Source organism: Photobacterium sp. WH77, assembly GCF_022014395.1.
Taxonomy (GTDB): Bacteria; Pseudomonadota; Gammaproteobacteria; order Enterobacterales; family Vibrionaceae; genus Photobacterium; species Photobacterium arenosum.
The window spans coordinates 57,672-140,857 of record NZ_JAKLTE010000011.1; the positions used below are offsets into that span (position 1 = coordinate 57,672).

Sequence of the window (83,186 nt, forward strand, 5' to 3'; positions counted from 1 at the left end):
GCCTGCCCACGCTGTTTTTCTTCCTGTCTGAGTTCTTTGGTTTCCCGGCTGGCGTATAGCCACTGATTCCATTTTGCTATCGCCTGTGTGTCTTCACATTGCCAAGCCTGATACAGCCGTCTGAGAACAGGCAGTTCAAGAGTGATCAGGCTTTGATTCAGCATGTCTCTGAGCCAGTTCCCCAGGGTGATTTTGTCATGGATCCAGCCTTGTTCGACCGCCCATTCCAGTCCCTGCGAATAGGTAAAAGCACCGATTGGCAGGGAAGGGCTGATCAACTGATAGAGCCGAAACTCAGCCGTGGTATCAGAAAAAGGGGTAACCATCACTAGGAAGCCAGAGCCAGCATTACGCCGCTAAAAGCCAGTACCGGACTTAGCCAGCGGGCCGGAACTGCCCGGCCAATGAAATTACCGGCAATCAGGATTCCGGTAGCGCTGACCAGCATACCCGGCGCAAAAGACAACAGCGCTGAGGCCGGTGCTTCAACACCGTGTGCCCAGCCGTGTGCCAGTAACATGGCGACAGATAACATTGAGCCGAGGGTTGCAAGGTAACTGCGGCCAAAGGCTTTAAAGCCCAGCGTAGCGGCGGCGACAAATACTGAACCCAGAATCAGGATTTCCATACCACTGAAACCGCCGGTGATCGCACCAAACGCCAGGCCAAGCAGAATGCTGGCCAGTGCGCTGACCATGAGAGACATCTGCTTTTTCAGTCCCGGGGTCTGCGCTGACAGGAAACCCACCCCCAATAGCATGGCCAGGTGATCAAGGCCGGTCAGTGGGTGAGTTACGCCAGCCATAAAAGAATTGATGATGGTGCCGGCTTCCTGGCCATGACCGACGTGGGCAAACGCCGGCGCTGACAGTAAAATGCCTGTCCCGATAAAGGCAATACGTTGTTTATTTGAACCTTGGTGCATGTGAAGTTCCTTTTCTTATGAAAGTCATTCTATGGTGGAAAAACAGGTGTGATCCGGGCTTAATGCTCGTGCTCATGATGGTGGTGATGGCTGTGTCCGCCACCTTGCTGGCCGCCATATGCCCCGGATTCGGGCTCAAACGGCGCCTGTTCTACAGTGACTGTCCCGCCAAGGCCATGCACCATGTCATCGAGCACATGATCATGTTGATAACGCAGCCAGTTCGCATGAATCTGTAAAGGCACATGGCGGTTGCCAAGGTGATAACACAGGCGGGCCAGCAGGTGTGAATCGTCGCAGTAGACGCTGGAGACAGACTCTGGCGCGGCCAGGACAGTCACTGCAAAGCCGTCATCGTTTGTGAGCAGATCACCATCGCGCAAAATGTAGCCGCGCGGCAGAAAAAGCCCGGCGGCACGACCATCATCCAGAGTGACTTTCAACCGGCTTTTTTTACGAGAATCGATGGGCAGGCTTAAGGTGGCATTGCTCGCATTGTCTGTGCGTTCCGCGGCGGGAATAAAGCGGGTTAACTCAATCATAATTGCATCCTGCTGTTTTGATTAGAATAAGAAATAACGCTGTGCCATAGGCAGTTCAGTGGCCGGTTCGCAGATCAAGAGTTCGCCATCGGCACGAACCTGATAGGTTTGTGAGTCCACTTCAATATTGGGCAACCAGTCGTTGAGTTTCATGTCTGACTTACGGATGGTACGGCAACCCTTCACGACGCCGATTCGGCTTTGCAGCCCTAGAGATTGGGCCACACCTTCTTTGTCGGCCAGCTGAGACAGAAACAGCATAGAAGTCTGTTGGCTGGCTTTGCCAAAGCTGCCGAACATAGGGCGGTAATGCACGGGCTGCGGTGTCGGGATCGAAGCATTCGGATCGCCCATAGGTGCTGCCGCTATCATGCCGCCTTTGATAATGGCACTGGGTTTGACGCCAAAAAAGGCCGGTTTCCACAGCACCAGATCAGCCAGTTTACCGGGTTCGACTGAGCCGACTTCGTGGCTGATCCCATGAGTTATCGCTGGGTTAATGGTGTACTTGGCGATATAACGCTTAAGGCGGAAATTATCATGATGTGACGGGTCTTCTTTCAAGCTACCACACTGTACTTTCATTTTGTGTGCCGTCTGCCAGGTGCGAGTGATCACTTCGCCAACACGGCCCATGGCCTGTGAATCTGAAGAAATCATCGAGAAAGCCCCCAAATCATGCAGTATGTCTTCAGCGGCAATGGTCTCGCGGCGTATCCGGGACTCGGCGAAAGCCACATCTTCGGCAATCGAGGGATTCAGGTGATGACATACCATCAGCATATCAAGGTGTTCATCCACGGTATTGATGGTGTACGGCCGGGTCGGATTGGTCGACGATGGCAGCACATTGGCGATCCCTGCGGCACGAATAATGTCCGGCGCATGGCCACCTCCAGCCCCTTCTGTGTGATAAGTATGAATCACACGATCGCCGATCGCAGCCAGGGTCGATTCCACAAAACCGGATTCATTCAGCGTGTCGGTGTGGATGGCAACCTGGATATCGGTGTTCTCTGCAACGCTCAGGCAGCAGTCAATGGATGCAGGCGTAGTTCCCCAGTCTTCGTGCAGTTTCAAGCCAATGACACCGGCGGCGACCTGTTCGTACAATGCGTCCGGCAGGCTGGCATTGCCTTTACCTAACAAACCGAAATTCATCGGAAAGCTATCCAGTGCTTCTAGCATGCGGTGAATATTCCACGGCCCTGGCGTGCAGGTCGTCGCATTGGTGCCAGTCGCCGGTCCGGTACCACCGCCAATCATAGTGGTGATGCCCGACATCAGCGCTTCTTCAATTTGCTGGGGGCAGATGAAATGGATGTGAGCATCAATGCCACCGGCTGTCAGTATCTGACCCTCGCCAGCGATGATTTCAGTACCGGGGCCGATGATGATATCGATATTCGGCTGGATATCCGGGTTGCCTGCTTTACCAATGGCACTGATGCGACCGTTTTTGACAGCCACGTCGGCTTTGACGATACCCCAATAATCGAGGATAACGGCATTGGTGATCACCAGATCCGGGGTCTGTGATGAAGGTCGCTGACTCTGGCCCATGCCGTCCCGGATCACTTTACCGCCACCAAATTTTACTTCGTCGCCATAAACGGTGTAGTCTTTTTCCACTTCCAACCACAGCTCGGTATCCGCCAGCCGAAGCTTATCGCCCGTTGTCGGACCAAACATTTCCCCATAGGCCTGTCTGGACATGGTTGCCATAATTATTGCTCTCCCTGCTTATCATCCGTGGGCCTGTCGCCGGCCTGGTCCAGCGATCCCATAACCTTTCCCTGAAAGCCATAGACTTTCCGGTCTCCGGCAAAAGCAACCAGCTCTACCGTGCGGCTCTGGCCCGGCTCGAAACGAACTGCGGTGCCCGCTGCGATATTGAGCCGGAAGCCTCGGGTCTTATCACGATCAAACTGCAGCGATTCGTTGGCCTCGCAGAAATGGTAATGCGAACCGATTTGCACCGGACGATCGCCGAGATTTGCCACACTCACCTGACAGGTTTCGCGGCCAGGATTGAGGGTAATGTCGCCGGCGGCGGTTCGCAGCTCACCGGGGATCAGTGTGGATACTGGTTTAGCCTGTCTGTCCTGATTCGTTTCCTTACTCATTAAAGTGTCTGTCCTTTTAGAAGTCGCTATACGATGGGTTCATGAACCGTGACCAGCTTGGTGCCATCCGGAAAGGTTGCTTCAACTTGTACATCGTGAATCATGGTGGCGACACCTTCCATGACGTCATCCTGGGTCAGAATTGTGCGTCCGTAGTCCATCAGTTCAGCGACTGTTTTGCCCTCGCGGGCACCTTCAAGAATTTCGGCACTGATCAGCGCAATAGCCTCGGGGTAATTGAGCTTGAGGCCTTTGGCCTTACGGCGTTCAGCCACCAGAGCCGCGGTGAAAATCAGCAACTTATCTTTTTCTCTTGGTGTTAATTCCATGTTTGAGCCTTGTGTCAATCAGGTTGCCCATATCCGGGGTGGCAGGGGAAAAGTGCCAGACCAGTGCGCACGTGTGTGCTGCCAGATACGGGTGAAAAGTTGTAAGAGAGGTTCTGTGCCCTGTGCCAGAGCACGAACCGCAAGCAGGCCGTCAATATGAGTCACACCTGCTATCAGATTGTTTTTACTTGCACTCTCATGATGCTGATTTAGCAAATCCTGTACCACAATGAGCAGTTCGTCGTTTTCTCCGGCAATCAGTAGGGTCGCATTCATCGGAAAATCGCGCAGGCTGGCGGCACGAGAAGGCTGGGACAGCGAGGCATTGAGGTTCATGCCTTCGGCCAATACGAGGGCGTCGTCAAGAAATACCCGACAGTGCCCTGCGATATGCCCTGTTTCGAAGCACTCATTCAGTGCAGGGCGTCCAAAACAGTGCATTTCCCAGCCGATAAAGCGCCCGCCTGGTGCAATGTGAATATCTGTGTTGAATCTGACCTTCGCTCCTGGGAAGTGGATGTTTTCCTGAGGCAGCCACTCCAATTGTGCCCCCGACGTCACGCTGAGGATTTGTCGCTGGTGTGCCAGCTTGCCGTCAGAGCGATAAAATTTCGTCGCTCCGGGTGTTGTCACCAATGCGTGAGCACCTTCGCTGACGTGCGCTGTTATCGTCAGTTGATCACCACCGACGACACCGCCGGGCGGGTGAAGCAGATAGGTGTGACAAACCGGGCCTTCGGGATAAAGGGGTCGCTGTACCGCCAGCGGTCCTTTCTGGCTTCGTTGCCTGAGCACGGTTTTGTCTCCGCGATCAGCAAAGCCCAGCTGTATCTCTGCCAGCCAGCCTCTATTTGTGTCTGTCCCGTTTAGATTGCTGCGCTCACTGGGCTGAAGTGACTGTCCCTTTAGTTTTTCGCGTGGATTGCCCGCTGCTGATTGTGTCTGTCCCATTAGAGGTAATGTGCCTGTCCCTTTAAGTTGGGCTGCCTTCAGATCGCTCTGCGTCATACGGTGAGGTACTCCTTGATGTGAGTCTCAGAGAGGTTGGCCATTTCTCCACTGGTGACTGTTCGTCCCCTGTCCAGCAGACAAAAGCGATCGCCGACTTTACGTGCAAAAGGCAGTTTTTGCTCCACCAGCAGCACAGTCAGGCCGAGCTCGTGGTTTAGCTTTCGGATGATGTCACCGATTTCTTGTACGATATTGGGCTGTATGCCCTCGGTGGGTTCATCCAGTAAGAGTAATGTCGGGTCCAGCACCAGTGCCCGGGCGATCGCTAGCTGTTGCTGCTGCCCGCCTGATAAGTCGCCACCCCGTCGGTGCAGCATGTCTTTTAACACCGGGAACAGGTCGTAGATGTAGGAGGGAATACGTCTGTCACCGCGCGGGCGAACTGGCAGGCCAATCTGCAGATTTTCTTGTACAGTCAGTAGGGGAAAGATTTGCCGTCCCTGAGGCACATAGCCCAGGCCGCAGCGCGGGCGGGCTTCGGTTGTCAGCGGTAATAAATTCTGCCCGTTAAAGGTAATTTGCCCGCTGCGGGCTTTGATTAAGCCCATGATGCATTGCAGCAGTGTGGTTTTGCCCACGCCGTTCCGACCCATCAGCACGGTGCACTGGCCTTCGGGGACAGACAGTTCAAGATCCCACAGGGTATGGCTTTCACCGTAAAACTGGTTCAATCCTTGTATTTCTAACATAGTGATTCCTTTTTACGATCAGTGAGAAACTTACTGACCTAAATACACTTCCCGGACTTTGTCGTTGCTCTGAATATCTGCCATGTTGCCTTCTGCTAGTACATGTCCCTGATGGAGAACGGTCACTGTGCTGGCGATGGAGCGAACAAAGTCCATATCGTGCTCGACAACTACCACAGAATGCTGTCCTGCCAGTGAGCGCAACAGCTCAGCGGTCCGGTCCATTTCCTGGTGCGTCATGCCTGCTACCGGCTCATCGACCAGCAGCAGTTTGGGTTTCTGCATCAGCAGCATGCCGATTTCCAGCCACTGTTTCTGACCGTGGGATAAATTTCCCGACAGCATCTGGCGCTGCTCGGTTAATCCAATCAGTGCCAGCACCTGTTCAATGTTGTCTTTTTGTTCGCCAGACAGCTGGGCTCTGAAGGTCTGCCAGACCCCTCTGGTTCCTGTCATTGCCAGTTCCAGATTGGTCCGGACCGACAGGCATTCAAAGACGGTGGGTTTTTGAAATTTACGGCCAACACCGGCAGTGGCAATCTCAGCTTCATCCATCTCCAGCAGGTTGAGGTTCGAACCAAGCCAGACCTGACCGCTGTCAGGGCGCGTTTTTCCGGTAATGATGTCCATCATGGTGGTTTTACCGGCCCCGTTTGGCCCTATGATGCAACGCAGTTCCCCTTCTTTTATGTAGAGGTTGAGATCCTTGATGGCCTGAAAACCATCGAAAGAGACGGAAACCCCTTCAAGGTACAGCAGAATGTTGTGTCGGGTATCGATAAGCGGATGGTGCTGAGGTTTCAGGAAATCAAAGACTTCATGACGACGGGTCAGCGGCTGTAACGGATTGTGCGTCAGCAGCTTATCCAGCCGTGATGGCGTTGTGCTCGGGTGAAGCGTGGTGACTGTTGTCATGCGGATACCTCCCGACGTTGCAGCAGGCCGGCAAGGCCTTTGGGCAGAAACAGGGTGGCGAGGACAAACAGGCTGCCGAGAGCAAAGAGCCACACTTCCGGGAACTCCACCGTGAACCAGCTTTTGGCATAGTTGATAAGTACTGCACCGATGACGGCGCCATACAAAGTGGCACGACCGCCAAGCGCGACCCATACCACGATTTCAATGGAGTTCAGCGGGGCGAATTCTCCCGGGTTGATGATGCCAATTTGCGGTACGTACAGTGCACCGGCAATGCCTGCCAGCACCGCGGACAAGACAAAAATCGCCAGTTTGACATGCTCCACTTTATAGCCAATGAAGCGCGTGCGGGCTTCGGCATCGCGGATGGTGATCACCACACTGCCTAACCGGCTGGCGATGACTGCGCGACAAACCAGATAGCCAAGGATCAGGGCCAGCACACTGGCAACAAACAGGGCCATTCGCGTGGTGTCGGCCTGCAAGTCGGCACCAAGCAAGTCTTTAAAATCCGTCAGGCCATTATTGCCGCCAAAACCCATCTCGTTGCGGAAAAAAGCCAGCATCAGCGCAAAGGTCAGTGCCTGTGTCATGATAGACAAATATACCCCAGACACCCGTGAGCGAAAGGCCAGCCAGCCAAACACAAACGCTAGTGCCCCGGGGATCAGCACTATCATCAGGCAGGTAAACCAGAAGTTATCGAACCCGTGCCAGAACCAGGGTAATTCTGTCCAGTTCAGGAAGACCATGAAGTCCGGCAGTTCGGGGTTGGCGTACACCCCCCGATCACCAATCTGGCGCATCAGGTACATACCCATGGCGTATCCGCCCAAGGCAAAGAAAGCACCGTGGCCCAGACTGAGAATGCCCAGGTAACCCCAGACGAGATCGACGGCCAATGCCAATAAGGCGTAACACAGGTATTTGCCCAGCAACGAGACAGTGTAAGTTTCCAAATGAAGCGGATGCCCCTGCGGGACAGCAAGATTGAGGACAGGCACGATGACCGCGGCCGCAATCAACAGGGTCAGCAACACCTGTCCTCCGCGATCCTGTCTGAGTATTGAGGTCAGCATAATGAATCCTTTTATTATCCTTCAACGGCTCTGCCGCGTTGCGGGAACAGGCCACGCGGGCGTTTTTGAATAAACAGAATGATAAAAACCAGTACCAGAATTTTCGCCAGCACGGCACCGGCCCAGGGTTCGAGGATCTTGTTGAAAATGCCCAGGCTCAGGCCGGCAACCAAGGTGCCCCACAGGTTGCCGACACCACCAAATACCACCACCATGAAGGAATCAATGATGTAGCTCTGGCCCATGTTCGGCCCGACATTGGTCAGTTGGGAAAGCGCAACTCCGGCGATACCGGCAACGCCGGATCCCAGTCCGAACGTCATGGCATCGACCCATTCGGATCTGACCCCCATTGCTCGGGCCATGCCTCTGTTTTGCGATACGGCGCGAACCTGCAGGCCAAGCGAAGTTTTTTTCAGCACCAGCAGCAACAGGGTAAAGATCAAAATACAGAAACCTATGATGATCAGTCGGTTCCAGGTCAGGCTGAGCATAGGGGTGATTTCCAGCATCCCACTCATGAAATCCGGCGTCGTCACTGAGCGGTTCAGCGGAGAGAAAATACTGCGAACGGCTTGTTGCAGGATTAGGCTGATGCCGAATGTGGCCAGCAGGGTTTCCAAAGGGCGGCCGTACAGAAAGCGGATCACGCTGCGCTCAATGGCGACGCCGACAAGTCCCGACACCACGAAAGCCGCCGGAATGGCAAGGAGCAGGGCCAGTGCCGTTTGCTGGGGCATGAGTTGCTGCAGCACATAGGTAGTATACGCCCCCAGCATAATCAGCTCGCCATGGGCCATATTGATCACCCCCATGACCCCGAAAGTGATGGCCAGACCAATACCGGCCAACACCAGCACCGACCCCATGCTCAATCCGAAATACAGGGTTTCGACACCGTTGTAGACGCGTTGCCGCTGCTCATAGGCGCTGAGCGCACGTGTCAGTGCGCTGCGAATCTCGGGATCTTTTGCCAGGGGTTCGGCTTGAGCCAGAGCGCGTTGCGCGGCAGGGTGGGCGGCATCTGATAACGACTGAATCAAGGCCAGCTGGCTTGCATTGCTGTCTGCGGCACCGCCACGCTGGTTATCATCGGCCTCGTTGTCAGTGGCCTGGCTGAACTGGCCCAGTCTGGCGATGTTGAGCGCCAGATTTATGGCCGCTTTGATCTCTGGGCTGGTTTCCTGGCTCAGTTGCTGGCGAAGCGCTTCAATGATGTCCGATTCGGTGTTGCCTGTCAGCGCCTTGACTGCTGCTAATCGGACAGACAGATCAGTGCTGCTCACATCAAGTGTGGAAAGCCGCCGTTGAATCGCAGTGCGCAGCGCATTATTGATGGCCACTTTTTTGTAATCACGCGGGTTATCGAGCGTCACCGGCTTATTACTGCTTAGCAGTAACGCATTACGATTATCCTGTAACAGTACCAGAGCGTGAGTGTGTTTCTGGTAAGCAATGGCGCGATAGAGCAGGCCATCAAGAATGGTTTTGGTTTGCGGATGGTGCTGTGTAATCAACCATTCAATGGCTTCGGCTTTGCGCTCGAAATTGCGCTGGGCGAAGCTGTTTTCCACATCGGTGAAGTTGTTGACTGAGCTGGCGTAAGCCGTCGAAACCACTATAGGCAAGCAGATCAACAGCATCAGCAGTTGCCGAACATAAGCGATGGAAGTCTGGAGCAAAGTCAGCAGTCCAGACAGTAGCTGTTTGGTCATGAGTGTCGTCCGTGAGTGCAGGAACAGGTCCAATCGTCCGGCAATCCGGGCCGGACGATTGAGTGACGCGGGAAGGTGTTATTGATTGCTACCCGCACATTTGCCTGAGACAACATTGAAGCTGCCGCAGGACATGGGCTTTTCCCAGCTGGCGAACAAGTCTTTTGAACCGGGCAGAAAATCGGACCAGGCGTCACCGGCCACTTCGTCTTTGGTTTCCCATACTGTCACGAACTGGCCGTCATCCTGGATCTCGCCAATCAGCACCGGTTTGGTGATGTGGTGGTTCGGCATCATGGTGGCATAACCGCCGGTCAGATTCGGGACAGTCACCCCAATGATGGCATCCTGTACTACATCGGAAGCTGTTGTCCCGGCTTTTTCGACCGCTTTCACCCACATGTTGAAGCCCAGATAAGAGGCTTCCATCGGATCGTTGGTGACACGCTGGTCATCTTTGATGAACTTATGCCATTTTTCGACAAACTCGTTGTTCTGCTCTGTGTCCACACTCATGAAGTAGTTCCAGGCGGCGAGGTGGCCAACCAGAGGCGAGGTATCCATGCCGGACAATTCTTCTTCACCGACGGAGAAGGCAACCACCGGAATGTCTGAAGCTTCGACCCCCTGAGCGGCGAGTTCTTTATAGAAGGGAACGTTGGCATCGCCATTGATGGTGGAAACAACGGCCGTTTTCTTACCCGTTGCGCCAAATTTCTTGATATCAGAGACGATTGACTGCCAGTCGGAATAACCGAACGGCGTATAGTTGATCATGATGTCACTGTCGGCGACCCCTTTATCTTTCAGGTAAGCCGCCAGGATTTTATTCGTGGTACGCGGATAGACATAATCGGTACCGGCCAGCACCCAGCGTTTCACGCCCATCTCGTTCATCAGATAATCTACAGCCGGAATGGCTTGCTGGTTGGGTGCCGCACCTGTGTAGAAAACGTTCTTGGACGATTCTTCTCCCTCGTACTGCACCGGATAGAACAGCAGGCTGTCGAGTTCTTCAAAAACGGGCAGCACAGATTTACGAGAGACAGATGTCCAGCAGCCGAACACCACATCCACCTTGTCTTTCTCGATCAGCTCACGCGCTTTCTCAGCAAACAGCGGCCAGTTAGAAGCAGGATCGACAACAACAGGCTCCAGCTTTTTACCCAGAACGCCGCCTTGTTTATTTTGCTCGTCGATCAGCATCAGCATAGTGTCTTTGAGAGTGGTTTCACTGATCGCCATGGTGCCGGAGAGAGAATGAAGGATACCGACTTTAATGGTGCCTTCTGCGGCTAACGCATTGAAAGATAAAGCCATTGAGGCGGCAAGTGCTGCCCATTTAAGTGTCACTGCTTTTTTATCCATTATGTTTGCTCCTTTTTAGTGTTGTTACAGACAGAAGCAAGGGGCAGGCCAGAAAATCGTCTTCAGATAAAAATAAAAGAGTAAATGAAAAACAATAAGTTACCTTGGTAGAGTTGAAGGCGCATTGGGAAAGTAATGCGGAACTGTCCATTTGTGGTGCAAGCTGATGAGCTGGTGCACAATGTTGAGTCAGGTGTCAGTATCCACTACTTATTGATCCTGTACCCAAGTAGGACGTGGGAACAGCAGTGCGGCGCAGAGTGACTGATTCAACTGCCAATTTCAGGTTAAGCCGGGCACATGTTTTTACTCTGGTATTGGCTTTCTGGGAGCGAATTGGCAGGTTTATGGTCTGTGCTGGCGGTATACTGCTTGTGAATAAACACAAATAACAGTGAGAAAGCTATGTTGAAATACATTGTGATTGCCCTGGTGGGCCTGGGGATTTATATCGGAGTGACCTATAAAGATCAGATCGAAGATGCGATGAACGCACGTCCGATGGAGGAGGCGCAGGATCTGTTTGAGGATATGGGTGATCAGGCCGCAGAGGCCAAAGATGCCTTAGACAAGCAGTTGGAGACATTACAAAACTGATTGGTATCGTATGATTTTTTAAGTCATTCATACAACAATGGCGACCTTAGGGTCGCCATTGTTGTTAGGTGCTAATGTCAGATGCTCAGATAAAGCGTTAAGCGTTATACTCAGGCTTTAACTGGATTAGCAGCTTCTTGCGCTTCGGCAGCACGGCATGCAGCCGCAGTGAAGATAACGTCAGTCGAGCTGTTCAGAGCAGTTTCAGCTGAATCCTGAATAACACCGATGATGAAACCGATAGCAACAACCTGCATCGCAACTTCGTTGGATACACCGAACAGGCTGCAAGCCAGTGGGATCAGCAGCAGAGAGCCACCGGCAACACCGGATGCACCACATGCAGACACGGCAGCCACCACGCTCAACAGCAGGGCAGTACCCAGATCAACCTGAATACCCAGCGTATGGACAGCAGCCAGAGTCAGAACAGTGATGGTAATCGCTGCACCCGCCATGTTGATGGTCGCGCCCAGAGGAATCGATACTGAGTAGGTATCTTCGTGCAGATCCAGATCTTTACACAGCTGCATGTTCACCGGGATGTTTGCCGCTGAACTACGGGTAAAGAAGGCGGTGATACCACTTTCGCGGATACACTTCAGAACCAGAGGGAATGGGTTCTGTTTAGTTTTGTAGAACACGATAACCGGGTTTACCACAAAGGCAATAATCGCCATTGAACCAAGCAGTACGGCCAGCAGGTGCGCGTAGCTGGACAAAGCAGAGAAGCCAGTCTCAGCGAAGGTTTGTGATACTAAACCGAAGATACCGATAGGTGCCAGACGGATAACAAAACGAACGATCAGCGTGACGCCGTTAGACATGTCGTGGAACACTTGTTTGGTCGCATCGGATGCAGAATGCAGAGCAAAGCCCAGACCTACAGCCCATGCCAGAATACCAATGTAGTTGCCGGTCAGCAGAGCGTTGATTGGGTTATCAACAACTTTGAACAGCAGAGTATTCAGTACTTCTGCAATACCTTCAGGAGCAGCCTGATTTGCAGTACCTGCGTCCAGAGTCAAAGTAGTCGGGAAAAGGAAACTCATGGTAACGGCAGTTAAGGCGGCCATCAGTGTACCGAACAGGTACAGCATAATGACGGGCTTCATGTTGGTATGTGCGCCTTTTTTCTGATTTGCAATCGAAGATGCAACCAGAATGAACACCAGCACAGGAGCTACAGCTTTCAGAGCACTGACGAACAGGCTGCCCAGGAAACCGACTTTCAGTGCGGCATCAGTTGAGACAGCGGCTAGGACGATACCTGCCACGATACCAATAAGGATCTGGATAACCAGACTGCCATTGGCAATTTTAGCTAGGAATGGTTGTGGTTGACTCATACTACATCCTGAATGTTTTGAGTTGGTGTGGAAGCGTTTTATGTTGTTTGCGGGAGGTTTTTTAACAGGATAATCGAACGATTTCCACTACTCTTTTTAGAAACTTTTAGGTTACACATTTTTAACGTTACTGAACGCTGATATTTGTGAGCGGTTTATCACTAACATTTATCTGCTTCTGGCGGCATTGGCCTGCTATTATTCCGCTTTAGGCAGTCTCCATCAAACCTTGCTCTGAGTCTGGATGCAGAACAAATAAAAAATCCTGCCCGAAGGCAGGATTAACTATCACGCAATCTTTCAGTCACGGCTCCTCACAGTCACACAAGGACGGATGAAACTCGCGCTCTGAGAGCAGGCATCTTAACGGGTCAGCTGAGTCATTTTCGGTCTGCCGCCGGTATCTCAGGCACCAGAGGCTCCAGCCCATTGGCCGTTTGCGCCTTTTTGCGGCTTTTCTGCTGGCGTTGCAGCAGAGCCAGCAGATCACTCTTGTCCCACATTTGAGGGGACTCACTGTAATGTGCAGTCATCATGGCGCTAACCGCCTGATCCAGTTGTTGTCGGTGTTTCGCTGCCAGGTGCGATTTATCCCAGGCATTGTAGTAAGTTTGCACCTGCATGGGCTGGCATGCTGTCACTGCAGCGATCAGCTTGTCTGTGATGCTGCTATTGGCACTGGCTGAACTGACGGATTCTGTGGTCAGTGGAGGCTGTTTTCGGCTCCGCAGCCACATCATCAGAGTACCAAGCCAGAGAAGGGTGACGACCAGCGTCAGCCAGGGCCACCAGGCAGAGACGCCCTGAACCTGCTGATTCACGGCAGTAGGATGTGCATTGCTACCCTGCGGATTACTGATCCCGGCCGAGGCACCGTTACTGTGTTCATCCGATGGACGCATGGCGCCGGGAATACTGGCTGTGGCATCTGGCTGAACCTGCAGCACTTTACCTTCAACCTGGCTGATGACTTTTTCCCCTTTATCGGTATTCCACCAGTTAACTGTCAAAGATGGCAGGGTAATCGTTCCGCTCCGGCGGGGTATGATGACCTGTTTCAGCGTCATGACACTGTAATCGTTCTCTTGTTGGTAAACGGGTTTCTCGCTGTATACCCGGACTGAGTCAGGGTAGATCAGGGATAAGTCAGGCAGATTACTTTGTGGTGTGCCTTTCATTTTCAGTGTCAGGGTGCGCGAAACCGGCTCACCCACCTTAATGTGCGGCTCGTCCTTGTTCCATGTCTGTTCCAGTTGAAGATCTGCAGTTGGTAACCACAACCCTTTATAGTCATCAGGCTCAGCAAGGATAGTCAATGGCATAGGTTCGGCCTGAATATTGACGGGGATCCGCATACCAAAACGCCGGCTGCTGTCACTTTTGAAGGCTGTGCCAGTGAGTTTGGCGCCCTGAAGGGTGATATCACCCGGTTTGGTTGCTGTGATTCGGTACTTACGGTTAATGATGGTGTAGCGTCTGCCATTCAGTACGGTATCTGCCTGGTGATCATCACCCACCTGAACCACTTCCAGTCCTTCGCCCTGAGGGGCGATTAAACTGGCTTTTTCCAACTGTTCTCCGAGCTTGATTTGTACCATGTAGCTCTGACTTTCACCGACATAAAGGCGGCTTTTGTCCATACGCCCGTTGACCTCAATTGCAAGATCGGTAGTGGAAGCGGCAGCATCTGAATGCTCACTGACCTGAATCCGGATAGGATCTGACGCGGACGCGCCAATACGAAAGGCCGGAATGGTGAAATCACCTTTCGCTTTGGCAGCGAGCGACACTTGCCACTGGGTTTGTCTCGACACTGAACCGTTAATAAAACGGTTCATGGAGCGGGTACTGGTAGTACCGACAATGAAATCATTGTTGAGTGGTGATAAGTCAAGGGCACTGGCGCTGACATTGTCATCTATGCTGACTGTCAGCTCAAAGATTTCATTCACCCCAACCTGGTTGGAAGACACAGTGGCCACAACCTGGGCGGCATACGCCGAATAAGAGAGCAGGCTGCCAATCAGCAGCACGACACTTAGCCAGAGCTTTGTCCGGCAAAAGGCGGAAAGAAAAGTAACATACTTAGAATGCATTGTGAGTCCTTGCTTCTGTAACTGTCTGTGGCTACCAACGATTTTCAGGTGCATCCGGGGCTGGCTTTTCTCTTGCCTGGAGAATGATCTGAGCCCTGAGCAGTTCCCGGGTGCTGTCTGGTATCTGCTCCAGTTTTTTTAATGTCGGATGGCTTGCACTCAGGCCACTGGTTTCACCGCCACTGTCTTCATCGTCAACGTCTTTATTATTACCGGTTATTGGCTGCTCGCTTTTCTCAGCGTTTGCATTGGCTTGTTCGCCAGTGGGCTCAATGCGCGACTGAGCTGCATTGCCAGCGGAATTGGCTGGGTTAGGATCTGAACCGGCCTGAACTGGATGTCCCGCTTGTGATGGCTGCTGACTGTCAGCCGAAGGAGGGGATACTTCTCCGGCACTGTCATTATTATGACCCGATGCAGGCTGGCTTTGTTCATCTTGCCGTGATTGCCTTTCTTGCTGCGCATCGCCAGCAGACGCAGAAGCTGTCTGGTCAGACTGACTGGCGTTACCAGACTGGCTGGTTTGACTATTTTGCTGGCTGGATGGCTGCTGCCCTGAAGCAGACTGTACATTGCTATCTCGGGATGAGTTGCCAGCTTGTTGCCCGGACGGCGATCCTTGGCCTTGCTGACCTTGCTGACCTTGCTGACCTTGCTGACCTTGCTGACTCTGCTGGTTCGCTTGTTGCTGGCTGAGCTGCTGCTCGACGATATCCAGATTGGTTTTTGCATCTGTGTTATCCGGATCTGCGTTCAGCAAGTCCTGATAGATATCGCGGGCCTTGTCCAGCTGGCCAGCTTGTGCGTACGCATTGGCCAGGTTGTAACGAGAGGACGGGTCAGTTAAACCTGACAGGGATTCGATGGCGCCTTCATAATCGCCCGCCTGATATTTGGCCGCTCCTTGCCAGGCGGGTGACTGGAACAGATCCGCCGCTGCCTGATATTCCTGTTGCTGATAGTGTTGATAAGCGTCTTGATCCTGATTTAGCCAGGGAGACGCAACGCTTTTCTCAACCGGCAGGAAAACGATCAGTAAACAGGAAAATGCGATGCCTTTGCGGCAGGCGGGCAAAAAGAGCAGGATCAGCGGAATCAACAGCCAGAATCCACCATTGAGTTTTTCCTCAATGGTCTTGTTTTGCGCTTGTTCAGACTGCGCTGTGAGATGAGTCGTAGCCTCAATAAGAGCCAGAATATCCTGATCATTACCCCGCCATCTCACCATGATGCCACCATGGCTGGCTGCCAGTGTTTCGAGCCGCCGGGGATGCATTTTGCTCAAAACCGTGTTGCCTTGATTGTCTTGTAACAGCCGGCCGTCCGGCATAGTGACTGGTGCACCTTGCGGGGTAGCGACAGCCAGAATGGACAAGCGGTATTGATTGTCTTGCAGCAACTGGTCAGTTTGCATAGCTTCTTTCTCACTGAGTCCGTCGGTGATCAAGATCAGATCCCCCTGAGGGTGCCCGGCTTGTCTGAGCAGATCGATGGCGGCTTTCACGCCTGCGGCAGCGTTACTACCCTGAATAGGCAAAATAGCAGGGGATAATCCCGGTATCAGGTGAGTCAATGTCGTACTGTCTGCGGTCAGCGGGCTGATGATGTAGCCATCTCCGGCATAGGCTATCAGGCCTGTGCTGCCTTCCTGCCAGTAGGGCAGAAGGTCCATGGCTTTATAGCGGGCCTGAGTCAGACGGTTAGGGGGCAGATCGGTCGCGTACATGGAGTTCGACATATCCATGATAATCACTCTGGCGCCGCTCAGGTTAGAGGCGGGCAACATTTGTTTTTGCCAGCTGGGGCCGGCCATCGCAATCACCGCCAGTATCCATCCGATGCTGAGGAGCAGAAGCGATAGCACGCGGACTCGCTGAGAGGAGGGTTTATTGTCGGGTTGAAGGTGCGCAGCAATCAGCCCGGACTGTGCACGGCGTTGAGCCAACCAGGGCAAGAGGACAGCTAGCGGAATCAATGCGAGTAACCAAGAGGGATGTAAGAAAGTAAAATCAGCCATATCGCCTCCAACGGATTGCCAGCAGGACGCTGAAGAGCAGTGCCACTGCCAGCGGAAAACGAAACAGCTCCTCTCTTGGCCGCCAGGTTTGCTGAGCGGTTGATACCGGCTCCAGATCGTTGATTGACTGGTAAATGCTGGCTAATTCCTGCGGATTCCTTGCCCTGAAATACTGACCCTCTGTGAGGGCTGCGATTTGGGTAAGCGCATGCTCGTCCAAATCCTGCGAGGGGTTTACCATACGATCACCAAAGAAACTGCGCTGTACCATTTCATCGGCACCTATGCCGACTGTGTAAATTCTGACCTTGTTCTCAGCGGCCAGCTTTGCCGCTTCCATCGGATTGATCACCCCGGAAGTATTGGCTCCGTCACTGAGCAGGATAATCACACGTTGCTCGGCGTCACTGTTGATAAAGCTTTTTGCTGCGATGCCCAGCCCTTCACCAATGGCGGTGCTTTGCCCGATCAGTCCGAGCACAGTTCTGGCTAATTGCTGCTTTACCGTGTTCAGATCGAAGGTCAATGGTGTTTGCAGGTAGGCATGATTGGCGAACAGTACCAAACCCAGCCTGTCGCCCTGGCGCTTGCCGATGAAGTCGGTTACCACCTGTTTTACCGCAGTAAGGCGATCGACAGTGTTACCCTGACCATCAACCATATCTTCAATTGACATTGAACCGGATAAATCGACAGCCAGTAACATGTCTCTGTGTTCAGGCTGTATCTGAACGGGATCACCAAACCAGACTGGCCTGGCGAGCGCCCCTAGCAAACTTACCCAGCACAGCAGAGCCAGAATGCCTTGCCAGCGTCGAACCGGCTTTTTGACCAGATTTTCCGGCAGTACCGGCAATGTGATGACTGCCTCGGGTTGAACCGGCCTGGTAAAGCGGTAGATAAACCAGGGCAGCGGGAGCAATACGAACGCCCACCACCATACAAATTCAAACATGCCTGTCCCCTTTTGCTGCATCCCCTTTCATCGCTGGGGTATGTTGAGGGATACGGGGCGGAAGGGCGTGCCTTAACCAGATCTCAGCCTGATGCCGGCAGGCATCACGAATGTCATCTCTGGTTTCTGGGGCATAAAGAGCCTGTGTCCATGCATCATTCAGCAACACAAATCCCCGGTGTTGTTCGGGTAACTGATGATCTAAAAATGTCATCCATTGATGGCCACTCAGCCCCGCCACCTGCTCACGGGGAAAGTAGGTAAGTGCGGCCTGTTTGAGCAAGGTGTTCAATTCTGACACCGATTGAGCGTGTTTGAGTTGTCTTAATGCTTGTTTTTTACCAGCCTTTAACCCGCGTCTGGCCTTGAGCTGATTCACGACCAAATACAACAGGGCAAGCAGGATAATGACAAGCAAAGCACTTGCCCACCATCCCCAGGCCAGAGGCCAGGGATCCGGCAAAGCTGGCAAATGGAGATCGGCCAGCTGCAATGGATGCGTATGTGTTTGTGCCATAAAAGTTACATCTTGTTCTGTACAGAAGGCTCAGACGCCGGGTGAAGCGCTTGAGTGCTCCCGATTTGTTTCAATAACGGAATACCAGCAGAAACAGCATGCAGAGGTATTGCCAGTGATGAAGCCAGCTCTGTCAGGTTCTGCAGGTGACGGGAAAATTGCTGCGCCATTTGCTCCCGGGTTCGCTGGGCCCCAAAATTAATCCAGGCCGACTGCTGGCTGTCAGTGACGAATTCACCGCCGCGAAAACCCGTGTCACCCAGCTCAAGAGGATCAAACAGGTGCACAAACTGCACTCTGTTATGGCTTCTTAACTGACTGAGCCGCTTTTTATCACTGGTCTGTAAAGCATAGAAATCACTCAGAATGACAATTTCACTGCCTTTAGGGCATAGGTGGTGCATGTGGCGCAGCACATCAGAAAATGTCAGCCCGTTATCCTCAGAGGCTTTCGAGTCGCTCTGATGCATGTTGATCATGGCATTGATAACCGCCAGCGGACCTTGCTGACGAGCCGTCGGTTTGCACTCACTTAACCTGTATCCGTTGTACACCAGTGCACCAATGCGATCCTGCTGCTGCACGGCCAGCCAGCTAAGCAGGCTGGCAAAGTGAGCAGCCTGTACCGATTTCAGCAACAGCTGGCTGCCAAAGCGCATACTCTGACTGAAATCAATCAGTAACATCACAGGCTGTTCGCGTTCTTCGCTGAACAATTTGGTATGGGTTTTTCCTGTCCGGGCTGTGACACGCCAGTCTATCGCACGAATGTCATCACCGGCCTGATAGGGGCGCACTTCAGTGAAATTCATGCCCCGGCCTTTTTGCCGGCTTTGATGTTGTCCATTGAGTTGAGACCACACGCTGCGAGCTGGAGGGAGCCACTTAACGGACTGATTTTTGTACTGTAACAGCTCGGCAAGGCACAATTCATACCCGTTACTGTGTGGTGGCAGCAGAGGGGGTGTTTTCGCCGTTGCTTTTATCATGCACTGGTTACCTGCTGAATCAGTGAATGAATTATGCTGTCTGGGGTGATGCCTTCAGCCTGTGCTTCATAGCTGAGCAGTAACCTGTGTCTCAGCACGGGATAAGCCATGCGCTGCACATCGTCCGGCGTAACAAAATCCCGACCATTTAACCAGGCGTATGCCCGTGCGCAGCGGTCAAGCGCCAGCGTTGCCCTTGGACTGACCCCCAATTGCAGCCAGGCTGCCAGTTCATCGCTGTAACGCTTTGGTTCGCGTGTCGCCATGATGAGGCGGATAATATAGTGTTCAATGTCTTCTGCCATATGGATCTGCAGTACTTCCTTGCGGGCACTGAAGATATCAGCCTGACTGATTTGCACGGCTTCAGAAGACTTGGGGATGTTGTCTTCCAGTGCTTCGCCGCGGTTCAGCCGTAAAATAGCAAGCTCACTGTCGGCATTTGGATAATCAACGTTCAGTTGCAGTAAAAAACGGTCCAGCTGGGCTTCGGGTAACGGATAAGTCCCTTCCTGCTCAATGGGGTTTTGTGTCGCCATCACCAGAAATAATGCTGGCAGAGGATAGGTATTCCTGCCTGCGGTGATCTGCTTTTCTGCCATTGCTTCAAGCATCGCGGCCTGAACTTTTGCAGGCGCGCGGTTTATCTCATCGGCCAGTAACAGCGAGTTAAAGATTGGGCCGGGCTGGAACACGAATTCGCCGGTTTCGGGGCGGAAAATATCGGTCCCCGTTAAGTCTGCGGGCAGGAGATCCGGCGTGAACTGGATACGGTGAAAATCGCCTTCAATGCATTCGGCAAGAGTTTTGACTGCGCGTGTTTTGGCCAGCCCCGGAGGGCCTTCTACGAGGATATGTCCGTCTGCTAATAGTGCAATGAGTAATTGTTGCACCATTTCGGCCTGGCCAATGACCTGTTGTTGTAAGTATTGATCGAGTTGTTGGAAGGTCTTTGCAAGCATGTGTTTTTATCCCTTGGAGCGACTGTTTGTCCTGCACACTATGAGGCGTGTTGTATACGCCAATAACGTATTAAAAAGAATGACGTTATTGGTATTCGACTTTGTTCCGCCAGTGAAGTTCACAGTAAATATCAAGCAAATGATAAATGTTATTTCACTTTTTTACATTACAAGGTGATTTTTGTCACTAATCTGATAAAAAATGAAAAACAGGGAAAAATAATGAATTACTTAAAACTGTTTATCGTGAGGTCAGATGTGTTTTTTTTGTTGCACTAATGCTGCATTTCTTTGCCTGCCCATTAAAAATCACGTTCTCAACACTTATTTATGTACCAGCTTATAACTGGTGCAACCTTGCACTAATAAAGTGCGATGAATCGAATTTTACGGCAAAAGAATTAATCCTGAAGCGTGAAACGGCTTGATTCATAGCATTTTGTAAACTTGGCATTTCTTATGCATTGAAATATTCCGTTAACAAATCGAACTTATTATGTAATCGATTAATTTCAATTGAGTTGATTCCGTATAGGGATTTTATGAATATCATGAATTCCCTGTGTTGATATATATATGTGCTTATGTTCTTATAATGATTGTGCAATGGAAACTTCACACAAGTGACTTGTGGAGTGGATACGCTGCGTAATCGTGGTGCAGGGAACAAGTCTGGTTCAGATGTACAGCAGTAGGTTCTCTTCAGAAAAAATACAAAATCAACCATCAATGAGATGCGTTTTTTGTATTGGCAACGGATGGAAAGGAGTCTGGTAAATGACAAAGGTAGCATTAGTAACTGGCGCTAAAGGTGGTATTGGTTCTGCAATTACTCAGGGTTTAGTAGATGCAGGTTATCGTGTTATTGCCACATATTTCCCAACAGGTGAAGAGAAAGCCAAAGAGTGGTTCGCTGAAAGTAACTACTCCGATTCTCAAGTTCGCTTATTCCCTCTGGATGTTACGGATGCTGCATATTGTGAAGAGGCACTGACTACTCTTTTAAAAGAAGAGGGTAAGATTGATGTGCTGGTTAACAATGCAGGGATTACCCGTGATAGTACGTTTAAGCGTATGACCGTCCAGCAATGGAAAGAGGTGATGTCCACTAATCTGGATAGCCTGTTTAACGTTACTCATCCTTTGTTTGCTTCAATGTGTGATAACGGATTTGGCAGAATCATCAATATTTCCTCTGTTAACGGCCTGAAAGGGCAGTTCGGCCAGGCAAACTATTCGGCGGCTAAGGCTGGCATGATTGGTTTCACCAAAGCACTGGCTGCAGAAGGAGCACGTTACGGTGTTACTGTTAATGCGATTGCACCAGGTTACACGGGTACACCTATGGTTGAAGCAATTAAGCCAGAAGTGCTGGACGCGATTAAAGCTGAAATCCCAATGAAGCGTCTGGCGCAACCCAATGAAGTATCAGCATCAGTGAACTTCCTGGCCAGTGATGCTGCAGCCTATATTACCGGAGAGACCCTCTCGGTAAATGGCGGCTTATACATGCACTAATTTAGTAGTAAGGATACTCGACACATGACCAAAGTTTATATTGTTGCAGCCAAACGTACTCCAATCGGCAGCTTTAATGGCGCACTGAAATCAGTCTCGCCAGCGCAACTCGCTGCTGTTGCTATCAAAGGCGCCATCGCTCAGGCAAATGTTGACCCCGCTAAAATCGACGAATTGATTTTAGGTAACGTAGTGGGTGCAGGCCAGGGCATGGGACCAGGACGACAGGCGGCAATTTTTGCAGGTATTCCAGTTCAGGTTCCGGCCTACAGCCTGAACATGGTCTGTGGTAGTGGCATGAAGGCGGTAATGGACGCTGCTGCACACATTAAAGCCGGTGATGCTGAGTTGGTGGTGGCTGCTGGTGCAGAAAACATGTCGCAGATTCCGTTTACCGTACCTGCTTCCATCCGTGATGGACAGAAAATGGGCAATATGCAACTGACTGATTTACTGATTAACGACGGTCTGACCGATGTGTTTAATCAGTATCACATGGGTGTGACGGCTGAAAATGTCGTTGAAAAAGTGGGTCTGACCCGTGAACAACAGGACAACTTTGCGCTGGCAAGCCAGCAAAAAGCGGTCGTTGCTATTGAACAGGGCAAATTTGCAGAAGAAATCGTTTCTGTTGGAGTGAAAGTGCGTCGTGAGACGAAAACGGTTGATACAGATGAGTATCCGAAAGCCGATGCAACATTGGAAGGCTTGCAGAAACTGCGCCCGGCATTCAAACCTGAAGGTTCAGTAACCGCAGGAAATGCATCCGGTCTCAATGATGGTGCGAGTGCAATCATTGTGGCTTCTGCTGCCGCCGTAGAAAAATATGGCTTAACACCGCTGGCAGAAATCGAAAGTTATGCGCAAGCGGGTGTTGCCCCAGAAGTCATGGGTCTTGGCCCTGTACCTGCGGTAATGAAAGCCCTGGAGAAAGCCGATTTAAACATTGATTCAGTGGGTCTGTTTGAGTTTAACGAAGCCTTTGCCGGTCAGGCATTGGGCGTGTTGCATGAGCTGGCTGACAACTTGAATACCAAGGTCGAAGATTTGGCCGAACGTAGCAATGTTAATGGTGGTGCGATTGCCTTGGGTCACCCTCTGGGTGCATCGGGTAACCGTATTATTGTCAGTCTGCTGCACGAGATGCGCCGCCGTGGAACAGAGTATGGCCTTGCCACACTGTGCGTCGGTGGCGGTATGGGTACAGCTATCGTACTGAAAAGTGTCTAAACGACTCGTTAACTAACTGGCGTCAGTATTCACTGGCGCTGAAAATAGCACTTAAATTAAGGAAACATATTATGTATACGGAAATGTTTAAATCTTTCTCTGAGCAAACTGAAAAATCTCTGGCACCTTATGTGAAATTCAACAAGCTGTTCACTAAGAACGTGGAAGAGCTGACTGAGCTTCAACTGGCAGCGGTACGTGCTTACAGCGATTTGGGTCTGTCTCAGCTCAAAGCAATCAGTGAAATCAAGGATCTGCAGTCACTGACTTCTTTCCAAAGCCAACAGCTGGAAAACCTGACTAACCTGTCTAAACAACTGGTTGATGACAGCAACAAGTTTTCAGCACTGGCTCAAGGCTTCAAAACTGAAGTGGAAGAGCTGGTAGCAGAGAATGTAAAGCAAGTTACACCCGCTTAAGTTCTTTTCCTGTCTTAATGCCGTCCCGTCTTGCGGACGGCATTTTTAGTCCAAAAGCAGAGGTCATTGCGATGAACCCGAATTTTTTCACGGACTACTTTGCTAAACTCCAGGAAATGAACCAAGCGTGGTGGAAGGAGTTTGATTCCGGCAAGGCAGCCATTAATACTCCGCTCAATAAAGCGCTGAGTGAATTGAATCTGGAAGACACAACGGCTTGGCTGGAAAATGCATCTGCGCAGCCTGCTGTTATTGCAAAAATTCAGATGGATTGGTTTGAAAGCCAAATGAAGATTTTGCAAAACGTCACTATGTCTGGTGACAATCAGGATGTTGTTACTCCGGCGCATGATGATAAACGATTTATCGATCCTGCCTGGCAAAACGAAGCTTTTTACAACTGCATCAAGCAATCTTATTTGCTGTTCAGCAATAAGATGAAAGAGACCATTGATTCTATTGAAGGTCTAGACGATAAAGCGAAAGAACGTTTGAACTTCTTTTCGCGTCAGGCTATTAACGCACTATCGCCGACCAACTTTATTACCACCAACCCTGAGCTGGCAAAACTGACGGTTGAAACCAATGGTCAGAATCTGATTAAAGGGATGGAACTGCTGCATGAAGACATGCAGTCCAGTGCGGATGTACTGAAAATTCGTATGACAAATGGCGATGCATTCCAGGTGGGCGATAATATTGCCAACACGCCAGGACAAGTCATTTTCAAAAATGACTTGTTTGAACTTATTCAGTATAAACCGCTGACAGAAACCGTGAATGCGACCCCTGTACTGATTGTTCCGCCGTTTATCAACAAATATTACATCATGGATCTGCGAGAAAAGAACTCTATGGCTCGCTGGCTGGTGGAGCAGGGACATACTGTCTTTATGATTTCATGGCGTAATCCTGATGCGACAATGCAGGATGTGGATTTCGATACCTATGTATTGGAAGGTGCGCTAAAAGCATTGGACGTTGTCGAAAGTGTTAGCGGTGAAAATCAAATTCATACCGTAGGCTATTGTATTGGCGGTACATTGTTGGCGTCAGCGCTAGCGTACAGCTCTGCGAAACGTATGCGTAACCGTGTGAAGTCTGCCACTTTCTTTACCACAATCCTCGATTTCTCTCAGCCGGGTGAAATTGGCGCTTATATCAATGATCCGATCATTTCGGCCATTGAAGCCCAGAATGAGCTGAAAGGCTATATGGACGGTCGCTCACTGAGTGTGACCTTTAGTCTGCTGCGTGAAAACAGCTTGTACTGGAACTATTACGTCAACAATTACCTGAAAGGTAACAGCCCAATCGATTTTGATCTGCTGTTCTGGAATGGTGATAGCACCAATGTGGCGAAAGCGTGTCACAGTACACTGTTACGTCAGTTCTATCTGGAAAATAAACTGATGGATCCTAAAGGGTATAAAGTAGGTGGCGTGTATATTGATTTGTCGAAGATCAAAGTACCGACTTACTTTATCTCTACTCAGGAAGATCATATTGCTCTGTGGCAGGGCACTTATCGCGGCTCGAAAGTACTGAAGGGTGATTCAGTGTTCGTGCTGGGTGAGTCCGGTCATATTGCAGGTATTATTAATCATCCTGACAAAAACAAGTATGGTTTTTATACCAACGATAAAGCTGAATCTGATCCCGAAGCCTGGTTAGCGGGGGCGACCCACCACGACGGATCATGGTGGCAACACTGGAATACCTGGTTGAATGGCTTTAATTCTGAAGAGCAGGTATCTGGCCGTGATATCGGTAATGAAAGCTTCCCGCCCATAGGTCCAGCGCCTGGTGATTATGTGAAGCAAACACTGCCGATTGAGTTTTCAAACCCAAATTAATCGTTTGATAACAGTATCGACATTGCAAAAACCAGTGGCATGCCACTGGTTTTTTTATGGTTGAAACGCAGCGTTATTTACTCGTCTGAATCATTGGTGTCTGCCCAGGACAGCAGGCTAAAGTGCCTGTCCCAACAATACTCGTCTGCAAGATTCATCTCTCTGTATTTGAACGCTTTATCTCTTAAGAAATACCCTCATTTAAAGCGTCCCTATCTATACTGGTTTTATGACTACCCAAAGAGGTAAGGACGGCATGCATCACGAGCAGCAAACTGCAGGGATAACTGGGTGTGAGGAATGCGGCTTGGTGGTTGCACTGCCAGCGTTAGAACAGGGGCAGCGTGCATGTTGTCCGCGTTGCGGGCATTTGCTGATGAAAACCATCAAACATCCTCAGCAGCGGACATTTGCCTATGGTACCGCTTGCCTGGTAATGCTGGTACTGAGTGTGAGTTTTCCTTTTATGTCCTTCAGTGTGCAAGGTATTCAGCAAGAAATTACCCTGATGCATTCTGCTCAGATGCTCGCTCAGTTCGAGAACAGTTTATTAGGTTTATTATTGTTAATGACTGTTGTTATTTTACCGGCTTGTTATATCACCTCTGTTTTATACCTCTATTGGGTAAGTACAGAACATGGAAAGATTGATAGCGACAGTGTCAGCCACAGAGTCAAAAGCTTGTGCCGGCTGACTCTTCGTATCGAACCCTGGCTGATGGTGGATGTTTTCCTGATAGGCATTCTGGTCAGCCTGATCAAAATTGCTGCGCTGGCTGATGTCGGACTGGGCATGTCATTCTGGGCATTTTGCCTTTATACCATGCTGGTTGTGAAATGTGTTGCCATGGTTGACAGAACCTGGCTCTGGCTGCAGTTTGCCCCTATGGTGCCATTGCCGGATGTAAAAGCTGGCGACAGCCACCATTCTCATAACCATATCTCCTGCCATACATGCGCGCAGCTAAACCCTGTTGCTGATGGGCACCAGCAAAGGTGTATTCGCTGTGGCGGGAAGCTGCACCCTTATCACCCGGCTAAAAACCTGCAATATGCCTGGGCGTTATTGCTGGCTTCGGCTGTCTTTTTATTCCCGGCAAATCTGTATCCGATGATGTACACGGTAAGTTTGGGTAAATCAGAAGGCTCAACCATTATTGGTGGGGTTGTGCTGCTCTGGCATCACGGGTCCTATCCCATCGCCATGGTGATCTTTATCGCCAGCGTGGTGATCCCTTTGGCGAAGATCTTTGCTCTTGGATGGCTCTTTTTTGCGGCAGCGCGAAACATTGACGATGAAGAAAGAAAAGCCATACGGCGTTTAAAGCTATACAGGATGGCTGAGTTTATCGGCCGGTGGTCGATGATTGATATTTTTGTTGTGGCGCTTCTTGTTGCTTTGGTGCAGTTACAGAATTTGATGGCGATTTATCCTGGACCGGCAGCGCTGTCTTTTGCCTCGGTTGTCATACTAACCATGTTAGCGGCGATGGTATTTGACCCGCGTGTTTTCTGGCAAAACCTGCTGCCAGGAGAAAAAACAGTTCAGTCCACCAAGCCGGAACAAGGTGCGAGTACGACCATTATTCATAAGGAACCCCATTCATGAGCGATCAAACGCCGCCAAAAGCTGAAGTCAGTCAGATTCGACAGCTATCACTGATCTGGCTGGTCCCGATTGTTGCTGTATTGATTGGCTTTTGGATGCTGATACAGTTTCTGGCCAGTAAGGGCCCTGAAGTAACACTTAAGCTCAATACCGCAGAAGGTCTCGAAGTGGGTAAAACTGAAATCAAAGCTTTGAATGTCAAAGTGGGTGTTATTACCAATGTAAAACTCAGTGATGATTACAATTCAATTTTAGCGACCGCCCAGATGGACAAAGACGCCGCCAGAATGTTGAGAACCGACACGCGGTTTTGGGTGGTGAAACCACGTATCGGTAAGGAAGGGATCTCCGGGTTAGAAACCTTATTATCCGGTGCGTATATTGAATTGCAGCCCGGTGTGAAGAGTGATGAACAGCGAACATTTACTGTCCTGGATATTCCTCCGGTAGCACCGTTGGATGCGAAAGGCTTACGTCTGATCCTGACCCATAATGAGGCAGGAAAGCTAAGCGTTGGTGATCCTGTTCTTTACGAAGGGTTTACTGTCGGTCGGGTGGAGCAGGTCAGCTTTGATACTCAGTCTAAAAAAGCGAATTATCAGCTATTTATCTTTGAACCTTATGACGGTCTGATTCGAAAGCGCACCCGATTCTGGTTAACATCCGGTGTGGAGCTGAACATGTCGGCAGAGGGCTTTAATCTCAAAATCGGTTCGGTGGAATCTCTCATCACTGGGGGCGTGAGTTTTAATATTCAGCAAGGCGCCGATCCTGGCGAACTTATCACCAAACAGCTCAGCCGGTTCCGGCTTTACAACAATCAGAATGAAGTGCGGGAGCGTTATTATGATCAGTACCTGGAATATGTGTTGCTGTTCGATGAATCGGTACGTGGTTTGAGTGAAGGGGCGCCAATTGAATACCGCGGGATCCGCATTGGTACTGTGTCTAAAGTGCCCTTACGCTTGCCCAACCAAACTCGCGGCTTTTCCAATCAGCAAATTCCGGTACTTGCCAGATTAGAACTCGCGCGAGTGCAGGAGTATGTAGGGACTGAAAACCTGCAGGCATTACAAGAAGATCTCAGTCATCAGTTTCGGGAAGGCTTACGTGCTTCATTGAAAACCGCTAATTTCTTAACCGGGCAACTAATGGTGGATGTCGAGTTTTACCCGGAAGAGCCGGATCCCAGGCTGCTGACCTACCAGGAATATGATGTTTTTCCCACCAAAGCCGGCGGGTTTGCAGAGATTCAGAAGCAGGTCGCTTTGTTACTCGATAAGCTAAATAACTTACCCGTGGAAAGCACTCTGAAGGGGCTGAATCAGACGCTGGCCGCGACAGAGCGTACTTTGAAAGCCGCCGAGCAGGCTGCAAAAAGTGTGAATGTGTTGCTTGCACAGCAGGATACAAAAGCCATACCAGCGGAACTGCGAAACAGCCTGGCTCAGATTCAGGCGACGTTAAACAGTTACGGTTCTGACGGTGCTACTTACCGGAATCTCGAACAGGTGCTGATACGGTTTGAGCAGGTGATGAAAGAGTTGCAACCGGTACTAAGACAAGTGAACGACAAACCTAACTCGCTGATTTTTTCAGACAGTAAAGGTAAAGATCCGATACCCGCAGCAGGAGTAGAATAATGAAATTTCGTCACTGTTTACTGTCTGCCGTTTGGCTGGCTGGGTTGGTATTGACAGGTTGCAGCAGTCAGCCCGAAGAATCGGACATCACGACGTATTTATTGCCTCAGTCGCCTGAGCAATCGGTGCCGGCGTTAGTCACACAACAGCCAATATTAGTGATATCACCGGTTGAGATGGCGCTGCATTTGACGGGTACAGGGCTAGTTTATCAAACTAGTCACACGGCTGTGGTTCAGGCGCAGCAAAATCTGTGGGCAGAAGATATTACCCGCCAGCTCACGCGGCGCATTAACGGTGATCTGCGTCTGAAGCAGTCACGCTACTGGCCGACAGAGTTATCGGCAGCGATAAAAACGGCCAATGTGCCTAAACTGCAAGTCAGGGTAAACGCCTTTAATGGCCATTTCAGCGGTTCGGCGTATTTCAGTGGTGAATGGATTTTGACAGGACAAAGCGGAGACCTGAAAACTGTGCAGCCATTCAGTTTTCAGGTTCCTTTAAAAGAGCCGGGGTACAGTGCACAGGTGGATGCCTTGTCGGAAGCAGTAAATCGGCTTACCACTCAGATCGCTCAGCGTGTGTCAGCTGTGACTTTGTATTCCGGGGAGCGCAGCAGCCTTTAGCGTTGCTGTAATCGGTAATACCCGTTCATCCAGCACTCGGGCAACCCTTCACCTGACGGGAAAGCCAGGTGCTGTTTGTCCATCGAGACAGGATCAGCCAGATCTTCACCGGATTGAAACTGTACAGTGACATGGCGTTTAAAGGGGTTGGTGAGTGAGGCCATGTCTACCACATCAACCAGATCCCCGGTTTTCGCTTCTTTCAAAAACATAGTACCAACCTCCTGCAGTCATCAGGTCATGGAAGGGGTATTCTAATTATGGTCGATTTTATCTCAGGCGTGGAAAAGGACGATTTTTAATGGATCAGTATTATTGGGGCATAGATCTGGGAGGCACAAAAGTGGAGTGCGTGGTGATGGCACGCTCAGATGATCGCTGCGTACTTCGCGAGCGCATTCCCAGTCAGGCTGAGAAAGGCTATGCACATCTTCTGCAACGAATAAAGTTGCTGGTGGATAGCTGTGCGGAGCAGCTTGGCTGTTACCCGAATGCGATGGGTTTTGGTACGCCGGGTGCGTTGGATCCTGCTACAGGCGTAATGAAAAACTGTAATTCCACGGCGTTAAATGGTCAGCCTCTGGATGCTGACCTGGCTCTGTTATTGAATGTGAAAGTCAGGCTGGCTAACGATGCGAACTGCCTTGTGCTTGCAGAAACACAATTAGGTGTGGTTCAGCAAGTGAGCCCTGATGCTAACGTTGTTTTTGGTATCATCATGGGTACTGGTGTGGGAGCTGGGATTGTCGTTAACGGCAAAGTTATTAATGGCTTGCACGGCATAGCCGGTGAGTGGGGACATAATGTTATCGAGCCGGAAGGACGAGCCTGTTATTGCGGAAAATACGGCTGCCTCGAAACCGTGATATCCGGGCCAGGTTTGGAGCAGGTTTATCATGCCAGAACCAGCGAGCACTTATCTTTGAGCGAGATTATGCGACGGGCTCAGCAGGGCGATGTTGATGCAAGGTATGTGGAGGAGCGATTAATTCATTATTTTGGCCTTGCAGTTGCACAGGTGATTAATATTCTGGATCCTGATGTGATTATCGTCGGCGGTGGTGTTGGCAATATCGATAAGTTATACGATGAGGGCAGGCAGGCGATAATGCCGCACTTATTTAATTCCGTGTTAAAAACCCCTGTTGTGAAACCGATTTTAGGGGACAGCGCAGGTGTTTTTGGTGCTGCAATGTTAGTGAAATAAGCAAATAGTTTTCTGCCAAGCAGCAAGATAATGGCATGCCTTGGGATATCGTCCTTGCTTCTTGTAAGAGATATCTCACAAGGATGTGGGAGATTACGTTTATTTCATTGCTGTTAATTCTCATGGGAAATAAATTAATCTTTATCATTCAATCTGATAGGTTTAATTACTGCGTTGTTACTTTAATTGACATGCAAAGTGTGATCTCCGTTCGTTGCGCAGAATCCTGAATCGAGTAATCTGTACCGCGTCGGAAGGAACTGACGGAACGGAACAGGAACAGGCCACGGATTTTGGCAGTCTCAGGATGAGACAGGTACATCAGGAAGGTGTATCGACAAGGACTGTGAAGGGAACAATCGGATGGATTCGATTCAGTAGGTAGGATGCTTACTGGTCAGGATGACACAAGGACCACTTCGGGAAGAAGTAAGGGACACCTCCAGGACGGAGAAGAGAGTTGTAACAGGACGTTGCAATGGGTCAGGGTAAGACCAAGTGGAACACCTCCGGGACGGAGTTTTAGGGAAACGCTGAAGGATACAGCAATATCAAGGAATGATGCAGGGAGCACATTAGTAGCTGGATTGCTGCAAGTAAGACCTAAGGGCGCAACGAAAGTTGCGCCCGCTCTTTTTTATAGCCAGAAATTTTTGTATCCCGAAAACTTCCTGTCAACCCGCTACAATCTGTGGTTTCTGCTTCAGACTGACAATCAACATATAAACCGCCGTGCTGGCCAAAGCAACAAAGAAGAAGTTGTTCAGTCCATGCTCTTGTTCCAAAAAGGTACCGGCGACCAACGGACCGGCAACAGAACCGAAGCTGTAGCTGAAGAGCATGATCTGTGTTGCTGAAACTATCACTGATGAATCCAGCTCATCACATGCCAGTGAGATTGCAATCGGGTACAGAGCAAAAGAAGACATACCCAATAGCGCCAAACCCACCACCATAATACTGTAACCGGGAATAAGGCTCATCAGTCCGGTTGCAAAAATACCTAACAGACAGGCCGCTGCCATCAGCAGGGTTTTGCTCATCTTACAGGATAACGCGCTGACAACAGGTTGAATGGCCATGCCACCCAGAACGGTCGAAGCCATTAAGCCACCGATTTGCTCTGCTGTCAGGTTTTGCATCTGCAGCGAAATGGGCAAAAGACCATATACCGAGCTCATGACAATACCTGAGACGAAACAACCCAGTACCGCAGGTTTGCTCAATGCAAAAATCTGGCGGGCAGACAGGCTGATGTGTTGTTCGCAAGCCGGTTGCGACTGCTTGCATGCCAGCGCGGGAATTGCCGCCAGGGCGATCAAACCCAGAATACTGACAAAGGGCAGCAATCCTTCCACACCAATGAAGCCAATGCCAAACTGCCCCAGAGTGCCGCCGCCGTACAAGGCTGTCATGTATAAACCCAGGCGTTTGGCGCGCTCTTTTTTGTTATCGCCAATCAGAAGCCAGGATTCAACGACCACAAAGATGCCTGCCACAGCGATACCGGCCACAAAGCGTGCCATCAGCCAGGTCAGCTGTTCAGGCACTATCGGCATAATGACAATAGTGACTGCCAGCAGTGCCAGAAAACTGATAAAGGCAATTCTGTGCCCGGCACGAGCCACCACTTTTTCGACCAGCAATGCGCCAATCAGCAATCCTAAATAAAACGTACTGGCCAGCCAACTGGCCAGAGAAGCAGGCAAAGCAAAAAAACTTAACGTCAGTGGGATCAGGCTCATTAGATAACCTGATGCAATAGCAAAAATCGCCAGGCCGGCAACCGGTACAAAAATACCGCCGGACTGACGCGTAGCAGTGATATGACTCACTACACTAATCTCCAAATTAAAGGGTGCAGGCCTTGCAGGGGAGCTGTTTGGGTCTACAGCTTTGGGTGGACCTGCGCAAAGACGTTACAGGCGATGCCTGTGTATATGGCGCAGAATATGGACTGAAAAACGATGAAGGTAAAATGAGAAAAAGTAATATCCAGAGCCGGTTTTTCTCACACATATTATATGGAAAAATAGCTATTTAGAGCTGTTAGTGTTTAATAAGGTTAAATTAGTGTTAATTTTAGTTTTGTTTATTATTTTTCAATAGGTTATTGGTATTAAAAATAGAATTTAGCCAATTATTTAGATGTGTAAATATTTGTTGTCTATCAAATAGTTGTGGTTAATTTTTAACCAGGAAAAGGCTGGCAGCATAAAATAATTTCTTTTTTGCCTAATTGTCAGCATTAGTCTCGTGAAAAGAAGCCTGGTAGTTCTTTTTGGTGCAAAGATTCACTTATTCAGTGCAAATTTTTATGGTTGTTTTTGGTTAGTAAGCGGAAGGGATTATAATAATCTATTTAAAATCAATGAATTAAAAAGTTGGCACGATGTATGCTTTCTTATGATCAGGCTGTGGTGGTGAAAACTTGTAATCTTGCAGGTCATTGATTACAAGCGATCTCCATGCCACTGCAGACTACTGAGTGTAGGTACATTTTGTCGATGATTGACTGTGGTGCTGTTCCGCGTAGCGGGGGAACAGCACCTTTTTTTATGCGGCGTTTATCGCTTGTTTCTCAGATAGCGTTTGCGTCTTTCTTCTTTGTTCTTGGCTTTATCGGCCGCTTTACGTTCATTATCCAGAGCGACATCAATCAACTCCTGAGTGATCATTTCAGGCCGTTCCATGGTGATTTGTCCCAGTGTGCCATTGCGCAGCTCATTGATCAGAATCTCGGACGCTTTGTGTAAATCTACTTTGCCGCCTGAACGCAAGCAGCCACGTTTACGGCCAATGGCCTCCATCAGCTCAATTTCAGATTCCGGTAATTCATCTTCCAGCTCGTAACGCTTCTGCAAAAGGCTCGGGTAGGCGTCTTTTAAATATTCCACCGTAAAGAAAGCCACATCAATATAGTCCATGGCGGTATCTTTTACGGCACCGGTAGCGGCCAGACGGAAACCACTGTGCGGGTTTTCTACTTTCGGCCACAAAATACCCGGAGTGTCAGACAGCACAATGCCGTTTTGCAGATTAATGCGCTGTTGCTGACGGGTAACGGCTGGCTGGTTTCCTGTAATGGCAACCGATCGGCCTGCGAGGGTATTGATGATGGTCGATTTGCCGACATTGGGAATACCCATGATCATGGTGCGAATGTTTTTGCCCATTTCTTCACGGTTGGGCGCCAGTTTCCGGCACAACTCCAGAATCTTGTTTACTTCATTCTGGTTTTCTGTGGTGATCGCCATAGCTTTCACATTGTGCTCTTTCTCCAGGTGTGCAATCCACAGCTCTGTCATTTCCGGATCGGCAAGATCGCGTTTGTTCAGCACCTTAATAACCGGTTTATCGCCGCGCAAAGATGCAATCAGCGGGTTTTCGCTGCTGAAGGGGATGCGGGCATCAAGCACTTCAATAATGACGTCGACTTTTGGAATGGCTTCTTCAATTTCTTTACGGGCTTTGTGCATATGGCCCGGAAACCATTGGATAGTTGTGCTAGACATTTGAAAAATAAACCTTTTACTTGTAATGGTAGTGCTTTGAGTTTGAAAGCGCTTTTCAATATCGGGTAAGGCACACCTCAAAAAACTGATGTTTCTGATGATGGTTCACCTGCTCAGAAAACAACCCTCAAAGTCACAATGAATTGCAGTGATCTTAACACTATAACGACTGGACGTGGTAGGTGGATGGCGCGAGTGGTTTGTCTGATGTCAATGATTCAATTGATCTCATGGCTGCGAATCTTTAGTGAATTGAAACGAAACAGCCTTGGGAAATCTTATCGTTCTGTTGAGTTATTGTCGAATAGCTGCCATACCATATTAAGGCTGAATGACAGGCAGTGCGCAATACTGAATGCTGCAACTCTGGTTACAATTTAACTCAAACCTGTTCGCGTGTGCCTTCATGCAATAGAAGGGGAGGATGAATGCAACACCATGAATTGCTTATTTTCTTTGCGTTATTACTGTTTGCATTTGGCTTATTTTCAAAGCTGGCGGAACGCAATTGGCTGACCGGTCCCATGGTATTCATGAGTATCGGTATTCTTGCAAGCCCATTGGCATTGAACCTCTTTAGCGTGGCACCAGAGCTGGAAGCGGTCACACTGATTGCTGAACTTGCACTGACAATTGTACTGTTCACTGATGCATCACTCATTGATTTGAAAACGCTTTCGCATTCATCGTCCAGAGTTCCCGCGCGTTTACTTCTGATTGGATTACCTCTGACGATGCTATTTGGCACGGTACTCGGTGTGTGGATGTTTGACGGCAACAATATCTGGGCAATCACACTGATGGCGCTGATTTTGTCACCTACTGATGCGGCTTTGGGACAGGCTGTGGTTAAAAGTAAAGAAGTGCCGAATCACGTCAGACAGTCAATCAGTGTGGAAAGTGGACTCAATGATGGTATCGCGTTACCGCCGATACTGTTTTGTCTGGCTATCCTGAGCGCAGAAGCAAAAGGCGAAGGATCGGAGTGGTTACATTTTCTGTTCATGCAAGTGACTCTGGGTCCTGTTGTGGGTCTGGCCGTCGGTTATCTTGGCGCGAAGCTGATAGAGCATGCAGCTCGTCATGACTGGATGGATGAAGGCTTTTTACGTTTGTCGGCATTACCTATGGCTATTCTGGCGTACGCATTTGCTGAGAGCACCGGTGGGAACGGCTTTATTGCTGCATTTTGCGGGGGAGTCGGGCTGCGTCTTGGCACAATTTCTGTTGAAATCCGGCATCAGATGCAGGAATTTGCAGAAACCGAAGGTTTGCAGCTTGTCCTGGTGATATTTCTGATCTTTGGTTTGGCAATGGTGCCTGATGCCGTTTCTTACTGGGGGTGGACAGAGCTTGTGTATGCACTGGCTAGCCTGACTGTTTTACGCATGCTTCCTGTTGCGGTTTCTCTGCTTGGGGCAAAGCTTGACTGGCCGTCTATCTGGTTTATTGGCTGGTTTGGCCCAAGAGGAATTGCGTCGGTGCTGTATGTGCTAATGGCTCTGGCTGCGATTGGTTTCAACGGGTATGAGCAGATCATGTCAGTGATCGTGTTGACGGTGACTATCAGCGTTTATGTACACGGACTCAGCGCTGTGCCGCTGAGTAAGCGGTTTGGCAGCAGGTGAAGTTGATTGCTTTCCGATATCGTAAAGTGATCAGCGTTTTCTGTATCGTTAGCACAGGTGTAACTGACGGGGGCCCATCAGATGGAGGGATAGCATGTTGATCAACATTATTCTGGGTATCAGTGTCATGCTTCTCTGCCTGATGTTCCAGAGTTTACTGCTGGTTGTGTCGTTATCTTTTTATGTCAGTCATCATGTCTGGGTAGAGAGCCCGCGGTTGGGGTCGCGTTTGCTCTTGCTGATGAGTGTGATGACGCTTTTGCTCATTGGCAACCTCGTACAGATTGGGGTCTGGGCCTGGCTGTTTTACGGATTAGATGAGTTCACTGATTTTGCGACGGCTTATTATTTTTCTTGTGTGAACTTCGCCACCTTGGGATATGGCGATATTGTGATGTCCGACCGCTGGCGCTTATTAGGGCCGATTGAATCGTTAAACGGGATTGTCATGGTGGGTGTCTCCACCTCGACTCTGTTATGGGCGCTACAGGACACACTGCGAATCATGAATCAGGAAAAGCGAACAGACTGAGTGGACGGTGAAAACTTAGCAGCGTGACCAGAATGCTGAACCAGTTATCGAACTAACCCGTGTTGCCAACATTTTACTTGAGCGCCGTCACACTCGGGATTATAGTGCGGTGTTGATTATTGAGTTGGCATTTTATGTCCTGGCATATTATTCGCGTGTTCTGGTTATCGTTTTTTGCGCTGTTCTTCTCTGCGCAGGCGATGTCTTGCCTGGATGGTCAAGACACTGAAGCGACGGCTAAGCGCTTAGTCGTTGCAGAATCCCGTCTGATCGATGCCATTCTCAGCGAACCGACTTCCCGTCAAAACAAATCCTCTGATTCAGCACCGGCAACTCAATCACAGCATTCTGGCTCTGCGGTCGCCATTCTTCATTCTGTCCGCTGGCACATCTCGCAGCGATACAATGTTCATGACGGTGACTCGGATCGTCTTGATCTGGCTCCGCCTTGGTATCAGGTCAGCGACGCCCGTCTGTTGCAGCGTTTAGCTCAGTCACCCAGATACCTGGCTTATCAGGATTTTCGCCCTTCTTATCGTCTTTCCGGCTGGAAAGAAACCAACGCCATGTATGTGGCACTGAACAGCCATTACTTCAGCTGATAGTCCCTTTCAAATTAGTGACATCGTCACATTTCTTGTTTTTTAACTCGGCACATTGCTGAGGGGATATTGATGAAGAAAAATCATACCAGAGCATCAGTACGGGTGCTGAATCATTACGCTGCCTGGAAATATGTGGTGCTGGCGGTAACCGTTGTGATGCTGACATTCAGTGCCATTCCGACCTGGTACGGCGAGCAGCCGTCTATTCAGATCCAGTCGGCCAGCGCCGGAAGTGAGCTGAATCATGTAGCCAGCGTGAACCGATACCTGAAACAGCAGGGCATTGAGGCACAGGAAATTAAACAGCAAAACAATCAGATGGTCATCGTTTTTGATAACGAATCTGATCAGTCTAAGGCACGTGAAGCGCTGGATAAGCGGGTGAAAGAAGGTGATAACATCACCTATTCATACGTCTCCGTGGCACCTGAGTGGTTCGGAAAAATGGGCTTCAGCCCGATTCAGCTGGGTCTGGACTTACGCGGTGGCGTGCAGTTCCTGCTTAATGTCGACCTTGATACTGCGTTTCAGGAACAGCGCGCTGCGATAATGGATGATGTGACAGAGATGCTGCGCAGTGAGCATCTGCGCGGGGTACGCATCAAACAGCACGATACGGATGGTTTCAGCGTTGAGACCAAAGCAGAGACAACAGACGCCACGGTGCTGAACCAGATCAGCCAGTATGTGAAAAAGCATTATCCGGGCTGGGATGTCAAACGGGGTTCAGACAGCCTGACCGTAATGCCGACCAAACAAAACAAGCTTGATTTCCAGTCGGCGACGCTGCAGCAGAACCTGAAGATCATGCGCGATCGTATTGAAGAGCTGGGCATTACCGAAGCACTGGTTCAGCGTCAGGGCGAGCACAGTATTCGCATTGAGCTGCCTGGTGTGCAAGACCCGTCACAGGCTAAAAATGTTATTGGTGCCACCGCCAGTCTGGCATTTTATGAAGTGAAATCGGATTTCGAAGCAGGTTCCGGTGATGTGATCAGACTGAAAGATAACAGTGGCCGCACTGTGATTCTGAATAAACGTCCGGTACTGAGTGGCGAACATATTGTGAATGCGCGGGCAGGTATGGATCAGGTAGGGTTCTCGGAAGTGAATATTTCGCTTGATCATGCCGGCGGCAAGATCATGAGCGATTTCTCGGGCAAACATATCGGCAAGCCGATGGCGACCGTCTACCGTGAATACAAAACCAATGCCAGGGGTGATACCTCGCGCAGCGAGCGCGTTATCAGTGTTGCTACCATTCAGTCGCAGTTGGGTAACCAGTTCCGTATTACCGGAGCGGGTTCCCCGGATGAAGCGCAGCAACTTGCTTTGCTGTTACGTGCTGGATCGCTGACGGCGCCGGTGACTATCGTCGAAGAACGCACTATAGGCGCATCGCTGGGTGCGGAAAATATAGAAAACGGCTTTTCCGCACTGGCACTGGGTATGGCGCTGACGCTGACCTTCATGGCCTTGTGGTATCGCCGGCTTGGCTGGGTGGCCAATGTCGCGCTGATGGCAAACATGATGTGTCTGCTGGGCCTCATTGCATTGCTGCCGGGTGCTGTGCTGACTCTGCCGGGGATCGCCGGACTGGTGCTGACGGTGGGCATGGCGGTGGATACTAACGTGCTGATCTTCGAGAGAATCAAAGACAAACTGGCAGAAGGCCGAAGCTTAGCACAGGCCATAGACCAGGGGTTTAGCAGTGCATTCAGTACGATACTGGATGCCAACATCACGACTATGATTACCGCACTGATTCTGTACTCCATCGGAAACGGGCCTATTCAGGGCTTTGCTTTGACATTAGGGCTGGGACTGCTGACCAGCATGTTTACCGGCGTGTTTGCTTCACGGGCATTGATTAATCTGATTTGGGGCCGCGACAATCGTCGTGATGTGAGGGTGTAAAGATGGCTGGTTATTTGAAATCCCGGATTCGGAATATCCGTTACATCACCAGTATTGTGTCTATCGCGCTGATGGTGATTTCGCTGGCAGCTTTTGCCATCAGAGGTTTGAACATGGGGCTGGATTTTACCGGCGGCATGGTGACCGAGACGGCGATCAGCCGATCGGTCACCAGCCATCAATTGCTGGATGTGCTGAAACCGGCGCTGGGTGATTCCACCTCAGTGACAAAGTCCGGGGCTGACGGGCGCTGGGTAATTCGCTACGCATTGCCAGAACAAGGGGGAGAAGCAGGACAGACAGTCCCCGATGTTGAGCAGTTGCTGCATCAGGTGTCCGGCCAGGTGGAGATCATCAGCAACAGCATGGTGGGATCTCAGGTCGGACAGGATCTGGTTGAGCAGGGAGGATTAGCACTGCTGGTGTGCATCCTGTGTATTTTGGGTTACCTCTGTTTCCGTTTTGAGTGGCGGCTGGCCAGCGGGGCGTTGCTGGCGCTGATGCACGACGTCGTCCTGGTGTTGGGCTTTTTTGCGCTGACCCAGATGGAATTTAACCTCACGGTATTTGCTGCAGTGCTGGCAATTCTGGGTTATTCGCTTAATGATTCGATCATTATTGCAGACCGGATTCGCGAGATGCTGGTGGCGAAACAGCAAACGCCGACGCCGGATATCAATGATCAGGCGGTGATTGCGACGTTTTCACGTACCATGGTGACCTCAGGAACCACGCTGATCACCGTTGCCGCGCTCTGGTTAATGGGCGGGGCACCCTTGGAAGGTTTCGCGACCGCAATGTTTATCGGTATTATTTCCGGTACATGGTCATCGATTTCGATTGGGACTGTTTTGCCTGAATGGTTAAAACTGGAGCCAAAACATTATCTCCCGGCTGAGGTCGATTCGGCGCCTTAGTTTGCTGTTGCTAAGAGAGGTCAGCACACGCTGACCTCTCTTTTTTTGCTTTACTGTTAAAATCAGGTGTGCCCTTGTCATTGCCAGATTTCAACACCTGTCTCAATCTTCCTGAGTCGGTTTATTTCTACAACGCAATGATCTTGTGGCAGGTTTTCTCCAGCGCTATTTTGTCATGGCTGATAAGCACTAAAGCACAACCCACCTCCTGAGTCAGTTCCACAATCAGCTGGAGCGTACTGGCCGCCGTAATAGGGTCGAGACGCGATGTCGGCTCATCGGCGATCAGTAGCTTAGGTTTCATCAGCAATGCCCGCAGAATGGCAAAGCGCTGCAGTTCACCACCAGAGACCTGAGTTGCTTTACGGCTCAGCAGATCGTCTGAAAGTGCCAGTCGCTGCATCAGCGGCTGAATATTGCGGGTATCCAATTGATGGTGACGGCACAAATCATTGAGCAGAGTTTGCAGCGTGGCGCTTTTGGCAAGCGCGCTGGGGGGATCCTGATACAATTTCAGTGCATCACCTGTTCTGAGCTGCTGTTTATTGATAATGCGCCCCGTCGAGGGGCTCTGTAAACCCAGTATCAGATCCGCGAGTGTTGATTTACCACAGCCACTGTCGCCGCTGATGCCGAGAATCTCACCTTCTGCCAGGGTAAAACTCAGATCGCGGAACAGGGTTTTATCACCAAATTGCATGGTAAGCGATTCGGCTTCTATCAGCGGTTGGTCTGTGTCCGGCAGTCTTGCCTGCGGCCAGAAACGGGGATCGGCGGCAATCAATGCTTTGGCGTACGCCGATTCCGGCTGCTGCAGGAGGCGTTCTGCCGGACCGCGCTCCTGAATCACACCTTTTCTCATCACTATGATTTCCCCACCTAAGCGCTGGGCGACTTCAATATCGTGGGTAATGGTCAGAACGGCGCCTCGTTGTTTGTGGCTGACGAGTTGCCCGATGATCTGATCTTTGCGGCTGGCATCCAGCCCTTTGGTTGGCTCATCGGCGATCAGCAGCTCACCGCCTGCCTGCGTTGCACACAGGTACGCCACCCGTTGCGCCATGCCCCCGGAGAGCTGGTGCGGGTACTTCGCCATGTCCTGATCCAGCTCCACGCTGGTGAACGCGCGCTCGGTCTGTGATTGTGCCTGCGCTGGGTCATTATTGACTATCTCATGCACTTCACGGACCTGTTCACCCACGGCCATCAGCGGGCTCAGTGCATACCAGGGCTCTTGCGGCAGTACCGAGAGTTTTTTTCCCCACAGCTTCTGCCGCTCGGACAGGCTCAAATTCTGCTGGGCCTGTCCGAACAGACTGATACGCCCTTGCATCGACAGTGTGCCGGGCAGGGTGCCGATAATGGCATTGGCTAACAGGCTTTTTCCTGAGCCGGTTTCACCGAGAATAGTGACGGCTTCACCTTGTCGCAATGCGAAGGAAAGCGGATTGACCAGCATTTGCTGCTGTGCCTGTACCGAGAGGTGTTCGACATTTAATAGTATGCTCATGACTGCTTACCTTGTGCCAGCAGGTGGAAACTCATCACCAATAAAAAGACCACTGCGATGGGTTGCATCAGCACCCAGGGGGCCTGCTGGTAATAGCGGAACAATTCCACCATCATCAGGCCCAGCTCGGCTTCGGGCGGCTTGAGTCCGACATAGAGAAAACCGATGGAGGCCAGTGCCAGAATGGCATTGCCGGCGCCAAAACAACCCAGAGTGAACAGATCTGTTTTCAGCTCTGGCCAGAGATGGCGCTTGAACTGGTACCACACGCCGAAACCATAAAGGCGGGATGCCTCGATCTCCGCAGAGCGCAGCAGCACCAGTGTACGGCTGCGAACGACCCGGAAATATTCAACCCAAAGCATCAGTGAAATCGCCAGATACAGGATCATAAAGGAGCCCGGCACCATAGCGCCAAACAGCAGCACCAGAATCAAACCCGGCAACGACAGCAAGATGTTCACCAGCCAGGACAGGGTTTTATCCCACCAGCCGCCTTTCCATGCTGCGATGATGCCAGTCAGCAGGCCGAGCGCCGCAGAAGTCGCCACACTTACCAGTGCCATCAGCAAAGATGTTGTGATGGCGCTGCCAAGGCGGGCAAAGTTACTGCGCCCGTAATGGTCGCGGCCCAGCGGTTCCTGCCAGCTCGGCGCAGCAAAAACCTGAGACAGCGATTGCTGCGCCGGATCGCCACGGAAAACCAGTGTTTCGATTGCGGTGAACAGTATCAGTGCGGCAAGTACAGAGAGACCCAGCCACTGACTGCGGGATAGCGATGTGAATACTGTCATGCCATCACCTGCTGCTTAGCCAGCCGTTGACGCGGATCAAGCAGGTACTGTGAGATATCTACCAGTGTATTGATGGCAACAAACAGCAGGCCCATCAGCAGGGCGGCACCCTGGATCACAGGAATATCGCGACGAAAAATCGCGTGAGATAAAGCATGGCCGATACCGGGCCAGGAGAACAGCGATTCAATCATCACAATACCTTCCACCAGGCTGACAGCCTGAATGCCAACGAAAGCCATTACAGGCAGCGCAATATTCAGCTGACCGTGGCGGGTAAAAGCCTGTTCGTGGCTCAGCCCTTTCAGTCTGGCAAACTGAAAGTAGGGAGCGTTCAGCACCTGATGTGTTGAGTTGCGGATCATGCGGCTCGACATGGCCGCCATACTGAGTGCCAGTGCAAGTGCGGGCAACACCAGATATTCCGGACTGCCGAAACCAGCTACAGGGAATAGGTTGAAATGTAACGCGAATACCAGAACGAGCAGCAAGCCAATCAGAAATACCGGCTGGGCTTTAATGATAATGGCGCTGAACAGTGCAACATGGTCGCTCCACTGATTGACGCGGCGCCCGCAATACAGACCGACCGGAATCGCAATGAGCAGCGACAAACCAGTGGCTGCTGCCGCCAGCAGTAATGAGTGACCTAACTGATGAGACAGCGCCTGTACCACAGGTTCGCCGCTGACCAGAGAGTTACCCAGATTAAAGTGCAGCAGATCCCACAACCAGTTGAAATATAACTCAATGCCGGAGCGATCCAGCCCCAGCTCAGTCTGAACGGCTTGTGCTGCTTCGGCATCGACGTAGTCGTAGCCATAGCGTCCTGCTGCAATACGATAAGCGATGTCACCCGGAATCAGACGCATCAGCACAAAGGTCAGTGTGCCGACAGACCAGGCGACAAACAGTGCCTGGCAGACACGAGAAAACAGAATCTTAATCATTGAACTGCATCTCCGACACCCGGTAATTGATTTCAAACGGGTCGAATGAGAAGTCACTGATCTTGTCGTTTACCGCAACAATCTGACGGTAATAGGTTACCGGAATCAGCGGCATTTCATCGGCTAGTAAGCGGGCAGCCTGCCGGGCTAGCTGGCGATATTTAACTGAATCTGGCTCAGCAGCCAGCTGCGCAAGCAGGTGACTGAAGGTTGGCGAAGACCAGTGCATCGGTCCCCAGTCTGAGCCTTTTTCAGTAGCGAAGTCATTCATCAGCAGAGGCAATGGGTCTGCCAGGGTACCGAAGTTACGTGCGATCAATGCCATTTCCAGACTGTTATCATGATGCTTGGCCGGGATCGCGCTGGAGTTATCAATAGAAATCTGAACATCAATACCCAGCTCACGCCATTGTGCCTGGAGCGCGGTACTGATCAATGGCAGTTCCGGGCGGTCGGAGTATGTGACAAGCTGAATACGGAAAACCTTGCCGTCTCTTTCCAGCAGACCCTGATCGTTGGCATGCCAGCCTTGTTCCGCGAGCAGGTCTCTGGCCCGTTCAAGGTTGCGCTTAGCCGTGGCTTGCTGATCGATATGCCAGGCCCCTAATGCCGGAGAAAATAGCTGATAGGCTTCCGAGCCCGGTAAACGCAGCACCGATTGCGCAATCCCTTCCCGGTCCAGCGCCAGACTCAATGCCTGACGCACCGATTTGTGGTTGAGAAACGGATGTGCATTGTTGAGTTTTACCAGCACAGTACGCGGCATGGACTCCACATGCAGCTGCAGATTGTTGGCGGCTTTCAGACTCTCAATACTGATAGGGTCCAGCGTGTAAACCAGATCCATCTGACCACTTTGCGCCAATAATGCCCGGCTTTCAGGGCGGTGGCCTGCCAAATACTCAACGGTTTCAATGTGTGCTTTTTGGCCCCAGTAGTCGGAAAAGCGGCTGGCCTTAGCTTTGTGTGGCGGCTGCAGCTCTTCGATTTGATACGGGCCTGTGCCCTGAAGTGCCACTATCTTACCGCTATCGCTGAAAGAACCGGGGATCACGATAGCGGTAGAGTAGTGCGCCAGAACAGAAGGCAGAGCGCGGAATGGGCGGTCCAGCGTGATTATCACCTGATTATCTCTGGCCTGAATCGACCGTATAGGCACCTGGCGAATAACACCCGGCTTACGAAGCGCCTGATTGAGTGACTGAGCTGCAGCTTCGGCCGTCAGCAGGCTGCCATTGTGGAATTTGACTTCGGGTCGGATGCTGAATATCCAGTTCAGGCCGTCTGCACTTTGCTGCCAGCTGTCTGCCAGCAGCGGATAGAGTTCTGCCTGTCCATTGATGCCGACAAGTGATTCCACCACTTGCAGGCGGGAAAACAGATATCCGTCTTTCGACATATCCTGGCTGTTAAATTCAAACGGGCCGGAAATGGCCAGAGTCTGGTGGGCCGGCGAAGATGGTTTCCAAAATATGAGGATGCCAGCCGCCACCACTAAGGTGAGCAATAAGATTTTTTTCATGTCCCTTCAAATTGTTTTGTTATAACATAACAATATTCCAGCATGAGAAAGGTTTTCATGTCCAGTAGAATTTTTATGGAGCATAAGAAAAGTGAATGATCTCGAAGACTAATGGCTGAAACCAGGTAATGCAGGCATGTATATCTGAAGCGGCTTCTCGTGTTCGTGGTAAGCGAAAAAATGCTAACAACTCATAGTCTGTTCAAGCTGCATTCAACTTTGTTGTGCGAGGCTGAGTGTTCGGATGCAGGTATTGTCCTGTTTCCTGTACCTGATAATGAGGTGACAGATGAAAAATATCCTTACTGGTGTGATCGCACTGGTTGTAGGTTTCTTTGCGCTGACCTTTGCGGCAGTCATGGGACTGACGATGGCATTGATTGCATTTATTGCTCAGCCATTCCTCAAGCGCAAGCTAGCGAAAGAATTTGCCACTTTCAATGCGGCGCAAGCTGATAATACGTCGCCAAAAGGGCGCGTTATTGAAGGTGAGTACGAGCCGGTTCAAAGCCGATAAGGTTCACACATGCCAGACATCGAACGCCAGCACACAGTGCTGGCGTTCGCTATTTCAGTGGTTGTGGTTTTAACTGCTGAGACGACACCTTGCGGCTTTTCTGCTTATTTTGTGACTTGGTTTCTCAGGCAATCAAGAAAATCATCCAGATGCCCTTCCTCCAGATAGAATCGATAGTGCTTGTTGGCACTACGAAACTCAAAGCGACCTTCATCTTCTGCGATTAGCCTGACTAATAGGTCAAAAGCTTGTCGCGGGCTAGTGCTGCCTAATCTGACCAAATGGGAAATACTGTAACTGCGGGAAGAGTCTGACAGGTTCAGATTGCCGTAATACTTTTTCCAGTCTGCGGTAAAAATCTCAACTGGCTGACCGGTACGAAAATAACTGAAGTTTTCGAAGCCAAGCGGATAAGAGATATCAGCTTTCAGGGCGACATACCGCCGGTTAAAGCCATTATCCGCGACGAGCGCAATCTGAAAATCAGGTTCAATATTGTTGTACTGATTCTTGGCCAGATGGTAAAGGTCTAGCCGGCAGGAACGGCTATCCAGTTTTGTGGTACTGGTCGGCAGAGGTTTTGGTGGAGCACTGGCAGCAGAGTACGCTATGAACAGTATGAAAAACAATTGGATATGACCATACATCACTTGATTTTCCAGTTCATCGAGACAGGCATTACCCAGTTCAACTCGAGATCTTATTGAATTGTTCGTTACTAATAGCATAGCGACTGGGTGACTATCAGTGTGACCGGGATGCGGGCTAAACCATTGATCCGGCAATTAAGTGATGCGGAATCTCATAAGTGAGTAATTCAGGCTTGGTATATCTTCGCTTTGACCATATGGCGGTACTGAGACGGGCTCAGCGTAAACTGTTGCTGGAAACGGGTACTGAAATGATGGGCGTCACGGTAACCGACCTGTTCTGCGACATCCTGAACAGATAACCCAAAGTCCCGCAACAGGATTTGTGCCGCTTCCATGCGCAAAGACTGCAAATATTCATGCGGAGTCTGGCCGACCTGGGTTTTGAACCGGCGTTGAAAAGTCCGTAATGGCAAGCCGCACTGTTCTGCAACGTCTTTTGCTGTGATGGGGCGGGATAAGTTGCGTTTGAGCCAGTCCTGCGCCAATGCGATGGACTCATCAAACTGAACTTCTCCGCCTATCTGATAGAAGGGCTGCTGATCAGACTGAGAAATTTCATGCCCGAAATGCGTTTCGACTGTTTTCGCCACACTTTGGCCAAAATGCTCACGTATCAGGTACAGGATCAGCTCTGATTGCGAGTTGATACTGACGGTACAGTACAAACCATTCGCAACAGTAATGGACGCCTGGCGGTTCAGAACAACTGCCGGGTAACGTGCGGCAAACTTATCGTAATAGTACCAATGCGTGGTTGCTACTTGCTGATCGAGCAGTCCGGTTTCGGCCAGCCAGCAGACGCCTGTACCTGTGGCGATAATTTTGGCGCCCTGCTGATATTGGTGAGTCAGCCATGACACCAGTTCCGGGCATTGCTTCAGCGCGGAGATCGGGTTGCCCCAGATGGGCGGCAAAATCACAAAATCGAATTGTCCTGATTCTTTCAGGGTCAGATCCGGTTGTAACCGCAGGCCGGATTTGACCGCTGGCGGTGAAAGACTCTCTGCAACAACCGAAATTGAAACGGGTTTTGACCTCTGATCCTGTTTGGGCCTCAGGCTGGCAGCACTGCTCAGCATCTCTGCAGCAAGAGAAATACCTGTGATTAACGCACGCGGATAAAGGACAAAGGCAATCTTCATAGTCAGCACTCTGTTTTAAACGTAATGGAGACAGAAACGGGGTGATTTTTTCTGAACCTGAGCTGAAGCTGGTTACTCATGCCGACACAAATTCGTCTTCTTGATCTGGTTTGGCGTTTATGTCAGTAATTATGGCGTAAAAGCCAGGTGAAATACCAGTGGAACTTGGTAATCTGATAGACAAATAAATCATGAAGCAAGAAGCATACAATGAAATTACCTCTGATTGTCGGAATGGGCGGTATCAATGCCGCAGGTCGTAGTTCAGGTTTTCACAGTTATAAACGTATGCTGGCAGACATGCTGCCGGCCAGCGATATGCATTCAACCTGGCAAGATCTGGCGCACCGAATGGGCCTGGCAGACGGTGACGTCACTGACACTGTGATTGAAGCGATCAAGGACGGCACCTTAATCCGCCGTATTGAAACCTTCGATCCTGATCGCGTACTGCAGCAATATAAAACAGCGATTTCAGGCGGTAATGAACAGATCTGTTTCACATTGCGTAAATCAAAGCTACCTGCGCATGTACCGGAGAACTGGCGCCTGGAAGAAGAGGGCAGCAAAGTCCATATTACGGTAACCGGTGAGCTGGATGCACTGCTGGCCGATTATGTCACTTTTCCTGTCAGCAGTGGCGGCAACATTCCCCGTGGCTTTGAACCGGGTAAGTTATATAACTCACGGTTTCATCCGCGCGGACTGCAACTGACCATTTATGGCGCCTCAGATGCGCTCAATTCCCTGGGTGTTGACTGGTCGGAAATACTGACCCATATCCGCCCTGACGAGGTTGCTGTGTATGCCGGTAGTGCGCTGGCGCAGATTGATGATCAATCCATAGCTGGTATGGTTGCCGCACCGCTTACCGGCGGGCGGGTCAGCTCGAAAATGATGGCTTTATCGCTGGCTGAAATGCCGGCCGATTTCATCAACGGCTATGTGATTAACAGCGTTGGGACAACGGGCACCAACATGGGGGCCTGTGCAACCTTCCTGTACAATTTGCGTCAAGGCATGCAAGACATTCAAAGTGGTGCGGCCAAAGTGGCGATTGTCGGAAACGCTGAAGCGCCTGTGGTCTCTGAAATCATGGAAGGTTTTCGTGTGATGGGTGCGTTAGCTGAAGACGCACAAATCTGCGCGCTGGATGACAGTGACACCGTAGATAACCGCCGTGCCTGTCGTCCGTTTTCTGATAATGCCGGATTTACCATGGCAGAATCAGCCCAGTTTGTCGTGCTGATGGAAGAAGAGCTGGCCTTGAAGCTGGGGGCAAATATCTATGGTTCTGCTGCCGATGTATTTATCAATGCTGACGGCAATAAGAAATCTATCTCAGCACCGGGGGTAGGCAACTATGTCACTGTTGCGAAGGCTGCGGCACTGGCGAAGGCCATTCTCGGCCCGGACGGTGTGAAGAAAACCTTTGTCCAGGCCCATGGTACAGGCACACCGCAAAACCGAGTTACGGAAAGCCACATACTCAACGAGGTGGCAAAGACCTTTGGCATTGAAAACTGGCCGGTGACGGCGATTAAATCTTATGTTGGTCATTCTATGAGTGCGGCAGCCGGCGATCAGCTGATGGCTTCTCTGGGGGTCTGGCAGTACGGCTGGATTCCGGGGATTAAAACGATTGATCATATTGCCGATGATGTGCATCAGTCCAATCTGAATATTTTGATGGATCATTACTTTGCCGGCACAGCGGGTGATGACATGCAGGGCGTGATCATTAATGCCAAAGGTTTTGGTGGCAACAATGCATCAGCGCTGGTGCTATCGCCACAGAAAACCCTGGCGATGCTGCAAAAGAAATACGGGCAGCTTGCTATCGCTGAATATCTTGCGCGTAATGTTAAGGTGCGTGGTGTCACCGCGGCGCATGATCAGCAAGCTTGTCAGGGACAGGAAGAAATCCGCTATGACTTTGGTGAGTCTGTGATGGATGAAACCTCGGTGACAATGACACAGGACAGCCTGACTCTGTCGGCCTTTGATGAAGCCATTGCATTGCCAACGGCAAATCCGTACGCCGATTACGAATAACTGATTTGTTGTCTTCAACAAAACAACGGGCAGCTTAAAGCTGCCCGTTGTTTTTATTGCACTGGCAAACGATCACTTGTTGCCGTGGTGACGGTTGCGGTGTTTATTCTTCCCACTGGATAAGCTGATCTTTTGGCCACTGACAGCCGGTATCGTGATACTGTTTTTCCAGCACATGACGTTTAATTTTCAGTGTAGGGGTCAGAATACCGTTCTCAATACTCCAGGGTTCTTTGATCATCAGAACACCTTTTATCTTGGCGTGTGATTCCAGTTCTTTATTGATGGTGTCGATTGCCCGGCTCACTTTTTTCGCATATCTGTCCCGGTCAAAATTAGGGTAAGCATGCGCTACCGCCAGCAGTATGGGGGCGGGCATACCTGAACCCACCACACACATCATTTCAATGCCACAAAGTTCAAAGAGGCGTTTTTCAATCGGAACCGGTGAAACGAATTTACCTTTCGCTGTTTTGAAGTTGTCTTTTTTCCGGCCCTGAATTGTCAAAAAGCCTTCTTCATCCAGACTGCCCAGATCGCCGGTATGCAGCCAGCCTTCATCATTGAAGCTTTCTTTGGTTGCGATGTCGTTTTTGTAGTAACCAGAAAACAGGCCTTTGCTACGCACCAGAATTTCATCATCTTCGGCGATCTTGATGTCCACACCCGGCCCCGCACTGCCTACCGTGCCGATCTTGTCGCTACGAAACGGCAGGTTGAGTGTGCCATAGGCATAGTTTTCCGTCATACCCCAGGCTTCGGTGATATTGAGTCCGATACTCTCATACCAGCGCAACAGGGCCGGTGAAACCGGTGCTGAACCGCAGCCTAATACGCGCGCTTCATTCAGGCCCAGTCCATCAGCCAGTTTGCGTTTGATAAGACCGGACACAAAGGGGATTTTCAGCAAAATGTTCAGTTTTGTCTGCGGCAGTTTTTCCAGAATCCGTTGCTGGAACACAGTCCAGAGGCGGGGAACTGAAATAAATAATGTCGGGCGGTGCATTTTCACATCGTCAATGAAAGTATCCAGTGATTCAGGAAAAGCAACCTGCACACCTGCCATCATTGATGTGCCCAGGATATAGACACGCTCGGTGATGTGAGCCAGGGGAAGGTAGGAGAACAGACGTTCATTGTCGACGATGCCGATATGCTCAATGAGGTTCTGCGCCGAAAAAGCAAAGCCACCGTAAGAGAGAATGGCCCCTTTGGGTAACCCTGATGTGCCGGATGTATACACCAGCGACATCACGTCGTTGTCCTGATGGGAAGGGCGCTCTTCACTCGGGTTGTGCGAGTCAATTAACTCATTGAATGAGTGCTTACACTCTGGGGTGTTCGGGTACGGGAAGCTGACAGTGATGATGTCTTCCAGATTGTTACAGACGGTATTGATCGCGCGGTTATCATCCAGCTTACCAATGAAAATCAGCTTGGCTTCACTGTGAGTCAGACAGTGCTCTATGGTGTCTGCACCTGCAGTAGGAAAGACAGGCACGCTGATGTAACTGCCGAGCATCATAGCCAGATCGCAGATATACCATTCAGCGCAGTTTTTCGATATCAAGCCTAGCTTGTCCCCTGGCATGAGGCCTTGCGCACGTAATGCGCTGACAAGGCGTAGTGCCTTATCTACGACCTCGGCATAGGTAAAGTCGGTAAACTGCCGGTTGATGATCTGGCGGAGAAAAATGTCATCCGGGCGTTCTTCTGCCCATTTCAACATGCGTTCATGAGGTAATGCTTGCGTCATGAGCGAATCCCTTAATGTGTTTGGCTGTAAAGGCAAAGTCATTGTAATGTTCCATTCCGTGGTTGTTATTATCTTGTTAAATAATTAAATGCGGCTTTAGGTGGAGCGTCAAGATATTACTGTATTGAATTTGCGGTAAAAATCTAACTTAGTGATCAAAAATAACGGTTTAAGTCATTGAGAAAGCAGGAAGAGATACTGACTAGCTGTACACCTGCAGCAGCTCTGTGAATTGTCAGAGCTGCGATGCAGTATGCATGTGTTTTTGTTACTGAATGTAAACAGTAACCTGAATGAAGGATTTCAGTTACTGTGCTTGTGGTGTGACAGGTGCCTGATACGCTTTGGTTCCCCAGAGTGGCACTGTAGACAGGCTGTGCTTATAGCTGCCTGATGTTTCTTTGGTGGAATAAGACAGATACATCAGTGTCTGGCTGTCGTGGTCAAACACCCGGCGAATTTTCATGGTTTTGAAAAAGACACTTTTCGACTTCTTGAAAACCACATCACCCGATTTCGATTTATCAATAGCGGCGATCATTTCCGGGGTAATTTCACCGGTTTGCCGGCAGGAAATGGATGAATCACTGGGATCTGAAAAATCCAGATCCGCTTCAATACTGGCAATGTGGCAGGTGACGCCTGGTATCAGCGGATCACTGAGCACATTCAGTTTGATGTCTTTAGTGGTAAATACGCCCAGACTGACGTCACCGACTTCGTTGTCTGAACAGCCTGCCAGTAAGGATGCTCCTGCGATCATGGCAGAAAAGAGCAGAGCGCGCTTCATTCAAAGTCTCCATTGTTCTGTAAGAATAGTGAGTGGAACGGTGTCGGATAATAATCACGCTCTCGCGGATTGTGCGTACATTTAGCGTTTTCTACTGCTTTTCATGGCTGCATGCCGTTCCAGGTACCAAGATAGCAATCCGCCCAGCATGACTCCAGAAAGATTTGCCACGGCATCGGAAAAAGAGCTCTGGCGCCCAAGATGAAGAACGCCCTGGAAAACTTCGAGCAGACTGCCAAAAATCATCAGTCCGATCAGCAGGGTAAGGTAGAAACGGTATTGCTGGCTGACACAAAGTGCCAGCATGGCAAAAAGCATATAAGTCAGTACATGAAGCAGTTTATCCAGGCCGGATATGCCGTAAGTATCTAAGTCGGCCAGTGATCCTTTCTCTGCGGCTGGCATTAAGGTCAGCCCTGCGATAGAAGCAGCATACAAACTGAATAGCAGCCATATCCATATCAGTAATTGCCGCTCTTTCAATGAAACATACAGTGAGATCGGTTCAGCATGTTCTCTCATGGTTTATAGCGTGAGCTTAACAGCTGATTCAGGTGCCGAACGGGAATGGCATAAGTGATGGCACTCGGCTGACTCAGTGCGTTTTCTTTGCTGGTTTGCACTAAGACCTTATTGATGACAGCGATGACTTCACCTGTGTCCTGATGGTAGACCGGACTGCCGCTGTTGCCGGGATAGGCCGTGGCATCAAACTGATAGACGACATAAGGGTTTTTCAGGTATTTGAGGCGTGCAACTGAAAGCTCTTTTGCTGTACGGGCCGGTACTGCAATCGGCGTAATGCTGGATACCATGCCTCTGTGTGTCACCGGGTACAGGCCGAGCACTGCACCTATAGGGAAGCCAGTGAAGCTGTATATTTCACCTTCACGCACCGGCCGCGGAGAGAGACGCAAGCTTGGTAAGGGGCTGCCAGTGATTTTCAGTAATGCCAGATCGTGCTCACTGTCACGTGCAACGACTGTTGCGGTGCGGACATCCGGTGAAGTGCCTGTCCCGACAAAGACAACAAAGCCGGTGTTTGTATCCACTTCGATGGAAGTGGGGACAACGTGATTATTGGTGGCAATCAGTGTGCCATCGCCGACGACAAAGCCAGTCCCGATTAAATTAGCCCGTGGTGTCGCCAGTTTGTTGTAAGTGCCGACTCCGACAACTGAAGGTTTAATTTTCGCAATAACGTCTGGCAATGCGGCTTGTGTGTGCGTGGTTGTAAGCAGTATGCAGCCAAGGCAGAACAGAGTTCGCACGATGCACAAGGTGACTCGACGGGTACAGAAAAGCATGATTTTTGTCCTTACACGCTGGCAGAAAAAGGGGTGAACCTATCGCCCCGCACTGCGGGGCGTTGAGTTTACAGCCGGATTTGTTCTTCCAGTTTGCTCTTTAGCATCAGCAGCTTAGGATCGGAAGTCGTCACGCCAATTAAAACTTCTCGCGCATTTTCCTTCATATTGTTTGCCAGCAGACTTTCTGCATAATGAAGGGCGATCTCAGGGTTAGTCTGTGCCTGCTTGTAGGCTTTTTCCAGCATTGGCAGCGCATTGGCGGCCTGTCCTGATTTCAGCAGACAATAACCGTAGGTATCCTGAATCTGTGGGTGCTCCTGAGCCAACCCTAAAGCTTTCGAAGCGCTGTCGCAGGCTTGCGGATATTTTTCCTGAGATAAATACAGCCAGGCAAGATTATTTAAAGCCACGACATTATCTGGCTGTTGCTCCAGAATGCGCCGGTACTGCGCGATAGCCTGTTCAGGCTGTTGCTCAAATTGCAGTTGGGCCAGTGTCAGGCGCAAGGCCGCGGCTTTATCACCGTATTCTTTGATGACCCCCTGCAGAAATGCAATGGCTTCCTCAGCTTGCTGGTTTAATGAATAAGCAGTGGCCACATCGTTGGCGCTGGCGATCCCCGGTGAGGCAGCATAGCGTTGCCGTTGCCATTCAACAGCTCGGGTATAGTCTTTGCGCTGCAGGTAATTCAGGGCTTGTAATCGCATGAAATACGCTTGTGTCTTTACGTTGTCCGGCAGGGCATCCAGTGTGGCCTGGCTGGCGCTGGCATTGTCCAGTTTCAGTTGCAGCCCGGCTTTCATCAGTGAAAAGATCGCCGTGTTCTGAAATAACTGCTCGGCCTTTTCGGCCAGTTGCAGGCTATCTCTCATTTTGTTGTTCAATTCTTTAATCTGGATATTGCGCATATACGCTGGCTGGCTGAGTACATCTTGCTCAAGCCATTTGGTGTAAGCCGGTTCGGCCTGACGGTAGTCGCGCTGACTGAAATAGATATCACCCAGCAGTCGCCAGCTTTGGGCGGTTTGCTGCTGGGGTGTAAGACTAGTCATGAGGCTGAGTGCCTGGTCCGGGTGTTTTTGCAGCATATAACCGCGAGCCAGATCCAATTTCAGTGCGGTATTATCCGGGTGTGCTTCGACCTGAGAAGCAACCAGAGATACAGCCTGGTCAAGTTGCCCACTGAGCTGACCATATTTGTACAGCGTCCGGGTGGTCAGATTCTTTCCCGGGTAATGGGAATAAGCGGTGCGCGCATAACCGAAAGCGGCGTCCATATCATTTTTGCTGGCGGCAATCTGGCCAAGCCCCAAAGTGGCTTGTAAGTTCTTGGCGTCTTTTACCAGTACCTGCTGATAGATTGCTTGCGCCTGATCGGGCTTTTTCTCAATTTGCAGCACCAGGGCATTGAGCATCTGGGCGGTCTGATCGTTTGGATTGCGTTCAAGCCAGGCAGTGACAAGTTGTTTGACCTCGTTGGCCCGGCCTTGTTTTAAGTAATAATAGGCAAGACCCAAATTCGCTTCTGCGAGGGTTGGATCGGTATCGAGAATGCGCTGGAGAGTGTCGACCCCCGTCGTATCATTACTGGCTAACTGAAGCAATCCTAAGCGAAGCTGCTTGCTGGTGGTTGGGTTATGATTGGCTTTTTCTGCCAGAGACATAGCGGCATCATTACGGCCGATTTTGGCGAGTTCCAGGCTCATATCTGAGATAAAGTCGCTGCTCGCTTTGTCTGTGGCATCGAACTGATTCATGGTTTGCATGGCACCTTCAATGTCACCCAGCTTAAGCTGGCTGGAGGCATACAGGCGTTGGATCATATGGTTTTGCGAGACAAAAGGCGCGACTTTTTCAAATCGCTCACTGGCCTGTTCATAATTTCCCTGGTTATAGGCAACGACACCCGAAATCAGGTAAGTGGGCAGATTTCTGGAACCGTTTCGGATGGCTAAATCGGCGTGGACTTTTGCTTCACTCTGTTTCTCTTCGGCGTAAAGAATGGTGGCTTTCAGTTCATTGCTCAGTACGTGACCGCTTAATACCGTCAGCAGATTATCGACATACTTTTCTGCTTCCTGGTACTGCTCTGTTTTCACCAGCGCCTGTGCCAGGTACAGGGTGTTTTGTAAGGCTTTCGGGGCGGTGTCTACAGCTTTGCGATAGCTCTCTGCTGCGGCTTTGTTATGACCCATACTGGTTTCAATATGGCCTTTCAGCAGCCAGGCATCACTGCTGGCGGGATACACTCGTACTATATTGCTGACCTGACTCAGTGCAGTATCATTGAGTTCTCTGGTGGCATCTAAGCTGGCTCTGGCAAGGCGCGTGTAGAGCGTGATCTGTCCGGTTTTTTCGGCTCGCTGAAAGGCTTGTTCAGCGCCATCGGGATCGTTATCGAGCAACAAAGCCAGTGATTCTATCGCGTAAATGTCTGCCAGTGCTTCAGCTTGCTGGCTGCGGGGGCGTTTGGCCAGGTCAATGATATCCGTTGTTTTTTTCTGGGCCAGATAGGCCTGGGCAAGCAGTGGTTCAATCGCGTCCTGCTCGTCGGCGCTTCTGAGTGCTTTATACAATTCTTTTTCAGCACTGGCATAATCGCCCTGGTCCAGGTAAATCTTACCCAGCATCAGCCGGGCCTGATTGGCATCAGGATGTTGCTGTATGGCATTTTTCAGCTCAATAACTGCAGCATTGATTTGATTGCTGCTGAGATAGGTATCGGCTTTGGCCATGTACTCATCGACAGACTGTTCACCACAGGCTGTGAGTGTGACAGCGACAACACCAGCGAGTGCCAGCACATGAAAGGTGGTGCGAGGTAAAAAAGCCATAATCATCCCTGTCAGAATTTTCAGATGGACTTTTTTTAGGATAGTCACATTTTTGACACTGCGGCCAATCGCTTTGACATAAAACGTCTGTTTGTACTCACTGTGCTGATAAAAATAGCCATTAAAGTACCTGAAAAGTGCGTTGCCCTTTGCTCTGCTATGCTTGATGCGAACGGATAAATTACGGCGCAGGGTAGAAAAATGGAAAGCAAAAACAGTTCGATACAGTGCGAATGGATTGTTAACCCCGATCATAAGTGGTTAGCAGGACACTGGTGTGCGCTTGAGGAGCAGGCTGAACCGAACCTGTTTTTGTCCTGGCTCTGGATAGGGACATGGCTGGATTGTTTTGTGGACAACTGTTGTGTTGTTCTTGCCCGGCAAGAGGACAAAATTGTCGGCCTGGGCATTATCGTGATTAAAGAGAAAAAGATTGCTGGTTTGTCCTATGGCAGACAGTTTTGCCTTCACCGGACAGGTATTCCTTCACAGGATCAAATCTGGATTGAATATAACGATTTTCTGATGGACAAGACGCTGGCCAATACCGTTCGTCCATTAATGACAGCCTGTGTGATGTCGCAAATGAACGGGACAGATCTCTTTGAGATTGGCGCCAGTCTGGACGTGGATTTTGTCAGTAACGGACCACAGTCTGTGGCGGCGCATTGTGGTAGCGAAAGGGCAGATAAGCAGGCCGTTTTATCCGGGCTGGCACTTGCAGAAAAACAGGCATTTGCAGAACAAGAGGTGGTGTGGGAGTCGGTCGGCTTTGCGCTGGATTTTGGCCCGCTGAAGGACAAGCAGCAGACGCTTGATAGCTTTCTGTCGCGAAATGCCAGGTATCAGATAAAGCGCAGCCTGAATAAGTACAATGCGCTGGGCGAAGTGAAAATCACCACGGCTTCTTCTGTCACTCAGGGACTTGAGCTTTTCAATCATGCGGCTGAATATCATCTCAGTCGTTGGGGCAGCAAATCAGAACAAAGTGGTTTTGCAAATCCTGGTTTTCTGCATTTTCACCATGAGCTGATTCGCCGCGGGCTGCCTCAGGGGCGGATTGCCATTCACCACCTGCAGGCCGGGGAAGACGATCTGGGGGTGATTTATAATTTTCACCATGCCAACTGGGTACTGTTCTATTTAAGTGCGCTGAATTATGGCTCGGGCGATAATCACCTGAAACCCGGTTTGGTTGCGCACTATCTGCTGATCCAGGATGCCTGGGAAAATGGGGCGCTGGGGTACGATTTCATGGGCGGGATTGCCCGTTACAAAAAAACCTTCGCCAACCGTGAGTGCCGGTTGGCGATCAGTCAGTTCCGCTATCCGCATTTTACCTATTCAGTGAAGAAAGCTATTCGTGCTTTGAAGCGTCGTGCCCTGAAGCGTCGGGTGTTGTCCGAAAGCAGTTCTGACTGTCCTTAAAGGCGCCGGCAAAGGTGTCTTGCACATTGATCGGGTTGCCACAAAAGTCCGAGATACTGTCCCCTTTGGCCGTCACGGGATACTCAGTGGCACTGCGGGTTAATTTGGCTTTGATAGCATCGTCTTTGGGCGAGAAGTTACCTATTGCTGGCGAGGTAAACCAATCATCCAGTTTTTGTTTTTCGGTCAGATAGTCAGGGGAAAGAATCAGATTGTGGGAGGCCGACGCTTTACCCTGGTCGCGTTCCCGTATTTTGCCGCTCACAATGTTATTAATCAGCTCGGCGCTGGACTGAGCAAACCGGACGTCGATGCCCGAGGTATGATAGAAAATGTTGTTGTTGACCAGTGAATTACTGGATTTATTAATGTAAAGACCCACGTCATTGCAGTGCAGGACGATATTGTTACGCACAGTATGGTTATCCCCTTCGAAAGCTATTTGTCCCCGCCGATTCTCCTGCTCCATACCGCCGCCACCTAATGACAGGCCAATCTGATAACCATCATATTTCCGGCTGGTGCTGTTACAGATAACCAGGTTGTTTTCTATGATGCCTTGCTCGTTGCCGCCTTTCATGAAAGCGCCATAGCTGACCTGATTGCCGCCGGACTTGATGAAATCACGAATGATGTTGCGATCGATACTCCAGGCATTGCCATGGTCAAGATTAATGGGAGTCACAGATCTCGAGGTGTCTCTTGGCTGAGTATTGTAAAAGTGATTACGACGAATGATGCCGTTATCAGGAAACTTGTTCGCCATCCGGTTGACTTTGATGGCGGCGTTGAAATCGATGAAGACATTGTTCTGCACCAGGCTGTGATCGGCATCGCCAACAATGTGCAGCGCATGATCGCAATCGGAAGGGGTGGGACAAACACCTTTAAAGGTCAGCCCTGATACCGTCCAGTAGGGCTGATTAATCACAATGCCTTCCAGCCCGTCGAGCTGCAGCAGAACGGTACCCGGCTCTTCTGCCCTCAATACTACGGGACGCGATGCAGAGGGTGTAATCTGGCTGATATTAAGGCGCTTGCTGCTGAAAAAGTAGGTGCCTTTTTTCACGACTATGTCCTGGCCGGGTAACACATCTTCCAGTGCTTTTTCAAAGCTTTGTTCATCAGATACCCAGAGGGTACCGAGCGAAGCGGGCTTGATCGGTTCTGGCTTAGGGCCTGATGATGACCAGTCAGGCCCGACTGATGGCCAGTATTTTGTATCAAATTCGCGCCAGAAATAGGAAGGGCTGGCGAGGTTGCTGGCCACACTGGCAACGGCCTGATTGACAGGTGCCAGGCTTGGAAACTCTTGTTCAATGTGACTGACTGACTGGCGCAAAGCGGCGGGCAGGGTCTGACTTTGTTCGCTCCAGTGTTTAACCAGATACACACCGGCAACAAGGAGGATCACGTGAGCGAGAACACCGATTGTCGCGAGATATGTTTTTATTCCTTTCGAAATCATCAGTCAGCTCCCGGCTATTATCTGCTTTAAAAGTGTGATTAACGTCAAACAATATTCAATATCGAGTATAGGTAAGAATGTTGACATCGGGTGAAGCAAGTACCACAAATCCGCCATAGTTAGTCGGTAATACAAGACTGAATATGGGTAGAGATTGGGTTGCAGCACTGAGATTAGGAAAGCAGAAAAACCGAAAATGTAAGTAGTTAGCCAGGCTGACTGAGGCGAAACCCAGATAGCTGTTTTGAAATTATTCAGGTGGCAGATAAGACAATTTTATGATCTGGCATGGTGGCTCTGTGCTTCATGTGCCATTTTTAACATAGGTATGCCAAGTGACTCAGGCTGCAAGTTACTGAAGTTGATTGTAACGAGCCCCGGAGGCTGTCTGGGGAAAGCACGGTTAGCAGAACCCCTAATTATCAGCGTACTGCATCAGCGTACTGCATCAGCGAAATGCCGCTTTCGGATAAAGCGTTCGGTGAGTTCAGAAATGGTGGCGTTGCAGCGAATCAGGAGAAAAGATGGACGTTAAACTACTGGTAGTGATCCATGCTGAGGAAGAATTTGACTGGGATCAGGGATTTAATAGCCGAAATACTGCCGTTACGCACCATCATGCCCTGATCCCTTTTATGGGGGAACTGATTGAGACTGGCGCTAAGATCACCTTGGCCATGGACTATCCGTTTGTTGAAAGTGCCGGAGGCAGGGAGGTGATAGCCCACTACCAAAGCAACGCAGCGCAGTGTGTTGAATTTGCCGCGCATTTGCACCCCTGGGTGAATCCGCCCAATGTCTCTCATGATCAGTCTGTGACCGACTTTGAGTCTTATCCCTGTAATCTGGCACCGGATCTTGAGTATGAAAAAATAAGCAGGCTGACAGAAAAAATACAGGCGGTGTCAGGGGTATCTCCGGTTACGTATCTGGCGGGACGATACGGTTTTGGCCCTGTTACCAGTGAACATTTGCGCACATTGGGTTATCAGGTCGATCTCAGTATCAGTGCTTACTGTGATTTCAGCCATCAGCAAGGGCCTGATTTCAGTGAATATACCAATGCCCTTTTTGTTGAAAATGCGATTCGGCATATTCCGCATACCAGTTCTTGGCTATCCGTTTCCAAGCGGGTTGCAAAAAAGGCCAATCAGTGTCCGGCCTGGTGCCGTACCTTCAATAGCAAACACCTTACCCGTTTCATTGCAAAGGCTCTTCGTATAAGCAGGCACCGTTTGTCGCCGGAAGGCAATGATCTCTCCCAGCTTCAGGCCATCACGCAAGCTCAGATGGCAATAGGGCAAGACGTGTTTGTACTGTCTTTTCACTCCCCCAGTCTGGTGGCCGGAATGACACCTTATGTGCCCACCACCAAAGATTGCGAGCGACTGAAATACACCACACGGCGCTATATTGAGTGGTTTCTGCGGGAGCTGAACGGTGAAATTGTCCTGGCGAAAGACATGGCAGTCAGCCAGGGATAAGGCAGAAACTTATGGCAGATCAGTATTCCCAGGCGATTTTTTCGGGTGCTAAGTGGTCTATGATCACTATTTGGTATAACCGCTGTATCGGGCTGATCAGCACCCTGGTGCTTGTGCGTTTACTGTCGCCGGAAGATTATGGTATCGCCGGGTTCACTATGTTTTTTGTGTATTTTTTCATTGCACTATCAACGGTGGGGACCAAAAGATATGTGCTGATGGAAGATATGACTGATGAAAATAAATTGCACAGTATTTGGTCTTTGAATCTGCTGTTTCGTATCGTGTCTGCGTTTTTTTTATTTCTGTCGGCAGACTGGGTAGCTGTTTACACCAGTGAGCCAGAGATAGCAGTGGTCATTCGTGTTGTCAGTATTATTCCCGTTATTCTTGCTTTTCATAATGTCGGTATGGATCTGTTCGAAAAAAACTTCAATTTTAAAATGGAAACCATGATGCTAATGGTAGCGAAAACACTCGGCAGTGTGTGTACCATAGCGGTTGCGTTAATTATCGGTAATTACTGGGCTTTAATTGCCGGTGTTATATTGATGGCCGTGATTGAAGTGATCACCAGCTATATTTTTTGTCCTTTTCGGCCCCGCTGGTGCACACAGTACTGGAAAGAACAGTGGGTTATATCTAAATGGCTGTATCTGGTTTCTGTGTCTGGTTATATGCGCTCCAGGGTAGATATGCTGCTCTTGGGTAATATTCTTAACAGCCGCAACGTCGGTTTTTATAATATGGGGCAGGAGTTTTCCTGGCTGCCTTTTACTGACTTTCTGGCCCCGATGAATCACGGAGCATTTTCCGTGTTTTCAAAACTGAAAGATCAGGACAGCTTACTGAAAGAAAGATTGTATTCGCAAATGGCATTGTTAATGTTTCTTGCTATGCCTGTGTCTTTTGGGGTATGCGCCATTGCGGAGGATTTTGTCTATGTCGTTCTCGGAGAAAAATGGATTGACGTTATTCCAGTCATGCAGAATTTGTCATTCTTAATGATTGTGATGACTATGTATATGTTAATACAAACGGTATTGATCTTAAAATCCAGGATGCCGCTGTTATTTAAGTGCGATTGTCTGGCAATTTTGTTAGTGATTGGCAGTTTTTATGGTAGCGGCTACGACGATCCTGACAGCCTGTCTTTTGTTCGCTTACTGGTTGGCGGTATATTTCTGGTGTGTGTGACAACTGTGTTCTTGCTTGTGATCAGGCTGCAGGCCAGCCGTTTATTGCCCGTTATTTTTGTGCCGTTTTCTGTTTCAGTATTGATGTATTTCAGCGTTATTGCTGTGGTATCTGAAATAGACAGCCATTTCTGGGGTTTACTCCTGGGTATAGTAACAGGTGTATTAGTGTATTCGGTTTCTATGCTGGCATTATTGCCGGTTTCAATCAGAGTGATTCCGGAGTATCGAAGTATACAAGCTAAAATAGGAAAAATAATCAGAACCCCTATGTTTGATTAACGTCAGTGAGGGTAGAAGAGCGGATGGATTTTCTCTATAGCGATTGAGAGTGACTTAATTAGTTGCATAATAATCTACTGCAACTGTTAAGATCTGTTCGGGTCACTGATGACAAATTATTCATAGTCAAAATTTTGTTGGTTCGTTAATCAGGAACTATAGTGAAAGGAGTGGTTAAAAAAGTCACAACATCTGTTAAATATGCCAGCTGGAAGCCCAGACGATCTGAGCTTTTCACACGCTCAGATAAGGAGTTGAACAGTGGAATCAATCCTTTTCTCGATGGGTCTGTTTGTCTTGGTATATCTTTGTGTACGCTCAATAAGGCAGGACAAAGAATACTTAGCAAAACAGCAAAAAAATTCTAAGCATCGACGTTAGGGAGCTGGAAAATGAGAGATGTCGTCTTAATCAGCGTTTTCCTGATCCTGGCTTGTTTTGCTCTGAGACGCTCTTACATCGCAGTGTCACTTTGGTTGTGGTCGGGCTTATTTGTGCCGGCCTATTGGGTTTACGGGTTTGCCAAGCCGATCAGTTACAACAGTGTGTTTGCCTTGCTGACGCTGATTACTTACCTTTTTTCCAGGAAGAAGCCCGCGGTTATATTTGACGGGGTTGTCTTCATTGCTATTTTGTTTTGGCTTCATACCGGTTTAACCACCTACAACACCATTATTTTTCCTGAACTGGTTTGGCCGGAATGGGAGAAATTTTCCAAGATCTTCCTGTTGTTCATCATGATTGCATTAATCATCCGGCAAAAGCATGAGTTCGAAATGCTGTTGTGGGGGATATTGATGTCAGTGGGCTTCTTTGGTGCCGTGGAAGGGCTGAAGTTCCTGGCCAGTTTAGGCGGACATAAAATCCAGGGGCCAACTGGTCACTTGATTTCAGACAATAACCACCTTGCCGCTGCTTTATGTATGGTGATTCCTTTATGTATCTATCAGTTAAAGTCCGTCCAGGAAAGGTGGATCCGTTTAGGGCTGATAGGTATGTTAGTGCTGTGTGTGTTGTCTGTGCTGGGCACTTATTCCAGAGGAGGCGTGCTTGCTCTGGCTGTGATTGGCTGTTACTTCTGGTTCAGAAGTAACAAAAAAGTTCTGACATTATTTGGCGTGGCAATTATCGTTTCAGTTTCTGTCTTGCTGTTACCGGACAAGTGGTATGACAGGATGGAAACGATAGAAACGGCGACTCAGGATTCTTCTTTCACTAACCGGCTGACTTCGTGGAAAATCCACACTTTGATGGCGCTGGAACGGCCGGTGTTGGGAGCCGGATTTAAAGCCACCTATTTTCAGCCGGTGTGGGACAGGCTCGCACTGGATATCTATAAAATAGATATTATTGAAACGCCGCCCCCCGGAGAAGAAAGCTGGGCCGCGCACAGTATTTATTTTCAGGTTTTGGGTGATCACGGCTTTTTCGGGTTCACTCTGTTCATGCTGGTTATTCTGTTGTTGTTTCTGAAAATGCGCTGGGTCATTGTGACACTGGGGCGACCGCCATGGAATGATACTCACCACTGGCAGATTGATCTGGCGCGCATGATGCAGGTGTCTTTACTGGGCTATTGCACGGCAGGGGCCGCGCTCTCGCTGGCGTATCTTGAACTTTTCTGGGTATTAGCCGCAGCAATGGCGGCCTTAAGTATGCAGGTGAGAGTGATGGTCAGCCAGCAAGCGCGAAGAAAACCGGTTTCTCAGTTACAAGGCATGTCTTCCACTTAATGTTCTGAATATCGGATCAATCAGTTGTGTTACCCATGGTGTTTTCCCGGCACCATTCAGGGTTTGACAATCAACGACTCAAAAATACCGACGATTTTTTGTGCATTATCCGGCCAGGTCAGCTGTTGTCTGGCAATGCTGGCCGCCGCATTGTCACTTAACTGCTGGCGGAGTGCTTCGTCGGACAACAAACGCTTAATCTGCTCCAGCATATCGGCTAAATGACCTGCTTTGAACAGCAAGGCATTGTCGCCATCTGTCAGCAGCTCTTTTATGTTGTCGCTATCGGGCGCGACAATGGCTTTGCCACATGCCAGGTATTCGATCAGCTTGAGCGGTGAACACCAGGGGGTGACGGCCGGCTGCAGGGCGATATCTATCTGAGAGAGCCAGTCCGGTATATGTTGGCGATCAATTAATCCTGTGATGTGAATCTGGTGCTCGGCCCTGAGAGTGCGAGCCTGTTTTCTGAGCTCATCCAGAACCGGGCCGTCACCGACGATCAGGAATTTCACTTCCGGATCGTCAATGTTCCGCTGCCGGTTAAAATCAACGATCAGTGACAAAACGTGCTCTAATTGATGCCATTCGCGGCAGAAGCCGACAAATCCAACCACCAGGCTACCTGAAAATTCAGGTTGTTTCTCCTTGCCGACAACAGGATGAAATAAGCGGCTGTCTATCCCATTGGGAATAACACTGATGGCATGCTCAGGTACGCCTGCGCGCTGAACATAGTCGGCCAGCACATGACTGACCGGCAGGGTATAATCGGCATTACGCCATGTGAACAATTCTGACCAGCGGGCCAGCCAGGTGAGCGACAATCCGCCGTAGGCATTGCGCTCATCGAATAATGGGGCGTTGATCTCTAATACCAGTGGCACATTGAACAGTTGCTTAGCCAGGATCCCGGTGGGAAGAAACAGGTTGTAGCGCTCATAAATGGCATCCGGTTTTTCCCGGTATAAAGTGATGCACAGCTTGGCGAAATCATAAGCACTGTAGCCAAATTCCAGGATTTCACAGCAAAAACGGGGCAACATCTGGCGCACTTTGCTGACCCAGCCGCCGTTAGCGCCAACGTCGGCCTGACCGGACACAGCCGGTGCGACGACCACCACTTCGTGGCCTTGTTCACGAAGGGCACCAATGATGGCATCAATATGGACATACTGGCCGTCTTTGGAAGCGACCCTGTGGTGATACAGAATTTTCATGATGCGTCCTTAATCAAACGATTAAACAACTGATACTGACCTTCAGAGGTGGCAGACCAGTCGAATTGCTCGGCGTAATGACGAGTGTCAGCGCGGGCAAAAGGCTTGTTCAGCAACTGGCGGATACCCTCGGCGATGGCATTGACATTGCGCTCAACCAATGTGCCTGCCTGGGGTTTACGGACGACTTCAGGTGTCCCCCAGATATTGGTGGCCACAACCGGTGTGCCGCAAGCCATGGCTTCCAGCAGCACATTTGCCCAGCCTTCTCTGTCTGAAGCCAGTGCCAGTAAGTCAGCTGCGCCATAATAGGCGGATAATTCTTCCTGACTGAGCTTGCCCAGAAAGCGTACCCGCTGGGCAACACCCTGTTGCTTGGCCAGGGCGGACAGTGCTTTTGCTTTCGGGCCGGTGCCGGCAATCAGTAACAGGGCATCCGGAATGTGACGCAGGGCTTCGATGACTAAGTGGTGGCCTTTACGCTCTATAAGCAGACCGACGGATAAGATGACAGGTACATTAACCGGCAGGTTCAGTGCCTGCCTGAGTGCGGGTTGCTGGCTTTCGTCACTGAAACTGAACAGCTCTAGATCGACCCCGTTTCTCAGTGTGCTGACTTTATCCGGTACTGCGCCTAACTCGATCATGCTTTGCCGCAGTGCCTCACACACTGCAAGGTTATGGTTGCTGACCGATAAGACCTGCTGAATACGTTTTCGGGCTTTGGGGTAGGCGGGGATCAGATTGATGTCTGTCCCTCTTGCCGTCATGGTAAACGGTTTGTTTAAGGTGCTGGCGACCGAAGCAATGGCCACCCCGTCGGGGTAAAAATAGTGACCATCAATCAGATCAAAGTCGAACCCTTGCTGCATTAAGCGCGCAATCTGTTTGTGCAGGGAATAGGCCAGCGTCGACGGGGTCAGTGACATTCCCAGTTTAGGGATAACCAGATATCTCGGATGATAAATGCGGATGCCATAGCGGCTCTCAGTATAGGGGACAGACGCATAGTCGCTGTATTGTCCAAACACAGGGTGACTGAACGGGAACCAGGGCACAGGCGCTATCACAGTAATGTCTGTCTGCGGGTAATGTTTTTTTAACTGGCGCAGCCGGGTTTCGACAAAAATGCCGTGCCTGGGATTACTCGCGTTCGGGTAGAGTGTTGAAATGGTGAGAATTTTCACTATGCCTGCCTCTCCATAAATTGGGCGAACATCAGTAAACTCCAGAGCACGACACCATGATCGCGCTGGCCGCTTTCGTGCTCAGCCACAATGTTTCGCAGCTGATGCGGATTAAAATAGCCACAGTCCAGCATGACGGGAGATAAGATCTGCGTATGCAGCATCGGCCGGAGCTGGGTACGAAACCAATGGGCCAGCGGCATGCTGAACCCCATTTTAGGGCGATATAAAATATCTTTGGGCAGATAAGGTTCCAGGGCTTTCTTAAAGCAGAATTTACCTTCCTGTCTGCGGATCAAATCCTGACTCGGAATTTGAAACGCCCACTCCAGCAGCTGGTGATCGAGCAGGGGGGCACGTACTTCAAGCGAATTGGCCATGCTGGCGCGATCCACCTTGGTCAGAATATCGCCGGGCAGCCAGGTTTTCAGATCGAGGTACTGGATCAATTTCAGCGGATCGTCGGTAGGCGCATTGAGGGCATGCCGGCGAAGAATGTCGCTTCCTGTATAGCCGTTGAGCTGATGGCGATAGGCCGGACTGAGCAGTCGCTGCCTGTCAGCGAACCTGAGTTTTGAGATCGTATTGGCATACGCATCAACACTGTTCATCGCCAGCGACTGGAAGGTCGTTTTGGCCCGGAAGCGCTGTGGCGCCCAGTCGGCTTTGGGGTATATCTGACCCAGCATGCCAAACACCGGTTCACGAATGGAAGAGGGTATCATCCCCCTGACTTTCTGCTCGGCCAGATGAAACCGGTAGCGACGGTAGCCGGCAAAGATTTCGTCTCCCCCGTCGCCGGACAAAGCCACTTTGACCTGTTTCCGGGCCAGCTGGCATACCAGATAGGTTGGCAGTGCTGAATCGTCTGCAAACGGTTCATCGTACAGCCGCCCCAGCACTTCCACTAAGCTGACATCGTCTGCGTTGATCTGGCGATCATGATGCCGGGTTTGATACTGCTCAGCAATGCTGCGGGCATAGTGGGTTTCATCGAACTGAGCTTGATCAAACCCTATGGCGCAGGTGTTCACAGGATTGGATTGCAGGCCCGACATCAGGGCCACAATAGCACTGGAATCCACCCCGCCTGACAAGAAGGCCCCGAGAGGCACATCCGACACCATGCGGATTCTGACAGCATCCAGCAGTTGATCAACCAGTGCCTCCTGCGTATCGTGCCAGCTGAGGACTGTTGCTGGTGCAGAGAGATCCCAGTAGGCACTGGCCGTAATAGCGGCACCCGGCGTCAGTTGAAGATAATGCCCGGCAGGGAGCTTGAATATGTGTTTATAAGCGGTGAACGGGTCTGGAATATAGCCGAACATCAGGTATTCTTCGGCCATTTCGTCGCGCAGAGTGCGGGACACATCAGGATGTGCTAGCAATACTTTCAGCTCGGAGGCAAAAATCAATTGTCCTTTGGCTGTCAGGCTGTAAAAAAGCGGTTTCTTACCCAGCCTGTCCCGGGCAAGAAAGAGGGTCGAGGTGTTTTTATCCCAGATAGCGAAGGCAAACATGCCACGAAAATGGCTGACGCAGTCTTTCCCCCATTGTTCCCAGGCATGGACTATCACTTCGGTATCACTGACGGTACGAAACTGATGACCCAGATTTTTCAGCTCTTTGATCAGGGCTTTGAAATTGTAAATTTCGCCATTAAAGACAACCGCGACCGTGTTATCTTCGTTAAATAGCGGCTGATGCCCGCCGGACAGGTCGATAATAGACAGACGGCGATGGGCCAGCCCGACAAGATCATCGACGAAATAGCCTTCATCATCCGGGCCTCGATGGTGCTGTATCCGGTTGATGTGCTGCAACAGCCGAGTGTCAATAATGCCTGAATGTTGTACGTTGAAAATACCCGCAATACCGCACATAACCCTCTCCCTGATAATGGTTTCATCACCGCTGGTGGCTGTTTTTTAAGATCACGCTGTGCTTGTTTATGCCAACATCAATGATGTCTTTTATCTGGTTATCGCTCAGCTCAGTGCTTGCTATTGCAAAGACATCTGAGACGCCTTGCTGTCCGGCCAGGCGATAAGATGCTTTCATCAACTTGATAGCCAGCGGATTACTGCTGCAAAACGCATTCACACAGTACCAATAGATAACCCGCATGCTGCTTCCCTTTGCATTGGACACTGTCATCGACTTAGCATGAATACCGGCGGGTAACGTCACTGACTGGCTATTGTCGACCGACCAGATGTCTTTATTGAACAACTGATTGGTACTGCTGATTAGCTCGCCGTCACGCTGCCAGATGTTATAGCGGGCGGTATAGAGCTCGGCTTTTCCGTCCGCAGCGCTCTGGCGCTGGCTACGTTCGGCATGCGGGAATGAGATCCCCCATTCGGTCAGCATGACAGGCTGTGGATTCATGGCGTCAGTTTGCTGGCTGGACAGCAGGGGCTGGCCCTGGTCAAGCTGCTGCTTCCACAAGGCGGTCGCAATAAAAATCAGGGCAACCAAGCCAAGTGCCCCCCATGTTTGGCGAGCTGATAGCGCAGACGGTTGCTGCGGCAATTTGACATATGGGGCTTGCTGATCAGAAAACAGACTGGCGGTAAAAAAGATCACCAGAATGACGACACTGAAAAACAGCCAGCCGTAAACCAGATGATCCGCCCCGGCGGCATATTCCATGTTGCTGAAATACCCAATCATGACAATGCCATAAGCCCGGATACCGTTGGCAATGATCGGGAAGATAAACGAAAAGGCCACAAAGAGTGTGCGCTTGTAGACTTTGGTGAACTGTAAGTAGGCGAATAACGTGCCTAATGCCACGCTGGACATCAGAAAACGGATGCCTGAACAGGCTTCTGCCACGTAAAACCGACCATTGGGAATGGTCAGGTATAAGCCATCCCGGTAGACAGGGATATTGCTGATATTCAGCAGCCAGACTGAAAGATCGGCGGTGATGATCTGCAGTTTGGGAATCAGGCTTTCACCAAAGGGGATGGCAAAGAGTAAATACAGCAAAGGGAACCAAAAACGGCGAATGATGGCGGTGCCCAATACCGCCCACAGCAATAACTGAAGACTCACAATGGCGGCAATGTGCTCAAATAACCCGATACTTGCCGCCCGGCCCAATAGCCAAAGAAAGCATGATACGGGAAGTAATGCTACCGCCAGCCAACTGACAGACGGGCGCAATGGCCTAATGACCTTGCGCTCTCGCCATGCCAGCCAGAGACAGATTGGCACAACCAGAAAGCAATGCTCATAGGTTTTCGAATGGGCCCAGACATTTACCATATTGCTCAATGACGGCCAGAACAGCCATAACCAGCCGATAACAGGGAGTGCCAGGCGAAACCCGATCCGGTCAGACATGTTTAGCCTCAAGATACGTCAGTACTGGTGATAACTTGGCATCCCAGCTGAAATTGTCTTTAATCCACTGTCTTGACAGTGTGGCCGCACGTACTGGGCGAGCTAATTGTTCGCATACCCAGTCGGTGACATCCTGTGGTTCTTCTGCTACATACAGTGTCTGTTCCGCTACGTTGTCCGCCATTACGTTGCCCTTGGCAGGATAATTGCTCGGGTAGTGCTCAAGCCCTTCCATACCCTGTGGTGTAGTAAGAACCGGTTTTTCCATCGCCATCGCTTCCAGTATTTTGTTCTGGATACCACGAGCGATTTGCATAGGTGCGATGGCGGCTTTGGCATGCAACAGATACGGACGCACATCATCAACCCGGCCGGTAACAACTATGCCGGGCAGTCGGCTCAGCGCCCTGACGCTGGCCGAAGGCGATGAACCGACGATATAAAACTTACCGTAAGGGTGTTCTTTTAGAACCTTCGGCCAGACTTTGCGGGCAAACCAGGTGACGGCATCCACATTGGCCCAATAGTCCATGGCGCCGGTAAAAACCACATAATTATCGTGCTGCAGCGGATGTTCGGTCATAGGGCTGAAATCGGCCTGCGGAGAGAAATAGCGGCTGTCTATGCCGTTTTCCAGCGTATGAATTTTATTTTGTAAGGCGGGTTCAACCATGGCCGCAAACGACTGCCGCTCTGTTTCAGTGACAAAGCAGCTGACATCAAAATCGGCACAGATCGCTTTTTCAAACTTTGCGAGTGTCCGGTACTCACGCTGGTACAGATAACTGGCAACACCTTGTTTTTTCTGAGCATACTGGCGCCATTTTTCTGAATCCACATCCACGAAATGCATGACTTTGTGCAGCGAGGGACGCGCATTGAGCAGGTACTGAGCCATGCTGCTGGAGAACACCAGGGCACGCTCAATGGGATGCTGATTCAGGGTGCGATTCACCCAGTCGGTCATTGCCGGATGAGAGTAATAGGGCAGCGTAATGGGCTGTCCTTTATACAAAGCCTGTAAGCCTTTGAGGCGGGCCAACGCCGGATGAAGCGTAATGAAACATACATCCCGGCAAAGCGCTTCTACCTTGTGACGATACTGTTGATCATGCCTATCGTCGATAAAACAACCCAGATAGACATCAAAGTGCTGACTGAGAAATTTCAGTAAATGATAGCTGGCAATTTTATCGCCTTTGTTGGGCGGATATGGAATTCGGTGACAAAGATATAGCACTGCTGGTTTCATTGTCCTGCTCCATTGTCGCTTAGCCAAGGTACTTCGAGATACGCGGTCCGATAAGCTTGCTGATGCCAACAGGCATACTCTGCCAGGCTTTTATGAAATAACGATATTTCGGGTTACTGGGCGACAGATTGGGGGGCCGCTTTGCTTTCACCAGCGCGATACGGTAGTGCAGCGGCTGCTCTTCCATGCCCCAGTGCTTTTTATAGTGGTAGGCGCCTGAGTCAATTTTACTTCTGCCAAAGTCAAACACTTCAGCCCCTTTAGATCGGGCAAGCAGCATCAGCTGGTAGTACATAAAGTCGTTACTTTTTAATTCTCTTGCGGCCTGCGTTCCGCCGCCATAGTAGGGAAGTACCTGGTTTTTATAGTAAAAACTCAGCACCCCGGAAACAGGAAGCCCGTCAGCATCACGGATAACCAGCGTGTTACAGCGCTGGCCGAAGGTGTGCTGCAGCTTGTTAAACAGCGCGGGATGAAACACAGGCGTACCGAGGTTTCTGACACTCTCAGCATAGAGATCAAAACATAAGTCCGGGTTATTTTTGTCGTCCCAGCTCAGTTTGTTATTTATCGCATGGCGGATAACAGCCCTTTGTTTGCGCTTGATGCCAGAGAGAATGGCCTCCGGGTTGTCGGCCAGCGTGTTCCTGAAAGTGGCATGGTGGCAATGACGAAACCAAGTTGTATCACAAGGTTTTTCATCGCGATCCCGCAACTCAATATAATCAACCTCAAGTGAGCAACCCAGCTCGAAGGCCGCCGTTTCTAATTGGTATCTGATATTTTCATCATCCGATAACACGCCGCCATAAACACAGAAAGGGGTTGAAATCAGCGCATGACCAAACAGAACGCTTTTCTGCTCGAATAACGGCAACACCCCAACCAATTTTTCGTGTTGTTGTGCCAGCAAATAGTGCGGTTGATGACCGAACACTTCTTCGATGACATCCAGCCAGCCGGTTAAATGAAAAAAGCTGCCGTCCTGGTGCGCATCAACGTAGTGGTCCCAGGCTATGTAGTCGTTCCGGTTCAGCTTGCGGATCGTCAATTCCTGTTTCATCGTCATGTCCATTCAGTTGATAGGCCTGGCTGACAGTGCTCCACTGAAAATCCTGCAGCAAATGGTGAAGCCGTGTTGTCATTTGTTCAAGGTTGAGATAATGCCGGAAGCGCGATTTGAATGATGCCTGAGTCATTCGGGGCTGCTGCGCATCAATTTCCCAAGGATGAAAATAAAAACAGAACGGTTGCTGGTATTGTTCAGTAAAACGCCGGATAAGGTGTTTACTGATTGCATAAGGATACAGCCGGAAATAACCACCGCCACCGATTGGCAGGTTGGTGCCGAATGCCTGATAGGTTGGAATGGGTATTTCAACCAAACCTTCATTTCGCTGATGAAGAAAGCGTGGCCAGTCAGGGTTGCCATAATGATCGTGCCTGACAGGGTATGTGCTGCTGCTGAAAGTAAAACCAAGGCGATGAAGAATATCGAATGCCCACAGATTAGTGTCGTCAATTGAAAAGCTGGGCGCTCGGTAACCATTGATATATTTACCGGAGAGGTCTTCTATCAAAAACTTACTGCGGCTGACATCCTGGAAAAATTCCTTCTCAGTTTGCTGGTTTGCCTTTACATGATGATAACCATGGCATGCCAGCTCATGACCTTGATCTGCAATGGTTTTTATCAGGGAAGGGCAAGCGTCAGCCACCCAGCCGAGTATAAAAAAGGTCGCTTTAACATCATGTTCAGCGAAAATATCCATTATTTTTCTGGTGTTGTAGTCTACACGCAATGGATAAGATTTCCCCCATTGTTCTTGCTTAATAATGGATGAAAAGGCAGAAACATGAAAATAATCTTCGACATCAACAGTCATTGCATTGACGAATGAACGGCGAACTGGAGAGTGAGTTTCTTTCATGTCATCGCCCCTTACCAAACAGTACTATTTCAGAGGTTCTGATCAGTATCAATATATCGAGTATTACGCTTTTATGTTTTATGTAATAGAGATCGAACTTAAGCTTCTCAATGGTATCTTCGATATTATCACCATAGGGGTATTTTAACTGGGCCCAGCCTGTTAACCCGGGTTTTACATATAAGCGATGATTATAATAGGGAATTTGCCGTTCAAATTGGCTGGAGAAACTCGGACGTTCAGGACGAGGGCCAACAAAGTTCATATCGCCTTTAAGAATGTTGATTAACTGAGGAAGCTCATCCAGCCGGTATTTCCTGATAACATTGCCAACTCGCGTGATGCGGGGATCCTGACGGCTGGCCATTTGTTCACCTTGCGACTCGGCGTCAATTTTCATGCTGCGAAATTTGTAGATTGAGAAGCGCTTCCCTTTCAGCCCGACTCGCTCTTGAGAATAAAGTACCGGGGCGCGGAAACCGTCTTCCCATTTGATCATCACGACGATGGCAATCAGTATGGGCCAGGTGATTAGTAACAGCAGCATGGCAATGGCACAATTAAACAGCCAGTACAGACTTCGCCCAATCTTGTTGCCGGTTGCATGAGGGTTGAAGATCACCCAGGACGGATGAATATGGCTGACGGCGACTTGCCCGGTTTCCCGCTCAATAAAGTCAATGATATCGATGACTTGCACCCCTTCCATTTTGCACAGGAAAAGACTGTCAGTGGGCAGGTTACCCCGGCGCTCATCAGCTGCAATAATGATTTCTTTGATATGGTTGGATTGCACGAAGGCTTCCAGCGAGTCCGAAATATCAAGAACGGGTGCCACATTTGATTTTTCGCGATTATCGCCAGGCATAGGCACATAGCCTGTCAGTTCGACATGAACCCGGTCAGATTGTCGTCTCATGCAACGATTGATAAGGCTGGCCCGTTCTCCTGCACCCAGGATGAGCACTTTGAGCCTGCCAAGCAGCTGATAGCGGGAACGGATAGCGATAAAGCGTACGATCATCAGGCCCACTAGCGCACTGCCATACATCCACTCACGGGTAAAACCGGCTGGAAAAGGCTGGGGAGTGATCAGGTACAGGCTGGTGGACAGCATGTACGCCAAACTAATGGCTACCAATATTCTGACTGTGATGCCGCTATATGACTCTCTGAGTTTTTCATTGTAAAGCCCAACAGCTAGCAGAGCCAATTGAATAGGAAGTGTATAATAAATGAGATTAAGTACATTTATTATGATCCCTGGATGCGATAAATACTCCGGATTGAAATAAAAAAGAAATAGCTGAGTCCCTGCAAAAGTGCCCGAAAGCATTAATATATCTGCAAAAATAAGCACAGCGTTGCTTAAATTTAAATCGTGAAATCTTGAGTAAGTCATAATCACCCTTGTCCCAGGTGTAAATAAATAAAGTGCCCCTTCCTGTATTGAGTATCGGCAAGCATAAAAAATCTGCAAAATAAAAAAATCATATATAGTTAAATTAGTTCAATGACGTTTTTGCCTGCAGTAATTGCAACTTAGTTGGACGCTTCTGAACCTTGGAAAAGGTATGTGAGACACGGACTTATACGCAGGATGGATGCTGATATGACAAGAAGTGGTCACCTATTGAAGTTAACCTGTTTGACGGCTGCCGCTATGGTGCTAGTGACTGGCTGTACGTCAAATTCGTTGCCCTCTTTACCCAAGGCTACCCCTCAGCCTTCTTTGACAAAAAATATCAATCAATACAAATACCTGATAGGCCCAGGAGATACCCTCAACATTTTTGTCTGGGGAAATCCTGAAATATCCGGTGCTTATATTGTCCGTCCGGACGGTATGTTAACAACATCTCTGGTGGACGATATTCCTGCATCGGGGCGTACGCCGACTGAGCTGGCTGGCAGTATTGAGGCCCGCTTGGCGGAATATGTCCGGGATCCCATTGTCAGCGTGATCGTACAAGGGTTTGTCGGGCCTTACAGTGAACAGGTGCGGGTAATTGGGGAAGCTCAACAACCCATGGCCATTAACTACCGGGAAAACATGACGTTACTGGATGTGATGGTTGCCGTTGGCGGACTAACGGATTTCGCAGACGGCAATGATGCTCGTTTGATCCGCGTTGTTAATGGCCAGCAAAGGGCCTATGGACTGAATCTGGGAAATCTGTTGCGTGATGGCGAGATTGGGGACAACGTAGACATACTCCCTGGTGACATCATTATTATTCCGGAAGCCTGGTTCTAATTGGAGGTTACATGCAGGAACAATTTCAGAACCTGATTGAGTATCTGCACAGTGTGTGGCTACGCCGCAAGTGGATCATCATAGCCACCTGGGTAATCTGCCCCCTTGGGTGGGCTGTGGTCACAATCTGGCCAAACCAATACACAGTTGAAGCCAGAGTGTATGCGGACACACGGTCGATACTGCAACCTCTGCTGAAAGGCCTGGCGATACCGAATGATTCGAATCAGGAATTGAGTCTGATGGTGAAAACCCTGCTGAGCCGGCAGAATCTGGAAACCATTGCCCGCTATACCGATGCAGATCTAAAAGCCACCACCAATGAGGAATATGAAGATATTCTTGCTGAATTGAAAGAAAACATTGAGATCAAATCCGCAGGCAGAGAAAACCTGTTCAGTATCAGCTACAGCGGTACCGATCCGCTTTATGTCAAAAATGTCGTGCAGTCGGCTTTGGATGTATTTGTTGAAAATACCTTAGGTAAAAACCGGCAGGATACGGATAAAGCCAGTGCGTTCATTGCGCGTCAGTTATCTGACTATGAAAAGCGGCTGGCAGATGCTGAGCTAAAGCTGGCTGAATTCAAACGTGAGCATGCCGGCTACTTACCCAGTTCCGAAATGGGTTTCAGAGGCCAGCTGGATGCAGTGAATGGCGATATTGAAGACACCCAGCTTGAGCTGCAGGAAAGCCGGACGCAACTGGAAACGGCCAAGCGCAAGCTGAACGAGGAAATGGCACTGGCGGCCAAAAATCAGGGGGCAATACGCACCGAATATGATGACAGACTGGATGCGCTTCAGGTCAGGCTGGATGGCCTGTTATTCCGCTTTACTGATAAACATCCGGATGTGAAAGAAACCAAGCGTCAGATCGCTGAACTGGAACGGCAAAAGCGTGAATGGCTGGCGCTGTCGACGGATGATGGCAACAGTGATTTCAGAAGCACTGAGTTTTTTCAGAATCTGAAATTGCTGATCAGTCAGTTAGAGAACGAAGTTGCCTCGTTGCAGGTTCGCGAAAAAGCACAAACGGATAAAGCACTGTTCTTGCAAGACAAACTGGTGCGGATGCCAGATGTAGAGGCGCAACTCACAGGGTTAACCCGGAGTTACGACATCACCAAAAACAAATATGAAGAGTTGCTATCCCGTCGTGAATCCGCGCTGATATCCCAGAAAGTGGGCGCGGCCTCGGATGATATTACCTTCAGGGTTGTCGATCCGCCGCGAGCCCCACTGAAGCCATCCGGGCCAATCCGCCCATTGTTTTTAGTCCTGGTACTGATTGCAGGTTTGGGGGTGGGGGCTGCACTGGCTTTCCTGACCAGCCAGCTCTATCCGGTTGCCACCTCTGCCAACCAATTGTATCAGCTGACAGGATTACCCGTGCTGGGCGGTGTTTCACCGACAGAGCAATCCGGCCTTGCCGCTGTTGCACGTAAAGAAAAATGGCGTTTTGTCTGGGTGAGTACCGCACTTGTCGTGTGTTTCCTGGGTTTCATGGCGTTGAATGTCGTGACTTCAATTCATACGCTAATCATGCAGGAGATGGGTTGGATATGAGTATTATTCAAAAGGCGATGGAGAAAAAGTCGGCCAGTCTGAGCAAAAAAACGGTGAAGTCGTCATCAGATAATGACATGCCTCAGAGTTCAGAGCTGCTGTCTGGTCAGTCAGTCATTCAGGACTTGGTTCATGAAACCGACTCCGCCAACATTCAGAGCCTGAGTCAGAACATTGAACAGGAAGCTTTCTTTAAACCCGTTCATCAGCCTGTGATGTCAGACGGATTTCCGCAAGCCTGGCGGCGGCCGGCAACCATAGAGATAGATAGCGAACGGCTCAGAGATTTAGGCATGGTTTCGCATACGGATAAACAGGTCAATCCAGGCATCACCAATGAGTTCAGGGCCATTAAACAGAAATTGTTCCACACTGCTTTCGGCAGCGGGGCTCAGTTTCAGCAAAGAGCCAATCTGTTGATGGTGACCAGTGTCTCGCCGCGGGAAGGCAAAACATTTACGGCTGTGAATCTGGCGTTGAGCATGGCATCCGAGAAAGACAAAACGGTATTGCTGGTTGATGCGAATGTGCTGAAACCAGGGGTTAGTGACATGCTGGGCATACAGGCGCAGGCCGGACTGATTGATTTCTTGCAAGGGAGCGTTACTCACCTGTCAGAAATTATTTACCCCACGTCGATTCCCAATCTGCGCCTGATTCCTGCCGGCAAACCGCACCATCTGAGCAATGAGTTGCTGGCCAGTAACAAAATGGAAAAACTGATGAATGAACTGGCGCATCGGTATCCGGATCGTATGGTGATATTTGATTGCCCGCCACTGCTTGGCATAGTCGAAACCATGACCTTGTCTAAGTTATTGGGACAGGCACTAGTGGTGGTGGAGCAGGACAGATCAAGGTTGGACGATGTAGAAGTCGCGGTGTCTCAACTGAATAAGGATATGGCAATCGGATTTGTAATGAACAAAGCCGTGCGCAATGTATTTGGTCAATACAGACATGGACATGAGTATGGCGCTACAGAGGATCAATCCTAGTTTATATTTGCTGGGAAGCCTTTCACTGTTAGGGCACCCCAGTCAGGCGGCGGATGTGAAGTTAACGCCATACGCAGGAACAGAATTTACTTTTACAGACAACGTAGACAGAACCGCCAGCGATACGCAAAGCAGTTTCATTACTGAGCTGGATGCCGGCATCGAAGGCACCATAGAAGGTAGCCGGGGATTAATCAGCCTGGATTACGCACTGAGGTATCTGTATTACACCGAGGGCGAACAAAGCGATGAGTTGTATCAGGATTTAGACTTTATTGCATACAAAGTCCTGGGGCGTAGTGGGTTTCAGGTAGATGCCAGTGCATCTATCGATAACATTGCCAGCGACATCGCCACCGATGCGAATGCCGATGTGATCAGCGGGGATACGATTCAGAGCAATGAAGCTGAAGTGGGTCTGAGCTACCAAACCAACCCGTTGAGCTCCATGGACTTGCGTTCGAGAGTTTATACCAACGTCATCAATAACGAGGACGACATAGGTAATTACACGGGCTGGGGCGGGAATATTATTTACGCCAATGGCCGTTCAGTACGGGATGCATTCTGGCGGCTAGGGGCTTTTTATGACTACCGTAAAGGCCGCGACGATGGCATTTCTACCGAATTTACCCGGCTGAATGAAATCATAGGGTTGCAGACCATCAGCGGATTCTCACCATTCTTGCGGCTGAATTATGAGAATTACGACGGTGTGACAGATTCCTCAGAGAATGAAATTTTCAACTGGGGTGGGGGTGTGCGCTATTTTATAGACCGCTATTCCTACGGGGAAGTGAGTTACAACTTCTCAGAAGATGATGTGAACAGTGATTTTTGGGCCGGTGCGATCAACCTTAACCCAACAGACAAAACGCGCTTTTATTTTGAGTACGACAAACGAATAAAAGGGGACAGTTACGCCGCTGAAATCCGAAATCGCACACGGCGTTGGACCAATACCCTGACTTACACGGAATCACCAGACAGCTATGAAAGGGATAGATTTGTCGATGGCGGGCGCATTGATGAAATCTATCTGAGAAAAGAAGCACGCTGGCTGTCTGAACTGACGCTTCGTCGCACACTGTACAGCTTTTCTCTCTATCAGATAGACAGGGAAACGCTGGAGTCGTTGTCTGATCTGACAGACGACAACTCCCGGGGTGTCGAGTTGGATGTGGATCACCAGCTGTCCCGTGTGTTATCCGGCCACATTGGCTATGCCTATGAGCGTTATGACTTTACGTATATTTCAACCGGTGATGAAAGTGATGATTATCATTCGTTCAGCCTGGACACGACGTATTTTTTCCGACCTGAGTTGTTCACTCAAACTGGGGTGGAATATTACACGCGTTCCTCGTCGGACTCGGAAAATGATTACGATGAAACCCGGATTTTCATCGATGTAAGGGTGGAGTTTTAGCTATGTATGAAGCGCATTTTGGATTTACGGATAAACCGTTTAAGTTAAGTCCTGACCCACGTTTTTTCTTTGCAAGTCCTCATCATGAGAAAGCGCTGTCTTATCTGCAATACGGGCTGTCTTTAGAAGAAGGCTTTATTGTGGTCTCAGGCCCGATAGGCACAGGGAAAACCATTCTTGTTCATCGGTTAATGTCCAGTCTGGATGAGTCGGTTACTGCGGTTCAAATTGCCACCACCCGGCTTTCTCCAGATGAACTTGTGAAATTGGTTGCCGCTAAATTCAACGTCCCCACGGAAGGGCTGAGTAAAGCCGACATACTGAAGCGGTTTGAACAGCACCTTTATGGGTTGAGACAGCAAGGCAGGCGCGCAGTGTTGCTGGTCGATGAGGCTCAGAACCTGCCCCCGGAAACAATCGAAGAGCTGAGAATGCTGTCTAATTTTCAGTTCAACGACAAGCCGTTATTACAGAGCTTTCTGTTAGGCCAGGAAGAACTGAAAGGCATTATCCGACTGCCTGAAATGGAACAACTACGGCAACGTATTATTGCCTCCAGCCATTTACAGCCACTCACGCCCGATCAGGTTAAAAGCTACATGCTGCACCGCTTACAGTGCGTCAACTGGCGGGGAAACCCAACCCTGAGTGACGGCGTGTTTGAAGCCATTACCCGATATACCAAAGGCGTACCGAGAAAAATCAATATTCTTGCCGACAGGATTTTTCTTTATGCCTGCATGGAAGGCCTGACGGCCATTAATACTGTCAATGTCGAACATGTTATCGCTGAGATGAGTGAAGAATTACCCGGAGAAGCACCAAGAAGCAAAGCATCAGCCAATTTGAACGGTGATCATCCGCCCATTCAGCCTGACTCGTCACGCGGGTATTCTACGCAGTATAAAAATCATTTTGATTCAGACAGACAGCCTGAAACCACCCACGCCTTTCAGGCACTCAATGATATTGAGAAAGTGCTGGATAATGTGATTGAACGTAAGATAGCCACCATCCGCAAGCTGGATCAGCTGTTGATCAACAAGCGGAAAATGCTGTTACAGTCGGGCGAAGAAGGCATTGATGATGAGCTGATCCTGAATGAGGATTATCCGCCAGGGCTGCGGGAGAAGTATTGGGTGAGGAAGTTGATGGAGTCATCTGACTAGGGGGATTTCATTCAGCGGGTGCCATTTTTGTGGCTGGGGAATCTGGTGCAGCGGAGGTATGTCGCGCATTAGGTTCTGTGGCTCATTTGACATGGGTTGATGCGCGCCAGGTACTCTTTTGAGGCCAAAAGAGTACCCAGAAATGCCTTGTTGTTCTTTGGTGTGGTCGGGTCGGTTGTAGGCGCTCCCGGCGCCGACAGCCTAAAAATTCGTCCTGAATTTTTCCCTGATTTCGTACCCCCAATGTACATTATCAAGCCGTCATTCCCGCGACAGGCGGGAATCCATAAAGCGAGTGCATTTTTGGTGGCTTGGTGGGTATGTCGCGCATTGGGTTCTGTGGCTTATTTGACATTGGTTGATGCGCGCCAGGTACTCTTTTGAGGCAAAAAGAGTACCCAGAAATGCCTTGTTGTTCTTTGGTGTGGTCCGGGCGATTGTAGGCGCTCCCGGCGCCGACAACCTAAAAATTCGTCCTGAATTTTTCTCTGATTTCGTACCCCCAATGTACATTATCAAGCCGTCATTCCCGCGACAGGCGGGAATCCATAAAGCGAGTGCGTTTTTGGTGGCTGGGTGGGTATGTCGCGCATTGGGTTCTGTGGCTTATTTGGCATTGTTTGATGCGCGCCAGGTACTCTTTTGAGGCAAAAAGAGTACCCAGAAATGCCTTTGAGTTCTTTGGTGTTGTCCGGGGCGGTTGTAGGCGCTCCCGGCGCCGACAACCTAAAAATTCGTCCTGAATTTTTCCCCTTGGCTGGTGCTTGCCAGCAAATCTGCTCACGTTAATAGCATGTGTAATTTGGGGTTTGGTGGGTATGTCGCGCATTGGGTTCTGTGGCTTATTTGACATTGGTTGATGCGCGCCAGGTACTCTTTTGAGGCAAAAAGAGTACCCAGAAATGCCTTGTTGTTCTTTGGTGTGGTCCGGGGCGGTTGTAGGCGCTCCCAGCGCCGACAACCTAAAAATTCGTCCTGAATTTTTCCCTGATTTATTTCCACCAATGTACATTATCAAACCGTCATTCCCGCGAGAGCGAAAATCCATGCGGCTAGTGCTATTCTGTGGTTTCTTTGTGCTTGGTAAGTGACGGAAGTCGCTTTTAACACAAGTCAAAGTGTCGATGATTTTTGGGGGTAGTCATAAAACACAAGAAAAGTACAGCATATCAGTTGGTTAGTATAAGCAGATTGAGTAGGATACACGACATGGTGTCGTATATTTAGATGGGTTTATATGATACGTGTATTTAATTGAATAAGATAAAGTGATTGGTTTGTGAGAAGGCTTTACACGACAGAGTTTTGTGACACCATGTCGTTGAATAAAATGTTAAGCAATTCGACATATCATCGATATAGAGGAATATAGATGAGTAAAATTATGAATAATCCTGCGGCAAGATTATTAAATATCTTAGAGGAAGGTAAACAGCAAAATGCTACTCAAAACTGTAGAACAGTGTGGTGTAAGCTGTTAAATGTAAACCCTAACGATAAAGTCACATTTTTGGGGAAACTTGGTAAGGTACTTGCGTTGTCATCTGAGGTTGTAGATGAGTTGAAAAAAGTTGATGGAATAAATATTGAGCGTTACATGCATTGGTGCCAACCAGTGGAAAGAGCATTCTCGGAAAGCAATTTCAGTGGGCAATGGCATGAGTTTTCAAAGCATCTTAATGAGCATGTTTTCAATTACTTAACTATGACATCAGATTTTTTATCTTTGCGTGCCCCTCAAGCGATATTGCCGCAGCAAGAAGTGGAAAAAATTTCATCTGGTGCTTTGGATCTTATTTCAGAAGTAGAGGCATCTGAACTACCAGAAAGCATTAAGTCGTATATGCTAACTCAGTTAAAGAAAGTGCTAGTTGCTGCTGATGACTACAAAATTACGGGTTCAAAAGAAGTTGTACAAATTGTAGAAGAAACTTTTGGACATGCGATCTTGAAAAATGATCTAGTCAAACCAGTCGAGAATCATCCAGTTGCTAAGAAGTTTTGGGCTTACATGGCAAATGCTGCTGTTATTACAACAATAGTAACTGGTGCACTTCAAATAGCTCCAGCAGTATCTAAACTTTTACCTGATATTCAGTTTCCACAAGAACCCGCGATTGAAGTGATCGAAAATCAGGACCGAATAAGTACGGACAAAATCGCTTAACAAATAAGGATACGTGTCGCGAAGCCGACACTTCTATCTGGGTATTGAACTAGCCCGGACAGCCTTATTAAGCAAATTGCTCGGTTGGCATTTGGTGGGGGGCGCCCGCAGGTTTCGTCTGTCCACTTTCCCTTTAGCGAGACAATTCAAAACTAGAGGTTTCCAGTTTAGACTGCCTCAGCATAGGGGAAGCGGACACCGCCAATAAAGCAATAATGGCGGCTGTAATCATTAATGCTTGGTAATCTGTTTTGGAACAACAGCTTCTAGCAGTAGTTCCGCACTAGTAACGGAAATTGATTGCTTCTTGATTTGCCCCTTAAGGTAGCTAGGGAACTTTTCTGATAGATATGTGCTTTCAAACCAAGTCCTAAACTCGCCCAAAGCTGCCAGTGGATAAATGTTTACTGGTACTGGACCAGCTTTGGATTGAGGGAAATAGTCTGGATATTTATGTGGGTGTTTTGTACGAGGACCATACTTCCCTTCTAAGTTTTTGCTTTCCCAGTGTTTACTCCAAGCTGTCCCGACACTGATGTCTGGAACAACGTGATCATCAACAACGAGTCCTTGACGGATTGAGGAAACCATCAAGTCAGCTATTTCTTTAAAGATGCTGAAATATCCTCTAGGTACTTCGTTCAGAAGCATGCGATCGTGGAAGTGTTTCCACTCTAGAGGGACCACATTATTTGGATCATATCCAAGGCTTGTGTACACGAACTCACGAATAGAACGACGTGCTAGCAATCGATAATTAGTTTGCGCGATTTCTTGGTTCTTAGAAGTAGAATCAAAAGCATAGTATTCGAGAATTGCTAAACATGTTGCATCATCTACAGCGTGTGTTTTTACACCATTCAGTACGACTTCAACATGAATTTTTGAATCACTAACACCTTGCTCTTTCAATATTTGGGAAATCTTTGCACCACGAGGTTTGTACTTCTCTTCATCCCAATTAGACACGAGAGTTATAATGCTACTCGGAGCTTGGCCTACTAATCTAGCCACGCCTCGTGATGACAAAAATGGAGTGCCATCAGAAAGCACGCCCATGTTAATGCCATCGACTTCCCCTTCGGTTACGGGGACTAAATTCATGTTCATTTGGTTACTGGGTATTAGTTCTTGGCTCATATGAATAGACCTTTGGTTTAGTTATTCAATAATATTATCATCGTTTTTCATATGGGTAATGTTTCGGTGCAATTTTTTGCAATTAAGCTAACAAGAGACTATGAAGTCAATCATTAAATTAACGCCGTTTTTTCTTCCCAGTGAATGCCATCCCGTAGCATCGAATTGAGGATAACAACAATCTTGCTGACACAGGCGATAATCGCCACTTTTTTAGGTTTTCCTTCAGCCAGAAGTCGTTGATAGGTGCGTCTAAAAACAGGGTTACACTGCATAGCGGACATCATAGCTATGTACAGAACAGTTCTGACTTGAGCCCGGCCGCTCTGTATTTTTCGAAGTCCTTAATATTGTCCACTTTCCCAGTTCATAGGCGATACGCCGACCAACGCAGCTGCTTGTTTATATTCACAATCCCAGGGTAAAAATATATGGATGTATTTTTAGGTTGTCGGCGCTGGGAGCGCCTACAATCGGCCCTGGACAACACCAGAGAAACAAAGGTATTTCTGGTGACTGTTTGTGCCAGCAAAGAGTAACTGACGTGCATCCAACAATGCTGAGAAAAACACAGAACTCAAGCGCGACATACATACTCAGCCTTAGAAATCGTACTCGCGGTTTGGATTCCCGCATGACGCAGAAATGGCGGCTTGAGAATGTCCATTGATGATGTCCACTTCT

Annotated in this window: 69 protein-coding genes and 2 pseudogenes (1 of these 71 only partly in view); 27 read left to right on the plus strand and 44 right to left on the minus strand. The window is 49.6% G+C overall.

Annotation, left to right across the window (positions count from 1 at the left end; translation table 11 throughout):
• Nucleotides 1-326 carry the start of an urease accessory protein UreF gene (locus tag L6J37_RS12775; RefSeq protein WP_192016812.1) on the minus strand. 358 nt of this gene lie to the left of the window's left edge, so the window shows 326 of its 684 coding nt (coding positions 1-326); its start codon is at nt 324-326; its stop codon lies beyond the left edge, outside the window.
• A gap of 2 nt (nt 327-328) precedes the next feature.
• Nucleotides 329-925, minus strand: a complete 597-nt coding sequence (locus L6J37_RS12780; RefSeq protein ID WP_192016813.1) for a HupE/UreJ family protein — start codon at nt 923-925, stop codon at nt 329-331.
• Between the two features lie 17 nt (nt 926-942).
• Between L6J37_RS12780 and L6J37_RS21495 the strand changes: the two are divergent.
• Nucleotides 943-1,023 (plus strand): annotated as a pseudogene (locus L6J37_RS21495) (hypothetical protein); the annotation flags it as partial.
• On the opposite strand, the gene ureE reads toward L6J37_RS21495, so the two are convergent.
• The 10 genes from ureE to urtA all read right to left on the minus strand — a co-directional run bounded on the left by ureE (nt 985) and on the right by urtA (nt 10,702).
• Nucleotides 985-1,467, minus strand: coding sequence for an urease accessory protein UreE (ureE, locus tag L6J37_RS12785; protein ID WP_192016814.1), 483 nt, complete (start codon nt 1,465-1,467; stop codon nt 985-987). The pseudogene L6J37_RS21495 and the gene ureE sit on opposite strands and share 39 nt — an antisense overlap.
• A 21-nt stretch (nt 1,468-1,488) precedes the next feature.
• Nucleotides 1,489-3,192 carry an urease subunit alpha gene (gene ureC, locus L6J37_RS12790; protein ID WP_237795366.1) on the minus strand — a complete coding sequence of 568 codons (1,704 nt, stop codon included), beginning with the start codon at nt 3,190-3,192 and terminating at the stop codon, nt 1,489-1,491.
• Between the two features lie 2 nt (nt 3,193-3,194).
• Complete coding sequence (locus L6J37_RS12795; protein WP_192016816.1) at nt 3,195-3,593, minus strand: urease subunit beta; 399 nt, start codon at nt 3,591-3,593, stop codon at nt 3,195-3,197.
• Nucleotides 3,594-3,619: 26 nt separating this feature from the next.
• Complete coding sequence (gene ureA, locus L6J37_RS12800) at nt 3,620-3,922, minus strand: urease subunit gamma (RefSeq protein WP_192016817.1); 303 nt, start codon at nt 3,920-3,922, stop codon at nt 3,620-3,622.
• A gap of 18 nt (nt 3,923-3,940) precedes the next feature.
• Nucleotides 3,941-4,930: an urease accessory protein UreD gene (locus L6J37_RS12805; RefSeq protein ID WP_237795368.1), complete on the minus strand. Its 990-nt coding sequence runs from the start codon at nt 4,928-4,930 to the stop codon at nt 3,941-3,943.
• On the minus strand, nt 4,927-5,622 hold the full coding sequence (gene urtE, locus L6J37_RS12810) for an urea ABC transporter ATP-binding subunit UrtE (protein WP_192016818.1): 696 nt from the start codon (nt 5,620-5,622) through the stop codon (nt 4,927-4,929). The genes L6J37_RS12805 and urtE overlap by 4 nt, the downstream gene beginning before the upstream one ends.
• 30 nt (nt 5,623-5,652) lie before the next feature.
• Nucleotides 5,653-6,537, minus strand: coding sequence for an urea ABC transporter ATP-binding protein UrtD (gene urtD, locus L6J37_RS12815; protein WP_192016819.1), 885 nt, complete (start codon nt 6,535-6,537; stop codon nt 5,653-5,655).
• On the minus strand, nt 6,534-7,619 hold the full coding sequence (gene urtC, locus L6J37_RS12820; protein WP_237795370.1) for an urea ABC transporter permease subunit UrtC: 1,086 nt from the start codon (nt 7,617-7,619) through the stop codon (nt 6,534-6,536). The genes urtD and urtC overlap by 4 nt, the downstream gene beginning before the upstream one ends.
• Before the next feature lie 14 nt (nt 7,620-7,633).
• Nucleotides 7,634-9,262: an urea ABC transporter permease subunit UrtB gene (gene urtB, locus L6J37_RS12825; RefSeq protein WP_442957013.1), complete on the minus strand. Its 1,629-nt coding sequence runs from the start codon at nt 9,260-9,262 to the stop codon at nt 7,634-7,636.
• A 150-nt stretch (nt 9,263-9,412) separates the two neighbouring features.
• Nucleotides 9,413-10,702 carry an urea ABC transporter substrate-binding protein gene (urtA, locus tag L6J37_RS12830; protein WP_192016822.1) on the minus strand — a complete coding sequence of 430 codons (1,290 nt, stop codon included), beginning with the start codon at nt 10,700-10,702 and terminating at the stop codon, nt 9,413-9,415.
• 405 nt (nt 10,703-11,107) lie between these two features.
• Between urtA and L6J37_RS12835 the strand changes: the two genes are divergently transcribed.
• Nucleotides 11,108-11,299, plus strand: coding sequence for a YtxH domain-containing protein (locus L6J37_RS12835; RefSeq protein ID WP_192016823.1), 192 nt, complete (start codon nt 11,108-11,110; stop codon nt 11,297-11,299).
• Between the two features lie 110 nt (nt 11,300-11,409).
• Here the strand turns inward: L6J37_RS12835 and sstT are convergent, their stop codons facing one another.
• The 7 genes from sstT to L6J37_RS12870 all read right to left on the minus strand — a co-directional run bounded on the left by sstT (nt 11,410) and on the right by L6J37_RS12870 (nt 20,184).
• Complete coding sequence (gene sstT / locus L6J37_RS12840; protein ID WP_237795372.1) at nt 11,410-12,648, minus strand: serine/threonine transporter SstT; 1,239 nt, start codon at nt 12,646-12,648, stop codon at nt 11,410-11,412.
• A gap of 380 nt (nt 12,649-13,028) precedes the next feature.
• Nucleotides 13,029-14,744: a BatD family protein gene (locus tag L6J37_RS12845; RefSeq protein WP_237795373.1), complete on the minus strand. Its 1,716-nt coding sequence runs from the start codon at nt 14,742-14,744 to the stop codon at nt 13,029-13,031.
• Between the two features lie 31 nt (nt 14,745-14,775).
• A complete protein-coding gene (locus L6J37_RS12850; protein ID WP_237795374.1) occupies nt 14,776-16,761 on the minus strand; it encodes a vWA domain-containing protein in 1,986 nt (661 codons plus the stop codon).
• A complete protein-coding gene (locus L6J37_RS12855) occupies nt 16,754-17,716 on the minus strand; it encodes a vWA domain-containing protein (RefSeq protein WP_237795375.1) in 963 nt (320 codons plus the stop codon). Before L6J37_RS12855 ends, L6J37_RS12850 begins: the two co-directional genes overlap by 8 nt.
• Entirely contained in the window at nt 17,709-18,233 is a 525-nt protein-coding gene (locus L6J37_RS12860) for a DUF4381 domain-containing protein (RefSeq protein ID WP_237795377.1), read from the minus strand. Before L6J37_RS12860 ends, L6J37_RS12855 begins: the two co-directional genes overlap by 8 nt.
• Nucleotides 18,234-18,238: 5 nt before the next feature.
• Nucleotides 18,239-19,222 (minus strand): DUF58 domain-containing protein, encoded by a 984-nt coding sequence (locus L6J37_RS12865; protein WP_237795379.1) that lies wholly within the window; start codon nt 19,220-19,222, stop codon nt 18,239-18,241.
• On the minus strand, nt 19,219-20,184 hold the full coding sequence (locus L6J37_RS12870; RefSeq protein ID WP_218385351.1) for an AAA family ATPase: 966 nt from the start codon (nt 20,182-20,184) through the stop codon (nt 19,219-19,221). Before L6J37_RS12870 ends, L6J37_RS12865 begins: the two co-directional genes overlap by 4 nt.
• A gap of 777 nt (nt 20,185-20,961) precedes the next feature.
• On the opposite strand from L6J37_RS12870, the gene L6J37_RS12875 reads away from it, so the two are divergent.
• From L6J37_RS12875 to L6J37_RS12905, 7 genes are all read left to right on the plus strand, one after another.
• Complete coding sequence (locus L6J37_RS12875) at nt 20,962-21,702, plus strand: SDR family oxidoreductase (protein WP_218385353.1); 741 nt, start codon at nt 20,962-20,964, stop codon at nt 21,700-21,702.
• A gap of 24 nt (nt 21,703-21,726) precedes the next feature.
• The gene (locus L6J37_RS12880; protein WP_218385355.1) at nt 21,727-22,932 is read left to right on the plus strand and encodes an acetyl-CoA C-acetyltransferase; all 1,206 of its coding nucleotides are present in this window, start codon (nt 21,727-21,729) and stop codon (nt 22,930-22,932) included.
• A gap of 71 nt (nt 22,933-23,003) precedes the next feature.
• Nucleotides 23,004-23,351 (plus strand): phasin family protein, encoded by a 348-nt coding sequence (locus tag L6J37_RS12885; protein ID WP_046220227.1) that lies wholly within the window; start codon nt 23,004-23,006, stop codon nt 23,349-23,351.
• Nucleotides 23,352-23,422: 71 nt separating this feature from the next.
• Nucleotides 23,423-25,207: a class I poly(R)-hydroxyalkanoic acid synthase gene (phaC, locus tag L6J37_RS12890; RefSeq protein ID WP_237795380.1), complete on the plus strand. Its 1,785-nt coding sequence runs from the start codon at nt 23,423-23,425 to the stop codon at nt 25,205-25,207.
• Nucleotides 25,208-25,463: 256 nt separating this feature from the next.
• The gene (locus tag L6J37_RS12895; protein WP_192016926.1) at nt 25,464-26,816 is read left to right on the plus strand and encodes a paraquat-inducible protein A; all 1,353 of its coding nucleotides are present in this window, start codon (nt 25,464-25,466) and stop codon (nt 26,814-26,816) included.
• Nucleotides 26,813-28,459 (plus strand): intermembrane transport protein PqiB, encoded by a 1,647-nt coding sequence (gene pqiB, locus L6J37_RS12900; protein WP_192016834.1) that lies wholly within the window; start codon nt 26,813-26,815, stop codon nt 28,457-28,459. The genes L6J37_RS12895 and pqiB overlap by 4 nt, the downstream gene beginning before the upstream one ends.
• On the plus strand, nt 28,459-29,085 hold the full coding sequence (locus L6J37_RS12905) for a PqiC family protein (protein WP_237795381.1): 627 nt from the start codon (nt 28,459-28,461) through the stop codon (nt 29,083-29,085). Before pqiB ends, L6J37_RS12905 begins: the two co-directional genes overlap by 1 nt.
• On the opposite strand, the gene L6J37_RS12910 is transcribed toward L6J37_RS12905, so the two are convergent.
• A complete protein-coding gene (locus L6J37_RS12910) occupies nt 29,082-29,297 on the minus strand; it encodes an acetyltransferase (RefSeq protein WP_120512904.1) in 216 nt (71 codons plus the stop codon). The genes L6J37_RS12905 and L6J37_RS12910 overlap by 4 nt on opposite strands.
• A gap of 89 nt (nt 29,298-29,386) precedes the next feature.
• Between L6J37_RS12910 and L6J37_RS12915 the strand changes: the two genes are divergently transcribed.
• Nucleotides 29,387-30,292 (plus strand): ROK family protein, encoded by a 906-nt coding sequence (locus tag L6J37_RS12915; RefSeq protein WP_237795382.1) that lies wholly within the window; start codon nt 29,387-29,389, stop codon nt 30,290-30,292.
• A 674-nt stretch (nt 30,293-30,966) separates the two neighbouring features.
• Here the strand turns inward: L6J37_RS12915 and L6J37_RS12920 are convergent.
• Nucleotides 30,967-32,127 (minus strand): MFS transporter, encoded by a 1,161-nt coding sequence (locus tag L6J37_RS12920; RefSeq protein WP_192016837.1) that lies wholly within the window; start codon nt 32,125-32,127, stop codon nt 30,967-30,969.
• A gap of 732 nt (nt 32,128-32,859) precedes the next feature.
• Nucleotides 32,860-33,807: a ribosome biogenesis GTPase YlqF gene (gene ylqF, locus L6J37_RS12925; RefSeq protein ID WP_237795383.1), complete on the minus strand. Its 948-nt coding sequence runs from the start codon at nt 33,805-33,807 to the stop codon at nt 32,860-32,862.
• 428 nt (nt 33,808-34,235) lie between these two features.
• Between ylqF and L6J37_RS12930 the strand changes: the two genes are divergently transcribed.
• The 5 genes from L6J37_RS12930 to secF all read left to right on the plus strand — a co-directional run bounded on the left by L6J37_RS12930 (nt 34,236) and on the right by secF (nt 39,406).
• Nucleotides 34,236-35,435, plus strand: coding sequence for a cation:proton antiporter (locus L6J37_RS12930; protein ID WP_237795384.1), 1,200 nt, complete (start codon nt 34,236-34,238; stop codon nt 35,433-35,435).
• 94 nt (nt 35,436-35,529) lie between these two features.
• On the plus strand, nt 35,530-35,967 hold the full coding sequence (locus L6J37_RS12935; RefSeq protein ID WP_192016840.1) for a potassium channel family protein: 438 nt from the start codon (nt 35,530-35,532) through the stop codon (nt 35,965-35,967).
• A gap of 134 nt (nt 35,968-36,101) precedes the next feature.
• Nucleotides 36,102-36,569 carry a hypothetical protein gene (locus tag L6J37_RS12940; RefSeq protein ID WP_218385366.1) on the plus strand — a complete coding sequence of 156 codons (468 nt, stop codon included), beginning with the start codon at nt 36,102-36,104 and terminating at the stop codon, nt 36,567-36,569.
• 72 nt (nt 36,570-36,641) lie between these two features.
• Entirely contained in the window at nt 36,642-38,489 is a 1,848-nt protein-coding gene (gene secD, locus L6J37_RS12945) for a protein translocase subunit SecD (protein WP_237795386.1), read from the plus strand.
• Between the two features lie 2 nt (nt 38,490-38,491).
• Nucleotides 38,492-39,406 (plus strand): protein translocase subunit SecF, encoded by a 915-nt coding sequence (secF, locus tag L6J37_RS12950; RefSeq protein ID WP_192016843.1) that lies wholly within the window; start codon nt 38,492-38,494, stop codon nt 39,404-39,406.
• Between the two features lie 127 nt (nt 39,407-39,533).
• On the opposite strand, the gene L6J37_RS12955 is transcribed toward secF, so the two are convergent.
• From L6J37_RS12955 to L6J37_RS12970, 4 genes are read right to left on the minus strand one after another with little or no spacing between them, the layout of a single operon-like run.
• Nucleotides 39,534-40,916, minus strand: coding sequence for an ABC transporter ATP-binding protein (locus L6J37_RS12955; RefSeq protein ID WP_237795388.1), 1,383 nt, complete (start codon nt 40,914-40,916; stop codon nt 39,534-39,536).
• The gene (locus tag L6J37_RS12960) at nt 40,913-41,710 is read right to left on the minus strand and encodes an ABC transporter permease (protein WP_192016845.1); all 798 of its coding nucleotides are present in this window, start codon (nt 41,708-41,710) and stop codon (nt 40,913-40,915) included. The genes L6J37_RS12955 and L6J37_RS12960 overlap by 4 nt, the downstream gene beginning before the upstream one ends.
• Nucleotides 41,707-42,660: an ABC transporter permease gene (locus L6J37_RS12965; protein ID WP_192016846.1), complete on the minus strand. Its 954-nt coding sequence runs from the start codon at nt 42,658-42,660 to the stop codon at nt 41,707-41,709. Before L6J37_RS12965 ends, L6J37_RS12960 begins: the two co-directional genes overlap by 4 nt.
• Nucleotides 42,653-44,182 carry an ABC transporter substrate-binding protein gene (locus L6J37_RS12970; protein ID WP_237795391.1) on the minus strand — a complete coding sequence of 510 codons (1,530 nt, stop codon included), beginning with the start codon at nt 44,180-44,182 and terminating at the stop codon, nt 42,653-42,655. Before L6J37_RS12970 ends, L6J37_RS12965 begins: the two co-directional genes overlap by 8 nt.
• A 289-nt stretch (nt 44,183-44,471) precedes the next feature.
• On the opposite strand from L6J37_RS12970, the gene L6J37_RS12975 reads away from it, so the two are divergent.
• On the plus strand, nt 44,472-44,699 hold the full coding sequence (locus L6J37_RS12975) for a hypothetical protein (protein WP_192016848.1): 228 nt from the start codon (nt 44,472-44,474) through the stop codon (nt 44,697-44,699).
• 104 nt (nt 44,700-44,803) lie between these two features.
• On the opposite strand, the gene L6J37_RS12980 is transcribed toward L6J37_RS12975, so the two are convergent.
• Together L6J37_RS12980 and L6J37_RS12985 are read right to left on the minus strand one after the other, a co-directional pair.
• Nucleotides 44,804-45,346 carry a hypothetical protein gene (locus tag L6J37_RS12980; RefSeq protein ID WP_218385379.1) on the minus strand — a complete coding sequence of 181 codons (543 nt, stop codon included), beginning with the start codon at nt 45,344-45,346 and terminating at the stop codon, nt 44,804-44,806.
• Between the two features lie 170 nt (nt 45,347-45,516).
• Complete coding sequence (locus L6J37_RS12985; RefSeq protein ID WP_192016850.1) at nt 45,517-46,494, minus strand: GlxA family transcriptional regulator; 978 nt, start codon at nt 46,492-46,494, stop codon at nt 45,517-45,519.
• Between the two features lie 210 nt (nt 46,495-46,704).
• Between L6J37_RS12985 and L6J37_RS12990 the strand changes: the two genes are divergently transcribed.
• On the plus strand, nt 46,705-48,549 hold the full coding sequence (locus L6J37_RS12990) for a beta-ketoacyl synthase (RefSeq protein WP_192016851.1): 1,845 nt from the start codon (nt 46,705-46,707) through the stop codon (nt 48,547-48,549).
• 103 nt (nt 48,550-48,652) lie between these two features.
• Here L6J37_RS12990 and L6J37_RS12995 read toward each other — a convergent pair whose 3' ends face one another.
• The 5 genes from L6J37_RS12995 to prsT all read right to left on the minus strand — a co-directional run bounded on the left by L6J37_RS12995 (nt 48,653) and on the right by prsT (nt 55,239).
• Nucleotides 48,653-50,305 (minus strand): AMP-binding protein, encoded by a 1,653-nt coding sequence (locus L6J37_RS12995; RefSeq protein ID WP_225445284.1) that lies wholly within the window; start codon nt 50,303-50,305, stop codon nt 48,653-48,655.
• Nucleotides 50,306-50,612: 307 nt separating this feature from the next.
• Nucleotides 50,613-51,095, minus strand: coding sequence for a CreA family protein (locus L6J37_RS13000; RefSeq protein ID WP_120512930.1), 483 nt, complete (start codon nt 51,093-51,095; stop codon nt 50,613-50,615).
• A gap of 81 nt (nt 51,096-51,176) precedes the next feature.
• Nucleotides 51,177-51,617, minus strand: a complete 441-nt coding sequence (locus L6J37_RS13005) for a hypothetical protein (protein WP_237795393.1) — start codon at nt 51,615-51,617, stop codon at nt 51,177-51,179.
• Complete coding sequence (locus L6J37_RS13010; protein WP_237795395.1) at nt 51,614-52,402, minus strand: S1 family peptidase; 789 nt, start codon at nt 52,400-52,402, stop codon at nt 51,614-51,616. Before L6J37_RS13010 ends, L6J37_RS13005 begins: the two co-directional genes overlap by 4 nt.
• Nucleotides 52,403-52,470: 68 nt before the next feature.
• Entirely contained in the window at nt 52,471-55,239 is a 2,769-nt protein-coding gene (prsT, locus tag L6J37_RS13015) for an XrtA/PEP-CTERM system TPR-repeat protein PrsT (RefSeq protein ID WP_237795397.1), read from the minus strand.
• A 201-nt stretch (nt 55,240-55,440) separates the two neighbouring features.
• Here prsT and L6J37_RS13020 point away from each other — a divergent pair, with 201 nt between their 5' ends.
• The gene (locus L6J37_RS13020; protein ID WP_237795399.1) at nt 55,441-56,667 is read left to right on the plus strand and encodes a GNAT family N-acetyltransferase; all 1,227 of its coding nucleotides are present in this window, start codon (nt 55,441-55,443) and stop codon (nt 56,665-56,667) included.
• Here the strand turns inward: L6J37_RS13020 and L6J37_RS13025 are convergent.
• The gene (locus tag L6J37_RS13025) at nt 56,597-58,135 is read right to left on the minus strand and encodes a right-handed parallel beta-helix repeat-containing protein (protein ID WP_237795401.1); all 1,539 of its coding nucleotides are present in this window, start codon (nt 58,133-58,135) and stop codon (nt 56,597-56,599) included. The two genes, L6J37_RS13020 and L6J37_RS13025, sit on opposite strands and share 71 nt — an antisense overlap.
• A 524-nt stretch (nt 58,136-58,659) precedes the next feature.
• Here L6J37_RS13025 and L6J37_RS13030 point away from each other — a divergent pair.
• The 3 genes from L6J37_RS13030 to L6J37_RS13040 all read left to right on the plus strand — a co-directional run bounded on the left by L6J37_RS13030 (nt 58,660) and on the right by L6J37_RS13040 (nt 62,830).
• Entirely contained in the window at nt 58,660-59,619 is a 960-nt protein-coding gene (locus tag L6J37_RS13030) for a hypothetical protein (protein WP_192016857.1), read from the plus strand.
• 11 nt (nt 59,620-59,630) lie between these two features.
• The gene (locus L6J37_RS13035) at nt 59,631-61,097 is read left to right on the plus strand and encodes an oligosaccharide flippase family protein (RefSeq protein WP_237795403.1); all 1,467 of its coding nucleotides are present in this window, start codon (nt 59,631-59,633) and stop codon (nt 61,095-61,097) included.
• Between the two features lie 392 nt (nt 61,098-61,489).
• Nucleotides 61,490-62,830 (plus strand): putative O-glycosylation ligase, exosortase A system-associated, encoded by a 1,341-nt coding sequence (locus L6J37_RS13040; protein ID WP_218385399.1) that lies wholly within the window; start codon nt 61,490-61,492, stop codon nt 62,828-62,830.
• A gap of 56 nt (nt 62,831-62,886) precedes the next feature.
• Here L6J37_RS13040 and L6J37_RS13045 read toward each other — a convergent pair whose 3' ends face one another.
• From L6J37_RS13045 to L6J37_RS13080, 8 genes are read right to left on the minus strand one after another with little or no spacing between them, the layout of a single operon-like run.
• The gene (locus tag L6J37_RS13045) at nt 62,887-64,050 is read right to left on the minus strand and encodes a glycosyltransferase family 4 protein (RefSeq protein WP_237795404.1); all 1,164 of its coding nucleotides are present in this window, start codon (nt 64,048-64,050) and stop codon (nt 62,887-62,889) included.
• Nucleotides 64,047-65,237 carry a glycosyltransferase family 4 protein gene (locus L6J37_RS13050; protein WP_192016861.1) on the minus strand — a complete coding sequence of 397 codons (1,191 nt, stop codon included), beginning with the start codon at nt 65,235-65,237 and terminating at the stop codon, nt 64,047-64,049. The genes L6J37_RS13045 and L6J37_RS13050 overlap by 4 nt, the downstream gene beginning before the upstream one ends.
• Nucleotides 65,237-67,120, minus strand: coding sequence for an XrtA/PEP-CTERM system amidotransferase (locus tag L6J37_RS13055; RefSeq protein ID WP_237795405.1), 1,884 nt, complete (start codon nt 67,118-67,120; stop codon nt 65,237-65,239). Before L6J37_RS13055 ends, L6J37_RS13050 begins: the two co-directional genes overlap by 1 nt.
• Before the next feature lie 25 nt (nt 67,121-67,145).
• On the minus strand, nt 67,146-68,591 hold the full coding sequence (gene xrtA, locus L6J37_RS13060) for an exosortase A (RefSeq protein ID WP_237795406.1): 1,446 nt from the start codon (nt 68,589-68,591) through the stop codon (nt 67,146-67,148).
• Nucleotides 68,584-69,843 (minus strand): TIGR03087 family PEP-CTERM/XrtA system glycosyltransferase, encoded by a 1,260-nt coding sequence (locus L6J37_RS13065; RefSeq protein WP_237795407.1) that lies wholly within the window; start codon nt 69,841-69,843, stop codon nt 68,584-68,586. Before L6J37_RS13065 ends, xrtA begins: the two co-directional genes overlap by 8 nt.
• 19 nt (nt 69,844-69,862) lie before the next feature.
• A complete protein-coding gene (locus tag L6J37_RS13070) occupies nt 69,863-70,906 on the minus strand; it encodes a FemAB family XrtA/PEP-CTERM system-associated protein (protein ID WP_237795408.1) in 1,044 nt (347 codons plus the stop codon).
• Entirely contained in the window at nt 70,839-71,774 is a 936-nt protein-coding gene (locus L6J37_RS13075) for an XrtA system polysaccharide deacetylase (RefSeq protein ID WP_237795409.1), read from the minus strand. Before L6J37_RS13075 ends, L6J37_RS13070 begins: the two co-directional genes overlap by 68 nt.
• Before the next feature lies 1 nt (nt 71,775).
• A complete protein-coding gene (locus L6J37_RS13080; RefSeq protein ID WP_218385410.1) occupies nt 71,776-73,176 on the minus strand; it encodes a TIGR03013 family XrtA/PEP-CTERM system glycosyltransferase in 1,401 nt (466 codons plus the stop codon).
• A gap of 210 nt (nt 73,177-73,386) precedes the next feature.
• Between L6J37_RS13080 and L6J37_RS13085 the strand changes: the two genes are divergently transcribed.
• The 6 genes from L6J37_RS13085 (at nt 73,387) to L6J37_RS13110 (ending at nt 81,362) form a co-directional block, all read left to right on the plus strand.
• Nucleotides 73,387-74,031, plus strand: a complete 645-nt coding sequence (locus L6J37_RS13085) for an XrtA/PEP-CTERM system exopolysaccharide export protein (protein ID WP_218385412.1) — start codon at nt 73,387-73,389, stop codon at nt 74,029-74,031.
• Nucleotides 74,032-74,042: 11 nt separating this feature from the next.
• Nucleotides 74,043-75,599 (plus strand): XrtA system polysaccharide chain length determinant, encoded by a 1,557-nt coding sequence (locus tag L6J37_RS13090; protein ID WP_237795410.1) that lies wholly within the window; start codon nt 74,043-74,045, stop codon nt 75,597-75,599.
• The gene (locus L6J37_RS13095; RefSeq protein ID WP_237795411.1) at nt 75,596-76,597 is read left to right on the plus strand and encodes an XrtA-associated tyrosine autokinase; all 1,002 of its coding nucleotides are present in this window, start codon (nt 75,596-75,598) and stop codon (nt 76,595-76,597) included. The genes L6J37_RS13090 and L6J37_RS13095 overlap by 4 nt, the downstream gene beginning before the upstream one ends.
• Before the next feature lie 55 nt (nt 76,598-76,652).
• On the plus strand, nt 76,653-78,026 hold the full coding sequence (locus L6J37_RS13100) for a TIGR03016 family PEP-CTERM system-associated outer membrane protein (RefSeq protein ID WP_237795413.1): 1,374 nt from the start codon (nt 76,653-76,655) through the stop codon (nt 78,024-78,026).
• 2 nt (nt 78,027-78,028) lie between these two features.
• On the plus strand, nt 78,029-79,195 hold the full coding sequence (locus tag L6J37_RS13105) for an XrtA/PEP-CTERM system-associated ATPase (RefSeq protein ID WP_218385418.1): 1,167 nt from the start codon (nt 78,029-78,031) through the stop codon (nt 79,193-79,195).
• Nucleotides 79,196-80,567: 1,372 nt separating this feature from the next.
• Nucleotides 80,568-81,362 (plus strand): hypothetical protein, encoded by a 795-nt coding sequence (locus L6J37_RS13110; protein WP_237795415.1) that lies wholly within the window; start codon nt 80,568-80,570, stop codon nt 81,360-81,362.
• A 231-nt stretch (nt 81,363-81,593) separates the two neighbouring features.
• Here the strand turns inward: L6J37_RS13110 and L6J37_RS13115 are convergent, their stop codons facing one another.
• Entirely contained in the window at nt 81,594-82,502 is a 909-nt protein-coding gene (locus L6J37_RS13115; RefSeq protein WP_027251624.1) for a hypothetical protein, read from the minus strand.
• Nucleotides 82,503-82,615: 113 nt separating this feature from the next.
• Nucleotides 82,616-82,906, minus strand: a pseudogene (locus L6J37_RS13120) (transposase); the annotation flags it as partial.
• Nucleotides 82,907-83,186: the final 280 nt, after the last annotated feature.

Excerpts from the sequence above, each read along its gene's own strand:
- L6J37_RS13045 (WP_237795404.1), bottom strand. The coding sequence starts at position 64,050 with ATGAAAATTCTGTATCACCACAGGGTCGCTTCCAAAGACGGCCAGTAT.
- L6J37_RS13030 (WP_192016857.1), top strand. The coding sequence starts at position 58,660 with ATGGACGTTAAACTACTGGTAGTGATCCATGCTGAGGAAGAATTTGAC.
- urtA (WP_192016822.1), bottom strand. The coding sequence starts at position 10,702 with ATGGATAAAAAAGCAGTGACACTTAAATGGGCAGCACTTGCCGCCTCA.
- L6J37_RS12835 (WP_192016823.1), top strand. The coding sequence starts at position 11,108 with ATGTTGAAATACATTGTGATTGCCCTGGTGGGCCTGGGGATTTATATC.
- L6J37_RS12870 (WP_218385351.1), bottom strand. The coding sequence starts at position 20,184 with ATGCTTGCAAAGACCTTCCAACAACTCGATCAATACTTACAACAACAG.
- L6J37_RS12850 (WP_237795374.1), bottom strand. The coding sequence starts at position 16,761 with ATGGCTGATTTTACTTTCTTACATCCCTCTTGGTTACTCGCATTGATT.
- L6J37_RS12855 (WP_237795375.1), bottom strand. The coding sequence starts at position 17,716 with ATGTTTGAATTTGTATGGTGGTGGGCGTTCGTATTGCTCCCGCTGCCC.
- prsT (WP_237795397.1), bottom strand. The coding sequence starts at position 55,239 with ATGGCTTTTTTACCTCGCACCACCTTTCATGTGCTGGCACTCGCTGGT.
- L6J37_RS12955 (WP_237795388.1), bottom strand. The coding sequence starts at position 40,916 with ATGAGCATACTATTAAATGTCGAACACCTCTCGGTACAGGCACAGCAG.
- L6J37_RS12975 (WP_192016848.1), top strand. The coding sequence starts at position 44,472 with ATGAAAAATATCCTTACTGGTGTGATCGCACTGGTTGTAGGTTTCTTT.
- L6J37_RS13020 (WP_237795399.1), top strand. The coding sequence starts at position 55,441 with ATGGAAAGCAAAAACAGTTCGATACAGTGCGAATGGATTGTTAACCCC.
- L6J37_RS12865 (WP_237795379.1), bottom strand. The coding sequence starts at position 19,222 with ATGATAAAAGCAACGGCGAAAACACCCCCTCTGCTGCCACCACACAGT.
- L6J37_RS13010 (WP_237795395.1), bottom strand. The coding sequence starts at position 52,402 with ATGCTTTTCTGTACCCGTCGAGTCACCTTGTGCATCGTGCGAACTCTG.
- L6J37_RS12875 (WP_218385353.1), top strand. The coding sequence starts at position 20,962 with ATGACAAAGGTAGCATTAGTAACTGGCGCTAAAGGTGGTATTGGTTCT.
- L6J37_RS12995 (WP_225445284.1), bottom strand. The coding sequence starts at position 50,305 with ATGACGCAAGCATTACCTCATGAACGCATGTTGAAATGGGCAGAAGAA.
- L6J37_RS12860 (WP_237795377.1), bottom strand. The coding sequence starts at position 18,233 with ATGGCACAAACACATACGCATCCATTGCAGCTGGCCGATCTCCATTTG.
- L6J37_RS12895 (WP_192016926.1), top strand. The coding sequence starts at position 25,464 with ATGCATCACGAGCAGCAAACTGCAGGGATAACTGGGTGTGAGGAATGC.
- L6J37_RS13075 (WP_237795409.1), bottom strand. The coding sequence starts at position 71,774 with ATGAAAGAAACTCACTCTCCAGTTCGCCGTTCATTCGTCAATGCAATG.
- L6J37_RS13025 (WP_237795401.1), bottom strand. The coding sequence starts at position 58,135 with ATGATTTCGAAAGGAATAAAAACATATCTCGCGACAATCGGTGTTCTC.
- L6J37_RS13000 (WP_120512930.1), bottom strand. The coding sequence starts at position 51,095 with ATGAAGCGCGCTCTGCTCTTTTCTGCCATGATCGCAGGAGCATCCTTA.
- urtE (WP_192016818.1), bottom strand. The coding sequence starts at position 5,622 with ATGTTAGAAATACAAGGATTGAACCAGTTTTACGGTGAAAGCCATACC.
- urtD (WP_192016819.1), bottom strand. The coding sequence starts at position 6,537 with ATGACAACAGTCACCACGCTTCACCCGAGCACAACGCCATCACGGCTG.
- L6J37_RS12985 (WP_192016850.1), bottom strand. The coding sequence starts at position 46,494 with ATGAAGATTGCCTTTGTCCTTTATCCGCGTGCGTTAATCACAGGTATT.
- L6J37_RS12930 (WP_237795384.1), top strand. The coding sequence starts at position 34,236 with ATGCAACACCATGAATTGCTTATTTTCTTTGCGTTATTACTGTTTGCA.
- L6J37_RS13070 (WP_237795408.1), bottom strand. The coding sequence starts at position 70,906 with ATGAAACAGGAATTGACGATCCGCAAGCTGAACCGGAACGACTACATA.
- L6J37_RS12970 (WP_237795391.1), bottom strand. The coding sequence starts at position 44,182 with ATGAAAAAAATCTTATTGCTCACCTTAGTGGTGGCGGCTGGCATCCTC.
- L6J37_RS13035 (WP_237795403.1), top strand. The coding sequence starts at position 59,631 with ATGGCAGATCAGTATTCCCAGGCGATTTTTTCGGGTGCTAAGTGGTCT.
- L6J37_RS13005 (WP_237795393.1), bottom strand. The coding sequence starts at position 51,617 with ATGAGAGAACATGCTGAACCGATCTCACTGTATGTTTCATTGAAAGAG.
- L6J37_RS12885 (WP_046220227.1), top strand. The coding sequence starts at position 23,004 with ATGTATACGGAAATGTTTAAATCTTTCTCTGAGCAAACTGAAAAATCT.
- L6J37_RS12880 (WP_218385355.1), top strand. The coding sequence starts at position 21,727 with ATGACCAAAGTTTATATTGTTGCAGCCAAACGTACTCCAATCGGCAGC.
- L6J37_RS12980 (WP_218385379.1), bottom strand. The coding sequence starts at position 45,346 with ATGTATGGTCATATCCAATTGTTTTTCATACTGTTCATAGCGTACTCT.
- ureA (WP_192016817.1), bottom strand. The coding sequence starts at position 3,922 with ATGGAATTAACACCAAGAGAAAAAGATAAGTTGCTGATTTTCACCGCG.
- L6J37_RS13095 (WP_237795411.1), top strand. The coding sequence starts at position 75,596 with ATGAGTATTATTCAAAAGGCGATGGAGAAAAAGTCGGCCAGTCTGAGC.
- L6J37_RS13040 (WP_218385399.1), top strand. The coding sequence starts at position 61,490 with ATGAGAGATGTCGTCTTAATCAGCGTTTTCCTGATCCTGGCTTGTTTT.
- ureC (WP_237795366.1), bottom strand. The coding sequence starts at position 3,192 with ATGGCAACCATGTCCAGACAGGCCTATGGGGAAATGTTTGGTCCGACA.
- L6J37_RS13110 (WP_237795415.1), top strand. The coding sequence starts at position 80,568 with ATGAGTAAAATTATGAATAATCCTGCGGCAAGATTATTAAATATCTTA.
- xrtA (WP_237795406.1), bottom strand. The coding sequence starts at position 68,591 with ATGTCTGACCGGATCGGGTTTCGCCTGGCACTCCCTGTTATCGGCTGG.
- L6J37_RS12915 (WP_237795382.1), top strand. The coding sequence starts at position 29,387 with ATGGATCAGTATTATTGGGGCATAGATCTGGGAGGCACAAAAGTGGAG.
- L6J37_RS12805 (WP_237795368.1), bottom strand. The coding sequence starts at position 4,930 with ATGACGCAGAGCGATCTGAAGGCAGCCCAACTTAAAGGGACAGGCACA.
- L6J37_RS13055 (WP_237795405.1), bottom strand. The coding sequence starts at position 67,120 with ATGTGCGGTATTGCGGGTATTTTCAACGTACAACATTCAGGCATTATT.
- secD (WP_237795386.1), top strand. The coding sequence starts at position 36,642 with ATGAAGAAAAATCATACCAGAGCATCAGTACGGGTGCTGAATCATTAC.
- L6J37_RS12960 (WP_192016845.1), bottom strand. The coding sequence starts at position 41,710 with ATGACAGTATTCACATCGCTATCCCGCAGTCAGTGGCTGGGTCTCTCT.
- L6J37_RS12910 (WP_120512904.1), bottom strand. The coding sequence starts at position 29,297 with ATGTTTTTGAAAGAAGCGAAAACCGGGGATCTGGTTGATGTGGTAGAC.
- L6J37_RS12780 (WP_192016813.1), bottom strand. The coding sequence starts at position 925 with ATGCACCAAGGTTCAAATAAACAACGTATTGCCTTTATCGGGACAGGC.
- urtB (WP_442957013.1), bottom strand. The coding sequence starts at position 9,262 with ATGCTGTTGATCTGCTTGCCTATAGTGGTTTCGACGGCTTACGCCAGC.
- L6J37_RS12940 (WP_218385366.1), top strand. The coding sequence starts at position 36,102 with ATGTCCTGGCATATTATTCGCGTGTTCTGGTTATCGTTTTTTGCGCTG.
- L6J37_RS12990 (WP_192016851.1), top strand. The coding sequence starts at position 46,705 with ATGAAATTACCTCTGATTGTCGGAATGGGCGGTATCAATGCCGCAGGT.
- sstT (WP_237795372.1), bottom strand. The coding sequence starts at position 12,648 with ATGAGTCAACCACAACCATTCCTAGCTAAAATTGCCAATGGCAGTCTG.
- L6J37_RS12795 (WP_192016816.1), bottom strand. The coding sequence starts at position 3,593 with ATGAGTAAGGAAACGAATCAGGACAGACAGGCTAAACCAGTATCCACA.
- L6J37_RS13115 (WP_027251624.1), bottom strand. The coding sequence starts at position 82,502 with ATGAGCCAAGAACTAATACCCAGTAACCAAATGAACATGAATTTAGTC.
- L6J37_RS13105 (WP_218385418.1), top strand. The coding sequence starts at position 78,029 with ATGTATGAAGCGCATTTTGGATTTACGGATAAACCGTTTAAGTTAAGT.
- L6J37_RS12845 (WP_237795373.1), bottom strand. The coding sequence starts at position 14,744 with ATGCATTCTAAGTATGTTACTTTTCTTTCCGCCTTTTGCCGGACAAAG.
- L6J37_RS13065 (WP_237795407.1), bottom strand. The coding sequence starts at position 69,843 with ATGAAACCAGCAGTGCTATATCTTTGTCACCGAATTCCATATCCGCCC.
- urtC (WP_237795370.1), bottom strand. The coding sequence starts at position 7,619 with ATGCTGACCTCAATACTCAGACAGGATCGCGGAGGACAGGTGTTGCTG.
- L6J37_RS12905 (WP_237795381.1), top strand. The coding sequence starts at position 28,459 with ATGAAATTTCGTCACTGTTTACTGTCTGCCGTTTGGCTGGCTGGGTTG.
- ureE (WP_192016814.1), bottom strand. The coding sequence starts at position 1,467 with ATGATTGAGTTAACCCGCTTTATTCCCGCCGCGGAACGCACAGACAAT.
- L6J37_RS12935 (WP_192016840.1), top strand. The coding sequence starts at position 35,530 with ATGTTGATCAACATTATTCTGGGTATCAGTGTCATGCTTCTCTGCCTG.
- secF (WP_192016843.1), top strand. The coding sequence starts at position 38,492 with ATGGCTGGTTATTTGAAATCCCGGATTCGGAATATCCGTTACATCACC.
- ylqF (WP_237795383.1), bottom strand. The coding sequence starts at position 33,807 with ATGTCTAGCACAACTATCCAATGGTTTCCGGGCCATATGCACAAAGCC.
- pqiB (WP_192016834.1), top strand. The coding sequence starts at position 26,813 with ATGAGCGATCAAACGCCGCCAAAAGCTGAAGTCAGTCAGATTCGACAG.
- L6J37_RS12965 (WP_192016846.1), bottom strand. The coding sequence starts at position 42,660 with ATGATTAAGATTCTGTTTTCTCGTGTCTGCCAGGCACTGTTTGTCGCC.
- L6J37_RS13090 (WP_237795410.1), top strand. The coding sequence starts at position 74,043 with ATGCAGGAACAATTTCAGAACCTGATTGAGTATCTGCACAGTGTGTGG.
- phaC (WP_237795380.1), top strand. The coding sequence starts at position 23,423 with ATGAACCCGAATTTTTTCACGGACTACTTTGCTAAACTCCAGGAAATG.
- L6J37_RS13080 (WP_218385410.1), bottom strand. The coding sequence starts at position 73,176 with ATGACTTACTCAAGATTTCACGATTTAAATTTAAGCAACGCTGTGCTT.
- L6J37_RS13085 (WP_218385412.1), top strand. The coding sequence starts at position 73,387 with ATGACAAGAAGTGGTCACCTATTGAAGTTAACCTGTTTGACGGCTGCC.